A 115,343-nucleotide genomic window follows, 5' to 3' on the forward strand; every position below is an offset into this window, starting at 1 on the left:
GTCCGCGGTTCGATCCCGCGTAGCTCCACCAACTTTTCCAGGTGAAAGGTTAAAGCGTTAAATCTTAGCCTACAGGGTTTAACGAGTATTCACTCTTTGCAGAGTCTAAATTCAGTCCGGGGTCCCCTTCGTCTAGAGGCCTAGGACACCGCCCTTTCACGGCGGTAACAGGGGTTCGAATCCCCTAGGGGATGCCACATATTCTTGTTCGAAAGAGCATAGCGTTAAGTCTTAGCCTACAGGGTTTAACGAGTATTCACTCTTTGCAGAGTCTAAATGCAGTCCGGGGTCCCCTTCGTCTAGAGGCCTAGGACACCGCCCTTTCACGGCGGTAACAGGGGTTCGAATCCCCTAGGGGATGCCACATATTTTTGTTCGAAAGAGCATAGCGTTAAGTCTTAGCCTACAGGGCTTAACGAGTATTCACTCTTTGCAGAGTCTAATGCAGTCCGGGGTCCCCTTCGTCTAGAGGCCTAGGACACCGCCCTTTCACGGCGGTAACAGGGGTTCGAATCCCCTAGGGGATGCCACATATACTGATATTTTTGTTTTAAACAATGAAAATACGGGGCTATAGCTCAGCTGGGAGAGCGCTTGCATGGCATGCAAGAGGTCCGCGGTTCGATCCCGCGTAGCTCCACCAACTTTTCCAGGTGAAAAGTTAAAGCGTTAAACCTTAGCCTACAGGGCTTAACGAGTATTCACTCTTTGCAGAGTCTAATGCAGTCCGGGGTCCCCTTCGTCTAGAGGCCTAGGACACCGCCCTTTCACGGCGGTAACAGGGGTTCGAATCCCCTAGGGGATGCCACATATTTTGTTCTGACGCCTATGGCGGTGGGACACCGCGCTATCAACAATGGCACGGCGGTATCAAACACCAGAAGATACCAATCCAGATATTTCGTTGAACAACGAAAATACGGGGCTATAGCTCAGCTGGGAGAGCGCTTGCATGGCATGCAAGAGGTCCGCGGTTCGATCCCGCTTAGCTCCACCAACTTTCTCAATGAAAGAAACAACAACCGCCATTGGGCGGTTTTTTTGTACCTGGAATTTACCTCTTTACCAATCCAGTCAGACTCCAGAAGAATCATCTCTATACCTGGAGCGAGTGGAGCGGGGCAGGCCAATGGCTCGACTAAATCTTAGAACTGCCAGCGTATAAGGCTGACAGTTATCGGTAAGTCTTGCACTGTCGCGGTTTAATGAACCCTTACTCAACTCCCAGGAAGCCGCCAGTCTGGTGGGCCCATAATTGGGCATAAATACCGCCTTCGGCAATTAATTCCTTGTGAGTTCCCTGTTCAACTACTTTGCCTTTATCCAGCACGATAAGCCTGTCCATTGCAGCAATGGTCGACAATCTGTGCGCAATGGCAATCACTGTCTTGCCTTCCATCAATTTGTACAGACTTTCCTGAATTGCTGCTTCTACCTCTGAATCCAGAGCGGAAGTTGCTTCATCCAACAAGAGTATCGGAGCATCTTTCAGTAACACCCGTGCAATAGCAATACGTTGCCTCTGACCACCGGAGAGCTTAACCCCACGTTCACCCACTAACGCATCAAGCCCATGATTGCCATGGGGATCGGTGAGATGATTGATGAAGCTGCCAGCCTGCGCCTGCTCTATTGCCTGCAACAGCTCTTCATCACTGGCGTCAGGTTTACCGTAGAGAATATTGTCCCGGATACTTCTGTGAAGCAAAGAGGTATCCTGGGTTACCATGCCAATTTGTGCGCGGAGGGAGTCCTGTGTGACGCTGCGCAAATCCTGCCCATCGATACGAATAGCCCCTTTTTCTACGTCATAGAAGCGCATCAACAGATTTACCAGTGTTGATTTACCAGCCCCTGAGCGCCCAACCAAGCCGACCTTTTCGCCTGGCTTAATCTCCAGATCCAGATCTTCAATTACAATCTCATCTTCTCCATAGTGAAAGCTCACTTCATCAAAGGCGATCTGTCCCTGAGTCACCTGAATCTCTTTGGCATCATCAGCGTCCTCTATGCTGGTTGGCTTGCACAATGTGCTCATGCCATCAGCTACCGTCCCGATATTTTCAAACAGCGAGCTGACTTCCCACATCATCCACTGGGACATACCATTGAGTCTTAATGCCAGGCTAACCGCTACCGCGATGGCTCCAACGGTAATGGCACTGTCTGTCCACAGATAAATCGACATGGCAGCGATAACAAACGCCAGCAGGTAATTGGAAACCTGTACACTCACATTAAGTCCGGTTACCAGGCGCATCTGACGGTATACTGTTTGCAAGAAATCACTCATGCCGGCTTTGGCGTATTCGCCTTCCTGATCTGTATGAGCAAATAGTTTTACCGTGGTGATATTGGTATAGCTGTCGACTATACGTCCCGTCATCATGGATCTGGCTTCAGCCTGATCGGCAGATACAGCTTTTAATCTTGGCACGAAGTAATATTGCAGGCCGATATACACCACAACCCACGCCAACATGGGCAGGACCAGGCGGGTATCGGCACTGGCGATCATCACCAGCATGGAGGTGAAATACACCAGGATGTATACCAATACATCCAGCAGCTTCATCACTGTTTCCCGGACTGACAATGAGGTCTGCATCACCTTGGTCGCCACCCGCCCGGCGAAATCATTCTGATAGAAAGAGACGCTTTGTTTAAGCAGGTACCTGTGGGCCAGATAGCGAATCGACATGGGATAATTTCCCAGCAGTGTTTGGTAGGCAATGAGTGCGTGCAGTAGCGTTAGCAGGGGCAGGGCAACCAATACAAGCAATGTCATGCCCAGTAATTTACTGCCTTCATCTTCCAGTAGCGTTGCGGGATCTTTGGTTGTCAGCCAATCCACCAACTGCCCCATAAAGCCAAACAGGCTGACCTCCAGCATCGCCAGCAGTGCAGTGAGCACTGACATCACAATCAACGGCTTTTCAAAACCACGGGTATAGTGACGGCAGAAGCGGTATAACCCCTTGGGAGGTTGCTGGGGCTCGGCGGCGGGAAGTGGATCTGTCCATCCTTCAAATAATCGGAACATCTGCATCCTTTCTTGCAAGCTAAAATCCAAGACTGGCATCAGCTTACTCCAACCTGTATGGAATTGCTCACCAAGTATCCATCTTATTGCCCATCAGCCAATCCTAATGCCAGGGTGAGAACTTGCAGCTTTGATGCACCGGATAAGGTACTATTCGCACCTTGCCAAATTCAGGACTTTTATATGAGCGACAACACAGCTTCTTTTTCTTCTTTGGGCCTTATTGAGCCCCTGACCCGACAGCTTGAAACCCTGGGGTATGACGCCCCAAAAGGTGTTCAGCAAGTGTCGGTGCCAGCGCTTTTGAAAGGCTGTGATGTCAAAGTAAAAGCCAATACCGGCTCAGGAAAAACCGCAGCCTTTGCACTGCCTTTATTGCAACGTCTCTATATGACGCCGCCAGCTGGCCGCGGTCGTAAAGTCAGGGCTCTGGTGTTATCGCCTAGTCGGGAGTTGGCGATGCAGGTAGGGGAGAGTATTCGCAGTTATGGCGCCTTGTTGCAGCCTAAACTTAAAGTGGTGACTGTGTTTGGCGGAGTCTCTGTGAACCCGCAGATGATAGCACTGCGCGGTGGTGCCGATATTCTGGTCGCAACGCCAGGCCGCCTGCTGGATCTGATCAGTAAAAACGCGGTTAAACTGAATCAACTGGAAACACTGATCCTGGATGAGGCTGATAAGTTGCTGAGTCTGGGCTTCTCCGACGAGTTGGCAAAGGTATTCAGTCTGCTCCCGAATCAAAGGCAGACGGCGCTGTTTTCCGCCACCTTTGGTGATGAAGTCTCAGCGCTGGCGAGTAAAGTGCTGCGTCAACCTATGGACATCGCGCTGGAAGAGTCCACGGATAAAGCTGATATTGAGCAACGGGTATTTGAAGTGGCTCAGGAGCGTAAAACTCAGCTTCTGATCAATCTGATTAAACAACATAACTGGCGACAGTTATTGGTATTTGCCAATGCCAGACAGACCTGCAACCGTCTTCAGCAGAAGCTGCAGCGTGCCGGCATCAAAACTCAGGTATTTCACGGTGATAAGTCTCAGGGGAACCGGGTTTCTGTGCTCAATGACTTCAGACAGGGCAAGCTGCAGATCCTGATTGCCACAGATATTGCAGCCCGCGGATTGGACATAGATAAGCTGCCTGCCGTAGTAAATTATGAGTTGCCACGCAGTCCGGCAGATTATGTTCACCGTATCGGTCGGACCGGCCGGGCAGGTGAGTCAGGACAGGCTATATCGCTTATCTGTCCTGACGAGTTCCATCATTTCAGGGTGATTGAGAAAAAGCACAAGCTCAGACTGCAAAGAGAGCAGTTTCCCGGTTTTGAACTGCCGGCTGCAGCTACCAATGTGAGCAAAGACAAAAAAACGCCACAACAGAAAGGCTGAATTTGGGTATTTGTGGTAACTCTTGGTTGTAGTGCCTGCAGGGTATTTTTCAATACATACTCTGTGGGGAAGAACGAGTGTGAAGTGGTGACCTTATGAAGCATCTGTTTTGGTTGGTTGAAGGTGATATTGCGGGCCGTTGTGGGCCGGATACCGCAGCATGGAATGTGACTGAGCTGCAGGACGCAGGATTTAAATCTGTATTGGCGCTTTCGCCCCTGAGTGAAACCCGCAAAGATGCACTCAACTCAGCTGATATTGAGTGTCGATTTCTGGACATGACAACGTCAACCCTTCTGGATGACGCTGTAACCCCCGAGTTTTGCGCAACAGTTGCTGAGTGTATTGGGCTGATTAATCAATGCCGCGAGCTCAATAAACCGATATTGTTGTGCTGCGACACAGGCAACGAACTCACCAGTCTGGTGATGGCCTGTTATCTGACTGAGCTGGGAGCGGCCCCTGTACATGCGGTCAGTCAGGTCAGAGCCATGAACGAACAGGCATTTTCAAAGCCAGGCTGGGATCAGTTTGTATTCGATGTCATTTACGCTCTGCAGTAGGTAAAAAGCCCATGGAGGGGGAATGCGATTTGGGACCGGTCGATTTAATGTAAGTCTGTTATTGCTTTGGTCAACATTGATAGTCGGATGCGCCTCGGCACCTGACTATCCGCACAAAGCCGAACAGCACTTTTTGGCGGCGGACAGTCAGGCTCCATTGAGCCAATATGCCAGTAAGCTGCAGCACCTTCATCAGGGTAAATCCGGCGTTCAGTTGCTTGGCGACCCACTGGATGCCATGGTGGCGCGGTTGCTGCTGATCAGTCAGGCTGAATCCTCCATCGACCTGCAATATTATATTTATCGAGGTGACGATACTGGTGCACTGATCGCTTTGGCATTAATGGATGCTGCAGATCGAGGTGTCAGAGTACGGATACTACTGGATGACCTTGCCACCACCTCTAAAGATGAAGGTTTGATTGCACTGGCCAGACACCCCAATATTCAGGTTCGCAGCTTCAACCCCAACCCTTCTCGTCACTTTAATAACCTCGGTATGCTGTTTAACTTTCCGAGGCTAAACTACCGAATGCACAACAAGTCTCTGACCGCAGACAATCAATTCTCGATTGTTGGTGGCCGCAATATCGGAAACGAATATTTTGCCGCTGATGAGACGCTTGAGTTTGGCGATCTGGATCTTTGGCTCACCGGACCTGTTGTGACTCAGGTATCTGCAAGCTTTGACGATTACTGGAATGCGCCTCACGTGCAGCCCATATCAGCCTTATCAGATATCCATGTCAGTGAAGAGCAGCTTGCCGCGTTTACCCGGGATATTGAAAAAGCCCGAAGTGACATGGCTTCCCACCCATACCTCAGTCGATTGATTAACAGCAGAATGCTGGCCACTCTTACTGAATCTCATTTAGCAAACGATGCACCCGGTGAGTTTTACCAATGGTATTGGGGCATTGCAGAGCTTTGGTCTGATCCGCCGCTGAAGCAGGCCAGACCTGTGGAAAGTCACTGGGTGGTAGCAGAGCTTTGGCAGGCAATGCAAGCCGTAGAGTCCGAGTTTTTAATTATATCTCCCTACTTTGTGCCGACCGTGTCGGGTGCTGAGCTCCTGGCTGAGCTGTCGAAGCGGGGAGTTAAGGTCATAGTGGTCACCAATAGTCTGGCTGCGACCGATGTGCTGGCGGTTCATGCGGGATATCAAAACTATCGTCAGCAATTGCTGGAGGCTGGTGTCACACTATATGAAATAAAACCTGACTTGCAGGAACCCGACAAGTCCCTGACCGGGAGTTCCAAATCCAGCCTTCATGCCAAGACAGTGGTCTTTGACCGGCAAAAGCTGTTTGTGGGCTCGTTTAACTTTGACCCAAGGTCGGCGCTGCTCAACACAGAGATGGGTGTGATGGTTCAACAACCTCTGTTTGCGGGTCGTTATAGGGTCTGTAGACCTTTGAAGATGGTTTTTGCAGCACTTTGTCGTTGTTTTATACAAAATAACGTGATTGAAGTGTAGTTGTTCTACATAAATGAGCGTTAATGCAGTAGAAAGCGACGACAAACGCTGCCCGAAGGGCTCGGCTATACGCGCTTTACTCTTTGTTGCAAGGTATTTGCTTAGGCCCACTAGGCGGCACACCTTGCGTCGTGATTAAAGCGCGTCTATCTCGAGCAAAATTCAACCATGAAAGGTCAGCAGACCCTAGTTAAAGAAATAGAACAAAGGTTACCGAGTCAGACCTATGAACTAAACTTGGAACAGGGAACCCTTATTTGGCTGGACAGGGGCTCGGGACGCACCTTGCATTCTGAGCCCAGGGTCGGATGGTGGCAGCGGCTGCTGGTAGAGCTGTTGTCCTGGCTTCCCATAGAGTCGCAGTTGTAACAATGTTATTTTTGCTTTGACATAAAACCACATTAAATTAATGGTTTAACAGGATACGCTTGCAGGCAACTTATTATGACCTCTAAAGCCAATCAGTCACAGGGACTGTTGTTGTTCAGGTTGACCCGTCATCAGATTTTTGCACTTGGTACCTTAAAAATCCAGGAGCTGGTTCCCTATTGCCGTTTGAATCAATTACCTCAAGCTCATCCTTCCGTGATAGGCACTGCGACCATCCGGGGTAAGACAATACCTGTGGTTGATATGCCCATGGCTGTAGGGTATCGGGGGATTACAGAGGAAGAAAAGCAAGATGCCTTTATCATAGTGACGGATTGTCACCGTCAAATTACCGGGTTTTTGGTACGTAAGATTGAACGCATTGTTGAATGTAATTGGCGTGAAATAGAGCAGCCGGACGATAACCTGGGTAAAAATGCATTCTTAACCGGTATTACCCGTGTCGATAATGAATTGGTTCAACTGTTGGATGTTGAACTGCTGATGAGCAGGATTTTCCCTTTCACCAAACAGTATGCTGCGGTAACAGACGTCCAGCGTGAGATGTTGAAGCCTCTGAATATTCTGTTGGTAGACGATTCGAAGGTCGCCAGAAAACAACTTTCCGATGCGCTTGACGACCTCAATATTCCCTATCAGGTTACAGATAATGGAGCGAGAGCGCTGGAGTTGATGCAGCAGGACGCCAGAGCGGGTCGCCCGGTGGATATTCTGGTCAGTGATATCGAAATGCCGGGGCTGGATGGCTATGAACTGGCATTCGAAGTCAAAAACGACCCTGCGCTGTCTCAGGCCTATCTGATCCTGCACACCTCTCTATCCAGTGAGATCAGTGTCAGTCAGGCGCATCAGGTTGGCGCTGATGAGGCGCTGACTAAATTTGACGCAGATGAGTTAATACATGCGATGCTGACCGGGGCCCACCGGCACAGCGAATCAGAAACCGCATGACAGGTGGTCATGCAAGCTTATGCTGAATTAGCGTCTCACAAACAAACCTCGTATTGAATCATGTCGGATCTTTGGCAACAAGGGGGCTATGTTGCCATTGAGCTGCACAATCGTACGCAGAATCGCCATTGAGTGCCGAACTGTCGGTTGGGTCACGGCTTTGGCTGGACAAACCCGCCTGCATCCTATACAAACCCTGCTTACCCTTATTTTTGCAATCAAGATATCCAAAGAGAGCTGCCCTCCGAACAGGCAGGGAAACAGCTCCGATTAACAGCTTTTAAGGTCAAGTCATGAAACAACAATCATTGTTGGCGCGTCTCGCCAGCGGCAGTCTGGTACTGCAAATTCTCGTGGGGATCATTGCCGGCGTTCTGCTGGCGACGACAGCCCCCGAGGCCGCACTCCAGGTTGAATTCCTGGGTGGTCTGTTCGTCGGAGCACTGAAAGCCATTGCCCCAGTGTTGGTGTTTATTCTGGTGGCAGCTTCTATCGCTAACCAGAAGAAGAATGCTCATACCCAGATGCGTCCCATTGTGATGCTTTATCTGGTGGGCACCTTTGCTGCAGCCCTGACTGCTGTGGTGATGAGCTTCCTGTTCCCAACCGAATTAGTACTGGCCTCCGGCGCGGAAGGTGCGACTCCACCTCAGGGCATCGCCGAGGTATTGAGCACTCTGCTGTTCCAGCTGGTAGACAACCCTGTTAATGCGCTGATGACAGGTAACTACATCGGTATTCTGGCCTGGGGTGTAGGTCTGGGTATTGCGCTGCATCATGCCAATGACACTACCAAGATGGTGTTCTCCGACATGAGCCACAGTGTGTCTCAGATGGTGCGTTTTATTATCCGTCTGGCGCCTTTGGGTATCTTCGGCTTGGTATCCGGCACCATTGCCAAGACGGGGTTCTCTGCACTGGCTGGTTACGCACATTTGCTGGCCGTATTGCTGGGTGCCATGGCGATTATTGCGCTGGTGGTCAACCCGCTGATTGTTTACGTCAAGATCCGTCGTAACCCTTATCCACTGGTGTTCCAGTGTCTGCGTGAAAGTGGCGTGACAGCCTTCTTTACCCGTTCATCCGCGGCCAACATCCCGGTAAACATGGCGCTGTGTGAAAAGATGAAGCTGCATGAAGATACATACTCTGTCTCTATCCCGCTGGGTGCCACTATTAATATGGGCGGTGCGGCCATCACTATCACTATCCTGACTCTGGCAGCAGTACATACCATGGGTATTCAGGTTGATATCTTTACGGCGCTGCTGCTGAGTATTGTGGCGGCAGTATCTGCCTGTGGTGCATCTGGTGTCGCCGGTGGCTCTTTGCTGCTTATTCCGCTGGCCTGTAGCTTGTTTGGTATCTCCAATGACGTAGCTATGCAGGTTGTTGCCGTTGGCTTTATCATTGGTGTGATTCAGGATGCGGCTGAAACCGCGCTGAACTCCTCAACTGACGTTGTGTTTACTGCAGCAGCATGTGAAGCCGCTGAGCGTGCTGAAGCTAAAGCCAACGCTTGATAGTAAGTCAGTCTGGATTTTGATAAAACGGGAGCCTCAGGTTCCCGTTTTAGTTTATTGGTACCCTAATGTTTCTATGTGACTTTTCCCGTCTGGACTCTGCTCAGGCCTGGTACAGCATTAATGATGGTGTGATGGGCGGATTGTCCCGCTCAAGGATGTCGGCTTCTCCACTCGGGCATGCTGTATTTTCCGGCCATGTCTCCCTGGCTAACGGCGGTGGCTTTGCCTCGGTGCGGAAAGATGAATTAAGCCTGGATCTCTCAGGAGCAGAAAGGTTACAGCTTTGGGTAAAAGGGGATGGTAAGCGCTACAAGCTGAATCTTAAGGATTCCATTGAGCCATTAAGCCCGGTATTTCAATATGAGTTTGATACCGACGATTCGCTGAGTGAAGAGTGGCAGAAAGTCGTGCTGCCAGTGGCAGACTACCAAGCCAAAAGTCGTGGTCAGATACTCGATGGGATTGCGCCCGACTTTAATGCGATTGTCAGTCTGGGGTTGGTAATAGGAGACAAGCAGGGTGGTGATTTCACCCTGCTGATTAAGTCTATCGAGGCTCTTTGAGCAGGGGCTAAGCTGGTGTGATAATGCCCAGGGGCGTTGCCGTTTCCCAGGCTCCCCGGGTGAAGTCGGGAATATCTACTGAGTTTGAGCGGTTAGCGAGTGACTGCTCACTCAGTATATTGATCACCGACCAGGCGGCACCATCATATACATCCTGATCGAGCGGCTCAGCATTGCGCAGACAGTACACCATGCGCCACAGCATCAAAAAATCCATACCACCATGGCCGCCGTTACGCTCAGCTTCTTTACCCATATGCTGCCACAAAGGGTGGTCATATTTGGCATACCAGCTATCCATCTCATAATCCCACTGGTGGAAGTTGCCACTGCCGCCATGTTCCAGCGCAATACGGTTCGGAAAACCGGCAAACACACCGTTGGTGCCCTGGATTAGATTATGACGACTGTAAGGACGCGGGGTGGTGGTATCGTGCTGAACCATAATGGTTCTGCCCTTAACCGTCTTGATCAGCGTAGTGCTCATATCGCCATTGATATAGTTAAGCTGATTGCGCTCGTGGTCGGCAGGAAACTCTCGTCTGGCATAAAGTTGTCGGCCCAGTGCCGGTGAGCTCATTGAGGTCAGATAATCGAATCTGTCGCCACGGTTGATATTCATATACTGGGAAACTGGCCCCAGCCCATGGGTGGGATAGAGGTTACCGTTACGTCTGGTATGCCAGTAAGTTCGCCATGAACCTGTGCTTTGCTCTATCTCCTTCATTTGCCAGCGCAGTTCGTGGATATAGGCTGCTTCACCGTGGAGTAACTCGCCAAACAGTCCCTGGCGCACCATATTAAGCACCATCAACTCATCCCGACCGTAGTTGACGTTCTCCATCATCATACAGTTCTTTTGGGTTCGTTCGGCTGTATCCACCAACTGCCAGCACTCTTCAACGGTCAGCGCCAGAGGGACCTCTACAAAGGCGTGCTTGCCACTTTCCATGGTGTCTATTGCCATGGGGGCGTGCCATTTCCACGGTGTGGAGATAATCACAATGTCTATGTCATCCCGCTCAAGCATGCGCCGATAGTCATACTCATCCTTGCCATAAGCTGCTGGAGCAGGAAGGCCTTTGTCGGTCACCAGATTTACGGCTCTGTCGAGCACTTCCTGGTGGGTATCGCATATGGCTTTAATTTCCACACCATCAAGATGGCAGAAGTGCTTCACATGTCCATAGCCACGCTGACCAACACCAATAAAGGCCACTCTGACCGTTTCCATGGGGGGCACAATAAGGCCGATAACACTCTTGCCTTTGGCCAGAGGCTGGCTGGCTGAGGTGGATTGGCAGCCGGCCATAGTACCGGCCACTGCGGTTGCTGTAACTGCTGTTGCAGCGCGCAAAAAATCCCTTCTGTTGAATTGGCTCATAGTCCTTCCTGTCTGGATTGTTGTTTTTAAGGTTCCAGTGCCTGGCATCTTATAACAAAACGCAAACAATACAGGTCAAACTTGCAGCGTTTGCTGCTGTTTTTTTCTGCGCTGAATTTCATTTGAGTGATCAGTGTCACGTTATTTTGAGGGCGAATAAGTACACTTGCCGCCAATTCCACCTGCAGAATGTAAAAAACTGCAACTTTCCCTTATTTAACGCTGGAGAAACCCTGACAATGACCGCTATGCTTAGTCCTGTGCCACATGAAATTCTTGATGCCGCTATCGAGTTTTTTAATAGTCGTGAGGCATCGGCAAAGATAAGACGTATTAATTGTCAGGGAGGTAAAAGACAGATGGAACCTCAACAGCTTGTTGGTGAATGGCTGGATAACCGTGATGGCGAAGGAGACAAGATCAATGTCTATCGCAGCGGTGGGGAGTGGGTATTGGAGTCCTGGTCAGAGGATGGCTGTCACAGTCGCGATAAAATGCTGGTGACTGAAACTGAACAGGGCCTCAAGTTGGAAGACAGAGGCGGTAACCTGTTTGGTGAATACTTCCTGTTGCAGGATGGCAAACTAAGCGTTTGCAATGCTCAGGGCTGTATGTTGCTTGAGAGAGCCTGAATAGGGTTGGAACCATAGGCTATCTGCACGGCAGAGAGCCTGCGATGATGAATTAACGAAACGGCTGTAAGTGATGACTTACGGCCGTTTTCTTTTATGCAGCCTGACCTGGCTGGTCTGAGAACCTGAACCGAGGTGTTAGAAAGGATGCTTGCTGGTGAAGCTTATTTGTTCACCGCTTGACGGCTTTTGGATAGTCAATGTCTGGGCGTGCAGGCATAAACGCGGGCGGGCATTGGTAATACGGGTATCCCCGTAAAAATCATCACCCAGGATAATATGTCCCAGCGCCTTCATATGTACCCGAAGTTGGTGAGTACGTCCGGTGTGAGGCCTGAGCTCGACCAGAGTTGAGTTTTCCCGGCGCTCAAGAACCTTAAAGTCAGTAATGGCTGACTTGCCAGTTTTATCTATCTTCTGCAGGGGACGATTTTCTTTGTCCGGGGCAATCGCCAGATTGATTTGCCCGGCGTCCTGTTTCATCAGGCCATCAACTTCGGCGATATAGACTTTTTCAGTGCCTCTGTCCTGAAATTGGGTTTTCAGGTGGGACTCAGCCTTTTTATGCCGGGCAAATACCATAATGCCTGAAGTGGCACAGTCCAGGCGGTGTACCAGAATGGTTTCCGGATATAGCTTTTGCAGCCGGGTCAGGGCGCAGTCATGGGTGACTTCAGCCATTCCGGGGTTGGAGAGCAATCCTGAAGGTTTGGCAATCACTATCATCTCATCGTCACGATAACGAATATCCAGCCAGGGCAGGGCGGGTGGATGATATTCAAAGATCTGCATTGTTTCTCCGGCTCTTTATGAAAATGATTGGTCAACCTGATGGCTGCGCGGGGATTTTAGGGATTTGCCATATCTGAGTAAAGCGTACGACTTAAGGTTGCTGGTTAGTAAGGGCCTAGCCCATGAGCTCTGTCAGCCAAAGTCGCCATTCCAGTCCCCACTGACTGGTCACTCCTCGGGTTTTAAATTTTACTTCGCCATCGCGAACGATATAGATGGCAGGCAGACCTGAAGCGCCCCATTGATTGGAGGCAGCAGCATCATCCAGAATCACCGGGAAGTTGTAGTGATTCGCCTGCATATAATCCAGTACTTCGTGGCGGGTACCGGATGCCACTGCCACAGATATCACGTTATATTCCTGACTCAGTGCATCCACGGCCGGGGATGTCACTTTGCAAGCCGGACACCAGGTGCCCCAGAAATAAACCAGAGTGGTTTCGTGGGGGTGTAGTGTCAGCGTGTCACCCTGCAATGATTCACCTGAGAGCACAGGCGCGGCGCCACTGACCATATCCCGCTGCAGAAACAGGCTGACGCCATAGACGACAATTGCGATGATCAGCAGGTCACGCGTCAGCTTGAGCCAAAAAGCCCTTTGCCTGAAGCGGGTAAAAAAAGACTCGTGCATTGGAATTCCGGGTTATAGATACTCTTCAGGTGTCTTGCGACTTAATATGCGGCTGTATGCCATCAACTGGGGATAAAGGGTCCTGAATGCGATTTCAATATCGACATCCATCTGTTTCACCACCTTGTCAGCCCCAACAAATAACTCAGGTTTGGAGAAGCGGCGGCTGACACCCAATATCGCATCATTAAGACCGGCGCGACTCTCATAGGCTTTCAACCAGTTTTGTTGACGCATCCGGGGCAGGATTTTACTCAGGGATTCGGGCAGATCTTCGGCCTTGTCGAGCTCGTCGTAAGCGTAGGTTGAAAACTCTTCAAGCTTAATGTTGTGGTATTCATCCCAGTAGCGCGCCAGCATGTGGTCGAAGGCCAGGTCCATCAGTATTGGCGCCACACGGGAGTATTTTTTGGGGAATGCTTTTACCAGGTCACGGCTGAGCTCATGTTCATCTGTTAATTGGTCCAGTTGTCTGTGCAGCCAGATTCCCTGCTGCAGCGGCTTGGCAAAGTTCTGAATATTACCCTTGGCAAAATCACCGGCCAGATTACCGGCCAAACTGGTCTGGCTGTTGTCGGCCAGATGGAGGTGCGCTAGAAAATTCATAATTTAGCGTTGGCGAAATTTGAAACAAAAGGTAACATGCAACCGCATACAGACAAAGAAATCACGTCAGTACTCCGGTAAACATCAGTCTAATCGCACGGAAAGCGACCGTTACGCCGGAAAAGTGAGCATATTTTACACCTCGGAGATCATGGATGATTGAACACTTCAAAAAGCGGTTGATTAGCCTGCTTAGGCTCTTCAGGCGTGCACCCAAGCGACAGATACATGTCGACATCCCAATTACCCGCCACAGGTATCGGCTGGAAGATCTGGACCGTCATACCTCAGTCGATAAGGATTCTTGATCTTAACGCGCAGTGACACTAGACTGGCCGCCGTCTTTAGCCAAGCCGAGTAGTATCTTCATGCGCGTTTCAGATTTTACCTTTGAGCTCCCAGATGAGCTGATAGCCCGTTACCCGATGGCCGAGCGTACTGCATCCAGATTATTGACTCTGGATGGCAATAGTGGCGCCCTGGGAGATAAGCAGTTTACTGACCTGCTGGAGATGATTCAGCCTGGCGATCTAATGGTATTCAACAACACCCGGGTTATTCCTGCACGACTGTTTGGTCAAAAAGCCACTGGCGGTAAGTTGGAGATCCTGGTGGAGCGCATGCTGGATGACAAGCGTATTCTGGCCCATGTTCGCAGCTCCAAGTCCCCGAAAGAGGGCGCCATGATCAATCTTGATGGTGGCCATGAAATGAAGATGCTGGCCCGTCACGATGCCCTGTTTGAACTGGAACTTCAGTCTGAGCTAACCATTCTGGAAGTGCTGGAAGCTGTAGGTCATATGCCGCTGCCTCCCTATATTGACCGTCCGGATGAAGACGCAGACAAAGAACGCTACCAGACTGTATATAACCAGAACCCAGGTGCTGTAGCGGCACCCACTGCTGGCCTACATTTTGACGATGGTATGCTGGAGACCTTGAAAGCCAAGGGCGTGAATATGGCTTTTGTCACCCTGCACGTTGGCGCAGGCACCTTCCAGCCAGTGCGTGTTGACAATATTCTGGAACACAAGATGCATTCTGAGTGGGCCAATGTGCCTGCCGATGTGGTTGAGTTGATTAAAGCGACCAAGGCTGCCGGTAACCGCGTGATTGCCGTGGGCACCACCTCAGTGCGGTCACTGGAAAGTGCAGCTAAAGCCAGCGAAGGCGAGCTGCAGCCATTCAGTGGTGATACTGATATCTTTATTTACCCTGGCTTTGAGTTCAAAGTGGTCGATGCCATGGTGACCAATTTCCACCTGCCCGAATCTACTCTGATTATGTTGGTGAGTGCTTTTGCCGGTTTTGATGAAGTGATTAATGCTTATCAGCACGCGGTTGCGCAAAAATACCGCTTCTTCAGCTATGGGGATGCGATGTTTGTGACTAAAAAGACCCAATAACAGCAGAATTTGATTTAAAATACCCATCCCTGACCGGATGGGTATTTTTCTTTATCAGCCCTTGAAGCTGAGTAATTTGACCCAATCTACTTTTCTGATATTCGTGTTTTTCTGCACTGTCAGACTGTTTCTCTGACGAGGTATACGATGAAATTTGAACTGGATAAAACCTGTGGACGCGCCCGTCGTGGCCGCCTGGTATTTGAGCGTGGCACAGTAGAAACCCCGGCATTTATGCCTGTGGGAACCTACGGTACGGTAAAAGGTATGACCCCTGAAGAAGTGCGTGCCACCGGCGCCGACATTCTGCTGGGTAACACTTTCCACCTGTGGCTGCGCCCTGGCGAAGAGATCATGCGCAAGCATGGCGACCTGCACGACTTTATGAACTGGCAGCGTCCTATCCTGACTGACTCCGGTGGTTTCCAGGTGTTCAGTTTGGGTGATATCCGCAAAATCACCGAAGAGGGCGTACATTTCCGTTCGCCTATCAATGGTGAAAAAATCTTTATGGACGCTGAGAAGTCCATGCAGATCCAGCATTCTCTGGGCTCTGATGTGGTGATGATTTTTGATGAATGTACGCCATATCCTGCGACCCATGATGAGGCTCGCAAGTCCATGCAGATGTCTCTGCGTTGGGCCCAGCGCTCCCGTGATGAGTTTGATCGCCTGGAAAACCCAAATGCGCTGTTTGGTATTATCCAGGGCAGTGTGTACGAAGATCTGCGTGACGAGAGTCTGAAAGGTCTGCTGGAAATTGGTTTTGACGGCTATGCCGTTGGTGGTTTGGCAGTAGGTGAGCCAAAGGCCGATATGCACCGTGTGTTGGAGCATGTTTGCCCGAAAATCCCTGCTGACAAGCCGCGTTATTTGATGGGGGTAGGTAAGCCAGAGGACCTGGTTGAAGGCGTACGTCGTGGTGTTGACATGTTTGACTGTGTAATGCCAACCCGTAATGCCCGCAACGGTCACCTGTTTACCAGTGAAGGCGTTATCAAGATCCGCAACGCGCGTCATCGTGATGACACTTCACCATTGGACGCCAAGTGTGATTGCTACACCTGTAAGAACTATTCCCGTTCTTACCTGCATCACCTGGATCGTTGTAATGAAATTCTGGGCGCCCGCCTGAACACTATCCACAACCTGCGTTATTACCAGCGCTTGATGGAAGGTTTGCGCGGTGCGATCGAGACAGGTACATTAGATGCCTTCGTAGAAGACTTCTATACCAGTCAAGGCCGCGAAGTCCCTGAATTGGCTGATTAATTTTTTATCAATAAGAAGAGAAGACAATGTTTATTTCAAACGCTTACGCCAACACTGCCGGTGCTGCTCAGACTGGCGGTACCATGGAACTGATTTTCATGCTGGTCATCTTCGGCCTGATCTTTTACTTCATGATCTACCGTCCACAGGCCAAGCGCGTTAAAGAACACAAGAATCTGATGAGCTCTCTGGGCAAGGGCGACGAAGTCCTGACCAGCGGTGGCATCCTGGGCAAAATTGCCAAGATCAGTGATGACAACGACTATGTGCTGCTGAACCTGAACGACAGCACTCAAATCACCATCAAGAAGGACTATATTGCAGCGGTTCTGCCAAAAGGCTCAATCCAGTCGCTGTAAAGCCAAGAGGGCAAAGGTGTGTTAAATAAATACCCCATGTGGAAAAACCTGATGGTGATATTCATTATCGCCGTTGGTTTTTTCTATGCACTGCCGAACCTCTTCGGGGAGGATCACGCCGTGCAGGTAGTGGGCACCCGCGGAGTTGAGGTGACTGCTGCAACCCAGACCCAGATTGATGATCTGCTGACCAAAGATGGTATCGCAGTGAAGCGCTCGGATCTGGAAAATGGTCAATTGTTGGTTCGCGTGCAAAACGCTGATCAGCAGTTGGCTGCCAAAGAAGCGATTGCCAACGCCCTGGGTGACAAATATACCGTTGCCCTTAACCTTGCTCCTGCCACCCCAAGATGGCTGGAGAGTGTGGGTGGTAGCCCAATGAAGTTGGGTCTCGACCTGCGTGGTGGTGTGCACTTCCTGATGGAAGTGGACATGAATGAAGCCATTCGCAAAATGGAAGAGGCCAAGGTTGCTGATTTCCGTAACCAGATGCGCGAAGAGCGTATCCGTTACTCAGGCGTTAACCGCACAGCCAAAGGCATTGAGATTCGTTTCCGCGACGAAGCCAACCTGAACAAGGCTGAGAACTTCCTGAAAACCCGTAACGGTAATGAGATGGTATTCACCGATGTGACCGAAGGCGACAAGTACGCCCTGCTGTCCTCCATGAGTGAAACCTACCTCAAGCAGGTGAAGGAAGAGGCACTGTCCCAGAACATCACCACTATCCGTAACCGTGTGAACGAGCTGGGTGTGGCTGAGCCTGTGGTTCAGCGTCAGGGTGCAGAGCGTATCATCGTTGAACTGCCAGGTGTGCAGGACACTGCCCGCGCCAAGGAAATTCTGGGTGCTACGGCATCTATCGAATTCCACATGGTGGATCAGCGTGCCGATGTTCAGGATGCAGTCGCAGGCCGTGTACCGGCTGGCAGCGAACTGTACAAGCGCCGTAGTGGTGAGCCTGTTGTGTTGTACAAAGAAGTGATGCTGACCGGTGATCATATCACCAGCGCCCAGCCAGCTTTCGATGAGTACAGCCGTCCACAGGTGGCTATCGGTCTGGATGCCAAAGGCGGCACTATCTTCTCCAACGTGACCAAAGACAACATCGGCAAGCCAATGGCGACTTTGTTCATCGAGTATAAAGATACCGGTGAGAAGAACCCTGACGGCAGCATCAAGATGAAGAAGATCGAAGAAGTGATCTCGGTAGCGACCATTCAGGCGCGTCTGGGTCGTAACTTCGTGATTACTGGTCTGACTCACAGCGAATCTCAGAATCTGGCGCTGCTGTTGCGTGCCGGTGCTCTGATTGCGCCTGTATCTATCGTTGAAGAACGTACCATTGGTCCAAGCCTGGGTCAGCAGAACATCGAATCCGGTCTGCAGGCTATGATTTGGGGCATGGTTATCGTGCTGATATTCATGGTGGTTTACTACCGTGCCTTCGGCCTGATTGCCAACCTGGCGCTGTGTGCCAACCTGATTATGATCGTGGGTATCATGTCCATGATCCCGGGTGCTGTTCTTACCCTGCCGGGTATTGCCGGTATGGTATTGACGGTCGGTATGGCGGTGGATGGTAACGTGTTGATTTATGAGCGTATCCGTGAAGAACTTCGCGCCGGTCGCAGCGTACAGCAGGCGATCAGTGAAGGTTACGGTAATGCATTCTCAACCATTACCGACGCCAACATCACTACCTTTATGACAGCCTTGATCCTGTTCGCTGTGGGTACCGGTGCCATTAAAGGCTTTGCGGTTACCCTGATGATAGGTATCGCCACCTCCATGTTTACTGCCATTGTTGGTACTCGCGCTATCGTGAATGCCATCTGGGGTGGTAAGCGTGTGAAGAAACTGTCGATTTAAGGGAGACGACTGTCATGATGCAATTAACCGCATTTAAAAATACCATCGACTTCCTGAAGCACGCCAAGGTCATTGCTGCCCTGTCTGTGCTGCTGACAGTGGCGTCTGTTGTGTGTCTGGCTACCAAGGGTATCAACTGGGGTCTGGACTTTACCGGCGGTACCGTAGTTGAGCTTGAGTTTTCCAAGCCCGCCGATCTGCCCGCTCTGCGTGCCAACCTGACAGCGGATGCTGTTAAAGGTGCCGTGGTACAGAACTTTGGCTCTACCCGTGACGTACTGGTACGTTTGCAGGCCAAAGCTGATATCAAGAGTGATGTACAGGTCGCTGAAGTGATGGCTGCTGCTCAGAAGATGGATTCAAGCGTGATTCAAAAGCGTGTTGAATTCGTTGGTCCTCAGGTAGGTAAAGAGTTGGCAGAGCAGGGTGGTCTGGCGGTACTGGTCGCATTGATCTGTATTCTGATCTATGTGTCATTCCGCTTTGAATGGCGACTGGCTGCAGGCGCTGTGGCGTCTCTGGCTCACGACGTTATCCTGACTCTGGGTCTGTTCTCATTGTTGCAGCTGGAGTTCGACCTGACTGTTCTGGCTGGTGTGCTGACGGTAGTGGGTTACTCTCTGAACGATACCATCGTGGTATATGACCGGGTGCGTGAAAACTTCCTGAAGATGCGTAAAGCAACTGCCTATGAAGTGATCAACGCGGCCATTACCCAGACCATGAGCCGTACCATTATCACCACAGGTACCACGCTGATTACAGTAGTGGCTCTGTTCCTGAAGGGCGGCACCATGATCCACGGCTTCGCGACAGCTTTGCTGATGGGTATCCTGTTCGGTACTTACTCTTCTATTTATGTGGCAAGTTACATGGCTTACAAGTTGGGTGTAAACCGTGAGCACATGATGCCAGTGGAAGTAGAAAAAGAAGGTGCAGATCAGCCAAACATTATGCCTTGAGCTGAAAAACACTGACTAGAAAACGCCTGCATTCGCAGGCGTTTTTTTTATCTTTTTGTGAAACGGCTGAAATCCCCATAAACAGTGGGTGTTCGGGGACTTTGTTTTTTTTGAGCATAGGTTAATCAATGGATTGCTACTTGACACAGCAACAGCTTTGGGGATGATGAGCACTGCGGTAAAAGTGAGCAGGATAGCCATGGAAGAACGTAAATGTTTAGTGGCCGGGGGGAACTTGCTTCAAGCCCATACCTGGAAGGGGCTTTTGGAGGCCTGTGGTATCCCGGTTGAACTCAGAGGTGAAGCTCTGATGGGGGGCATTGGTGAGCTGCCGGTAGATATGCAAACGGTTGAGCTCTGGGTCCCTGAGTCCAGTATTGATGCTGCGAAACAGCAGCTGTGTCAGTTACAGGCCGAACAGCCCAAGTGGCAATGTGTCCAGTGTCAGGAGTGGAACGAGGCCAGTTTTGAGCTGTGCTGGAACTGTAGCGCTGAGTGTTGTGAACGTCACAACGACTAGTTCAGTTGCCTTTGAGTAGACCTTCAAAATCTTAATGGCGTCAACGCGATAGCCATTATCTTTTTGGTGTTGGCTTATTGCCCGCGCCACATTCCACGCATTACACTGTAGTTCCGGTCACCAGTGAGGAATGAGCTGTGCAGCATAACCCCGGATTTGAAGCCCTGGTCAATACCATTCGACCCGGCATAGTCGAAATCACCATTGAAGATTACCAGGCTGATGATGCCTGGCAGCTGGTTGATGTCCGCGAAGACAGAGAATGGCTCAAAGACCATCTGCCCCGCGCCGTCCACCTCGGACGGGGTATTCTCGAACGGGATATTGAAACCCGTTTCCCCGATAAAAGCACTCCCTTGCTGCTGTACTGTGGTGGCGGATACCGCAGTGCTCTGGCGGCTCACAACCTGCAGTTAATGGGCTACACCAAGGTGGCCTCGCTGGTGGGAGGATATAAGGCTTGGGTGCAGCGTTTACTGCCTCTGGTTAAAGACTGACAAGGACGATTTGAATGCAGTACTTTCCCCTGTTTGTTGATACGCAAAAGCTGAAGGTGCTGATTGTCGGCGGTGGGGAAGTGGCCGCCCGCAAACTTGATCTGCTGGCCCGCACCAACGCAGAGATTAACCTGATTGCTCCAGAGGTTATTGAGGAGATATTGCTCAGAGCCGAAAAGGAAGAAGTCAGGGTTCAGACCCGTGCGGCACTGCCTGAGGATATGCCGGGGTGGGATCTGGTTTACCTGGCTACTGACAGCGAATCATTGAACCTCAGGCTGGCAGCGGCAGCTAAAGAAGCCGGTGGCCTAGTGAATGTGGTAGATACTCCCCGGGCCTGTGATTTTATTACTCCCTCCATCGTTGACCGGGGGCGCATGGTGGTCGCCATCAGCACTGCTGGCGCAGCTCCGGTATTCGCTCGCCAAATCAGGGCTAAACTTGAAGCTATGTTGCCCCAGTCGCTGAGCCCCTTACTCAATTTTGTGGCCTCGCGTCGTGATGATGTGCAGCAAAGGCTACCCTCAGGTAAAGCGCGTCGTATCTTCTGGGAACGCTTTTTTCAGTTTAACGGTGACCGCTTCGACAGTCAGACAGAGCTTTGCTATGACCTGTCATTCAACAATGTGGCTACTCAAGGGGAACTATTACTGCTGGAAACCGACATTAACCCTGAGCTTCTGCCTTTGGCCGTGGTGCCTCTGTTGCAGCGATTGGATGCCGTCTATGCTGAATGTGAGATACCTGAAGCCCTGAACGAACTGCTCAGGCGTGACGCCAGCCGCGGCACATTGCCTAAACTCAGTGAGCTTAGCCAGCAGTTGCAACGGGGAGAGAGGTTGCTGGTTTATGCAGACAAGGCCTGTATTGATTCCCTCAGGGCACATTTTCCTGAAGCCCGGTTTTTGCAGCCCGGGGCGCTCTAATGCGTCAGGATTGACATGCAGTGCAGGCCTGATACCCTGCGCCCACACTATTATTCCGGAGCCTGTTAATGGCACTTAAAGCCACTGTATTTAAAGCTAATTTGCAAATCGCTGACATGGACAGACACTATTACCATGATCATGGCTTGACCTTGGCGCAACACCCTTCAGAAACCGACGAACGCATGATGGTACGCCTGCTGGCCTATGCCCTGAATGCTGAAGAGGGATTGGAATTCAGTAAGGGACTGTGCGTTGATGATGAGCCCGAGCTTTGGCTTAAGGAGCTGTCCGGTGAAATTCGTCTTTGGGTCGAGTTTGGCGAGGCTGACGAGAAGTGGCTGCGCAAGGCTGCCGGCCGCGCCAAGCAGGTGAAACTGTATGCCTATGGTGGCCGCAGTGTGCCTGTGTGGTGGCAGAAAAACGAGTCAGCCTTCAGGCGTTATCAGAATCTGGAAGTGTGGAACTTCCCTGCCGATCAGGTGAAAGCATTGGGCGGTTTGGTCAGTCGTACCATGCAGCTGAACTTCTCGGTAAGCGATGGTGAGATTTATGTCTCCAACGGCGTGGATACTGTGCTGGTCACCCCAGAAAGGCTTCAATAGATTATACAAAAAGCCCGACTACATAGCCGGGCTTTGCTTTTTCAGCGTAATTACTGCTGGGGCTTGTGAGCCATTAAGCCCTGATAACCTAGACCGTTAAAGGTATTGGTATAACCTTCGGCGATAAGGGCTTTCTGGGCCTGACCACTGCGGTTGCCACTGCGGCAATAGAGCATCACATCTGAATCTTTACCGATATTTCTGGTGGCAAACTCTTCTACGACCTGGGGCAGTGGAATGTTAATTGCGCCTGGCAGGTGACCCTGAGCAAATTCTGCCGGGGTTCTTACATCGACTATCAAAGCGCCGTCGGCAATATGATTCCATGCCTGCTGATAAACCTTATCATTTGCCTGGACTACACCGCTGAGCAGGGCGAAAAGAAACAGCACAGGTGCCAGAATCCGCGTGCAGAGTGTCTTGGTTGAAAGCATGTCAATTCCTTCTGATAGAAAGTTCAATTTTGGATTCTACGCCTAATTTAATTATCAGCATAGTTATCTGTTTGAATCAGGTAAAAACAATTTAAAACAGATGGTTATACCCCCTGTGGCTGACTCAGCGGCTATTTATCTCTTTAGGATATAGCCAGGCATAATACAGAAGTGGAATCACCACCAGGGTTAATGCCGTGGAGACCAGAATGCCGAAGATCAGGCTGATGGCCAGACCGTTGAATATAGGGTCATCCAGAATAAACAGGGCTCCGGTCATGGCAGCCACCGCCGTCAGCATAATCGGCTTGGCCCTCACTGCTGAGGCTGACACGACTGCCTCGGCCAAAGCGACTCCACGCTCCTGTTGCAGCTTGATAAAGTCCACCAACAGAATGGAGTTACGCACGATAATCCCGGCCAACGCTATCATGCCTATCATAGAGGTCGCGGTGAATTGAGCGCTCAGCAGGGCATGGCCCGGCATCACCCCGATAATGGTCAGGGGAATAGGGGCCATTATTATCAGTGGCACCAGATAGGAGCGGAAGTGTGCCACTACCAACAGGTAGATGGCGATCATGCCAACCGCGTAGGCTATACCCATATCCCTGAAGGTTTCATAGGTGATCTTCCATTCTCCATCCCAGAGTACCGCTATTTGGTCCAGACCTGATGGCTGCTGGATATAGTGCTGTGACATGGTCGGGAACTTGTGTTCAAGTCCGCTGATAATATCGAACATACCATACAGGGGGCTGTCCAACGGCCCGGCCATATCGGCTGTCACCATGATCATGGGGACCATATTTCTGTGGACGATTTCCCGCTCGATAAAGCCTTTGTCGATATGGACCAGCTCCGCAATAGGCACAGGCCCTTTGGTGCCTGTCAACGTCATATTAAGCAGGGCATCCAGATCCATCTTGCTGCCCTCCTGCAGCTCCAGCCTGATGGGAACCGGGGTTTTCTGGCCATCCAGATGCAACGTCCCCGCGTCTTTTCCGCCCACAGAAGTCGCAACAGCATCAACCACGCTGGCATAGGATACTCCCAGCAGGGCGGCACGCTGACGGTCAATGCGAACCTGCCATTTGTGCTGTCTGGCCGGAACCATAATGTCTATGTCCACGACATCCTTTGTTGCTCTGAATTGAGCCTCTACTTCCTGTGCCGCCTGTTTACGGATAGCCGGGCTCGGACCATAAACCTCTGCCACTATGGGGGACCAAACCGGTGGACCCGGCGGCACCTCCACGACTTTGACCGCCGCATTGTGCTGTTTTGCTATCTGGCTTAGCTGAGGCCGCACCGCCAGAGCGATCTCATGACTTGCTCTGTCTCTGTTGTGTTTGTCATGCAGGTTCACCTGAATATCGCCCAGCTCAGGACTTTGCCGCAGGAAGTAATGGCGCACCAGGCCATTAAAGTTCATGGGCGCTGCTGTGCCAGCGTACTGTTGCAGATCTTTGACCTCCGCCACTGTCAGCAGATAGTCAGCCATCTCCCTGAGTACCCGCTGGGTATCTTCAAGTGGAGTCCCCTCTGGCATATCGACTATGACCTGGAACTCAGATTTGTTGTCGAATGGCAGCATCTTGAGTACCACATGTTTTGTCAAAGGAAGGGCAAGCGCCAGCGCGATCAGGCTTATCACACCCAGTCCCAGCAATGTGCGGGCTTTACGGCCATCTCTTCCGTTCAGGAATGGGCTCATCAGCTTGCTAAATAGCCTCTGGAGGCGAGGGGCTTTGCCATCTGTGTCATGAGGCGGCTTTTGGTGCCGCTTAAGCAGCTTCTCCGCCAGCCAGGGAGTAATGGCGAAGGCTATTACCAAAGAGATCAACATGCCCATACTGGCGTTAATGGGGATAGGACTCATATAGGGGCCCATCAATCCCGATACAAACGCCATGGGCAGCAGGGCGGCAATCACGGTAAATGTCGCCAGAATGGTTGGGCCTCCCACCTCATCCACAGCGTCTGGGATCAGCTCGCGCAGCGGTTTATCTGTCATCGACATATGACGATGAATATTTTCAACCACCACAATGGCATCATCTACCAGAATTCCGATGGAAAAGATCAATGCGAACAGCGACACCCGGTTAAGGGTGAACCCCCAGGCCCAACTGGCAAACAGGGTTATTGCCAAAGTGATGATAATGGCGATGCCGACGACCACAGATTCTCTCAACCCCATGGTCAGAACCACCAACAGCACGACTGCAGCCGTGGCGAATATTAATTTGAAAATGAGGGTATTGGATTTGTCTGCCGCGGTTTGGCCATAGTCACGGGTAATCTCCACCTTGATATTGTCCGGCAGCAGGATATTGTTAACCGCGTTTAATCGTTCGCGCACGGCCAGCGCAATATCTACGGCATTTTGTCCAGCCTGCTTGCCAATGGCTATGGTCACTGCCGGAAAGGTGCCGTGTTGGCCTGTGTAATGCACGTTATTGTCAGGAATATCTGCCGCCAGTGTGATATCGGCAATATCACCAAGATAAACCGGCTGCTCCCGGCCGGATGGATCCGGCAACACAGCTACCAAAAGCTGCTCCACATCTGCCTGGCTATGAAGGAACTGCCCCGCCTGCACCTGAATAACCTGATTATCCTGAATCAGAGAAGCTGGCATGGAGATCAGGTTATTGTTTTTCAGGCTCTGGCCTATTTGGTCAAATGACAGGCCATAGCCCATCAGTTTGGCCGGATCTATTCGAACATTGAGTACCAGTTGATGTTGACCCAGGGTATAAACCTCCCGGGTGCCGGAGATGCGTTTGAGCTCAGTTTCCAGGTTCTGTGCGACCCGGGTGAGTGCCGACGCTGTGACGTTGGGATCCTCGCTCCACAGGGTGAGATTAACAATGGGCACATCATCTATTCCTCTGGGTTTAATCAATGGTTCTCCAACCCCTGCCGCCGCAGGCAGTTTATCCATATTGGAGTAAAGCTGGTTATAAAGGCGGACTATGGCTTCTGATCTGGGCACGCCAACGTCGAATGCAACAATAAACATGGCACCATCCGCCCGGGAGAAGGAGTAGAGGGTATCAATATCCCGGATCTGGGAGATTACCTGCTCGGCGGGCAGAGTGACCAGTTGCTCTACCTCTCTTGGCGTTGCGCCGGGAAAAGGGACAAACACATCGGCAAAGGTCACGTCGATTTGGGGTTCTTCCTCTTTCGGAGTGACCAGTATGGCAAACAAGCCCAGCAGGAGACCCAGGATGGCCAGCAGTGGCGTAATAGCATTGTCTAAGAACAGCGCCGCAACGCGCCCTGAAATGCCAGAATGAGCTGTCTGTTTGTCCATTATGGTGCCCTCTGCTTAAGCAGTGCGTCATAGGCATTGAGGGCAATCACATCCCCCTTCCTCAGCCCGGCAAGAATCACTACCTGATCAGCCTGGTTCTCTCCCACACGGACCTGAGTCAACAGGAACTTGTCTCCCTGCTTCAAATACACAGCGCTGAGTTCGTTCTGGGTATACAGGGCACTTTGTGGAACGAGTACCATAGGCCGTTTCTCAATAACAAAGCTGGCTTTAGCCATGGTTCCCGGGGCCATATCCGGAGTTTGTTCAGGGAAGGGCACCCTTACTTCAAAATTGTGGCCGACAGCAGAAGCGAAATTAAAGATCTGAAACTTGTCCAGTTGAAAACGGCGACCATCGTCAAGTGCAATATTGATTTGTGAGTTGTTCTTCAGTGCTGGCAGGTACTGCTGGGGCACCATTAATACTGCACGCATCTGATTTAATGAATAGCCCGATAATAAAGCTTGTCCGGGAGCAACGGCCTCACCGATTTCAACGTGGCGCTGGGTCACAATACCGGAAAACGGCGCGTACACCTGGGTGTAGGCGACAGACTCCCGGGCTTTTTCAACCCCGGCTTTAGCAGCTTCCACTGCCCCTTGAGCATTTTTGGCCTGTGCCGTGACTCTGTCCATCTCCCCCCTGGATACTGCTCCCTGTGGAAACAGATCGCTGAATCGTTGCAGCTGCGCCTGAGCATCTGCATTAAGGGCATTGGCCCGGGCGAACTCAGCTTCAGCAGCGGCCAGTGATGCTCCCTGCTCAATTGAGGTGATCTCCAGCAGGCTGGCGTTGGCCGGGACTTTATCGTTGACGTCGTAATTGATATTGAGAACACGGCCTGATGTTTGCGCAGACACAGTTGCTGCCTTTACCGGCTCTATGGTGGCATCCAGTGTCAGATATCGGTTCTGTGGAGTCTGAGTGATTGTCAGGGTATCAACAGCTTCAGCAGCTAGGCTGTTGCTCGACAAAACCAAGCCAAGTGCTATGGCACTGAAAGTCCGTTTTCTTCTGATCATGGAGAATCTCTAAGTAGGGTAAAAATCAATCCATGAGAAAATTCTAATGAAAGTGGGCGTAAAGAACAATATATCCATTAAAAAAATCTAATAAATAATCTTATTCACTCATAAAGATAGTATTAATATGGTGGGGACGCCGGGTAGATATAGAAAGGCCGGAACAACTTCCGGCCTTTGGATTCATTTCGACTCAGTCTGTCAGGTAATAGGTGAGGGTCGAGACTACTCTGACTTTTTTGATGTAAGGTGTGTTACTGTCTCTGTCTGTGATGATGAATTGACCCTGACTGGCGGTTTTGATTTTACCCAGCTTTGAGTCTGAATCCCGGGCAAACTTTTCAGCGACCTCTCTGGCATTGCGGGTGGCCAGTTGGATCATTTCAGGTTTGATTTCGTTGAGGCCTGTAAACAGATACTCCACCCGGCTTTGATAATCGTCCGTAGAGATGGTGATGCCTTTCTCCAGCAATTGGGTCAGCTTGCCTCTGCTGAGACGCACCTGCTCAACATTGTTGGTATAAACCGATACTGTTGATTTGGCGAAATAGCGGTATCTGACATTGGGGTCCACATAGCCGCGGGCCTGTCTGTCCTCGATATTGGGCAGCGACACTGTGATCTCGTCATCTTTAAAACCAAGGGCTTTCAGAAAACTGACCACAATCTGGGTTTTGGCTTCAACGTTGCGATACAGACTGCCAAGGTCATTATCGACTTCAGTAAACTGTATCGGCCAGATAGCAATATTGGCATTGACCTCTTGTTCTGCCAGGCCTTTGACATTGACCGTGCGGTCCATCGATTTCACCTGCAGCAGAGTATCGCTTGCCAGCCAGGCTGCACCCAGTAACCCGGTCGCCAGCAATACCCCGAGGATGAGTGCGGAAAGAGGGGACGAAGATCTCATCATTGCTCCTTACGAAGATACTTTGGCTTCACTCTACTCCCGCTAACTCTTTGGGACAAGAAAACAAAACGCCCCGCAAAGGCGGGGCGTTGAATGCTGAATCAGCTTAACTTAAAGCTCCAGGCTTAGAAGCTGTAGCTGTACTGCAATGAGATGTAGTTGGCACCAGTGTTGGTAACTGCGTTCAGCTGACCAAACAAAGACTGCTCGCTCAAATGAGTTTCTTCACCCATTACATGGGCAAAACCAAAGTCGACAGAGGACTTGGGAGTCAGGTGATATGTCGCACCCACAGATACCCACTGACGGTCAGAGTCAGGAATAGAGATAGACTGGATATCATCCACTACGCCCTGGTCATAAGCGTAACCGGCGCGCAGGGTCCATTGATCATTCAGGGTGTAGGTACCACCAACACTGAAGAACCAGGAGTCTTTCCACTGATAAACTTTCAGTGGCTCATCAGGGCCGTGCAGGTCCACAGAATCGAAGTTACTCCACTGGGTCCACTGTGCTGTGTATGACAGGGCAAACTGTTCGGTCAACTGGTGGAAACCGGCAAACTGAGCGATATCTGCCATAGGCACAGTCAGCTCTTCGTGGTCCGCCAGAGGTTGAGTTGGGTTAGCCAGTTTCTTCAGAGTGCCTTCCACTTTCATATCCGGGCTGAAGCGGTAGCTCAGACCGAAGCGGTTATTGGCATCCAGCTCATAGGTAACACCTACGATACCGCCGAAACCGATACCATCAGCTTCAACATCGACCACATTCTGACCGCCACGGGTCAACACGCCTTCACCGTGGATAATGTCCAGACCGGCACCTACACTCCACTGCTCATTGATACGGGCAGAGACACTGGCGTTGAAGTTGATTGTAGTCACTTCAGTGTTACCAATCAGGTCAATTGGGGCCAGTGCTTTGCCAGCAGTCAAATCAGTTGTATCTGTACCTGTGCCATAGTTGGAGAATACGCCCAGACCGAAGGCGAAGGTATCGTTGATTGGCTGGATATAGAAGGCGTTTGGAATAATCTTGCCTTCCGCAGCGTTATCCAGACCACCGTATTCAACAGCGATTGGTTGGCCAGTTAATGGGTTCTTGGTATGCAAAGAAGCATCTTTGATCTCGGCAGTAACATCGGCATAGGTGATACCCAGAGACAGAGCTTTCTCATCGAACATCGCCATGGCGGCAGGGTTACGGGCCAGTACTGAGGCGTTGTCAGCGATAACGGCGTCACCAGCGAAGGCGCGGCCGATACCTGTGGCAGACTGGCTGTTCAGCTGGAAACCGGCAGCCATTGCTTGAGAGCTCGCAGCTGTAATTGCTACGGCCAGAATTGTCTTGTTGAAGTACTTCATTATTATCTTCTCTTCATATTGGAAGCCGGTCTTTGCCCACTCCCCTTAATATTGCCGCGTATGGTATGGATGCGAGGGGATTCCAACAACTCCGACCAGAGCTGAAAAAGTGTTAACTAAAGGTTAATTTGGTGGCTTGTGCTGGGCTTGGTTCTGATGCTGGATATAGCTGTTGAGGTCTGACCTCAGTGATGCCAATGATTACAGGGAAAGGACTGGTTGATGCATTGGTTGCGTGATTGTGATTTTGGTCGTTGCGTTTTGATACAAAAAATGGCGTACAGGTGTACGCCATTTACCAAAAACCTTGATTTTAAAGTAATTGCTCTAGATTTTTGAAGGGTTAGTCGTCTTTAATCTTTGATTCGTTCAACGAATCGGTCAAAGCCTGAAGTGACAGCTGCATTGGGTTTGCTTAACAGACTGATCCCCCAGCCTGCCAGTGAGGCAAACAGGAATCCGGGTACCATTTCATACATGTCGAAGATGCCGCCACTGAGCTGTTTCCAGACAACCACAGTGACAGCGCCAACAAGAATGGTTGCTATGGCACCATTGCGACTGAAACCTCGCCAGAACAGAGACAAGATCACTACCGGGCCAAATGCGGCGCCGAATCCTGCCCAGGCATAGCTGACCAGCTCCAGCACACTGCTTTTGGGATCCAAAGCCAGCACGCCGGCGATAACTGCAATGGCCAGCACGCCGATTCTTCCAACCCACAAAAGTTCGGCATTCTGAGCCTGGGGACGAACCCATCTGCGGTAGAAATCTTCAGTGATCACACTGGAGCAAACCAGTAGCTGAGAGTCGATGGTGCTCATGATAGCTGACATAATAGCTGCGATAAGTAAGCCGGCCACCCAGGGGTTAAAAGCGACCTGAACCAACTGAATAAAGACTGTTTCTGAGTTTTGCAGCGGTGTCTGGTAGAAGTAAAGGTGGCCCGCGAACCCTACTCCCAGGGCGCCAATCAAGGCCATCAACATCCATCCCATGGCAATATTACGGGATGTGGGAATGGCAGCATCGGACTCAATAGCCATAAAGCGGGACAGAATATGGGGCTGACCAAAGTAGCCCAGTCCCCAGGCCATTAATGATACAAAGCCCATAAGGGTCATGGACTCAGGCATCAGGTGCAACATCTCAGGTGTAATACTGTCTATCGCTCCCTGAGACTGAGGTTCAGAGAAAATAGTCACAGGGACAATGATAAGTGCAATCAGCATCAGGATCCCCTGGAAGAAGTCAGTCCAGCTCACTGCAAAGAAGCCACCAATAAAGGTGTAAGACACAATAATGGCCGAACCTATCAGCAGCGCGGTGACATAATCCAGGCCGAATACCTTTTCGAACAATATGGCGCCGCCCACCATGCCGGAAGCAGAGTAAAAGGTGAAAAACAGCAGAATAGTTGCGGCTGAGACCAGTTTGAGAATCCCTTGTTTATCGTCCAGTCTGTGTTCAAAGAACTCAGGCAGGGTCAGGGCGTTGTCAGCCATCTCGGTAAAAATACGCAGGCGACGGGCAACAAACAGCCAGTTAAGCAAAGCACCGATAAGCAGGCCGACGCCAATCCATATCTCTCCCAAACCACCCAGATAAACCGCACCGGGTAAGCCCAGCAGTACCCAACCGGACATATCTGACGCGCCGACGCTCAACGCCGTGACTGCCGGCCCCATCTTGCGGCCGCCCAAAATATAGTCGTCTACTGAATCCGTGGCTTTGTAGGCCCAAAAGCCGATTGCCAACATTAGTACTAGATAACCGGCAAAGGTTATCAGGATGGGAGTTTCAACTGTCATGATGACCCCATAAGAATTTTTGTTCTGGTGAGAAATAGGTGTTCCCGACACACGAGGGTCTGTTGACCTTTCATGGTTGAATTTTGCTCGAGATAGACGCGCTTTAATCACGACGCAAGGTGTGCCGCCTAGTGGGCCTAAGCAAATACCTTGCAACAAAGAGTAAAGCGCGTATAGCCGAGCCCTTCGGGCAGCGTTTGTCGTCGCTTTCTACTGCATTAACGCTCATTTATGTAGAACAACTACACCGCAATCGCGTTGCTTTGTATAAAACAACGACAAAGAGCTGCAAAAACCATCTTCAAAGGTCAACAGACCCTATTCAACAAGCAAAAATGATATTGGCTGCTTGCCCGGTGTCGCAATCTGTTGGGGTGACCCCAATCACAAATGCAAAACAGGACGCGATAGGCGTCCTGTTTGAAGGGGAGGGATTTTAGTTTTAAATGAAGCTTTGATCCAGCTCTTGTCGGGCAAACTGCAGATCCTGTTGGTTTTCACCTACAAGCAGCAGGAAAGCGTCGCCTTTGGAAAACCCAAGTCCTTTAAAGTGGTTGTCGGCAAACTGGCTTTCCAGTGCCATACGCTCCTCAGTAGGGACAATAAACAGCGTTACCTTGCCATTTTCGCCCTGCATGACCAAGTGAAGGCTGCGGACACCCTGAAAATCACAATAAGTACTGTAAAAAATCTGGCCCGGCTGTGAACTGAATCCCTTATCATTAAATCCCTTCAGCGACGCCAGCTGAGCATTAATCTGATTAAAGCTGATATCACCATGGGCGCTGAGTGCTTTAGGTTCATGCAGTACGTGGGCAATGGCGTGTTCACTCAATTCAATGGGGGCCATCCGCCAGGTGGCATAACCCACTCCCAGTACCATGGCAACCGATGCCGCCATGGCCATCATAAAGGAGACGGTTTTCTTTTGCTGTCTGTGGTTTGACAGTTGCTGATTCAACAGCAGTTTATCTGCCAGGTCATCAGGTACATCCAGACTCATCGCTTGTTCGAGCTTGGCGTCCAGCTTATTCAGGTCTTTCAGAAACTGCTGACGCTCGGGTGTTTCTTCGCTGGCCTGGATAAAATCGTCATCCCGGCTTTGTGGGTCAGCATAAGCCCGGCGGCGAAATTCTAATTCATCCATTGGATTGACCTCTGATCTCGGCGCTTTCCAACGCGTCTTTCAATTGATTACGTGCCCGAAACAGTCGGGTCATTACTGTATTACGATTCAGCTCGAGCATCTCGGCAATCTCATCGCCGCTGAAGCCCCCAATGATCTGTAATACCAAAGGCTCGCGATACTCAGGTTCCAACCTGGAGATATGCCTGCGGATAAGATACTGCTCGGCATGCTCCTCTGTACTGGGGCTATAGGAGTCTGCAAGTGTATCCTGCTCAACATCCGAGTAATCAAACTGCTTGCGCTCAAAACGGCGGGCATTTTCACGTCGCAGTATGGTGATCAGCCAGGCCTTGGCGGCCTTCTCATCCTTCAGGGAATCCAGTGATTTCCAGGCGCGCAGAAAGGTTTCCTGAGTTATATCTTCAGCCACCTGCTTATCTCCGCAAAGCCAAAAGGCATAACGGAAGATATCCTTGTGCAACGCCCGAACCAGGCTGTCGTATCGTCTTTGTTTATTCAGCATGTCAGATTTGACCGACTGCTCAGACTTTTTCTTTCGCCAGTTTGTAAACATTTTTTATCGGCGCGATGGGATGATGATCACAATGCTAGCTGAAAAAAGCGCATAAAAAAACGTCGACCACAGGAGCCGACGTTTCTAAGTTGGTGTGAACCTGAAAGATTCTATCAGGGATTGAGTGGGGCCAGCTGGATTGCTGCACTGTTTTTTTGTGTCAGTTTCACCGCCAGAATTGCGTTCAATATGGCATCGAAGTCCAGGTTTTTACCTTCGCGGCTGTAGCGGGCGGCCTGCAGTGAATCTATCACCTGTCTGAGCTCGGGGTAGCGGGCGGCTATGTCAGCCAGTGAAGCTTCCTGGCCTGTATTTGAGCTTACATATTGCTGCAGGGTACTGAGTACTTTTTCCGGCGCTTGCTGACGGCAAGCCTGAGTCAGCGCCCCTTTGCCGCTGGAGGAGACAGGCCTGTCGATATCCTGAGCTTTGGATAATGTCATTTCATTGCTTGTTACTGTGCGACGCCATAACACCAGAGTAATAAGCCAAAGCAAGGCGAATATCCCGGTTAACCAGGGCCAGAAACCAGCATGGGTGACAACTGGTTGCATTGGCTGGGGTTGGCTGGCCTCAACAGCGGCCTGGCCGTCTGGCTGGAATACAGGTAATTGAGGTTGACCCACGGCGGCGCTGACCTCAATGGCTTCAGCAGGTAAGCTGGCCCACTCCTGTTTGCGCAGGTGTGGATTCCACCAGGGCACCCGCACTTCAGGCAAGGTAAAGTTGCCAGCCTTTGACGGCACCATGGCGATGGTCTGGGTCAGTTTGGCAACCAGCTGACCATTACGGACGATATTCTCCCGCTGGGCTTTTTCCGGGTAGGCTTTAAAACCTTCAGGCACCGGAATCTCCAAATCGGCCAGTGCGGTATCCTCCGCATTGGATGCCAGCAAAGTGACGGTGCGCGTGATTGGGGTACCAACCTGATATTGAGTATCTTCGCCATAGACATCGTTCAGGGACACCAGATCTGCGACCAACCACTTACCCTGGTAATGGGCGGGTTTGGGCAGTACATTGACTGTCAGTTCTTTACTGACTGCCTGTACCATACGACTGTCACCAAAGCCGAAGCCAAACAGACTGTCGCGATTCCCGGCGCTGTTCATCACTACATCCCCCTGGAAAGTCGCTGGACCTATCGCCAGGGTACCGGCTTGTGATGGAGTAATGCCGTAGGTGCGTTCAATGACCCGATAACGTTTACCATCAACAATCTCCTGCTGGTCCTGATCTTCCCCGAGCTGTTTGAGTTCAGCACCATTAAGTGTGGGGGCGTTTAGCACACCGCGCTGAAGATCTGCCCCCAGATAGAGTTTGACCCGATAGAGCGCCAGTTGGCCTACGTAGACCTCCTTTGCGGAAAGCGAGGCATCAATAAACACCAACTTTGACTGTGAAGACTGGCTGCCGGAGGCGACAACCTTTAGCTGTATAGGCTGTGATTTAACGCCATCAATAGTAAACGCCGGGATAGTGAAGGTCCCGGTCGCTTTGGGAGCCAACAGTATCTGCCAGTTGGTTTGTTTACTGGTATCAAAGTTCACTATTTGTGTGCTGCGTCCAACACTGGTTCGGCCTACGACAAAATCTTTACTCAGGGCTGAGGTGTCCAGTGCCTGAGCATCCAGATTGTCATTGGCGGAAACGGTTAATACAAAGTACTCACCATCCATCACAGGATTCTTGTCGACCGATGCGTCGACCTTGGTGACTGCAGCCATGGCCGCCGAAGGTATCAGCAGCATAAAAAGAAACAGAAAAATAGCTCGTTTTACCACTGTTCACTGTCCTTGGGTTGTTCGCCTCTCATACGGCGTTTCTGATATTCAAGTAACATCTTGTTGCGCAGCAGCACGGATGGATCATCCGCGACAGCACGCAGCGCTCGCTGCATATCCTCTGGCAGGGGCTCTTCAGACAAGCGGGATGAGGCAACACTGGCTTCAGCATCTTTGCCTGCAGGCTCTCCCAATTCAGCCTCCATTTGAGCCGCGGCCTGGGCATTAGTCTTGTCTTTGTTCTCCTCCGCAGTTCCATCGGCCGCCTGAGCTGCATCCGCTTCCATTGCAGCTTCGTTATTTTGCTCCTGCTGACTCTGTTGGTTCTGCTGACTCTGTTGGTTCTGCTGACTCTGTTGGTTCTGCTGACTCTGTTGGTCCTGCTGACTCTGTTGGTCCTGCTGACTTTGCTGGTCCTGCTGACTCTGTTGGTCCTGCTGACTCTGTTGGTCCTGCTGACTCTGTTGGTCCTGCTGACTTTGCTGGTCCTGCTGACTTTGCTGGTCTCGCTGACTTTGCTGGTCCTGCTGGCTCTGTTGCTCCTGCTGGCTTTGTTGGTCCTGCTGACTTTGCTGGTCCTGCTGACTTTGTTGGTCTTGCTGACTCTGCTGGTCCTGCTGGCTCTGTTGATTTTGCTGCTTCTGTTGCTCCTGCTGCTTTTTCAACTCTTCAGCCAGTTTAAGGTTGGCACCGGCGTCAGCAAAACCGGGATCCTGCTTGAGTGCTGCCTCATAGTCCTTGATCGCTTCATCCAGTTGACCAAGCTGCATTCTGGCATTGCCCTGATTGAACTTACCAATCGCAGTTTCATCCCGCTGAAACTCGGTCAGCGCTTTTTCATAGTTCCCTGCTTTATAGTGAGCGCTGCCACGCCAGTTACTGTCTTCAAAAAGCGAGGCGGCATCCTGATAAGCTTTATTATCAAAGGCGGCTTGTCCTTGCTGATCAGGGGTTTGCCAAAGATCCTGCCACCAGTCGGTAGCCATGGATGGCTGAGGTTGAATAAATATAATCAGGGCCAAGCCAGCCAGGATGCCTCTTCGAAAACTGTACAATGCGGGCAACAACAGCAAGATAGCCAGATAAGGCCCCAGGTCCTGCCAGCTGTCACCTTTAATCTCGGTGGCTTTGGCATCACCCGTATCCTTGTCCAGCCAATTTGTCAGGGCCTGGACATCACTGCCATCCGGGTTGAATGGCAACATAATGCCACCTGTCCCTGTAGCCAGTTGCCCCAGCAGCGAGAAATCCGTCTTGGCAATCACCACTTCACCTGCGTTGTCCCGCTGCAGTTGTCCATTGGGCAAACGGATTGGCGCTCCCTGATTGGTGCCCAGCGCAAGCACGCCCAGTCGATATTGACTGTCAGCAAGCAGGCTTTGGGATTCGTCATACTGGCGACCACTGATACCATCGCTCAGCAAAATGATGTCTCCCTGCTGGTGGCCGCTCTGGGCCAGCAGTTGTTTGGCAAGCGTGATAGCAGAGGCCAGATTGGAGCCCTGTACCGGCATGATGTCCGGGGTCAGGGTAGGCAGCAGGTTCAGCAAGGTTTGCTTATCTGTGGTCATTGGGCTGATGGTAAAAGCATCGCCAGCATAGGCAATCAGGGCAGTTTCACCATCTTTCAGGCTGTTTATCAGATCTGTGGCCCGGAATTTCTCCTGAGTCAGCCTATTGGGTGCAAGGTCAGTGGCATACATGGATCTGGACATATCCAGCACTATTACCCGTCCCTGAGCGCTGCTGAACACAGGCAAAGGCTTCTTGGTCAGTGCCGGGCCCGCCATAGCGACAGCTCCCACAAACCAAAACACTGACAGCAGCACTAACCTGTTACTGGCTTGCTTACCGCCTGGAGTCAGTAGCAGCTGAGTGAGGTGAGGAGCAATATAAGTTTGCCAGGCACTGCGTTTACCTTTGGTTTTCCAAAGTAGCAGCAGTAGCAGGGCCAATGGCAGCAGAGCCAGCAGCCACTCGGGCCGTATAAAATGCAAACTCATGAGGCTTTTCTCCCATTGCCAGACCTGCCGGCTGCGGGCAAGTTCAACAGGCCTGCCTGAGACAGTGCCAGACCTATACTCACCAACAATGCCAGGCCCAATGGCCAGTAGAAGAGTTCACTGCGGGGGCGGTAGCTTTGCTCATCCCGGCTGACTGGTTGCAATTTATTGATCTCCTCATAAATCTGTTGAAGCTCCTGAGGATTACGGGCACGGAAATACTGACCATTGGTGATTCTGGCGATATCCGTCAGTGTGGACTCATCCAAATCACTGGATGGATTAACTCTGCGGGTTCCAAAAAATCCCCTTTGTTCCATTACATCTGCGCCAACGCCTATGGTGTAAATAGTAACCTTACGCTCAGCAGCTATCTCTGCTGCCTGCAGTGGCTCTATATTGCCCGCATTGTTGCTGCCGTCGGTGAGCAGCACCAACACCCTGTTGCTGTCTTCCATTTGCTCAAAGCGTTTTACGGCCAGACCTATGGCTTCACCGATTGCTGTTTGTTTACCCACAAGGCCGATTTGAGCCTCACGCATGTACTGGGCGACTGAGCGGCGGTCTGCGGTCAGGGGAGTTTGTAAGTAGGCGTGGTCGGCAAAAAGGATCAGCCCAAGGCGGTCACCTTTACGTTGATCAATAAAGTCACTGACCACCTGCTGAACCACAGAGAAGCGGTCGACAGTTCGGCCAGCCAATGCCATATCTTCAATTTGCATGCTGCCGGACAGATCGACTGCGACCATCAAATCTCTTCCCTCGGTGGGAATATCGATAGGCTCTCCCAGCCACTGAGGACGGGCGCAGGCAACCACAAGGAAAGCCCACATCAGCAGGTAAAACCAGCGTGTGGTGTTGCGGTCGACTTTGACTCTTTGGGACTGAGTACGCGCGATACCCGGCATCGTTAACTCACCGCCACTGATCTGCTCCTCCTGTTTGCTGCGAATAAGCAGGGGCAGGGGAAGCAGCAATAGCAGCCAGGGCCATTCCAAACTCAACATGGCTGAGCCTCCCCATTGGCGCCAGCCAGCAGTTTGACATCAGGCAGTGACTTAAGCACCTTAATGGCAATGGCTTCAAGTTCGCTGGCGTCAGCCATATTCAGGCCGCCTGGGCTAAATCTGACAGCAAGCAAGTGTTGTAATGCCTGCAGTTCACTTTCTTCAATGCAAGTGCTCAGCAAGGCAATCCATTTTTCACCATCCAACGAGGCGACCTGATTACGTGGCAGGTAGGTCAGTGCAGTCCTTTTAAGCAGGGTATTTATTTGCCGCGGATAATCTGCAGAGCCCTTATCCAGCAGAGCAACAAGCTCAACAGCCTGGCGACTGGCGGTCAGGCGTTTTTGACGTTTGATATAAAACCAGGCAAAGGCTACAACCAGAACAATGGTCAGTGCAGCCAGTAAAAAATAGCCGGGAGCAGGTGGCCAGCTGCCAATCTGTTCGGGCAGGTTGATGTCTTTCAGTTGCGCCAGAGCAGGATTGGCAGGCGCAGCAGGAGTTGCAGTCATGAACGCAATAACTCCAGTTGTTGTGTCAGGCTCAGCCCGGCGTCAATCAGACGGGTGTGTACTCTTAATTTATCCATCATATTGATAAAGGTTTGTTGCTGAAGCCGCTGGGTGTGCAGCCATTCTTCATACTGGCTGCGGTTGAGCACCCGTTCAGTATCGCCATCCCTTACCGGCAGACTGAAATCTCTTGGCAAAGAAAGAGAGCCCTGACGCAGTGGGTCGGTAATTAAATAAGCACCAATATCACAGTGGCGCTTTAGGTCTGTCAGTGGGCCCAGACAATCCGGGTTAAAGTCGGCACCATCTGTAATCAGCCAGACCAGAGATCCGGGTTTGGCGATTCTGGCCAGGCGCTGACAGGCGCGGCTGAGATGATGCTCATCCCGTTTACCGGATTTAAACTCTGCCAGTTGCTGACCATGGATCTCACAAATGCCAGAGATCAACTGCAGTATGCCGGTTTGGCGGCTTTTGGGTTTAAGCTCCAGATGATGGGCTTCGCTGGCGATGAGTGCGCCGATACGGTCACCATGTTGTATGGCGTTCCACCCCAGGGTTGCTGCGAGATGGGCAGCCTGAACAGACTGCAACAGCAGGGTTGAGCCGAAATACAGGCTGTAACTCATATCCAGCAGCAGAATAATAGGACGCTCGCGCTCCTCAACAAACAGCTTGGTATGGGCTTTGCCGGTGCGGGCGGTTACCCGCCAGTCAATGGTGCGTACGTCATCCCCATTCTGGTAATGACGCACTTCAGCAAACTCCATCCCACGGCCTTTTATATTGCTGGCCCTGTGGCCAGCCAGTGAGGCTTTGGCGCGACTTCGCTTTTCAGGTATGGCTCTGGCCTGTCCCTGACAGGCAAGCAGTTCAGCTTCAGTCAGATGCCAACCGTCGGCGAACAATGGCAATTCAGACAGTGTTTTCATTAAGGAACAGCAACCAGACTCAGAATGTGATTGATAACCTGATCTCTGCTCACGCCCTGAGCCTGAGCGTGGTAGCTCAGCAGCAGACGATGACGCAGAACATTGGGAGCGACAGCCTGGATATCTTCCGGGGTAACAAAATCTCTGTCATTCAACCAGGCGCGGGCGCGGGCGCAGCGTTCCAGAGATTGAGTGGCACGGGGGCTGACACCATAGTCCAGAAAGCTCGCCAGCTCATCGCTGTATTTTTCCGGCTGACGGCTAGCCATCACAATATCCACTATGTATTGCTCAAGCGTATCGGCCAAGTAGATTTTCAGGGCTTCGGTGCGTGCGGTAAAAATTTCATCCTGGGATATCGCCTCAATGCTTGGCAATCCAGCGTGAAGCGCCTCATTGCGCGATAGTCTGAGGATTTCCAGCTCGGTCTCGGCACTGGGGTAATCCAGGTTCAGGTGCATTAAAAAGCGGTCCAGCTGTGCTTCAGGCAGTGGATAGGTACCCTCGTTTTCCAGTGGGTTCTGGGTTGCCATCACCAAAAACAGCTCTGGTAGCTTATAGCTGTTCTTACCAACAGTAACCTGACCTTCGGCCATCGCCTCCAGTAGAGCTGATTGCACTTTGGCGGGAGCCCGGTTGATTTCGTCCGCCAGGATCAGGTTATGGAATATAGGGCCTGACTCAAATTCAAAAGTCGCTGTTTGGGCACGGTAAATATCAGTACCGGTCAAATCTGCCGGCAAAAGATCCGGGGTGAACTGAATGCGATGGAAGTCACCTTCAATGGCATCACATAGGGCCTTAACAGCGCGGGTCTTGGCCAGTCCCGGAGGACCTTCCACCAACAGGTGGCCATCGGCGATCAGCGCGATCAGCAAATTTTCGGTCAGTGCAGGTTGGCCAAGGATTAATTGATCAAGATAAGCACGGAGAGATTGAAATCGACTTAACGGCATGGTTGCACTCAATTTGTTCAGCGTGGGTGATAAGAAAGCGGAAAAGGTTCTTAAAGAACCGGTTTGCACCTTCCATAGACTGCCAGTTCCGGGATAAGTTTCAAGTGAGTCACTGGCTTATGGACAGAATTTAATACCTCAGCCATAAAGTGTTTGTCCAGTCGTGGAGGGCAAACCGCCGTTTATTAGTGTTGCTGCATTTCTATAATTGAGCTTTATCTACTTGGCAGACTGAAATTTTATCACTCTGATGTCAGTGGTTTCATCAAAATGCAAACAAGTGTTTAAAACTTTGGGGTAAGAAGTTAGAATCGGATCACACTTCTATTGGTCAGACCTGTTTGGTGTATCCAGGAGTTACAGATTTTTATAACAAACTCAGGGATTAGGGTCTGTTGACCTTTGAAGATGGTTTTTGCAGCTTTTTGTCGTTGTTTTATACAAAGCAACGCGATTGAGGTGTAGTTGTTCTACATAAGTGAGCGTTAATGCAGTAGAAATCGACGACAAACGCTGCCCGAAGGGCTCGGCTATACGCGCTTTACTCTTTGTTGCAAGGTATTTGCTTAGACCCACTAGGCGGCACACCTTGCGTCGCGATTAAAGCGCGTCTATCTCGAGCAAAATTCAACTATGAAAGGTCAATAGACCCTAATAGGGCTGCCTTATAACATCAGGGGCCGGTGCGTCAGAGAACCCGGCAAGGAATGAGGGTGACAAATGAGTGACAGACAAGAGTTGGTCAATCGCCGCGGTGAACGTATTGCGATTGTAGCAGGGCTGCGAACGCCGTTTGCCAAACAGGCGACAGCATTTCATGGTGTGTCCGCACTGGAAATGGGCGCCATGGTGGTTAACGAGATGATATCCCGTGCTGAGCTGGATCCTAAGCTGATTGAGCAGCTGGTCTATGGTCAGGTCGTTCAGATGCCGGCGGCGCCAAATATCGCCCGTGAAATTGTACTCACCACAGGTATGGATATCGCCACAGATGCTTACAGCGTTACCCGTGCCTGCGCGACCAGTTTCCAATCAACGGTGAATGTTGCCGAGTCAATTATGGCCGGTACCATTGATGTGGGGGTTGCCGGGGGCGCGGATTCATCTTCAGTCTTGCCTATTGGCGTCTCCAAAAAGCTGGCCAGAGCGCTGGTTGATTTGACCAAGGCCAAGACCCTGGGTCAGAGACTGGCGATTTTCCGCCGCCTTGGATTGAAAGACCTGTTACCCGTCCCGCCCGCAGTGGCTGAATATACCACTGGCCTGTCTATGGGGCAGACTGCGGAGCAGATGGCGAAAACCCATGGTATTACCCGTGCCGAGCAGGATGCATTGGCTCACAGGTCCCACTCTTTGGCTGCCCAAACCTGGGAGTCCGGCGTGCTGGCCAATGAGGTGATGGTTTCTCATGTGCCGCCATACAAGTCTTTTATCAGTGAAGACAACAATATTCGTAAAGACTCAAAGCTTGAGTCCTACGCCAAATTAAGACCTGTATTTGACCGCAAACATGGCACTGTGACTGCCGCCAACGCTACGCCACTGACTGATGGTGCGTCCGCGGTGATTTTGATGAGTGAAGGCAAGGCCAAAGCGCTGGGCTATGAGCCGATTGGTTATATCAAGAGTTATGCTTTCTCTGCCATTGATGTATGGGAAGACATGTTGATGGGCCCCTCCTATGCAACGCCATTAGCGCTTGCCCGCGCAGGTATGAAGTTGGAAGACTTGACCCTGATAGAGATGCATGAAGCCTTTGCAGCCCAGGCGCTGGCAAATATGAAGATGTTTGGCTCTAAGAAGTTCGCCGAAGAGAAGCTGGGCCGTAACCGGGCCATTGGCGAGATAGATATGGACAAGTTTAACGTGCTTGGGGGCTCTATTGCCTACGGACACCCCTTTGCTGCAACCGGTACCAGGCTGATTACCCAGATGTGTAATGAGCTTAAGCGTCGCGGTGGTGGCGTGGGACTGACAACCGCATGTGCCGCCGGTGGTTTGGGCGCAGCGATGATTGTAGAAGTGGAGTAGGGGGATAGCATGGAAAAGACATTTAATCTGACACGTCGCGAAGATGGTATTGCCCTGCTGGTGATGGATGTTCCTGGTGAGACCATGAATACCCTGAAAGCGGAATTTGCTGACGAAGTGACTCAGGTGCTCGAAGAGGTTAAAGCTGATTCCTCTATTCGTGGCCTGGTGCTGATCTCTGGTAAGGCTGACTCCTTCGTTGCCGGTGCCGATATTGGCATGCTCGATGCCTGCAAAACCGCTGAAGATGCCAGAGAACTCTCTACTCAGGGACACAAGGTATTCGCTCAGTTGGAAGGCCTCAACATCCCTGTTGTTGCTGCTATTCATGGTGCTTGTCTCGGCGGTGGTCTTGAGCTTGCAATGGCTTGCCATCAGCGTGTCTGCACTGATGATAAAAAGACTATGTTGGGTTTACCTGAAGTGCAGCTGGGCTTGTTGCCAGGTGGCGGTGGAACCCAAAGATTGCCTCGTTTGGTTGGGGTCACCAAGGCGCTGGATATGATGCTGACCGGCAAACAGATCCGGCCAAAGCAGGCGCTTAAAATGGGGCTGGTAGATGACATGGTGCCCCTGTCCATATTGGAGCAAACAGCCATTGAGATGGCACTGAAGGGTAATCGTCCAAGACGCAAACCCAAGTTGCCGATGATGAGCCGTATACTTGAAGGTAACGGAGCTGGCCGTAATATCATTTTTGATCAAGCTGGAAAACAGGTGTTCAAGAAGACACTTGGGAATTATCCGGCTCCGGACAAGATCATTGATTGTGTGCGACAGGGCCTGGATAAAGGGATGGAAAAAGGTCTGCAGGTTGAAGCGGCACACTTTGCCGATCTGGTTATGACCCCAGAGTCCGCTGCCATGCGAGCGGTTTTCTTTGCCATCACCGAAATGAAAAAGGAAACCGGTGCCGGAGATACTGAACCCAAGCCAGTGAAAAAGGCGGTTGTGCTGGGTGGTGGACTGATGGGCGGTGGTATCGCTTCGGTGACGACGACTAAGGCCAAGATCCCTGCCCGTGTGAAGGATATTAACGAAAACGGTTTGTCCAACGCTCTTTCATACGCCTATAAGTTACTGGATAAAAGAGTCAAACGCCGCCATATGCGCGCGACTGAACGTGATCAGTTGATGGCATTGATGACGACCACGACCGAATACAAAGGCGTTAAGGATGCCGACATAGTGGTGGAGGCTGTATTTGAAGATCTGAACCTTAAGCATCAGATGGTGAAGGACATTGAAAGAGAGTGTGGTGAGCATACTATCTTCGCATCCAATACCTCATCTTTGCCTATTACACAGATTGCTGAAGCGGCGCAGCGTCCGGAGAACGTCATTGGTCTGCATTACTTCTCGCCGGTAGACAAAATGCCGCTGGTGGAAGTGATAGCTCATGCCAAAACTTCTCCTGAAACCATTGCCACCACAGTGGCTTTTGCCAAGAAGCAGGGAAAGACGCCGATTGTGGTGCAGGATTGCGCCGGCTTCTATGTGAACCGTATTCTGGCCTTGTATATGAATGAAGCGGCTCAGGTGTTACTTGAAGGTCAGTCTGTCGAAAATCTGGATAAGGCGTTGATGAAGTTTGGTTTCCCTGTGGGACCTATGACTCTGCTCGATGAAGTGGGTATCGATGTCGGTGCCAAGATTTCGCCAATTCTGGAAAAAGAGCTGGGCAGTCGTTTTGTTGCGCCTTCCGCTTTTGACAAATTAATGGCCGATGATCGTAAAGGCCGTAAGAACGGCAAAGGCTTTTATCTGTACGGCGACAAAGCGCCCAAGAAAGGTAAGAAGGTGGATGAGACTGTTTACTCAGTTTTGAGCATCAATGCCGGGGCAGATCAGGAACACACTCAAATTTCCCGTCGTTGTGTTGTACAAATGCTTAACGAGGCAGCCCGTTGTCTGGAAGAGGGAATTATTGCCTCGCCAAGAGATGGTGATATTGGTGCTCTGTTTGGTATTGGCTTCCCACCATTCCTGGGAGGGCCATTCCGCTATATGGATACCTTGGGTAGCCGTCGTTTGGTTGAGCTGCTTGAAGGGTATCAGCATCAATTTGGCGATAGATTTGCGCCCTGTGACATGTTGAAGAAAATGGCTGAGCAGGATGAGAAGTTCTTTCCCGAAGCTTAATTTATCCTGGGCTGGCTAAAGCTGAAAAAGCGGCAAGTGATTGCCGCTTTTTCTTTGTCGGTCTGAACATTGACTGCCTTCCTGTTCACTATGGGGCAGAGGGAGCTTGAGTCCCTCATGCCAGCCACCCAACTTTTATCCCCACCATCCTTTTGCAGGGATCACTTCGAGAGTATTCAAACCTTCAGGCAGTTGCACCTTTTTACGCTCGCACTTAGCGACGTGTTTTACCAGCTGCTTGTCCTGCTTAAGGGCTCTAATTACTAATTTAAACATACCGCACCTCTTGGGAATTGTTTAGTTGATAAGGAGAAGCAAGTTGATTAAGCAACCTGCTGATCAACAAACTTGATACGTGGGCCAATACCGGCAGTCTGCTCAACAAACTTGATACGTGGGCCAATACCGGCGGTCTGCTCAACAAACTTGATGCGTGGGCCGATACCGGCAGTCTGCTCAACAAACTTGATGCGTGGGCCAATACCGGCAGTCTGCTCAACAAACTTGATGCGTGGACCGATACCGGCAGTCTGCTCAACAAACTTGATGCGTGGACCGATACCGGCAGTCTGCTCAACAAATTTGATGCGTGGACCGATACCGGCAGTCTGCTCAACAAATTTGATGCGTGGACCAATGCCTGCGGTCTGGTCAACAAACTTGATACGTGGACCAATGCCTGCGGTCTGGTCAACAAACTTGATACGTGGACCAATGCCTGCGGTCTGGTCAACAAACTTGATGCGTGGACCGATACCGGCAGTTTGCTCAACAAACTTGATACGTGGACCAATGCCTGCGGTCTGGTCGACAAACTTGATGCGTGGACCGATACCGGCAGTCTGCTCAACAAACTTGATGCGAGGACCAATACCAGCACTCTGGTCAGATGAATCGGAAGTAAAAGCAAACGCTCCGGTTACACCAACAATTGCAGCTACAGCGAAAGTTACAGAGGCCTTGGTAAATTTCTTCATTTTTAATCTCTCTTAGTTTCAATTGGTTAACGGGTTTATTGACACCGATCTATGTTATTCAATTGTTATGCCAAGGTTTTGTTGGTGTTTTATTTTGGGTAAAAAAAAGTGAGCCCAACTTAAGTTGAGCCCACTTTCAATATAAGGTGCTGGTTAATTAGCTTACGGCAGAGTGATTGTTTTGCCTTTGTTGCTCCAGCAGAGCTGTAAATTCATTTTCGGGTAGCGCCTTACTGTAAAGGAAGCCCTGGATCTCTTCGCAGTTGAGGGCTTTTAACAAAGACAGCTGAGCACTCAGCTCTACGCCTTCACCTACCACTGAGAGTCCCATGTTATGGGCTATGGTGATAATGGAATCCACCATCTTCAAGTCTCGATCTGACTTGTCGATGTCATCGACAAAAGCTTTATCAATTTTCAGTGTGTTAATGGGGAAGCGCTTCAGATATGAGAGCGAGGAGTAGCCGGTTCCAAAGTCATCAAGTGCCAGGCTGACCCCCATTTTGGACAGCTGCTGCATCACCTTAATAGCTTTCTCTGGTTGCTTGATTACCGTGCCTTCGGTGATTTCCAGCTCAAGATTGGCTGCCGGCAGGCGGGTCAGTGCCAATATAGATTCAATCCGCTGTTGCAGATCCGGCAGAGCAAATTGGTGCGACGACAAATTGACAGCGACGCGGCCGTTGAACAGGCCCAGCTCACGCCAGCTTTGTGCCGCAAAACAGGCTTTTTTCAGCACAAGATCGCCAATTTCAACGATTAAGCCATTTTCTTCTGCAAGAGGGATAAATTCTCCGGGAGAAATCAATCCCTTATCTGGATGGTCCAGCCTGACAAGTGCCTCCATTCCCGTCAATTTATTGGACTTGATGTCATACTTTGGCTGGTAATGAACCTGGAAGAAATCTTTTCTCAGGCCATCGCGGATAAGGTTCTCAATTTCCAGTTGTCTGATGGCATTTTTGTTCAGGGACTCAGAGTAGAACTGATAACGGTTACCACCTGCCGACTTGGCGTGGTACATGGCGATGTCCGCTTTTCTTAGCAGTGCCTGCTCGTTTTGTTCATCTTCCGGGTAGAGCACAATACCGATACTCAGGCCGATTACCAGTTTCTCTCCGGCGATTTCAAAAGGGGTGGCGAAGTGTTCGATAATGCGTGATGCGATGGTTGCGCCAGAGCCAATATCCGGCAGTTTATCCTCCAGAATGGCAAATTCATCGCCTCCAAGTCGATACAGGCCTGTATGTCTTGGGATTGCCTGCTCCAATCGCTTGGCCACCAAAACCAACAGTTCATCACCAATTTGATGGCCCAGCGAGTCGTTAATCTTCTTGAAGTTATCCAGGTCAATCACCATCAATGTATGATGGCTGTCTTTCTTTACCAGGTTGCTCAAAGTGACCTGCATATTTGAGCGGTTTGGCAGGCCGGTGAGGCCGTCGTTGTTGGTGAGTTTCCTGAGTTCCTCTTCCTGGGACTTTCTGCGGGTAATATCCGAAAAAACACCAACATAGTGAGAGATGACGCCAGCTTCACCATAGATAGCATCTATGGTCAGTTCCATCAGGAAGCTGGTACCGTCGCCACGTTTAGCTTCTACATCCGCATGCCAGCGCCCATGTTTAAGCAGAAGTTGTTTGACCTGGGTTGAATAGTTTTCCGGGTAGAGCTCAAAGTTCATTTCTCTGCCGATAAACTTATCCCTGGATTGATGTGATAGTTGGCAACAGGCCTGGTTGACGGCAACAAAGCTGAAACTGTCGTCCAGAATGAACATACCCTCTGACATATTGCGAATTGCCCGCTCAAACAGCTTTAGTTGTTCTTCGGTCTGCTTGAAATTACTGATGTTTTTTATTGTGCCCGTCATTCGGACGGCGCGGTCCTGTTCATCCCGTTCAACAATTTTTGCCCTGTCCAGAATCCAGATCCAGTCGCCACCCTTTCCTTTTACCCGATAGGCGGCTTCAAAGTGTTCCGTCTCGCCATTGAAATGGCTCTTTAACGCATCACGTACTCTGGATTGATCGAAGGGGTGAATATTACTTTCTTCACCCGGCTCACCGGCCCTTTGACCATCTTTTGGGAAGTCCAGAGAGCCCCAGATATTGGAGCGATAGATCTGGCCAGACTCTATATCCCAGTCCCACATTTCATCGCCACTCCCCCAAAGTGACAATTTAAGTCGCTCTTCACTCTGAGCAATTTTTTTTTGGACTTCTCGGCGCCTTATCAAAGCTTTAATGATTGCTGCCGCTACTAGAGCAACGATCACCAAATAAACAAGCTTTGCTTCAGTAGAAAGCCACCAAGGCGGTGTCACAACCAGGTTGAGTGCCTTCATATTGCTCACTTTTTTAGTGAGCTTATCCATGGCATATACATTGAGTGTATAGTCGCCTGACGACAAGTTGGTGTATGTCGCCGCATTAATATCGATAGCTTGGACAAAAGTGTCAGATAAACCTTTGAGTTGATAGAATATGTCGACATCTTCATTGCCAGGAGAGCTGAAGCTAATAGTCAATGGATAGTCCGAGTACTTTAATGTAAGTACATTGGTTTCATTTAAGCTCTCAGATAAATAGTCTCCCCCAATACTTTCTTCTTTGTTAAATATTTTAAGACTATCCAGTGTTATTTTTGGCGGGTTGCTGTTACTTATAAATTCAGCAAGTTTTTCATCATTAAGTGTAGCTATGCCAGACTTTGCTCCAAACAACGCAGTGTTACCAACTATCTCTACGGATTGCTGATTGTACTCATCGTTGCTGCCGAAGCTTCGAGTCAATAGTAATATCTGATTGGAGTCTTTGTTGTAGGAGATAATCTCCTTATCCGATGTTGCGTATATAACATCATTTAGTTCAGTAATTGAGTATACAGGTTTATTATTGATAACAATGTTATCAATGGACATCTCTTGTTTATCGACTTTAGACAAACCTTTACTCGAGCCAATAAAGATATCACCTTGGTCCTGGAATAGAGAGAAAACGATTCCACTCTTCACTTTATTAAGGATCTGATCCTTGTAGAGGTATAGCCCTCCCTGTGTTCCTATCCAATAGGCGTCTTTATCATCTGACGTGATGATGACATCCAATATAGGCTCGTTGTTTGATTCTATATGTATGGACGTGGAGCTTTGCGAGGCCTTGTCATAAGTATGAAGAACTCCATTGTCACTGCCGAGTATGAGTTGGTGTTCGTCGCCGGTTATACTCCAAAACGCACCATTGAGAACATTAACTGATGACCCGTTGGTCGTATCAACTTTGAATAGTCCCTGGCGAGATGTAAAATATATATCTGAGCCATCTACATAGAGCTTTTTAGGACCGGATACCGAAGCATCTATACTATCAACTTCTTCATAATTTGAGTTCAGGACTAATAAGCGTGCCCCTTCTGTTGCAATAATTATCTTGTCATCTTCGAACGCTTTAATGTCCCAAACATAGTGCTCTATATTTGGGATGTTTGAGATTATGTTGATTTTATCAGATGTTTCGTAATAACCTCTGTTATAAGTAAGCACTCTAACCGCATCATCAGATACCTGAAGCCCAGAAATGTCTAGATCCTCAGACCATAGCGTTCCCAGATATGCTTTGTTGAGATCGCTATCCAGTTTTATTAAGGCGCCTCGCTCAAGCGCAATGATATAGTCGAGATTACTACTTGATGTTATGTAACTAAGTGAAGAGTTATGAATTGTTTTACTACTATTCTGGCCAACGACTTCATATCCTGAATTCTTGAGGATAAATAGCTTTTTCCCCAGTGGCATAACATCAATAACACCTGAGATCTCAGTCTCACCAGCCTGGCCTACCTGGATAAGGCTATTGTCATATCCATGTATATACATCTCTCCGTTGAGATAGACGACTTTTTTTATCTCAATTTTAGATGTCGAATATACGCGTTCGATTGAACTCAAGTCCTTGGATAATTTGAAGATCTCCTTGGTAGAGCTCACTATCAAACCTTCGGGAAATTCGGAGATTGATGAAATGGACCTGTTTGCTAATAGTGCTTTCAGGTTTTCCGGCAGATAGAAGCGGTCATATTGAGAGTCATAGACCACTAATCCTCTATCGGTACCGACGAAAACACGACCTTGGCTATCGGTAAACAAGCGTCGGATAAAGGAGCTGGGCAGGTTCGAGCCATCCTCCGCAAAATAGTGTCTGAATTTTTGTCCGTTGTATCGATTCAAGCCGTTGAGAGTACCGACCCAGACATAACCATTGTGGTCCTCTGTGATGGAGGACACTGCGATTTGAGACAGTCCCTCCTCAAGGCCGTATGACTTTGCATTCAGCTTGATTGGATAGGGGCTGGGTGACAGCGCCAGTACGCTACCGGAAACGATAAAGAGAAGCAGACTCAGCAGCGTATTAATGGCTTTTCTGTTTGGCATCTTGGGCGACTTATTCGTTTTTATACTAAGTTCTTAAAATGTTGCAATCTCTAACTTTTTCAGAACGATTGGCGTTTGTCAAAGGTTGCAGACATGTACGACTTGGGTCTGCTGCTGGCTGGCGGTGGAAATGCTTTACATATTGGTTGGAATTGATGAAAAACCAGCGCCCACTAGTGAATTGTAATATCCCAGTGGGCGTTTTTTTGAGAATCCTACTATTGGCGGCAATACTAGAGACTGAATTTGTTCGCCTGATTTTTAAACAGTTTCAGATCGGTAATCAGGGTGCCTGACTGCAAAAGCTGTGAAGCTTCCTGCTGCTCTCCTCGATTGTAGATAACCAGTCTGTCTGCTTTACGGGTTCTGAGGTGAGACATGTTAAACTCAATCAGGTCCGAGCGGCTCAGGGTCGTAATCTCTGCTACCACCATTTCACGTTGATCAAATCCATAGTCCTTGTTACCTATGCTGGCCCAGTACCGCTGGCTTCGTGTCTTTTGGTTGGCATCGTGTTCCATCACCTGTTGAACCAGGCCTTTCTTGGTGTCCTCCCACTGCTCAGTGGTAATTTGCATTACCGCATAATTGAAGTCTGCAACAAACTCATCAATGGCCTGCAGCAGCGTCAGAGGGCCTGAGCTTGGGGATTGAATATAGAAGATCATTCCGGGATGCCGGTGCAGCGGCAAATAGCCGGTTCCCACCATATAACCCAGTTGCTTCTGGGTCCGCAACTCATGGAAGAAGGAGGAGGACATGGTGTGGTTCAATAAGCTGAACAGCGCCATGTCCCGGGGATCAGTTGAGGCTGACTGATAGTAGACTATGATGCCACTGTCCGGGTGATGTATATCCAACTCCCTGAGTAAAGTGCCTTTTCCACGCATATCTACCAGCTGGCGTTCTGATTCTCCACTGGGAGACGACACCAAAGTCAGAATCACGTCCAGCTTGTGGGCCAGGTGTTTGGCCTCGCTTTCGAGCCAGTCACCATATACCAAACCTTCAAGGTGGATCTTCTCGAAAAACGCTCTGACATGCTCATGCAACTCTGTCAGGGTCACATCTTCCAGGCACTCTGCCAACCGGTTAGGTTCATAGCTGCGGCGCTGTAGCGTTACAGTCAGGCTGGTAAACAGCTGAGAAATGGGTTTGGCTCTGCTGACGTTATACCAGGCCTGCAGCAGTTGTCGCTTTGTTGCCTGAAATCGTGATTCACTGAAATTCCGCTCCCTGGCTTTCTCGATAATCAGCGCCAGTAACTTCTCCTGGTTGCCGGTCAGGCCGGATATGTGCAGAGTTAAGCCACCCTGGTGTGGGTAGATATTGTAATTTAACCCAGCAACTTCAGCAGGATAGGTGAACTCTGTCAGATAGTCCTGGAGCATTTCAACATAAAGGCGGGTGAGGGCCGCCTGTCTTGGCGTCGCACTGGCTTTCTCTGAGTCCAGCGACAGATAAAGATGGCCTTTTGGGACATTGAACTCGCCATCTTTTTTGTGCCAAATCCTGTATCCTTTCCCCTCAGCGACAATGGTGGGAGCTGAACTTTCATTGCCTCCGGGCCGCACTTCAGGGGCGCTGACAATAAAGGGGTTCGCCTCTGGTAAAGTCAGTTCAGGGATCTGCGCCACATTACTCCAGCTGTTGAGTCTTTCCGCAGAAATAGGGCTGTCCATATAGGGGGTGTGATACCAGTCTGCCTGTGCATCAGCATCAAGTTCGTGCGCTATCAATTGCAGCCGGATATTTTGTGGATTCATTAATGTAAGCAGGTACTTACATTCGTCCACGTCGAGGCCGGCCATTCGATAATCACCAAAAATCACATCTTCAGCCGAGTAGTGTTGCATATTGATGCTGAGATGGCTGGAGAGATCCATGGACTTGATGGTTTCCTGGAATCTGAAAGCCACTTCCAGTAAGTCTGCCCGTTCCCGATAACGCCAGTCCTCCAGACCCTGCTGTTGGAGCAGATCGATAAAGGCAAATGTCGCGCAGATAATATCGTCAATATGCGATAGACCAGTTTCGGTCAACTGCACACTGATGTTGTAATCCTTAAAGTTATAGCCGTTAATTCCTCCCCCGGCAGACAGTGCTGTTGCCCATCCTTTGTCTTTGAAATAATTCAATAAACTCCCATTGGACTCATTGCCCAACAGGTGGCTGATAAAAGTAAGGGGCTTGCTCTTGTAGTAACAATCTATTCCTAGCAGAGCAAAGGAGATAGTCAGGCGCTTCTGGTCCTTCAAAGGAACAATATTAATCTGTCTGCGTAGCTGCTTATCGCTGTACAAAGGCACCTGCGGATAGTGCTTTCGTATTGCTTTATTCGGAATTTCGTCAAAATATTGACGCGCAAGCGATTCCAGCGTGTCCAGCGGCAGGGGAGCAACCATACACAGAGTCATGAGGTTGGCACTGTAATGATCCTCGTAGAAAGCCAGTAGTTCATTGCGCAGTTGTTCTCTGTCTCCCCCCAGTGTGACTATGTTTCCTACGGAAAACTTAGAGAAAGGGTGAGCAGGGTTGACGGTTTCTTTATGTACCTGATAGACCCTCCGAATATCATCTTTCAGTTTAAGGCTGTACTCAGCGTCAATTGCTTGACGCTCTCGCTCAACCAGGTCGAGGTTGAAACAGGGGGCGACAAAAAATTGACTGAACCTGTCCAGCGACGACTCAAATGCCTCTGCATCAAGGCTGTAGAAGAAGTTTGTATGCTCTGTTCCTGTCCAGGCGTTGTTGCTGCCACCATGACGATTGATAAAGGCGTGATATTCGGCTGGATCGGGAAATTTCTCTGTGCCAAGAAACAGCATATGTTCAAGAAAGTGCGCCATGCCCGGACGCTCAGCGGGATCATCAAAGTGACCGACGTTGACTGCCATTGAAGCGGCAGCTTGCTCAGCCTGGTCATCTTGTACCAGTAGAACCCGCAATTCATTTGGCAGAATAAGGTAGCGATATTGACGGCTGTCGTTGGGGCTGGAAATTAGCTCAAATTGGGAAGACAAGTGCCGGCTCCTTTCGGGAAGTCAGCTTATATATTGAGTCCCTCAGAGGGTTTTGGCAAACAAAGCCGACCTCCTCGACTAAAGATTAAGCTCACTATGGTTTTTTACCGGCTTAAATGGGGATACAATCTTCAAAAAAAGCAATAACAATCGAAGGCGAGAGTTGTATGCAGCTGTTTTTAATGAGGCATGGCGAAGCCAGCTTTGATGCGCTATCTGACCGCGAGCGAGTACTGACAGACCTGGGGCGCTATCAAACCGGTCAAATGGCTAACTGGTTGACATCACATGTTACAACTTTTGATTTGGTGCTGATCAGTCCCTATCTCAGGGTTCAGCAAAGTTGGCAGGAGGTGAGCACTCATTTCCCCGAGCCTCGTAAGCTGATGGTGTTGGATGAATTGGTTCCCTCTGCCGACCCTGCTATGTGTGCTTCTTTAATCCAGGCTTATGCCCATCAATATAAAGCCGACAAGGTATTGGTGGTATCACATATGCCATTACTGGGTTATCTGGTCAGCGAGATGGTTGGTGGTATTGAGCCGCCTTTGTTTGCTACTTCTGCCATATGCCTGCTTGATCTTCACGGTGAAAGAGCCAGTCAGGTGTGGCAGGAAGCACCTCATACCATTGGCTGACAACTAGACAGTTAATTGAACAGAAAAACCGGGCCATCACCCGGTTTTTTCATATTTACTCAGCCTTGTCATCTACGGTGTGGGTGCTCACCTATATCGACCAGTACCAGCAACGCAGCATCTCCACCCCATTCTTTGGGGGCCTGATGAAACGCTTTTACCTGAGGGTGTTGGGCCAGCCACATTGGGACCTGTTGTTTTAAAATCCCTGTTCCATAGCCGTGCATTACGCAGCAGCACTGAATGTGCTCTTTTATACATGCGTGTATCAGTGCCGCCAGTTCAAGCTTAGCTTCACTTTGGCGGTATCCATGAAGGTCCAGCAGAAGATCTGGTACATAGTCGCCTCTGCGAAGTCGCTTCACTTCCAAACTGTCACAGTCGGATCTGAGCCAGCGCATAGGGCCATCTGTTGGTAATAGAGGCTGATAAGTATCAGAAAAGTAGCTGTCAGACTCTAGCTGCACCGCTTTTTCCACCACTTCAACTTTGGTTTTCAGCGGGGTACCGAAATGACGTTTGTCCTGGGCCAATGGTCTGACATCACCGAACAAATCGGCAAATGAGCCACTGGTTTGATTGGTTTTTTTGATGTTCATTCCGGCATTTTACCCCAAAGTCTCTATTTATGTGAGTTATCTTGGTGCTCACAGGCTACTTCAGAGGCGAATGTTTGCTGTCGTTCACAGGGCCAATTCAGTTACAATGGCGACAAATTGATTGCTGGAGTCTGTTTTGGACAAAATCTTTGTAGATGAAGCTGTTTCTGAGCTGAAAACCATTGGCGATATGCTGCGCTGGGCAGTGAGCCGTTTCAATGATGCGGGTATCTATTACGGTCATGGTACCGACAATGCCTGGGATGAAGCCGTGGCTCTGGTACTGCACGCCCTGCACCTGCCTGATGAACTTGGGCAGCAGGTGGTGAATGCCAACCTGACCAGCAGCGAAAAGCACAAGATTGTTGACCTGATCCTGCGTCGCGTCCGCGAACGTCTGCCGGTGCCATACCTGACCAACGTCGCTTATTTTTGTGGTCTGCAGTTTTATGTGGATGAGCGTGTGCTGGTACCAAGATCGCCAATTGGTGAGATGATTCAGGATGGCTTTGGCCCATGGCTGTACAACAAGCCGGTTAATCGTGTACTGGATCTGTGTACCGGCAGTGGTTGTATCGCTATTGCCTGTGCTTACGAGTTTGAAGATGCTGAAGTGGATGCGCTGGATATCAGCGATGATGCGCTGGAAGTGGCACAGATGAACATCGAAAGCCTGGGCGTCATGAACCGGGTGTTCCCAATGCAGTCAGATCTGTTCAGTGCCATTCCAAAAGGCCCTCAGTACGACCTGATTGTGTCTAACCCTCCCTATGTGGATCAGGAAGATATTGATGATATGCCCAAGGAATATCATCACGAGCCTGAAATTGGTCTGGCATCCGGCCGCGATGGCCTTGATATTACCAAGCGTATTCTGGCCAATGCGGCTGACTACCTGACCGAAGAGGGTGTACTGGTGGTTGAAGTGGGTAACTCCATGGTGCATCTGATGGAGCAATTCCCTGAAGTGCCATTCACTTGGGTGAGCTTCGAAAATGGCGGTGACGGCGTGTTTGTTTTGACCCGTGATCAGCTGGTTGAAAATGAATCACTTTTCGCCATCTATAAGGATAGGGAATAATCTTATCCTGCCAAAGGTGAGGCAGATGCCTCACCTTTAACCCTACATGGCTGACAACAAACAATTAAGACGCCACATCAGGAACCATTAAAACAACGAGGAAATGTATACGGATGTCGGGAAACAGTATTGGTCAGAACTTCGTCGTCACGACTTTTGGTGAAAGTCACGGTATGGCACTGGGATGCATTATTGACGGTTGTCCTCCGGGTCTGGAGCTCAGTGTTGAAGATATGCAGCATGATCTGGACCGCCGACGTCCCGGCACGTCACGGTATACCACGGCCCGTCGTGAAGCCGATGAGGTGCGTATTCTTTCCGGCGTGTTTGAAGGTAAAACCACTGGCACCTCCATTGGCCTGCTGATTGAAAACACAGATCAACGCAGTCAGGACTACTCCAATATCAAAGAGCTGTTCCGTCCCGGACATGCAGATTACACCTACCAACAAAAGTATGGTCAGCGCGACTATCGCGGTGGTGGTCGTTCATCTGCCCGTGAAACCGCAATGCGTGTTGCCGCAGGTGCAGTCGCCAAAAAGTATTTGCAGCAGGTCCATGGCATAGAAATCCATGGTTTTCTGTCTCAGCTCGGTCCGATTGCAGCAGACAACATTGACTTCGACCAGATTGAACAAAATCCATTTTTCTTCCCCGATGCCAGCAAGCTCGAAGCGCTTGATGAGTACATGCGGGACTTGAAAAAATCCGGCGATTCCATTGGTGCTAAAGTGTCTGTGATTGCCACTAATGTGCCGGTTGGTTTGGGTGAGCCGGTATTCGACCGCCTGGATGCAGATATTGCTCATGCGCTCATGGGGATCAATGCCGTTAAAGGTGTGGAGATTGGTGATGGCTTTGAAGTGGTTACCCAGAAAGGCTCTGAGCACAGAGACCTGATGACTCCCGAAGGCTTTGACTCAAACCACGCCGGTGGCGTGCTGGGAGGCATCTCTTCTGGTCAGCCTATTATTGCCCATATGGCGCTTAAGCCTACCTCCAGCATCAGTGTGCCGGGGGAAAGTATTAATGTGCGTGGTGAAACTGCCGAAGTGGTGACCAAGGGACGCCACGACCCCTGCGTCGGTATTAGAGCGGTTCCCATTGCTGAAGCCATGTTGGCAATCGTGTTAATGGACCACCTGTTGCGCCACAGAGCGCAAAATCAGGATGTACAGAGTCAAACCCCAGTTCTCGGAATGCGTAAATGACACCAGCAACACCTGAGGCCCCAAACGGTGCCTCAGCTCAGGCGCGACAGCTTTTTTGGCTGGGCGCCTGTTATTTTTTCTTCTACTCCATTCTTGGGGTTATGGTCCCTTACCTTGGGGTCTTCTTTGAAAGTCGCGGCTTTAATCCTCAGGAAATCGGCATATTGCTGGCGATTGTACTGGGCACCCGGGTAATCGCTCCCAATGTCTGGGCCAGAGTGGCAGACAGAACCGGTATGAGAGTGGAGCTGGTCAAAGCCGGTGCTGCCGCGGCAGCCATTACCTACACCAGCTTTTTTGTAGAGGGTAGTTTCCTCTATCTGGCAGCCAGCCTGGTGGTTTATACCTTCTTCTGGAACGCCATTCTTGCCCAACTTGAAGTGGTCACTCTGGATACCCTGGGTAATAACCCTCAAAGGTACGGTGCGATTCGCAGTTGGGGCAGCGTGGGTTATATCTGTCTTGTGGTGGGTGGTGGTTTCGCCATTGAGCATTTTGGCGCGCAAATTCTGCCATATCTTGGCATGGTGCTGTTTCTTGGCATGTTAGCTTGTGCCCTGCCATTGAAAGCGGAGCGGCAGCAAAAGGATGAAAGTCCTGCGCCCAAAGGCAAGGTGGTTACTCCGGCAGTATTCTGGTTCTTGCTGTCAGCCTTGTTGTTGCAAATGAGCGCCGGACCATTTTACGGTTTCTTCGTCCTCTACCTTAAGCAGGCCGGATACGCTGAATCCCTGGCTGGCATTATGGTGGCGCTGGGAGTGACGGCAGAAATTGGTATGTTTATGATGGCTCCCCGGCTACTGAAGCGCTTTGGCGTGATGCCACTGATGGCTGTCAGTATTCTGATGACAGCAGCCCGTTGGCTGATGATGGCCTTTGGAGTAGAACATGTCAGTATCATCGCGCTGAGTCAGTTGCTCCATGCCTTTACCTTTGGTCTGGTTCATGCCGCGTCAATCCAGTTTGTCTATCAGCATTTCGATAAGCGTCATCAAAGTCAGGGCCAGGCACTGTACGCCAGTATTGGCTTTGGTATGGGCGGAGCATTGGGGATCTGGATATGTGGCTATATTTGGGGAGATGGCAGTGGTGCCATGTGGACCTGGGTGTTTGCCGCAATCTGCGCCTTTCTCTCCATGCTGGCAGTTTGCTTTATTCCTCGGGAGCCAAGAGCTCAGGATACGGCGATGCCTGCCCATGGGTAACAGTGGCAAACTTATTGATATTGGGCCGCTGAATACTGAGCGCTATTTAAGTACCAAAACAGGAACAGCACAGGGAAGACCATGAGTGACAGAGTGTTTAAGCTGGGACTATTAATCAATCCATATGCCGGGTTGGGCGGCAGTGTCGCGCTAAAAGGCAGTGATGGTGTTGCCGCGGAAGCTTTAGCAAGAGGCGCAGAGCCAAAAGCGTCTCTGCGAATGAAACAGGCGCTGGAAGTGCTGCTGCCTTACAAAGACAATATTCACATACTGACAGGCGCCGGGCCCCTGGGAGAGACGCTGGCGTTGGAGCTGGGCTTCACGACTCAGGTGGTGTACACAGGAGCTGACCCCTCCACAGCAAGGGATTCCAGATCTCTGGCTGCGGTTCTGGCGGATACCTATAAGCCGGATTTATTGCTGTTTGCCGGTGGCGATGGCACTGCCCGGGATGTTTATGCTGAGGTAGATGATTGCTTGCCTGTGCTGGGGGTGCCTGCCGGGGTGAAAATCCATTCCGGCGTGTATGCGATAACTCCGCATGCTGCAGGGGTTGTGGTGCGTATGTTGCTGCAGGGTGAGCTGGTCAGTCTGATGAGCGCCGATGTGATGGATATTGACGAAGAGGCTTTTCGTCAGGGTACAGTCAGGGCCAGACGCTTTGGTGAGATGACTGTGCCTGCTGAGCCCAGATATGTGCAGGCGGTAAAAATGGGCGGCAAGGAAGTGGATGAGCTGGTGCTGGCTGATATCGCCGCAGATCTGATTGGGCAGATGGATGATGAGCTGTTTATCATGGGTTCAGGCAGTACAGTAGCTGCTGTGATGGAGGAGCTTGGACTGGATAACACTTTGCTGGGTGTTGATTTGATTCAGGACCGTGATTTGCTGGCCAGTGATTTGACCGCCAATCAACTGCTGGAGCAGACCGCCGCTGCTCGGCAGGGGAAGGATAATCAAGGAGTAAAACTGGTTATCACCCTTATTGGAGGCCAGGGTCATATTCTGGGACGGGGTAATCAGCAGTTATCGCCAGAGCTGATAAGACGGGTAGGTAAGGAGAATATTATTATCCTGGCGACCAAAACCAAGCTGAAAGCACTTGAAGGGCGGCCGCTGATCGTGGATAGTGGCGACCCAGAACTGGACCGGGAAATGAGTGGCTATTATCGCGTCACTACCGGTTATCATGATTATGTGATGTATCAGGTGGCCAACCCTGATCTGAATGAGTGACAAACGGAGACCCCATGTTAGAGAAGTACGAACAAACATTGGATCAGTGGATCGAGTCCATCGTGACCAGCGGTGATGATGACGCCCTGTTTGCCAGCGGCTATCTTCAGGGACACTTTGCTGTGGTGTTGGCTGAAATGGAAGGTGAAGGCCAGACTGATATGGCGTCACTGGATGAGAAAATGAAAGTTTGTCTGAACCAGGCTACCCGTGAACTGGAAGACCCGGACTACCTGCTGGTGGCCAATGCATGGCAGGAGCTGCGCAGCGCCATCCTTGCATAATATCGGCCTTGACAGTTGCTGGTATAGATAAAGGAGCCTCATGGCTCCTTTGTTGTTTCTGCCTCTGATTTTACAGCGGCTTGCCCTTCAGCAGCTTTCGCATCCACATTCGGTTGGGGTTCAGTCGCTGTCTAATATCCTGATTAAAAGGCGATATCTCTCCACATAGCTGAGCTGCCAGAGCTTCCGCCGTCAGCGGGGCAGAACAAACACCGCGGCTGCCAAACCCACCAAGGATAAATAAGCCCTGATAAACCGGGGCATTTTGAGCCTGCCAGAATTTCGCATCCTGTGGGTGTGCCGCTGCCAACTCAAGCAGGTGTTCAGTATCCGGTGCCGCACCCATCATAGGGAAGTGATCCCGGCTGACCATACGTACTCCGACTCTGGCGCTGTTGCCGCTCACATCAATATCTTCCACCCAGTCTTTGCCCGGATAAGAGAGTTGCACGCGAGCCTTGTTGGCCTGCTGCTCTGTTTCGCTGAAGCTAAGATCCTTGCTGCTCTTTACATAGCTGGCACCGATACAGTGAGCCTGATTGTTGGCTGGGGTCATATAACCTTCGGCGCACAGTACCGTATTGAGCTGACTCAGGCGGGCTGTGGTGGGAATATGACTCACCTGACCGCGAAACGGACTCAGTGGCAATTGACTGGTCTGGGGCGGGGTGGTGACTTCTGCGCCGCTGGCCAATACTAGATTGGCGAAAGGACCATACTGCTTTGCGCTGCCACTCTGGCTCAGGTACCAGCCGTCCTCTTTTTGCTCGATGGCGTCTATCTGAGTTTGATAGTGCTGTTTAAGCCCGGTTGTTTTTGCTGCCTGCGCAATCATGGCCCGGGTAAACTCGGCGGGACAAACCCATGCGCCCAGTGGGTACTCAAGCCCGGGCTTATTAATATCTATGCCGGCAATGTTTGTGGCGGTTTCTGCATCCACGGGCCTGGCAATAAAGTCAGGCCAGGGAAACTGCACCACTTTACCAAGGCGGGCGGTACTCTTGTCGTCATGGGCCGTTTGCAAAACGCCGCTGAAGCCATGGGCTATCTCGTGTCCCTGTCCAAGCATCTGTGCCAATCTAAAGCGGCTGTATAAAAAGCTCTGCACATAGAATTGGCTTAACTCATCGTGGTGTTGGCTGAGCAGAGGATAAAGTGCCCCCTGACGATTACCGGATGCTGCTTCCCCTGCCTGGGCATCTCGGCAGAACAAACTCATGTTTACTCCTCGCTCGGCGAGAGATAAGCACAGGGCCGCACTGGCAATACCGCCACCGATAATTGCGGTTTCTCCCCGGGTTTGTGTTGGCGCCGGATAGGGGCCAGAGGCGTTATCTGTCACTTGTTCAGTCGAGAGCATAACCTTGGTCAGGCTTGTCGCGAGAATGTCATCTTGCTGCAATAAGCTAATATTTGCGTTCGGTTTGCACAGGCCTACAAATGCTGAGGTTATGTCTGGGTCTGCAGCTAACTTGTCATTGGCATCGGCAGCGATAATCAGTTGCTCGAAACCATGGCGATAGTCGAGCTCATTGATCCCGTCCAGGGTTAACTCTGTATTCAAGGTGAGCGTGACAGTCTGGTGCGACCCTGGTGCGGGGAACAAAGCCCAGCGTCTCGGTGTGTTCAGCGAGTCCGGCTGATAGTCAAGGTGCAGTCGTTGAAGCAGTAAAGGGTCTGGTGCCGACAGGCACAAGCAGCTCAGCTGAAAATGGGTCTGATGAGACTGAGCCAGTTTGGCAAGCAGTGACGGCAAGGCTGACAGATCTTGATCGCAAACCAGCGCCAGGCTTTGGCCAGCGCTGATGGAAATAGAATCGAATGGCATGGAAAGCGTTGACATTTTAACCTTTTCTGCAAACTTAATGGCTCGGATGCTGGCGTAATGCGGCTTCTCCGAGCGAGAATGTGCTGTATTTTAACTTTGTTTGTGGAAAGCTGACCACTTGCCTATTGATTAGAGGTTAGTATTGCCACAACAAATTTTGGGTAGGTGCGTTTTTTTAGGTATTGGCAGCATACGCACAGGACTTAATTGCACCTTCTCCAGGTTCTGATATTGACGGAATGGATAGTAAACAATGAAAAGAGTCGTAATCACCGGAATGGGCATCGTGTCGAGTATCGGCAACAACAAGCAGGAAGTGATCGAGTCACTGAAAGCCGGACGCAGCGGTGTCACGCACTCTGAGCAGTTTGAACAGATGAAGTTGCGCAGCCAGGTGTGGGGTGATATCAAACTGAACCCAGCAGACCTGATTGACCGTAAAGCTTTGCGCTTTATGGGTGATGCAGCTGCATACGCTTATCTGGCTATGCAGGAAGCAATTGAAGACGCTGGTCTGGAAGAGTCTCAGTACTCCAGTCCCCGCGTAGGCCTGGTTGTGGGCTCCGGTGGTGCATCTTCTGCTAACCAGGTACAGGCCGCCGACACTCTGCGTGCGAAAGGCGTTAAGCGTGTTGGTCCATATATTGTGCCTCGTATTATGGCCAGTACCACCAGTGCCTGTCTGGCGACTCCATTCAAAATTAAGGGTACCAACTACTCTATCAGTTCTGCCTGTGCGACCAGTGCTCACTGTATTGGCCACGCCGCTGAACTTATCCAGTTGGGTAAACAGGATATGGTATTTGCCGGTGGTGCTGAAGAGCTGGACTGGACCCTCGCCATGGGCTTTGACGCCATGGGTGCGCTGTCTACCAAGTACAATGACACTCCGGAAAAAGCATCCCGTACCTATGACGCCAACCGCGATGGCTTCGTTATCTCTGCCGGTGGCGGTATTGTGGTCGTTGAAGAGCTGGAGCATGCTCTGGCTCGCGGCGCAAAAATCTACGCTGAAATTATCGGTTATGGTGCCTCTTCAGACGGCTACGACATGGTTGCTCCGTCTGGTGAAGGTGCAGTGCGTTGCATGAACCTGGCGCTGGCGGATGTGGATACTCCAATCGAATATGTCAACACTCACGGTACTTCCACTCCTGTGGGGGACGTGCGTGAGCTGGAAGCCCTGCGTGAAGTATTCGGCAACGAGATGCCGGTTATTGGTTCAACCAAGTCTATGACAGGTCATGGTCTGGGTGCGGCCGGTGTACACGAAGCTATCTACTCAACTCTGATGCTGGACAATAACTTTATTGCTCCAAGTATCAACGTTGAAACGCCGGACGAAAAGGCTGAGGGCATGCCGATTGCTACTGAAATGCAGGAAAAAGAGCTGACCACAGTCATGAGCAACAGCTTTGGCTTTGGTGGCACTAACGCCACTCTGGTGCTGCGTAAATATAAGTAAGCCGGTTTAATCGGATAAAAGGGAGCTGAGGCTCCCTTTTTTGTGTCCGAAAATCAGTGTTCTTTGCGCCACTTACCTGAACTTTGATGAAATTGGGGTAAGATTCAGGCATTCGAGATGGAACAACGAAAACAATGAAGATAATTGCCGATGAAAATATGCCCTATGTCGAGCAGGTGTTTGCCGATATTGGGGAGGTGTCTCTGGTCAATGGCCGACAGTTGAGTGCTGAACAGCTTGAAGGGGCTGATGTGCTCCTGGTGCGCTCAGTCACACAGGTCAATGCGCAGCTGCTGGCACACAATGACAGTCTAAAGTTTGTCGGCAGTGCCACCATAGGCACAGATCATATCGATACCCAGCTTCTGGCTCAGAAGGGAATTCCTTTTTCCAATGCGCCTGGTTGTAATGCCATTGCGGTCGGTGAATACGCCTTTATTGCCATGCTGGAGCTGGCCGCTATGACGGGATCCAGTCTTAAACAGCGAACTGTCGGCATAGTTGGGGCCGGTAATACCGGCAGTCAGGTGGCACGTTGTTTGGAGGCCTATGGCGTCAAAACCCTGCTGTGCGATCCTGTGCTGGCTGCATCCGGTGACAGTCGCGAATTTCACTCTCTGGACCAGCTGATTGCCAGCTGTGATGTTATCAGTTTGCACGTTCCCTTGACCAAAGACGGAATCGAACCCACCTGGTATCTACTGGACGAAGCACGTCTGTCAGCCCTTAAGCCCGATGCATGGCTGCTGAACTGCTGTCGGGGAGAGGTGATCGATAACCGGGCGCTAATCCGGGTCAAACAACAAAGAGCTGACCTTAGGCTGGTGCTGGACGTGTGGGAAGGAGAGCCCAACCCCATGCCAGAGCTGGTGCCTTTGGTGGACATCGCCACCCCCCACATTGCCGGTTATAGTCTGGAGGGGAAAGCCCGCGGTACCACCATGCTTCACAGTGCTTTGAGTCAGGTCCTGAATATTGAACCTGAGAACAAGCTTGATGGTCTGTTGCCTGTTCATGTTTTTTCCCGGATCAAGCTTGAAAATCAGCCCGATGAAAGCGCACTGCTGCAACTGTGCAGATTGATTTATGACCTGCGGGATGACGACCGTAAATTCCGCGCTAACTACGCCTTGGCAGGGGGATTTGACCAGTTGAGAAAAAATCATACACACAGGCGTGAATTCAGCGCTCTGGCGCTGGTCAAGGGCAGTGGCTTTGAGGTAGATTGGTTGACCAAATTAGGATTTTCAGGAGCCAGTCTGTAGTTATGTCGCAGGAATTCAATGTTGTCGTATTAGGTGCCTCAGGAGCCGTCGGTCAAACCATGATCGAAATCCTTGAAGAGCGCAATTTCCCGGTCGCCAATCTATACCCATTGGCCAGCAGCCGCAGTGCCGGAGATACGGTCAGCTTCCATGGTAAACAGATTGAAATCCTGGATGTAGAGACCTTCGATTGGTCAAAGGCGCAGATAGGTTTCTTCTCTGCCGGTGGTGATGTGTCAGCCAAGTGGGCGCCTATCGCAGCAGAGCATGGTTGTGTGGTGATAGATAACACCTCTCACTTCCGCTATGACTATGATATTCCATTGGTTGTGCCTGAAGTTAACCCTCATGCAATTGCTGACTTCCGTAACCGTAATATCATTGCCAATCCGAACTGCTCTACCATCCAGATGCTGGTGGCACTGAAACCGATTTATGACGCTTTCGGTATCAGCCGCATTAACGTATGCACATACCAGTCAGTATCCGGTACAGGTAAAGCTGCCATTGAAGAGCTGGCCAAGCAGTGCGCCAAGTTGCTACAGGGGCTGCCAGCCGAGTCTGAAGTCTACTCCAAGCAGATTGCCTTCAACGTATTGCCGCAAATCGACAAGTTTATGGACAATGGCTACACCAAAGAAGAGATGAAAATGGTGTGGGAAACCCAGAAAATCTTTGGCGATGACAGTATCGAGGTAAACCCGACAGCGGTACGTGTGCCTGTGTTCTATGGTCACTCTGAAGCGGTTCATATTGAGACCCAACAGCAGGTCGATGCCGATCAGGTGAAAGCGGTGCTGGCCAACGCTGAAGGGGTGGAACTGTTTGAGTCTGATGAAGAGTATCCAACCGCCGTGACTGACGGTGCAGGTACTGATCCTGTGTACGTTGGACGGGTGCGTAAAGATATTTCTCACCCAAATGGTATAAATCTTTGGATTGTTGCCGATAACATTCGTAAGGGCGCGGCCCTTAACAGTGTTCAGATCGCCGAGATATTGATCCGGGATTATTACTGATATATCGGTAAGTTAGCCCTTAACTGTTAAAAGCCTGCCGCTGTGCAGGCTTTTTTGTTTTCCATCACCTTTGGTGAAAACCTGATAACACTTGTGAACAGTAGCAGGGAGTAGCATTCTGGTTTATAGTAATCTCAATAAATACAATTGCCTAAAGCTATACGTCTGCGTGGCGTTATCCGTGTGCTGAAAAGGAAAGGATTGATGAATTTTCGCACTTCAACTCTTTTGGGAGCCGCTACAGTCGTTTTTGCGCTGGCATCCCTGCCATCTTCACCTGCTGCAGCGGTGGGGTCGTTGAAACTTACCGGACCTGAGGGAGAAACCCGGGTCGAAGTCGCCCAGTATGGGCCGACAACCACATCTGATACCTTCTGGAGCATTGCCCAGAAGACCCGTCCCGATAACAGTGTCACTGTTTATCAAATGATGGCGGCTATCTTTGAAGCCAACCCTCACGCCTTTGCCTCTGATAATTACAATAGCCTTGAAAAAGGCATGATTCTGGCTATCCCTTCCAAAGAGGTTATCAAAGCGATTCCCTCGTCTTTGGCGAAATCCAGGGCTGAACAGGATGATAAAAGCTGGCAAGCCATGTTACGTCAGGAAGCCGCCAAGCCAACACCTCAGCAAGTGGTAGAAGCGGAAAATGCGGTCGACTTGAAGGAAGCCAGGCAGGAACTTGATCAGATCAATGAATCTCTGACTCAGGCACAATCCAAAAACCTCAACCTGACAGATGAGTTGGGACGGGCATTGGATCAACTGGTGGTTGTCAAGAATGATAATGACAACCTCAAGGCCAAAATACAGGACCTGAGCGACAGAGTTGCGACGCTGGAGCAGGAGTTGATCACCTCCAGAGAGCAAAATCAAGGACTGAGGCAAAAAGTTGAACAGCTTGAGTGGGAAGCCAGTCAGGCAGCGCTTCCCAAAGAGGAGCAAGCCTTCATTACCTCTCCTTTGGGTCTGGGACTCATCAGCGTGGGCGTAACCTTACTGCTGTTGATCGGCCTTTGGATTGTACTTAAACGCAAGTCCAGTCAAGCCGCTCAGGCTGGTGCTACAACGGCCGCAGTGGCGGCTGGAGCGGTCGCTGCAACGGCCGCAGCTGATGGCCTTAAAGACGATGTTGACGACTTGGCTGTGCATCTGGATGAGCCAGACGACTCCATTGATAGTCTGCTGGATGCCGGTAATGTAGACCTTGAGCCAGAAACCGATCTCAGTGGCGACGGTGAACCTGATATGTATGTCGCCGAAGAGGATGAGCCGGAGCCTGCCCCTGAACCTGATGAGAGTCAATCTCTGGATGACCTGTGGGCAGAAGCCATGGGTGAGCAGGAAGAAGGTGAAGCCCAGCGTGATGATGACGATGTCGATATCGATAATATCGAATCAGCTTCAGAACCTGAGGGTGAGCTTGAGCCCGACGATGATTTGGCCCCCGCCTCTGATGATGTGGCGGCAGAGGGGGATGATGTTGACTCCCTGATTGCAGATCTGGAATCCGATCTTGAGCCTGATATTGCCCCGTCAGATGATTTGATGGCGGTAGAGAGTGCCGGGGAGCCGTCCGAGTCCGAGATGACAGACTTGCCGACGCAAGAGGGCACTGATGAGGATGATGTTGATGCCCTGTTGGCTGGTTTGGATGTTGACCTCCCGCCAGAGCAAGAAGCCGCTTCTGAAATCGAACCGGCTGCAGAAGACAGTGCTCAGGATGCCCTGGACGCAGAGCTGGATGCGGCCATGGCGGATATGCCTGATGTTGACCTGCCGGAAGAGGAAGCCGACGTAGATGCGCTGCTTGCCGGTCTGGATGCAGAGCCTCAGCCGGAATCTCAGCCGGAGCCACAAGCTGAAGACCAAACAGAATTCGAAGCCGAAGCTGAACCTGCCGCCGAGACAGATGAGACTCATGATGCTCTTGACGCGGAGCTGGATGCAGCCATGGCAGAGATGCCTGATGTGGATCTGCCGGAAGAGGAAGCCGACGTGGATGCGCTGCTTGCCGGTCTGGATGCAGAGCCTCGGCCGGAACCTCAGCCAGAGCCACAAGCTGAAGACCAAACAGAATTCGAAGCCGAAGCTGAACCTGCCGCCGAGGCAGATGAAACCCAGGATGCCCTGGACGCCGAGCTGGATGCGGCCATGGCCGATATGCCGGATGTGGACCTGCCTGAAGAGGAAGCCGATGTAGATGCGCTGTTGGCTGGTCTGGAGGCAGAGCCTCAGGCAGAACCGGAGATGGAGCCTGAATCAGGCCAGGAGCCTGTGAGTGATGCTGCCCAGCACGAGCTGCATTCTGAGCTGGATGATGCCCTGGCTGATATCGAAGGTCTGGACGCTGGTGATGCAGACCCCGAAGCACTGCTTGCGGGTTTACAGTCTGATGCTGATGTTGAGGCCGTAGATATTGATGCTGAAGTTGATGAAACTGAAGTTAATCAAGCTGAAGGTACAGATGCGCTGCATTCGGAGCTGGATGATGCCCTGGCTGATATCGAAGGTCTGGATACTGATGATGCCGACCCTGAAGCCCTGCTTGCGGGTTTACAGTCTGATACTGATGCTGAAGTTAATCAAGCTGAAGGTATAGATGAGCTGCACTCGGAGCTGGATGACGCTCTGGCAGATATAGAAGGTCTGGATGCTGAAGAAGCCGACCCGGAAGCCCTGCTTGCAGGTTTACAGTCTGATGAAGATGTTGAGGTATCAACCCCTGAAGCAGCGCCTGTAGCAATTGATGAGTCGAATTCCAAACTTGATGAAGAACTCGATTCTGCTCTGGCTGATATTGGCGGGCTGAATACTGAAGATGCCGACCCGGAAGCTTTATTGGCAGGTCTGCAGTCCGACTCTGAAGATGAGGTTGAACCTCAAGAGGCGGTAGCTGAGGATGCTGGCAGCAACCTGGACATGGACACCCCTGAAACCGATATTCAGCAAGCAGACTCTCAGGAAACAGACCTTCAGGAAGCAGAGGCCCAAGCCGAAGAGACTCAATCCGAAGAGACTCAATCCGAAGAGACTCAATCCGAAGAGACTGTGGACACGCCAGAAGCTGCACCTGAAGTAATTGATGAACAGGACTCCGAACTTCATCAAGAACTCGATTCTGCTCTGGCTGATATTGACGGGCTGAACACTGAAGATGCTGACCCGGAAGCTTTATTGGCTGGTCTGCAGTCCGATTCTGAAGATGAGGTTGAAGAGCACGCTCAAGCTCAGGTAGTTGAAGATGCGGGCATTGATCTGGATAGTCTGGAAGCTGATATTCAGCAAGCAGACATTCAGGAAACAGACCTTCAGGAAGCAGAGACTGAAGCCGAAGAGACTGTGGACACGCCAGATGCAGCGGTTGAAACAATTGAAGAGCAGGACTCCGAGCTTGATGAAGAGCTCGATTCTGCTCTGGCTGATATTGACGGGCTGAATACTGAAGATGCCGATCCGGAAGCCTTGCTGGCTGGTTTGCAGTCTGGAGCAGACGCTGAAACCTTTGTTCCGGATACAGAAGAAGCTGACCTGGATAGCCTGGAAGCTGACATTCAGGAATCAGAAGGTCGAGAATCTGAAGATCTGGAATTGGCCACTGCCGAAGAGGTCAGTGAGTCTGAGTCGGTAGCAGAGGCAGATGATCCCCTTGCCGAGTTGGCCTCTTTGGAGAGTCGCGACAGTACGGCTGATTTTGGTGCAGAAGAGTTCGGCTCTGAACTGGGTGACGGGCTGGACGATGACTTCCTGACAGATCTGGACTCATCTGAGGGAACCACTTTCTCAGCAGATGATCTGGATTCTCTTGATGAGAATGGTCAGCCAATACAAAGAGGGGTTAATCCATCAGTTGTTCCTGATATGAATCAGGGTGAACTGACCAATATGACGGCGTTGGAGCGCAGCGAAAAGGCGATGGATGAAGCCATGAGCCGCAGTGAACTGCGCGCCAAACACAGGGAAGAAGCATTGGCCCGTGCGCGTCAGGCAGAAGCTGAAGAAGCGGATGTTTCACCTGATGAACTGGCAGAGATGGCGTCTATGGCACCCAGCCAGGCCGCGGCTTCTCAAGCATCGCCCGATCCTTTTGGTGCGGATCTGTCGCTGGACGCGCATGATACAGACATGTCTTTGTCTGATGAGGAGCTGCTGGCGGCATTTGCCGAAAACGAGGAGTTCTCCGGTGAGTCGGCTGACTCGATCGGGGATGTTGCTGACATTGAGGTGGATGAGCAGGCGCTCGAAAGCACCAACAATATGACGGTGGAGCAGGCGCTGGCGGCACTGGATGCCAAAGAGCAGGAGCAGGCGACACAACAAAGACCCAGAACGGCCCATTTTGATGAGGCGGACCTGGCCAACTTCCAAAAGGAAAATGGGTTTATCGATATAGACCGTCTGCTTAATGAAGCCGATGAAAGTGATGAAGTCGATAACTACCAGGGCCCGGCGGAAGTTGCCATGGAGGATTACCGCAAGGTGGTCGGTGATAACACTATGGTTGATGTGGATGACGAAGAAAACTCGGTTAACGCCAAGTTGGATCTGGCCCGGGCATATATCGAAATTGATGATAACGACAGTGCCAGAGCACTGCTGCAGGAGGTCACCCTGGATGGTAATGACAGGCAGCAGGATGAAGCAAAACGTTTGTTGGAAAAGATAGGCTGATAGCCAGTGCAAAAGCGGCGCTCCATGCGCCGCTTTTTTGTGCCTTGGGTTCGCTGTTTTCCGCTTCCAATATGATAGACTTTGCGGCATTTTTTGAAGACTGTATATGGGACGGAGGCGCAGTGTTGCCCGTCCCACTCCCGGAGAGATTATGCGTATTGCCCTTGGGGTTGAGTACGATGGCAGTGGCTTTTATGGTTGGCAGCGTCAGCAGGAAGTCGATTCTGTGCAGGCACAACTGGAAAAAGCGCTGTCGATAGTAGCCAATGAGCCGATTGAACTTCAATGTGCCGGTCGTACCGATGCAGGCGTGCATGCCACAGGTCAGGTGGTGCACTTTGATACCAATGCGATCCGTAAAGAGGGCGCCTGGACCATGGGGGTCAACGCCAATCTGCCGGACGGCATTGCTGTACGTTGGGCTAAGCAGGTCGATGATGAGTTTCATGCTCGCTTCTCTGCCACAGCCCGTCGTTATCGTTACATCATCTACAATCATAACTTCCGTCCGGGGATTCACCGTCACGGTGTCAGCCATTACCACGGCATTATCGATGAAAAACGCATGAATATGGCGGCCCAGGCACTGATTGGCGAGCAGGACTTTACCAGTTTCCGGGCGATTCAGTGTCAGTCAAAAACGCCGTTTCGTAATGTCCACAAGGTCACTGTAACCCGCCAGGGTATGTATATCATTGTCGATATTCAGGCCAATGCCTTCCTGCATCATATGGTGCGTAATATTGTCGGCTCCCTGCTGGAGATCGGCCTGGGTAACCAGCCGCTGGACTGGATGCGCACGCTGCTGGACATGAAAGACAGAAGCAAGGCTGCGGCCACTGCCAAGCCACATGGTTTGTATCTGGTGGATGTTACTTACCCGCAGGAATTTGAATTGCCAAAGCTGGCGATGGGTCCACTGTTTTTACCCGACTAGGATATCAGGATGATTCAAGTACCAACACAGTCAGACAGTTTGAATACCTGGCTGGAGTATCTGCTTGCCAGGCATTCCAGTGAGCTGGCGTCGATGGATTTGGGGCTGGAGCGGGTAGGTCAGGTTGCCGCGTCTATGGGATTACTGGATCTGGCACCGACCAAAGTGATCACCGTTGGCGGTACCAATGGCAAGGGCACCAGTTGCGCCATGCTGGAAAGCATACTGCGCGATGCGGGTATGTCAGTGGGTGTATACAGTTCCCCCCATCTGGTTCACTTCAATGAAAGGGTACGGATTAACGGCATTGATGCGCCGGATGCCGACATTATCGGTGCATTTGCGGCGATTGAACAGGCAAGGGGCGACATCTCCCTGAGCTACTTCGAATTTGCAACCCTGACCGGCCTGTACCTGTTCAAGCAGGCCAAACTGGATGTGGCAATTCTGGAAGTAGGCCTGGGTGGACGTCTCGACGCCACCAATATTATCGATGCCGATGTGGCCGTGGTGACGGCGGTGGATCTGGACCATCAGGAGTTTTTGGGGAATACCCGGGAGTCTGTTGGGTTTGAGAAGGCCGGGATCTTCAAGTCTGGCAAACAGGCTATTACCGGTGAGCCTGACTTACCGGTAACGGTGATGCAAGTTGCTGAGAAAGTCGGCGCGCCGCTGCACAGAGTCGGCAAAGAGTTCAATTACAAGACTGTAGTGTCTGAAGGTGAACAGCTGGAACGCTGGCAGTTCGAAGGGCAGAGCTGGCAGCTCGATAATCTGCCAATGCCCAATCTGCCATTGCCCAATGCTGCCACTGTGCTTGCGACGCTTGAGATGCTTCTGCCTGAATTGCCCCAAAGCTCCATTGAACGTGGTTTGATTAATGCCAGATTGACAGGCCGGTTCGAGAAAATATCAGACAAGCCACTGACCATTCTGGATGTTGCCCATAACCCCCATGCTGCCCGCTATCTGGCGTCGCGGCTTGAGCAGTATCAGGGAATACGCGTTCTGGCTCTGTGCGGCATGCTTAAAGATAAGGATATCGCCGGTGTGCTGGAGGTGATGTCGCCTGTGGTGGATGAGTGGTTCCTGACTGAGCTGGATACGGAGCGCAGTGCTGAGCTGAGTACGCTTACCCAATGTTTGCCCAAAGAGGCACAGTATCAGGCGTTCACTCAGGCAGACGCTGCGTGGCAGGCGTTAACCTCAGGGGTATCTGAGGATGATGTGGTAATTGTGTTTGGCTCCTTTTACACTGTATCTGCAGTTAAATCATTCATTGATGGGGAATAAGTTTGTCGAGTCAGTTTCATAACCGTTTGGTTGGGACCATAGTGGTAGTGGCCCTGGGCGTCATTTTCCTGCCTGATATTTTGGATGGTAAGAAGGAGCGGGTTCAGGAAGAATTTGCAGAGATCCCGCTGCGGCCGCAATCTGCCGGTGATAAAGCGCCGGAAGCCTTCGAAGTGCTGGAAGTGGCTGATACCATGACTTTGGGTAACAGTGACAGTGCCACACCTGAGCAACCAAAGGAGCTGGAGCAAGAGGAGAACGGCGGCTGGGTGCTTAAGGAGACTGAACAGGCGCAAAAGCCAGCCACTCAGCCTGAGGCGAAACCCAAAGCCAAACAGGAGACTACTGCCAGGGCCGATAAGCCAGCAGCGAAATCCCCGGGCTGGACCCTGCAACTGGGTAGCTTCCGCGATGCGGGCAATGTTCAGGGGCTGGTTGAACAGCTTAGAGAAGCCGGTTTCCGGGCCTACACTCTGCCTGCCAAACCCGTTCATGGCAGCCTGACCAAGGTGTTTGTCGGACCGGATGTCTCCAAAGCCAAGGTTGAGAAGCTGCTTGGTGAAGTGGAAAAGCTGACCAAGCTTAAGGGCAGGGTAGTGCCATTCAACCCGCTGGAGTCCTGAGTCAGCCAATCTAAAGCTTGATATGAAGGTCGCCCGGGGCGGCCTTTTTTATGCTCCTTTGCCAACAGTTGTCAGCCTGATTGCGCAGCAACCGCTGGTGCAATTTCCTGCTTGTCATTGAATTTTAATCATTCCTCTGTATTCTTAATCCGTTTTTTACAGGGAAGAAAATAAGATGAAACAACTGATATGGTTGTTGTTGGTAATCGGATTCGGTGCCGCGGCAGCAGAACAAAACACAGACAAGACCACAGAACACACGCTGGTGATGATTTCGCTGGATGGTTTTCGCTGGGACTATATTGAGAAACACCAGGCGCAACAGCTGGCAAAGCTGGCCAAAGCCGGTGTGCGAGCCGAGCGGCTGACACCTGTCTATCCAACCAAAACCTTTCCCAACCATATCTCCATTATTACCGGCCTGTTGCCGGTCAATCACGGCATAGTGGAGAACCGCTTTTGCGATAAAGCGCGGGATGAGTGCTACCGGCTTGGAAAAGGCAAGGATGACAGCACCTGGCTTAAAGGGATGCCGCTGTGGAATCTTGCCAGTTTACAGGGAATTAAGTCTGCGACTTATTTCTGGCCCGAGTCGGATGCCAGATTCAACGGTATGACCCCAGACTACTTTTACCACTACTCTCAGCAGAGTGATTATCAGGATAGGCTGGATCAGATGATCCAGTGGTTGACTCTGCCGGAAAGCGAGCGCCCCCGCTTTATCGCTGGATACTTTTCTCTGGTAGACAGCATGGGGCACGACCATGGGCCTGACAGTACCCAGGTATATGACGCTGTGCAGAAGATGGATGCCATGATGGGCGACTTTTACCAACAGCTGCAGGCGTTGCCTCAGCCGGTGAGTCTGCTGCTAGTGTCAGACCATGGCATGGCTGCTATCAACCCCAAAAAGAGTATTCAGGTCAGTCAGCTGCCCATCTCTGACGAGTGGAAGGTACAGTTCTCCGGGCCACACTTGATGCTGTATGCCAAAAAGGGTGTCGACGCAGATAAAGCAGAGCAGATAGCCAAATTGAAAGCGGCTGCCGGTGGTCGTTTCCAGTATGTATCTGAAGAAACCATGAAGGCCCGCAAGTTCTTCGGTAGCCCAAGAGTCCCGGACATTATGTTTGAAACTCGGGCTCCGGCGACCTTTACCCTGGATAAGCCTGCCACCTATTTCGGTGATCACGGTTATCCCCACTTTGATGATATGGACGCAACTTTGATTGGCGTAGGTCCTGCCTTCAAGCAGGGGCTGATGCTGGAACGTGTATCCAATCTGGATATTTACCCGGTCGCTGCCGAAATACTCGGGCTGGAACTCCTGGTCCCTGTGGATGGCGATGGCAGTTCATTAAGGCCTGCGCTGGCTGAGTAGAGTCGCGTTTGATAAACATAAAGGGCTCCCGATGGAGCCCTTTATGATCAAAGCGAAAGTACTAGTCTTCCCATGGAACTGTGGTGATCACTATCTTGCCACTGAGGGTTTTGTGGACCGGGCAGAGATCGGCAATTTCCAATAATCGCTGGCGCTGCTCAGGGGTCAGATCCCCGGTCACCTTCACCTTACGGGCCAGTACTTCTACTTTGGCATGTTGGTCGTCACAGTGCTGACAATCTTCCCCATGCTGGCGCGAGTGCTCAAGCAGTACCTGCACATCCTGCAAATCCAGCCCTTTGCGATTGGCATACATACGCACTGTCATTGAGGTACAGGCCCCCAGTGCTGCCAGCAGATGTTCATAGGGGTCAGGCCCAAGTTCGTCTCCTCCCACCCCGGCAGGTTCGTCTGCGATCCACTGGTGCTTATCACATACCAGAGTACGGGTGAACTTGTGGTTGTACTCATAGACGGCCACTTCACCCGACGCGGTTTTGGGGTATTGCTTACTGCCCTGTGCTGAATCCGGTAAATAGCGGGCAGCCCAGGCAGCAATCACTTCAGCCACATAGATAGCGTCGTTTTTGTTGGTCAGCAGGTGGTCAGCACTGTCCAGAGTGACAAAACTCTTGGGGTGTTTGGCACGGGTATAGATCTTCTCCGCCTGAGCAATGGACACCACATTGTCCACCGGGGAGTGCATTACCAGCAGTGCGGCTTTCAGTTGTTCAATATCCCGGTTGTCCTGACGTATGTCTTCCAAAAACTGCTTCTTGATGGTGAAAGGACGGCCTGCCAGTGACACATTGGCTTCGCCTTCCTTCTCGATACGTTCAAGGTCGCAGGCAAACTGCTTACTGACATGGTCAGGATCGGCAGGTGCCCCCAGCGTTGCTACGGCCTGGACTTCGCTAATACGAGCGGCAGCTGACAGTACGGCGCGTCCTCCCAGACTATGGCCAACCAATAATGCCGGCGCTTGATATTCACTGCGCATAAAGTCTGCAGCGGCAACCAGATCATCTACGTTGGAGGAAAAGTTACTGTTGGCAAAGTCTCCTTCACTGCCTCCCAGCCCGGTAAAGTCAAATCTGAATACTGCGAACCCTTTTTCAACCAAGGCTCTGGAGATACGACTGGCAGCTACCGAACTTTTGCCACAGGTAAAGCAATGAGCGAACAGCGCATAGCCTTTAGGCTCTGTATCCGGCGTTTCCAAACTGCCTGCCAGCATAAGTGAGCCACTGGGAAATTTAACCTGTAGAGCCATAGAACCTCCTGATGCTCATCCGCAGTGCTGTTGCGTGGTCTTTTGTGTTTATTCTGGTTAAAGCAACTGCGAATGATTGTGTTTGTGGGTTTGTTGAGCGTTAATAATAGATTCCACGATAGCTTGTCCCATATTTTCGAGCGAGACAACCCGGGTGGCGGCACCCAGTTCACTTGCGGCTCTGGCCATACCATAAACCACGCTGGACTGCTCATTCTGGATAAGGGTGATAGCGCCCATTTGCTTGAGCTCCAGCAGTCCCTGAGCACCATCCTGACCCATGCCTGTCAGCAGAGCAGCGACCAGGCGTTTCCCTTCGAGTTTGAGGGCGGATTTGAGCATGGTGTCGACCGACGGGCGAAAGCCGTTGACTGGGGGCGAGTCTCTTAACCTGAGCATGATTTGCTGACCATGTGGGGTGACCGTCAGGTGCCTGTCTCCCGGTGCCAGATATACGGTGGAGGATTTGGCCAGCATGCCATCTTCAGCGCGGCACACCTTGAGGTTTCCGATCTTGTCCAGCGCGGCTACCAGTGAATCTGTATAACCTTCGGGTAAATGTTGCACTATGCATACCGGGGGCATGATGGCGGGCAGATGTTTAATCACGCTGTCCAACGCGTCTATTCCGCCGGTAGAGCTACCAATCATCACCAGCGACTCCTGACAATGGCTGTGGCTCAATGCCTGTTCTTCTGCCCCAAGTGCACAGGATAGTGTTCGTGTATGTGTGGCCGCCTTCAGCACTTTGGGCAGATTCTGCCTGTTGGCGATGAATAGCAGGCTGCCGAACTGATTGATAACCTGGTCCAGAGTAAATGAAGAGGGACAGGTGTCATGGTTCTGCAGCAGCACAACCGGGGCGGTATACTGACGCCCCTCAACCCGGTTGCCTGCGGATATCAACCAGGATTCATCGATAACCAACACCTGGTCGTGCAGACCTTCTGCAGTGCTGCTCAGTGCCATTCTGGTATTGATGCCTGCGCCTATCAGGGGTTGCTGTAATTTGTCGAATAAAGGCTCATTGTTGGAGAGAAATATTGCCTGGTGATGCTCAGCACCACCCGCACTCTTGCGTTTATGGGTTTGTCTGCAAAGTACTTCACCTGTGCCGGGAAAAAAGCGGATCTGCCTGCCGGTATCGCCGCCTATAGAGGTACCAGAGATGGGGATCCCATATTCAGCCAATGCCCTGAAGGCGATGGCAATATTGCGAACACCTATTTGACGGCAGATATCTATGCTGCTGGTATTCAGGTTGCCGCCGCCGATGATCCAGGCCTCAAGGTGTTGTCTGGATGCCCCCAGGTGTTTCAGTTTTTGCAGTAACGCCAATATCGCTTTGTCGCCGTAGTCATACCCCTGACTGTCATCTGTTATCGATTGATTGGCGGTGGACAAGCGGTAGTGACACATGCCGCCGAAACCTTGTTGTGTGTCACGTATGCAGACGCTGACACAGGTGCCGACCACGGCCTGCAGGCAGATATCCTGGCTGGGGCTGACCACACACTCCCCTGAATTGACCGAGAACTCCATGTGAAGGGCTCAGCCTAACGGTTTTTGATAGACAGAAGGGGCGACCTGAACAAGTTCAGTATCGAGATGATGCAGGGTTTCAGTCAAACCGACAAAGAGCAAGCCCCCAGGCAACAGGTGCCTTTCCAGCTTGCTGATGACCTGACGTATGTTTCCCATTGGGAAGTAAAACAAAACGTTACGCAGGAAAATGTAATTAAAGGTGATCCCGGGAGAAGCGTCGAAGGCAACCAGGTTGTGCTGACGAAACTTAATGTGCCTTTTTAGCTCTGTAGCGATGGCGAAGTGGGCCGGATCCGGGCTGGTGGGGGAGAGATACTTGAGCTGCATCAGATGGGGGATCTCCTCCAGCTTATCTATCTCATAGATAGCTTCTGTACTCATGGCCAGCCGCTGAGTGTCGATATCGGTTCCGAGGACCTTGTAGGTAAACTCAGGGTGAGTTCGGGAAAACTCCTCACACACCATGGCCAGGGTGTACACCTCTTCACCACTGGAGCAGGCTGCAGACCAGAAGTAAGTATCCTTAGCAGCAGGGCTAGACTCCAGATGTTGAAGTAGATAGTCAAAATGAAATGATTCACGGAAGAAGGCGGTGGTATTGGTGGTCAGAGCATTGATGAACTCAGTTAACTCTGTGTGTTCCCTGTCATGCAGGAGTATTGCGAGGTATTCAGAGAAACTGTTTAACTCCAGGGCTCTGATACGCTTGTTAAGCCGGACTTCAAGCAGCGAACGTTTTTCTGGTGGGATCTCGATTCCTGCCTGCTCCAGGATCAGCTTACTGAAAACCTTAAACTCATTGTCTGAGACGTTACTGGACTGCCAGTCATTAAGGCTCTGGCAGGCGGTTTGTGGGTCGATGGCAGCATTGGATGACATCAGCTTTGCCATTACAGCCTGTCCCAGGCCTGTTTATTGTCGCTGTCCTGGCTTACCGGAACAATAATAGGTGCTGCCACATCTTCGCGTGGACGCGAAGCAGGAGCCTGCCAGTGACTGTCCATTGGTACTGGCTCGAGGGCGCTGCGTAACGCAGAGTCCGGAGTGGAGTCTCTGTCACTGTTTCTCAGGAAGCTATTGAGCCGCAGTACCAGACGATTGAGTTCTTCAGACTGACGCCTGAGATCTGTGCTGGATGCTGCTGCCTGATCTGAGATAGAAGCCGCATGCTGAGTGGCTTTGTTGATTGACTCAACGGCATTGCTTATCTCCTGAATACCTCTGGCCTGTTCGTTGGATGCCTCAAAAATCTTATTGGCTCCGGTCACCACAGTTTGCGCCTGGCTCTTGGTCTCTTTAACGATTTGATTGCCTCTTTCCACCCGGACAGAGTTCTCTTTGGCGATTGCCTCGGCCTCGCTGACACTGTGCTTCACTATGGCGGCGATATCTGTGGCGGCTTTACCGCTCATCTGTGCCAGGTTACCCACCTCCTTGGCCACTACGCCGAAGCCGCGACCATGTTCACCGGCGCGCTCTGCTTCCACAGAGGCATTGAATGACAGAAGCTTGGTCTGGAATACTATTTCATCAATGATTTCTGTCTTGGTCCCTATCTCTCCAATAATCTTCACCAGCTCATTAATCTTTTCGTTGGACTCTGCAATTTGCTCCATAGCCAGTTGCAGTTCACCCATTTTCTCTCCGACCTGGCGCGATAGGTCTCGGGACTGCTCAGCTGACTGCACATTGATTTTTACCATGCCGGAAATCTCTTCAGTACTGGCAGAGGTCTCCTCCACTGAGCTGGCTTGACGGTTGGAGATCTGCGACAGGTTCATACTGGCATTTTCTATATTGGACGCTACGGTGCCCACACCAGCGGCACCGGACTTGAGTTGGGTCACGACCTCTTTAAAGGTTCGGCTTAACTCTTTTAATTCACTACTGCTGAATTTTGACAAGCCCTGGAAGATATTACGGAAAGGCTTGTGAATTGATGCGCTGATCAGAAAGGCGGCAGGAATTGAGATAAGGGCCGCTACCGACATACCTATAATAAGTATGTAATTGGTTTGCTCTGAGCTTGTGTAGGCATTCTGTTGACGTTGTTTAAGCAGAATATTTTCATTTTCGATAAAGGTACGTATCTGTGAGCTGAACTTATCGAAATACAATTTTTCACTATCGCTGCCGATTAAGTCAGCCATATCATCCATGGTCTTAGCGTCGCCAATCTCCCGTCTCAGGGTGATTTGAGGTTCGGCCACCAGGGTATTCCAGTCGCTCAACACCCGGGCTATATCGGTTAGGAGTTGTACCTGGGCCGGATTATCACTGACCTTGAGTTTGAGTAGAGAGATGAGAGAGACAGATTCCTGTACTCCTCCATTGTAGGGCTCCAAAAACTCCTCCCTGCCAGCCAACAGATAGCCGCGCATGCCGGTTTCCATATCTATGGCGGCAACCTGGATTTTCTGTGCTTCGGCAATCACCTGATAAGTATGTTCAACCCATTCGATGGCTGCGTTGACCTCCTCTGGAGTAGAAGCATTGATAAAGTCAGCTTTGCGTCTTCTGAGCAGTATTTGCTCCTGATTGATAAAGTTGGCGAGCATGCCGCGGAAACGATCAAAGTAGGTTTTACCTTTAGCTTCTGCCACCAGACGGGCCATATCATTCATGGTTTTGGCATCACCTATCTCCCTGCGAAGCGCTACTGCTTCAGCATTGATATACTCCTCCCAGCTGTTCATGGTGGCGTCCATCTCTTGCATCAGGGCAACCTGCGAGGGGTTGTCGTCCACAGTTTGTAAAAGTTCTGCAACCAGGCGTTTGAAATGCTGGCGACCTTTTTCATAGGGAACCAGATACTGCTCTGTTCCGGCCAGCAGGTAGCCCCGGATACCTGTTTGCATCTCCAGCGCGGCGGTTTCCAGTTCCTGAGCCTTATTAATGACCTTGTAGGTGTGGTCAACCCAGGCACCGGTTTCATTCAATTTGCTGATACTGCTCAGGCTGAGCAGGCTGAGCAATATCAGAAACCCGAGGCTGACTGCACTGCCCATTAAGATCTTTGCCCGCAATGATAGGTTATCGAACATGAGCTGCCTCTGAGTTAACGGATTGGTGAGAGGGAGAGAGCTGTTGCAATTGTTGGGCGATCAGGCCCAGCTCCAACGGATTAAGCAGTTTCCTGCTGTTGAGCAACATGACCATCTCACCCGAGTGCTTGGTGGCGACACCCTGAATAAATTCACGCTCAGGATGTTTGGAGATATCCAGTTCCTGACGCATCTGTTGGCTGCCAAAACCCTGTACTTCAATGACATTGTCCACAATCACACCCAGTGTGAGCTTATTGACTTCAAAAATAATGATGCAGGTTTTTTGCTGTTGCCAAGGCTTGGAGGGGAGCCCCAGTTTGCGTCTGAGGTCGATAATGGAGATGACTTCACCTCTGAGGTTAAGGATGCCCTCAAAATAGTCCGGCAGCCTGGGGACATGAGTGACCGGCCCCATACTGATCACCTCTTTGACATCTGAAAGAGGAATGCCATATTCCACCTCGCCGACATTAAAAATCAGATGCTTATGACTATCTGAATGCAGTTGAAGATTCTGCTCCTGATTGTCACCGCCGAAAACGTGGTGGCTGGTTCTCCCGACTGACCTGTTCATTCAGCACCTTGTCCATTCTGATTTGTCTCGCCAGAGGCCTGTTCTGGCTCTATTTGAGGTATTCCGGTTACCTCTAATAACCTTAGGTCAGATAGAGGACATGTCAAAAATCAGAGGCTTGTATTAGTTGACGCCTTGATTGGCTCCTCAGCCTTTAAAACAGAGATAGAAATCAGGCGGAAGGAGATTTGTACTTTTTCCTGTCGCCGGGAATGTGACTCAGAATGAGATTTTCAATCTGTATGAAAGAATTTCATCCAGCCTGAGTGGCAAGCCTGTGTCACAATGGCGCACAGGCTGAAATGAAACGCTGCAAGCCATTAAAAAACAGCCAATGTGATAGACAACAATAGGTTAAGAGATAACAAGGGACGATATTCAGGTCATGCAATTTTCCAGATTTGGCGAGAAATTTAATCGTTACGCAGGGATCACTCAGTTGATGAATGATCTCAACGAAGGCCTACGTACCGAAGGCGCCATTATGCTGGGTGGAGGCAATCCGGCTGCAATTCCCGAGATGCTCGACTACTTTCATGGCGTCAGCACCGAGCTGCTGGCGGATGGTGCCTTGATTGATGCTATCGCCAACTACGATGGCCCTCAGGGTAAGAGTGCGTTTCTGAAGTCGTTGGCAGGGCTGCTCAGAGAAACCTATGGGTGGGATATCAGCGAGCGTAATATCAGCCTGACCAATGGTAGCCAAAGTGCCTTCTTCGCCCTGTTTAACCTGCTGGCAGGTGAGCAGACAGATGGCAGCTTCAAGAAAGTGCTGTTGCCTCTGGCCCCTGAGTATATTGGTTACAGTGATGCCGGGTTTGATGATGGCATCTTCGCCTCTTGCCGTCCGGAAATTGAGCTGCTTGATGATGGCCAGTTTAAATATCATGTGGATTTTGACCGTCTGCCGCTGGATGACAGCATTGCGGCGATTTGTGTCTCCCGTCCCACCAACCCAACGGGCAATGTGCTCACAGATGCTGAAGTGGCCAGGCTGGATGCGATCGCCCGTGAGCGGGGCATTCCGCTTATTCTGGATAACGCCTATGGCACGCCGTTCCCCAATATCATCTTTGAAGAGGTGACACCATTCTGGAACGACAACACTATTTTGTGTATGAGCCTGTCCAAGCTTGGCTTGCCCGGCGTGCGCTGTGGCATTGTGATTGCCAATGAAACCGTCACCCAGGCGATGACCAATATCAATGGTATTGTCAGCCTGGCTCCAGGCAGCATGGGGCCCGCCATCGCCAATCATATGATCAACACAGGTAAGCTGCTGGAGCTCAGTGAACAGGTGATTAAGCCTTTCTATCAGGCTCGGTCCCAATGGGCGCTTGAGGAGCTGCAGCGACAAATTACCGTACCCGGATTTAGGGTACACAAACCGGAAGGCGCTATCTTCCTCTGGCTCTGGTTTGAAGGCCTGCCTATCTCTACCAAAGAGCTGTATCAGCGTTTGAAAGCGCGCGGCGTGCTGGTGGTACCCGGTGAGTATTTCTTCTTCGGCATGCCTGCGGAGGACAACAACTGGCGTCACCGCCAGGAGTGTATTCGCATGAACTATGTGCAGGATGAAGCCAAGATGTTGGAAGGGATTGCCGTCATTGCTGAAGAAGTTGCCAGAGCGTATGCAGAGTAATCGCTCTGCGGACGATGTTGATTGATGGAGCTTTGCTCCATTAGCCTCATGGCTCATTAGCCAAACTTCGTTTGGCGAAACATCGAAGCCTTCCAGGCTTCGCCCGGGTCAGGGGCGTTGCTCGTCCAACGTCCCTAACAACCCCAAGGACGCCCCAACCGAAGTTGTTATCCATCGTAAAATGACTTCAATTACGCAAACGCCGTCGATTCGCCGAAGCCCATCCCTGTACTTCACTCCCCGCTCGGCTATCCTGCCTCGCGCTCGTAACCTCATCGCTTCGCGATACTCGCCCATGGCTCAGCGACGGCTACTCTGTCATCCATGACAGAGCTTGCTATTGAAGCCATTCCCTCCGGCAACTTCGGACGGGGAATGGTGTATCCCGTCAGCTTATTTATGCCCCAGAGTTAGTTTCACTATGCACGGCACGGTGTTTTTGAGTGGAAGTATTTAATAATGCTTAAATTCAGTGTCTTAGGGGGCCTTAATATTTAGATAATAGGCGACAAGCAGAGAATGCGCCGGCACGCTCTTGCTCAAAGTTAAATCTGGACTTCTATTACTAACTTGTTGAATAATTGGTAAAAATGGCGGGGCGGTTTTCACGAGTCTGAAGTGACAAACCAGCATGCACACTATACAAATACTATGTGTAATTAGGGAGAACTAATATGGTGGCAAGCAATGAATGGGAAACTCAATACTTAACTAAAGACGGTTGGGTAACGGGTGGCTATAAATTGGATCACGGTAAAAAGAAAGAAGATATACCGCCAGAGGGCGCTGTGCTTAGGGCCTATCGCAAAGTTACTGTAGGAAAATTAGGCGCACCGAGCTCAATGAATGTGGACGAGTCACAAAGTGAGCTAACTAAAGACCAAGACCTTATTAACACCCTACTTAATAAGTTTGGGCAACCACAATTCGGTGTTTAATCTCACACATAACAAGCGCATCAGGACTATCAACAGCTTGTGTTGTGGGTTTTAAATTAATAATAAGGGACATTTCGTGACCGAAGAAAAAGTAGTTAGGATTTGTTGGAATACCAACTCTTGGCGTTCACCTTCTGGGCCAGAAGGAAAATCTAAAAACAAAGACTCATACGAAGGGGCAGTTGGCTATGGTCATGAGGAATGGCTTTTTGATCTCGACAAGATAGTAGATGGCTACCACTATAGTTTTTTACAAGCAGCGAATGCAGGGCGAAATGTTCATAAGGACAGTGATTTAAAGGTATATCTATATTCAATTAATAGTGCAACAAAAACGAGGTGGTGGATTGGCTCAATTGATAACCTTCAGATTGTTCCTGAATTAGAGTCTGAGCGAATATATCAGATTTATAAAGAGCAAGGATGGCTCGATGAAATGATTGTTCAGGTTGGTCAAGTAGGTGCTTCTTCGGAAGACCTAAGAAAAACTGACCCTAAAATGCTTTTTACCGTCAAATTCAGGCCTAATGATTTAAGTTTAGAAGAACCTCCTAAGGAGTTCTCCGCGAGTGATGACTCCCTATCCGCTACTTATTATAATTTTCAACCATATTTAGGATTGCCTGACTTCTTAAGCCATACTTTTAACTTTGTGCCAGGTCATAATCCGGGGAAAAATGAAGGCTGGAGAACATATGAGGATAACGGTAAGAAGATAGATAACCTTCATAATAAAATCCAAAATGGAGCATACCTCCATCTTACTAAAATTTATGGTAATAGTAATGTTGGTACGGAGCTGCTAACAACTAATGGTACGAAAATCGATATCGTGGCTAGAGAGAGCGATAAGGGCCTGATATTTTATGAGATAAAAACATCATCCACTGTTTTAGCGTGCATTAGAGAGGCTTTTTCTCAGCTTCTTGAGTATTCATACTATCCTGATAGCAATCATGCAAAAAAGTTAGTGATCGTATCACCAAATAAGATTACTGAAGAGGCATCAGCTTATTTGAATAATATTAGAGAAAGATTTGGAATACCTGTCTATTATCAAGCTTTTGATATGAGTATTAATGAACTTGAGACAGAGCTACATTGAAAACTTAACAAGTCAAAGCACTCTGATAGCGTAAACGCAGCCGGTGTTTGAGACGTTATCCCCACTAGCCCAAAGTAACTAATGTCCCAAATTGAGTTGCACTGAAGTTGAAGATTGCACCTTATTCCCGTCCGAAGTTGCCGGACGACTGCATGGATGCAGGAGGTAGAACGAGGCAGGAGTGCCGAGCTGGATAGGAAGTACATGGATGTACTTCGTGGAATCGGTGCCGATTGCGTAATTGAAGTCATTCTACGATGGGTAACAACTTCGGTTGGGGCGGCAGGGGAGATCAAAAGGGCGAGTGGTTGCCGATAGCAAGCGAGTTTAGGAGCGCGAATCAAGGATGGTGAGCTGGCCGTTTTACATGGATGTATTTGCCCACGATTTCGACCAAGCGAAGCTTGGTACTAATCCAGCGGGGGCGAAGCTCCACGATATCGGCCAAACGAAGTTTGACTAATCCTCTGCGACGACAGATCGGAAACCGCAGCGCGATTGTGACAACCAAACATCCAATAAAAAAGGTGAAGCTCAGCTTCACCTTTTTTGCATCACACTAACTTAAATCAAGTGGCGATAGCTAAATCGTATCGTCAGACGATTACAGACGTTCCAGTACAGACTCGGTAAAGTCAGTAGTACCATGAGTACCACCCAAATCGCGGGTAGTGCGGTCGCCTTCTTCAATTACAGCGGATACGGCTTCGCGGATCTTGGCGGCTTTGTCTGCCATGCCCAGGTATTCCAGCATCTGGATAGAAGCCAGAATAACTGATGTTGGGTTAGCCAGGTTCTTACCTGCGATATCCGGGGCAGAGCCGTGTACGGCTTCGAAGATCGCGGCGTCTTTACCAATGTTGGCGCCCGGGGCCATGCCCAGACCACCTACCAGACCGGCGCAGAGATCAGACAGTATGTCACCAAACAGGTTGGTGGTAACAATCACGTCGAAGTTCTCAGGGTTCATCACCAGCTTCATACAGGTAGCGTCCACAATCATCTCTTCGGTCTGAATGTCCGGATAACGCTCACCCACTTCACGGGCGGTTTTCAGGAACAGGCCGGAAGTTGACTTCATGATGTTGGCCTTGTGCACTATGGTCACTTTCTTGCGACCTTCTTTGCGAGCCAGCTCATAAGCGAAGGTGGCAATCTGCTCGGCGCCCTGACGGGTCACAATGCTGGTGGCCTCGGCAGTGGTGCCGTCGTCAGAGACTTTCTGACCCAGACCGGAATACATACCTTCGGTGTTTTCACGCACTGTGATGATGTCGATATTCTCATATCGAGCCTGGGTGCCTTTGAATGACAGTACCGGACGTACGTTGGCATAAAGGCTGAACTTCTTGCGCAGGCTAACGTTGATGGAGGTAAAACCTTCACCTACGGGAGTCGTCAGTGGGCCTTTAAGGGTAATACGGTTCTTTTCAATCAAATCCAGGGTGCGCTGTGGCAGCAATTCACCATGCTTTTCGAGAGCTGTCAGGCCGGCGTCGGCAAATTCATATTCAAAATCACATCCGGCTTTATCGAGAATCTTCAGTGCAGAATCAATGATGCTTGGACCAATCCCATCACCTGGGATCACGGTAATCGTTCTTTTTGACATCTGGAATCCATCCATGTTGGTCGTTACTGCAGTAGTCACGCCTGTGTTTCTTTCACAGGTAACTTTCATGACATATGACCCGCTTATTTTACACGTTTTTTGTGATTTTTTCACATTAATGGTGATGAAAGTCACAGATGGGTGGCCGGGTAAACTTGCATAAATGCCGTTAAGTCGCGAATATTGGGCGCTAAACCTCCAAAAATCGACTTTAGTCTAGTGGTGGGTTGAGGCAGCTGCCGACCCATAGCTATTAACATAAGAAGAGGAAAACATTGAAATTACTACCTCTCGCATCCGGGATGCTATTGGCCACAGGAGCCGTTGCAGCCCCGCAGAAGGATCTGACTCTTAACGACATCATGAAGTTTGAGTCTCTCAAGAAACCTGTACTCTCAGATAATGGTCAACTGTTGGCTGTGGAAGCCGCGCCGGACAGAGGCGACAGCCGTACTCTGGTCAGGATGCCCGGCAGTGACCGCAGTTTTGAGCTGGCTGGTGCATCCAATCCGAAAGTCAGCGCCGACGGCCGTTTTGTCGCTGCCGAGATAGAACCTACCCTGTTCGAGCGGGAAACTGCCTCCAAGAAAGAGAAGAAAAAGCTCAAAGATGGCATGGTGCTGCTGGATACCCAAACCGGCAAAGAGCTGCGTTTCGAACGGGTAAAGTCCTTCTCATTCAGTGATGATGGCCGTTTGCTGGCGATTGAGTTCGAAGCCGAAGAAGAGAGCAAAGACAAGGCTGATAATGCTGATACCCAGACTGAATCCAACGCCGTCGCTGGAGCTGAAGCCAAGGCTGGGAAAAAGGACAAACAGAGCAAGCCTGAAGTCGATAAGGCTGACAAGGGCGCACCATTTACTTTGATCGTGTTGGGTACAGGTAAGCAGTACCAGTTTGAAGATGTCACAGGCTTTGCCCTGTCCAAAGCCGGTGGTAAGGCGGCGGTGGCTATCAATGATGTTGAAGCGGGTAAGCATGCTATCCAGCTTTACGATATCGGTGCTGACAAGCTTATCGATCTCAAGGTGAAGGCCGGTGAGCAAATTGGCGATCTCGCCCTGAGTGATGACGGTAAGTATCTGGCTCATACCTCGGGCAGGGCCGCCAGGGATATTGATGAGCGGGAATATCAGCTGACGCTGACAACGCTGGCCTCAGGTAAGCAGCAGCTTGTTGCCAATAGTGATGAGTGGACCCTGAATCGTTACAGCGAGCTGGACTTCAGTCCGGACAACTTAAGACTGTTCTTTGGCCGGGTACCGCAAATCAACAAACCTGAAACGCTTAGCAAGTATGAGAATGAAGCTGATCTTTATAACACTGCAGTGATTACCGACCAGCGTAATCTGAAGATTTGGCATGGCGACGATCCACGTATCAAGCCCCATGAGATTAAGCAGTACGACAAGGAAGTGAAACGTACCTATCAGGCTGTGATGCACCTTGGTAGCGGTCAGGTGGTGCAGTTGGCCGATGAGACAGTGCCGGATCTGGAATTGGGTCCTCAGAGCCGTTATCTGGTTGCCAGCTCTGATCTGCCTTATCGCAAAATGATCACCTGGGCCGGTTTCTACCGTGACTTTTATCTGGTGGATCTGAATACGGGTCGCAAGCAGCTGGTATTGACTCAGCAACCAAGCCGCTCCGGGCCATCACTGTCTCCTGATGGTAAGTTCCTGGCCTACTTCCAGCAGGGAAATGTTTACCTGCATGATATTGCCGCCAATAGTCGTAGAGAGCTGAGCGCCGGCATTGCTACGCCTTTTGCCGATGAAGATCATGACTATCCTTCGCAGGCTCCGGGCTATGGTTTCGGCCCCTGGCTGGATGATGACGAAGGCGTGCTGGTGTACGACAAATACGATGTGTGGCAGTTCGATACCACCTCAGGCAAAGGCTTTATGCTGACTGACGGTAAAGGCCGTGAGACCGGAGTTCAGTACCGGGTAACCGGTCTGAGTGCCGACAGGGACGAACCTGCTGCGCCGGATAATGGCGACAAAGTCATGCTCCATGGCTACAGCCACAAAACCAAAGGTGATGGTTTCTATGGTGCCAGACTGGGCAGCGCCGGCGTCGATGTACTGATGCAGGGTGATTATAAACTGAAGCTGCTGAGCCGGGCCGACGATGCCGACACTCTGGTGTATTCCAAAGAGCAATATAACCAGTTCCCGGATCTCTATACCGCCGATTACCTCAAGCCTGAACAGGGGCAGCGTCAGACCCATTTGGATGAGCAGCGTGACGGTTTTGACTGGAGTCAGTCTGAGCTCGTGAGCTGGACCAATGGTGATGGTCGTCAACTGGATGGCGTGCTGATCAAACCAAACAATTATGAGGAAGGTAAGCGTTACCCTGTGCTTGTGTATTACTACCGCTTTATGAGCGACCGTCTGCACAGCTTCCCGGCGATGAAGGTTAACCACAGACCCAATTTCGCCTGGTACGCGGATAATGGCTATGCCATCTTCCTGCCGGATATCCGCTTTGAAATAGGTTACCCCGGGCCGGCTGCTGTGCAGGCGCTGACCTCAGGCGTGCAGCACATTATTGATATGGGCGTGGCCGATCCGAAAGCCATTGGTTTGCATGGTCACTCCTGGAGTGGTTATCAAACGGCCTTTGCCATCACCCAAACCCATATGTTCAAAGCTGCTGTCAGTGGTGCGCCGGTATCCAATATGACCAGCGCCTTCAGTGGTATCCGTCATGGCAGTGGTTTGGCTCGTCAGTTCCAATATGAAACAGGGCAAAGCCGTATTGGTGAAAGCCTGATGGCGGCACCACATAAGTACATTGAAAACTCGCCTGTGTTCTACGCAGAGCGCATCAAAACACCGATGATGATTATGTTTGGTGACAAAGATGATGCCGTGCCCTGGGAGCAGGGGATAGAGATGTACCTGGCTATGCGCCGCGCGGGTAAGGATGTGGTCTTTCTTCAGTATGAGGATGAGCCGCACCATCTTAAGAAGTATCCCAACAAGGTGGACTACAGTATTCGTATGATGGAGTACTTCGACCATTACCTGAAAGGCACTCCTGCTCCTGAGTGGATCAAGGCTGGTGAAGCCTACAGGGAATACGACAAGGACTGATAACTGATATAAGTTACCGCTTTAACAAAGACCGGCACCGTGCCGGTCTTTTTATTAGCCGCAATTTATTCACCGGCATGTCACCTTTCGATAAAGGCAGTAAAGAAAAACTATCCCGATCGGGAAAATATTCTGATTTGTCCCAACTGAACCAGCCAATCAGTATTGAGCCATCGAAAGTTTGATGGAGCTGAACATGAATTGGCAAAAAGCAAAACACAACTCTCCGCTGATGTTGATTGCAGGCTATGGAGAAGGGCTGGGAGTTGCGCTTAGACAAAAATTCGAGCAGGCGGGGTATCGGGTAATAGGGCTGGCTCGTAAAGGTGGAGATATTCAAGTTGATCTGACCGATGGCAAAGCGGTTACAGATGTCTTGCAAACCCTGATTCAGGAGCAAGGTGTACCTGATGTGGTGATCACCAATACTGCCAGATTTCAGCACGGGCCATTGAACGGTGTCAGTGAACAGGAGTTTGAGCAGGTATGGCGTACCGGCGTGATGAGCAGCTTTCACCTGGCCAGACAGCTGTTGCCCATGATGGCTGAGCGTGGGCATGGCTGTTTTATTGCAACCGGTGCGACAGCCAGCGTCAAAGGAGGCGGGGCATTCAGTGCGTTCGCCTCGGCCAAATTTGCCCTGCGGGGGCTGGTTCAGTCGTTGGCGCGGGAGTTTGGCCCCAAGGGGGTGCATGTTGCTCATCTGGTTGTTGATGGAATGCTTTGGTCTGATGCCAGTCGCAGGCGTTTTCCTGCTTTGACCCAGGATAAGGCGATTAGTGTCGGGGAAGCCGCAGAAGTTTACTTGCAGCTAACCCGCCAGCCCAGGACAGCCTGGACTCAAGAGCTGGATATCCGGCCATTTAATGAACGTTATTAGGGAGGTAATATGACTCAGATACGCCGTGACAATCATAATCCCACCCTGATTATCGGTGGGGGATTGAGTGGCCTTTTTTCTGCCTGGTTATTGCAACAGATGAAGCAGCCCTGGGTTCTGGTGGAAGCCAGAGACAGACTGGGGGGCCGAATTTTGTCTGAACCCGTGGTTGACCAACAGCCAGATGGAGGCGCTTTGGATATGGGGCCTTCCTGGTACTGGCCGGATATGAACCCCAGAATCTCGACTCTGGTGGAGATACTGCAACTCAACAGCTATCGCCAATATGCCGAGGGAGCGGTTCTGAGAGAGTCTGCTGCCGGGCAGATACCCGAGAAGTACCCAGCACAATACAGCGCCGGTTACTCAAGGCGGCTCGAAGGCGGTATGGCCAATTTGACCGGGGCGCTGATTGAACGCTTACCTGCTCAGCAGATTAAAACGGGCAGCAGAGTGAATCAAATCTCGCTGAACGATGATGGCAGCTACCGGGTGAATATGCAGCATTCAGCCAGTGGAGAGCCGCTGACTGAGCTTACTGCTGACAAGGTGATAGTGGCCATGCCTCCCAGGCTGGTGGCAGAGACACTGACGTTTGAGCCTGAATTGTCGGCTGAAATGCTGGATGAGCTGGGCTCAATACCAACCTGGATGGCGGTACATGCCAAAGCTGTTGTCAGCTACCCCAGGGCTTTTTGGCGGGAGCTGGGATTATCCGGCATGGCGGCCAGTCGGGCGGGCCCTCTGGTGGAGATCCATGATGCCAGCGTTAGCCGGGCTGATGGCACCCTGGCGGGCGCCCTGATGGGATTTGTTGGTTACAATGCTGCTGCCCGACATACCCTGGGACAGGATAAGCTCAAGACCATGATAGTGTCGCAATTGACCCGGTTGTTTGGCGATGAAGCGGCTCAGCCAGATGAGGTTTATCTGGTTGATTGGACGCAGGAGTCTTTAACCGCTTCTGTTGCCGACAAGGTGCAGAATCCCCACGTGCATGTGTTGGGGGGACTGGAGGAGATCAGTGATGAGGCGCACCCAAACCTGGTATTTTCCGGCAGTGAAGCGTCCCGAACCTTTGGTGGATACCTTGAGGGCGCACTGGAAGCCACAGAAAGGGCGGTACTGGCGCTTTACCCTGATGCTGAAGACAGCTTGTCTGATGTATGGGAGTTCAGGCGCTGGTAATGACGTTGGTACAAGCTGTGCTGTGAAACAAGGCGCATCTGATTAATGCTTTGATCACTGAGGAATGAACTGATGATAAAACCGGGGAGGCTGTAATAAGCTCCCCCGGGCAACTGAAGTGCTTTGAATCAGCGGCTGTAGTCGGTCTCAATATCCACCCAGGAAAAGTAGTCGCTGAGATAGTTGAGATCGATATTGTCCGAGGCATTGTCCAGCTCAACCAAATAGCGATGGTTGAGTTCGTCATGTTGGTAGTTTTGACCAAATCCCATGCTGAGACAGTGAACCAATAACATCATTTGATGCCGGTTGTAGCTGGTTGGATAAGTGATTTTCACAAGCATAGTTGTTTCTCTCTTTTATCCCGGTTAATGCCCTGTTCAAGGTGTGAGAGTATTTTCGTTTTACTGTTTGATACGGGCTAAAACTCAATATATGAGTGTTTCACGCATGTGACAAGTAGCAATGTTAAACCGCTGGACTGTGATGAGAGAAGAGTTTGATGTGTGATTTAATTATTTGATTTAAAAGCAAAAGCCCGCAAATTGCGGGCCAGGAAAGCTCATAGTTCTGCGGTGGGGGAGGATAGGTATTGCTCGTAAGTATCAGTTCCCCAAGCGATTAATTTATCATTCATAAACAGCAGAGGCGTGCACTCATCCCGGGTGGTTTCCCCATCGGAGTTTTTCCTGTGGGTACGATAAAAAAGTACCGTCATTGCCCCTTCTATTCCCTGCTTGGCCTCAGAGAAGTCAGCCTGGCCCAGAAGCTCAATAACTTCTTTTTTGGCCTGGCCCAAATCCAGAGTAGAGATGGTTTGCAGGTTGTAAACCTGCCTGTCATCCCAATCCATATTATTGGGCGTGGATTCATGGGTGAGCATGACGATGGCGACAAATACTAAATAGACCGCAAACAAACCGCCGATTACGGCCGGCGCATTGAATTTCATTACAGGGCTTTCCTTGCTGGATCAGTTACTGAATTACCTTACCCATATGTGGGCAAGGGGTAAACCGGGTTTGATGATTACTCATGCTTTTGGCTGACTGACTCTAAGCTGACTGAGGTTCACTTTGAGTGGCATGTCAGTACGCAATTTCCCCAGCTTATAGCTCATTCGAGCCATTTCTTTACCTTCGTCCAACTTCTTCGCCTGCTTCGCTCCGAGCATCTCTAGAGAATTGTAAACATTCTTTAGTGTGCGAAAAGCCTTTAGCAATTCAGAAGCGGATTTCGGTCCTATGCCAGGGATGCCGGGTATCTTATTGCCGCTGTCGCCCGAGAGGGCGATAAAGTCCAGCAATTGGGCTCTGTCGACGCCAAGCTTGCGTTCCAATGCCTCCATATCGATGAAGGCCTGATTGAAGTGATCCCACTGAACGATTTGCGGATGCAGCAACTGAGCAAAGCCTTTATCCGTAGAGACGATAATCGCTTTGCCCTGATGGTTGACTATCTTGCTGGCCAGGGTTGCTATCACATCATCTGCTTCTGAGTCAGCGTTGATGGAGTAAACGCCCTCTTTTTCCAGCTGGGTTTTGAGTGCCGGCAGGGCCTTGGCAAGGTCTTCCGGCATGGGCTTGCGACCCTTTTTATAATCTGGGTAGAGCTGCTTGCGCCAGCTCTCCTGATCGCCATCCCACACTATGGTGACATGACTGGGTTGATGAAAACGGATCAGTTTCTGGCAGGCTGAGGTGACTCTGATGGTCAGGGCATCCATATCGGGTTGGGTTCCCATTGCTGCATGGAGGCGCCTGACCAGGTTTAGTCCATCAATAATTAATAAGGTGTTCATTTATTTTATTATTTGATAGCAGGGCACATAGGCGCTGCCGGGCAGTTTCATTCTCTGTTGTTCCACAAAGGCGCTGAGCAAAGTGTCCATCATATCCATCAGATCAGGGTCCCCATGGATCTGGAATGGACCGTGTCTGTCAATCAGGGTAATAGTTTCCGCTTTGACGTTGCCCGCTACTATAGCAGAAAAGGCTTTTCTGAGGTTGGCGGCCAGTTCAGCTTTATTGCTCTGGAAGCGCAAATCCAGATTGGACATCACTTCATGGGTGGGCTGGAATGGCAGCTGGAACTCAGGCTCAATTTTCAACGACCAGTGGTACTGGTACGCATCACCTGTGCTGCGACGGTATGACTTAACATCTCCCATACCCTCTTTCATGACTCTGGCAACCTGCTCAGGATCATCGACAATAATCTTATATTTACTCTGGGCTTCTTCACCCAGAGTCGCCCCGATAAAGTCATCGATTTTCTCAAAGTAGGCGGCGCTCTCTTTGGGGCCTGTCAGTACCAGAGGAAATACCAGATCCTGATTGGCCGGGTTAAGCAATATACCCAGCAGATACAGCAACTCCTCTGCAGTACCTGCACCACCGGGGAAGATAATAATACCGTGCCCCAGACGCACGAAGGCCTCAAGACGTTTCTCAATGTCCGGCAGAATCACCAACTCGTTTACTATCTGGTTAGGTGGCTCGGCGGCAATAATGCTGGGCTCGGTCAGGCCGATATATCTGGCATCTTTGATACGCTGTTTAGCGTGGCCAATAGCAGCGCCTTTCATTGGTCCTTCCATGGCACCCGGGCCACAACCGGTACAGATATCCATAGCCCTCAGGCCAAGCTGATAACCCACTTCGCGTGTGTATCTGTATTCAGTTTCGTTAATCGAGTGTCCACCCCAGCACACCACAATGTTTGGGTCTCTGTCAGTGGGGATAGCCTGAGCATTACGCAATATGTCGAACACAACATTGGTAATGTGGGTGGCATTGGTAAGGTTGATATGTTTGAGATTGGTGTACTTGGTCGACAGGTAAAGAATGTCCCTTAGCACGGCAAACAGGTGCTCCTGAATACCGGCGATGATTTGACCATCTACAAAGGCTTCTGCGGGTGGGTTGACCAGTTCCAGCTTCAGGCCACGTTCCCGCTGTAAAACGTTTATCTGGAAATCACTGTGCTTTTCAAAAAGTTCGGCCGCATTGTCGCTTTTCAGACCGGATGAGAGCACCGCCAGTGAACAACGGCGATACAGCTGGTAGAGGTCACTCTTCGCGCTTTGCTTGAGAGAATCCACCTCCAGCTGTGAAAGTTGTACCATACTGCCCCTTGGACTGATTTTCACTATCATGGCAACTCCTTAACGGGGCAGGGTCTGTCAGTAGTTAAACATCAACCACAACCTTGTCCCGTGTTGTGTTTTTGGCTTGGTACAGGGCTACATCAGCACGGTCAAAGGTTTCCTGGACCGTTTCTTTAAGGCTCATTTGAGCAGCCCCAATAGAAACTGTAACCGTAATTCGCTGATTTTTAAATTTAAATGGGATACTTTTTATTTTTTCCCTGACCCGATTAAGCACAACGCCAATGATCTCTTCAGAGACATCAGGTATGAGTAATACAAATTCCTCACCACCGTATCTGGCCACAAATTCAGTCTCTCTTAAGGCACTTTTCAGCGCCATAGCAATGACTTGCAGAGTTTTATCGCCAGTACTGTGACCAAAGGTGTCGTTAACGGATTTGAAGTGATCTATATCGACGACTGCAATCCAGGCTGAAAGGCCCGTGCGCTGAAAATGGTGATAGGATTGCTCCAGCTTCTCTTCCAGCGCCGCACGGTTAGGCAGTTGGGTTAACGGATCCAACTGGTTGAGCTTTTGCTGTTCAAACAGGCGCTCTTTATAGCTACTGGCCTCGCGACTGAGTTCGCCCAGCTCTTTTTGCATAGTATCCATGGATTTCTGCATCATCGCCTGTTCGCGCTGTTCAAGCGCTTCTTTACGTGCCAGTGCATCTTTGATTTCACTCAACTGATGGGTCACTTGCTCTTTAAGTTGGGTCAGGTCATTAATCTCAGAGACCGACTGACCCATATCAGCGACGCAGCCGTTAATGCTGTCGTTAAGCCGGGATTTTACCTCCCGGTGACGATGATGGCTTTCTGATGAGTCGACCACCACGGCCTGGACGGCGGTGAGGGCATCGTTCAGCGCAAACAGAAACTCTCTCGAGGCATTTTTTTCAAGGGCAATATTTTCAAGCAACTGTGACAGGACGGTTTGGTAGGCTTCCAGCAGTTCTTCCGGTGATACCTCACCTCTAAGCTGCTCTTTAAGCACCAACATGCGATCTGTCTGGTTTGCCGGAAAGTCGATATCCTCCATCATGCAAGCCAGTTCACGGCCTAATTGCTGATATCTAGGCTCTACGGCAAACTCAGTGTTGTTTTCGATTTGACTGTCGACCAGTTCCTCGTAGAATCCCACCAACTTTTCTACCTTGGGAATGTAATCCCAGACTGAATGCAGAGGTTTGCTCAGTTCCTGGCGAAGGTAATTGATCTCTTTTTTGAGTTGGTCCGGGGCGAATTTAAAACGCTGGATCTGTTGGGTCATGCGGGTTAAGTCGTTGCGCCCATCTTCCAGCTCACGACTCATCAGGTTGTATTGACGCTTGAGCAGGCGCTCCACTTCAACCAGTTCAGGGAGTGACTCTTCAAGGGATTCGAAGCCTGTCAGCTGACGACGCAACTTGGCAAGCTTGTTGTCCAGCTCAAGATTCTGACCTTTGCAAGCCAGACTCAGGTGATGGAAGAAATTAAGCAGAGTTTGCAGTTTGGCATTCTTGTCTTCTTTCAGTGCATCCAGTGCCAGCCGGGTTTCTTTCACTTTCTGGGTCAGCTGTGCCAGCTGGGCTTTATCTTGATTTTGTTCCTTCATCAGATTTGCTGTCCTGCTAAAATCCTTATGCCGTTACTACTGTCCCCATCTACTCCAGGTGGGGCTTTTTATCAGTATAATGTCAGTTGCCCATAAGGCTATGCGACCCCTGAAATTTACTGTGTGAACTCAGATCAATCTTCATGACTGGCCGACTGACAAAACTCGGGCCACTGAATCGCCGTTTTATCACCACTGCAGCTTACCCGGATTAGTCCCCGCTGAATGCTCTTATCCAGCTTGAGATAGAGTGGGTGAGCGAAGATGACCGAGGGGGCAAAGTCCAATGGGTAAAGGCCTACAAATCTTGGCTTGCCATCAAAGGGCAGGCTGCGGGCAGCACTGAGTGCCATCTGTGCCGTTTCAAATTGGATCTCCGGCTCTACCACTATTTCTTCGGTTTGCAACAGAGGCAGGGGAATAATTCCGGCGCTCAGTGATGGCAGCTTCAGCCGCTCACTGAGTTGCGCCACCAGAGCGTTGTCACTGTAGTGTCCTTCAACCAGGACCGCCATTAAGCCGGGTGTTAGCGCGAAACTGCGCATGCTGCTTATCTCTTCAATTGCCGACAGTTGATGACGATATTCAGCACAGGCCAGATACTGACCTTTTGCCAGTTCCGGATATACATGCTCAGACAGTTCAAGCAGTATCAGGGTGGCATGAGTATCCCGCAGCGCCAGAGCCTCCATTAGTGCCCGATTGCCGGGGTGGTCGGTGTTACAGTCCTGCTTCAGCTCATCCATCAGTTTACTGGTTTCCAGCTTAAGTTGACGGCGGCTTTGATGCAGGTAGAGCAGGGAAATCAGTAACAGTACCAGTACCACAGCACCACCAATCACAACCCGACTTTGCAGTCGCTGCTTTTCAGTGAGCTGATCAATTTTTATATCCCTGTTGCTCAGGGCCAGTTTCAGCTGTTGCTGAGACAGCGCTCCATCTTCCGTGGCTGTGGGTTGCGGTTTGTTGCCTGGCAGTACTTTGAGTTCTATAACGGCTTTTTGGGTCTCAAAGGCTTTGTCCTTATCGCCAATTGCACTGTATGCCGCTGCTTGCAACATCATGGCGTCTATCTGCTCCGGTAGCAGCTTTTTGGCATGGGCATAGTTGCGGCTTTCACTGGCATGGTAAAGGGCTCGTTCGAAGTGTCCCGCATCCAGATTGACCTCTGCCAGCAGTGCTTCGTTATACACCAGATAGTGGTTGAGCTGCTTTTCCCGGAAGAACTGGTTGGCACTATCCAGATAGGTTAGGGCGTTGGCGAAGTCTGCCAGCTTGGAGTATGCCTCCCCCAGATTGTGCATATTCAATGCCTGGCTGATGCGGTTGCCTTCCCGCACATCAATTTGATGGGCATTGAGATAGTAATCGATAGCTTTGTGCCAGTTCTCCTGTTCGCCATAGGTCATGGCAATCACTGTCATGGTGTTGGAGAGGTAAGGATAGTTTCCTGTGAGCTCAAAGCCCTTAGCAGCATCATGGGCATGAGTCAGGGCGTCCTGCCAGTGCTGCATATCCCTGTGCACCTTGGCCAGATTGAAGTTCATCATCGCCAGCAGTTGCGGTTGCGGTTCGCGATTGGCCAGCCGCAGGGCCTGGGTAAAGTGTTCCAGTGCGCGGCCCTGATCTCTGCGCTTGTTGTAATAAACCCCCAATGATGCCTCGGCGTGGGCTCTCAAATAGTTGTTGTTCAGCTTGATAGAGACTTCCTGCAGTTCTTTAAGGTGACTTAGCGCAGTGGCGTATTGGCGAATAAGCTGGTTAAGCGAGCCGAGGTGGTCGTAGATAATATATTTGAGTACCAGTCCCTGTACGCCGGGTTCATGGCGAACCAGGTCCTGAGCCTGGGTGTAAAAGGCTATTGCTTTCTGGTACTGGATTTTATTGCGTCCCTGCACCCGGCCTTTGAGCATCAGAGTGACGGCTTGCTGGTAGCGGGAGTTGGCGTAGGTATCCAGCAAATTAAGCAGGGCATCATTATCAGGGTGGCGATCACTGATTTCTACTCCCGGCTCCATATTGAGTCGCAGGGTTAATTGCAGCTTATGGAACATCTCTGCCTGACTCAGGCCCAGCTCCATGGCCAGGGTGCTGAGCTCAGCTTTGGATTCATTGCCGGTAAGGTGATGCAGGTTTTCATTGACCTGGCTGTACAGAGCTCTGGGGTTTTCACGGCTTCGGACTTCATCATTAATCAGATCTATGGCCACAGAAGGCAGGGAGAACAGCAGGAGTAAAGGAGCAAGCAGGAGTGCAGGGATTTTCATCTATTTGATTACCAGCCCAATCGCAGGCCATTAATTTGTATGTTTTTGTTCGTGTTGCTGAGTAGTATCCATCTGTTTGGTATACTCGGCCAACTTTATTAAAAGAATGATAACAGAAGGAATTGCAAGTGAAACCCGGTTTGAGTGTGTTTTTTGCCCTGACGACAGCCGCGACCTTTCCGGTAGTTGCTGATATTGAATATGAAATTGACTTAACTTCTCCCGGGCATCAGCTGGCACAGGTGAGTATTAACTTCCCTGAAACCACAGGTGAGTTGACGGTAAACCTGCCTGTTTGGCGTACCGGAAAATATCAGGTGTTGCCCCTGGCCGATGGCGTGCGTATGTTCACTGCCACTGATGATGATGGCAAGCCGCTGAGTTGGGAACGTACGGCCAGTGGTGAGTGGAAGATTCATCTCCCTCAGGCCACTGAAGTGAACGTGAGCTACCAAATCCATGGCGATATGCTCGGCACCCGGGTTCGTCATATCGACAGTACCCATGCCTATCTGGATGCCAGTGGCGTCTTTATGTACAGCCCCCAATATCGTAATGACCCTCTGACTGTAGAACTGGATGTACCCAGAGGTTGGAAGAGTCATTCGGGTATGGAGTCCGATGGCCGCCACGCCTTCAAAGCACCCAATTATGATGTATTCCTGGATTCTCCCATTGAAACTGGTATTAACTACTTCCGTGAGTTCTCTGCCGATGACAAAGACTATGAACTGGTGGTCTGGGGCGAGGGTAACTACGACCTGGAGCAGATGGAACGTGACCTTAAAGCGCTAAGTGGTACCGCCTCGGTCATTTGGGACGACTACCCCTATGAGCGTTATGTCTATATGGTTCATGCCACAGGTGGCGAGCGAGGCGCGACCGAGCACTTGAACTCCACCATTATTCAACTGCCCCGTTTTAACTTCCGTGAGCGCGCCGATTACCTGAGGTTTATCGCCACCGCATCCCATGAATTTATTCATACCTGGAATGTCAAAGCTTATCGCCCTGAAGGTCTGGTGCCTTACGACTATCAGAATGAAAACATGACCAAGCTGCTGTGGCTGGCGGAAGGCTCAACCAGCTACTTCCAGTATCAGTTGCTGCTGCGTGCCGGTATTGCCAGCCCGAAAGAGTTCTTTGCCGACCTGGCCAGGCGAATCGACCGCAATATCAACAACCCAGGTCGTGAGCAGCAGTCAATCCGTGAAGCCAGTGAAACGGCCTGGATTGGTGGTGGCGGTGATTATGGCATCAACCACAGCGTTAATATCTACTCTGAAGGTTACCTGACGTCGCTGGCGTTGGACTTTGCTCTGCTGGAAGATACTCAGCTCAAGCACTCCTATCGCGATGTGCACCGCGCACTGTATCGCGACTTCAGGCTGCCAAAGAGTTTCAATGTAGATGATGTAAAGGGTATTTTGGCTGACCTTAGCGGCAAGTCCTATGAGCCTTGGTGGCAAGCCAATATCGACAGTCCTGTGTCTCTGGATTACACCTCTCTGCTGGAGCAGGCGGGTCTGGTTCTCAGCTATGGCGACAACGACAAGGTGAAATCCAACCTGGGCGTTGTTTTGCGTTCAGGGTCGTTGGTGTTGTCCCATGTTAAGCGTGATGGCCCGGCCTGGAGCGCAGGTCTGCATGAAGGTGATGAGATCCTTGCTATTAATGGTTTGAAAGTGACTGCTGGCGGTTTCGACAAGCGAATTGCCGACTTCAACGTCGGTGATGAGATCGAGGTGACGGTATTTAGCAATGATCAGCTGAAAACCTTCAAGGTTACTCTGGGCGAAGCGCCGGTAGGCAAGGCTCAAATCCGCGGTATTAAGGGAGCCAGCGAGCAACAGCAGGACTTCCTTAAAGCGTGGCTTGGCATTGAGTGGCCATTCGATGATGAAGGCAACTTCAAATAATCTCAGCGGCTAACCGCGCACAACAATAAACAAAGGGCGAACCACAGAGTTCGCCCTTTTTGTTATTGAAAATAATTCAATTAAACGGCCAGTCAGCCACTTGCGTCCCATCAAGTGTCACACTCTTTTACATCAAAGGGCAGAAATCGGCTGTATGGTTAGCAATTGTTTGATAACTTGCTGCAAAACCAAAATAAAAACTTAGCCAAAACACAGCGCAAAGTCTGAGGCTGGGCACTGTGTTTATGACAATCATCAGGAAGTCACAATACTATGAAACTTAAACTCTGTAGCCTGGCCTGTTTGATGGCGCTGGGCACCTATGCCCAGGCCGCGCCCGCCGACGACAGTGACAGAGGCTATTTCCGCGCCCCTGCTCTGCACGATAACACTCTGGTATTCACCGCCGAAGGCGATCTCTGGACTCAAGAGTTGGGTCAGGAACAGGCATCCCGTCTGACCAGCCTGCCAGCTCTGGAAACCGGTGCTGCTATTTCTGCCGATGGTCAATGGGTGGCATTTGAAGCCAACTATGATGGCACCACAGAAGCCTATGTTATTCCTTTGACAGGCGGTCAGGCCAAACGGGTCAGCTTTGAAAACAGCCGTGTCAGAGTTCAGGGTTGGACACCGGATGGTCAGGTGCTGTACGCCACAGACAATGCGGCCGGTGCATCGAGTGCCTGGGTACTGCGCAGTGTATCCCCTGAGACTTTGATTACCCGGGATATTCCTCTGAGTGATGCCATTGAAGGCGTGGTTGACAGTAAAGGTGAGCAGGTTTTCTTCACTCGTTTTGGTCTGCAGGCCACCGGTGATAACACCCGGGTTTACCGTGGCGGTGCAATGGGACAACTATGGCGCTATCAGCTGGGCAGTGGCAAAGAGGCCGTGCGTCTGGCTGCTGAACATCAAGGTTCATTGCGTCAGCCTATGCTTTGGCAGGATCGGCTTTATTTTATCTCTGACGCCAGTGGCGTGGAGAACATCTGGTCAATGGATATGAATGGCGATGATATTCGCCAGCACACCAGGCATGAAGAGTTCGCCATTCGCGGTGCTCGTATGAACGAAGGGCGAATTGCTTATCAGTTGGGTGCCGATGTACAGGTGTTTGATATCGCCTCGGGCAAGGATACTGTCGCTCAACTTAAGCTGACTTCTGATTACCCTTATTTGAGGGGCAACTGGGTCAACAATCCAATGAATTATATGACGGCAGCCAGCTTCAGCCACGACGGCGATAAGGCTGTGGTTACTGCCCGCAGTAAGGTAGTGATAGCCGGCAGTGATGGTTCCCGGGTGGTGGAAGTAGCTTCACCGGACAATAGTCGTCTGCGCAACGCCGTACTGAGTAAGGACGGTAACTGGGTATACGCTATTTCCGACGCCAGTGGTGAACAGGAAATCTGGCGCTTTGCCGCCGATGGCAGCAGTAAGGGTGCCAAACAGCTGACCAAAGATGGTGCCAGTTTGCGCATGAATCTGCATCCGTCTCCCGATGGCCGCTATATTGCTCATGATGATTATCAGGGCAATGTCTGGCTGCTTGATCTGAAAAAGGGCAGCAACAAGCTGATTGTCAAAGATGGCGAGGGACTGGGACCCTATGCCGATATCGTGTGGGGACCGGACAGTGGTGTGATTGCCCTGACCAAGTCTCATCTGGGACAACAAAGACCGCAGATTCTGCTCTATGGTGTCGACAGCGGCAAGAGTCAGTTCCTGACGTCTGACAAGTATGAATCCTTCTCACCTGCATTCAGCCCGGATGGCCAGTGGCTCTATTTCCTGTCAAACCGTCACTTCAAGGCGACACCTTCCTCACCCTGGGGCGATCGCAATATGGGCCCGGTGTTTGACCGCCGCACTCAGGTGTTTGCGCTGGCGCTGGATAAAGACGCCCGGTTCCCGTTCCAGAAACCCAATGAGCTGCTGACTGACGCCGCTGAAAATAACGATGATGAAGTTAAAGTTAAGGTGGATTGGCAAGGGCTGAATGAACGCCTGTGGCAAGTGCCACTTGCTCCTGGTAATTACTCAAGCCTGTCGGTGCTGAATGGTAAGCTTTACCTGATGGATACTCAGGGCGGCAAGCGTGCACTTAAAGTGGTGCCTATCGAGGCTGGCAAAGCCAATGCCAAGGTGTTTGCCGATGATATCGGTGGCTACCGTCTGTCAGCAGATGGTAAAAAGCTGCTGCTTGGTAAACAGTCCAAGCCAACTGATCTGCTGATTGTTGATGCCGGTGATGCCATGCCGGGAGACCTGTCCAGTGCCAAAGTGAATACCTCTCAGTGGCAATTGCTGGTGGAACCTGAGCAGGAGTTCCAGCAGATGTTTGAGGATGCCTGGCTGATGCACAGAGAGCAGTTCTTCGACAAGAGTATGCGTGGCGTGGACTGGAGGGCACTTAAGGATAAATATCAGCCGCTGGTAGACAGAGTGACAGACAGACATGAACTGAATGATGTGTTTGTCCAGATGATGGCGGAGCTGGATGCGCTGCACAGCCAGGTTCGCGGAGGGGAATTGCCGAAGGATCCCGAGCAGCCGAAAGCTGCCAGCCTGGGGGCCCGCTTTAAGCAAACTTCTGACGGCGTCATTATTTCTCAGATCTATCGTCACGATGCCGAGTTACCAGAGCAGGCCTCGCCTCTGGCTCGTCCCGGTGTGGATGCCAAAGAGGGAGATGAGTTGGTCGCCATTAATGGCAAGCCGGTAAATACAGTGGCAGATATTAACCGTTTGCTGCGTAACCAGAGGGATGTGCAGGTACTGCTTGAACTCAAACGCAAGGGCAATAGTTTCAAAACGATTGTTGAGCCGGTTAACCCCGCAGTGGACGGCAAACTCAGATATCTGGACTGGGTTAACAGCAACCGTGAAAAGGTCAGCGAGGCCAGTGACGGCGAATTCGGTTATCTGCACCTTTACGCCATGGGCGGTAATGATATCGCCAGCTTCGCCCGCGAGTTCTACACCAATTATGACAAACCGGGTCTGATTATTGATGTGCGCCGTAACCGCGGCGGTAATATCGACTCCTGGGTGATAGAGAAGCTGCTGCGCCGGGCGTGGGCGTTTTGGGCACCGACCCGTGGCACGCCTAATACCAATATGCAGCAGACCTTCCGCGGCCATTTGGTAGTGCTGACAGACCAGTTGACCTACTCGGATGGTGAAACTTTCTCCGCGGGTATTAAGGCGCTGGAACTGGCTCCGCTTATCGGTAAGCAAACTGCTGGTGCAGGTGTTTGGTTATCTGGTCGAAATTCGCTGACAGATAAAGGTATGGCTCGTGTTGCCGAATATCCTCAGTACGCCATGGATGGGCGCTGGGTGCTGGAAGGCCGGGGTGTCAGCCCTGATATTGAAGTGGAAAACCTGCCACATGCCACCTTTATGGGTGAGGATGCCCAGTTGGATAAAGCCATTGAGGTGCTCAAGCAGACATTAAAGCAGGAGCCGGTGCCAGAGCTTAAACCTAAGCCTATCTCTGGTCAGATGGCGGACGACATTAACTAGTCTACTGCGACAAAAAAACCGGTCAGTGACCGGTTTTTTTATGTCAATTTCCCTATCGACGTTTAGGCTTTTTGCGCTTGAGTTCATCTCTTAAGGTCAGTAGCAGTGCAACCAACAGTGCAGTCATCGTCATATTGCCAAACCAGAGCAACAGGCCCAGCCCCCAGCTTTTGCTGGCGACACATAGCCACAGGGATGCGGTCAGTAGCAGGGCTGCGGCTATCTTGAGCAGTTTGCCGGTATTCTCTGTTGGCGCGCGGCCCAAAAGTTCTCGATAGGTGCTGAAGCTGCTCAGGGCGAATATGACGAAGGCGGACAGATTCAGCGCTGTCAGGGGTAAAAGTATGGATACCATCAGACATGCTCCTTGATTGCTTGTGCGCTTTCCGCTGCTTTTACTGAGTTTGTGGTGGGCGCGTCTTGTACTTTGGTTTTATGTTTGTTGCCGACTTTGTTGTCAATCTTGCGCTTGCAGTAGCTGGCCGCCAACAGCATCAGACCACCGACCATCAGTGCCAGCAGATCAATCCAGGCAATAAACCACTGTCCTTTGACGATATTGGTAATCAGGTTTTCCGAAGAGGTCAGGGCATTGAGCACAGGTATGCCCAGCCACATCAGGCCACCGGTCAGTAGCGCGCCACGCCAGTTAATCCGGCCGAGGAATGCCAGCAGTAAAGTGACACCCAGCCCAGTGAAGAACAGGTTGATCTCGGCATCATAGCGACCGGCGTAATCTGCGCTCAGCAGGCGGTTGGCCCACAGGTAACTGGCTGCTGCGATTGGCAGACCGGCAATCACTCCCAGGTTCAGGCTTTCGGTGATATATAACCCCAGTGACGGTCGGGCACCTTGATCAATCTGTTTTTGCTGCTTTTGACGCAGTTTCTTGCTCCACAGCAGCGTACCTGAGGCGATCATTACACAGCCCAGAACACCACTCAGGAACAGGGCGAATCTCAGCGTTGGCTCGGCAAAGCGGCCGGCATGCAGGCCTATCATGGTGTCATAGGCTTTACCCATACTGGATGGGGAATCACCGACTTTGCCAATAAATTCGCCTGAAGTGCCCTGGTAAAGCAGTTGGTATTCATGATCTGCAACTCTTGAATCATTCCGCAGTACTACCTGGATCTGGCTGTTGGCATCCAGCGGATTCTGGATACGTATATCGCGGATCGGTTTGCCCTCAGCCTGCTCCAGAACACTTGGCAATATGGTGCTGAGTGAGACCAGCTCGCCCGGAGTGCCACTAGGTTTAGCCGGGGTACTTACAGGAGTAATCTCCTTTTGCAGGGCTTTGCGATTGCCATCATAGGTGGCTTCCATTGCTGATGGCATATACATAAACATCAGAGTGATCAAACCCGTGTAGGTGATCATCAGATGATAAGGCAGGGCCAACACACTGGACAGGGTATGGCTGTCGAGCCAGGAGCGCGGGCCTTTCTTCAGGCGCAGGGCAAAAAAGTCTTTAAATATACGCTTGTGAATTACTATGCCGGTAATAATGGCCAGTAGCATAAACATGGTGGCAAAGCCCACCAGGTAACGGGCCAGCGGTACCGGCAGATAGTGCAGATCAAAGTGCAGACGATAGAAGAAATGGCCACCTTTGGTAGCACGTACATCTGAGATCATCTCACCTTCGGTGGTCACAATATGCTCGTGGAATTTACCCCGGCGTTCCCCCTCTTTAGGAGCATCCATCCAGGCATAGCCGACAAACGGCAGACGATGAGTCGGCAGGCGCAACATCCAGGTTTTGGCACCCGGGGCAGTGTCAGCAAGATATGTCTGGCCCTGAACCAGGGTTTGGGCAAGATCCAGATCCTGGTATTGCTGCAGCACATTGGTGTGCAGTTCAGGTTTCATCCAAAGATTTATTTCGTACCGGTAGTAGCTCAGGGTGCCGGCAAAGAAAATCAGCATCAGCAGCCAGCACACCAGCAGTCCTGTCCAGGTGTGCAGCCAGGTCATGGTACGGAAGAAAGACTCTTTCATTGTGCGGCCCCCACTCCAACCAGGCTGATGGCAATCAGGGTGGCAAGGAGTATCCAGACTCTGGTACCGGATTTGGCCGCAAAAGCATAGATAGCCAGCGATGCCCACAGGGCGAATGAGAGCATCATGGCAAGCAAGGTGCTGTCAGCTGTACTCATCGGCAAGATAAGTGCAAGAAGGGCTGCGCAGCTTGCTGTGGCTAAATAGCCGCCGACAAGTGCAGCCAGGGTGCGGTTAATGACAGTGAAGGTGTGGCCATGTTTTTGGCGCATAGATGTAAGAGAGATGGCCGACTGGGTGTGCATCTGATCCTGAGTCCCTGGGGATAAGTTGGCACACAGTTTAATTAAAGTTAACGCAATTGATAACTGTTTTTATTTGCATCTTTGTAAAGGAGTGCAAATTTGTCGGTGAGATCCCGTTTTCAGCTGATGTTTTTAGTCCCTGCCTGGTGTGTCAGTCACTGGATTAAGTGAATTATCTCTGATTTCCCCGTCCGCAATGCCTCTTACAGACTTCTGATACCCCTTTACAAACTGCGTTTCGATGAGCACCCGTTATCTGTGTGCTTTTCCTTATCATTCAATACCTCCAATCCCATGTGAAGATTCAAATTTATCCTATCCTTATATCAGTAGGGGATAAGTGTGCAGACGAATAGAAGGTTCCGGGATCAGATTGATGTCATTCAAAGCCAAACTGAGCATGCTGCTGTTGGTCGTGGCAATTTTGCCCACGGCCTTTTTGTACTTCCAATATGATAAGCACAGTCAAACCGTTCAAAGTCACTTGCTGGGAGAGCTTAAGGCGGAGGCTGATACCATTGCCGCGTCCCTTACCCGGTTTTTATCCCACAGGTATTCGGACGTACAGACGTTGGGATTAAATTTGAATGGTCAGTATTACCCCTGGCCACTTCCTGAAGATGACAAATTGTCGCTGGTTTATTATTTCAACGACCTGATCCCCATGTATCGTGATTATCACAGGATATTTCTGTTGTCGCCTGAGGGCCGACTGTTGGCATCCAGTGATGTTTCTCAGGATGGTTCAACGCTTGAGCCCTTAGAGGTCGATGCTTTCCACGTTTCAACTTCTCCCTGGTTCACTGCTGCCAAAGACATCTGGCATTACGGTAATGGGGCGGGTGCAGTGATGACCGGACCCTCAATGAATCTGCTTGGTGTTGGTCATAGTGCAGAGAAAAAACAATTCAATATATTGTTCGCTGTGCCTGTGATGGATGACAGAGGTAACCTGACAGGGGTGTTGGTCAACCTGATAGATTTCAAGGTGATTGAGCAGAGCCTCAGGGACTTGCAAATGCAAATGAGTCAGGAGCTGCAAGACAACCACAGTCTATTGTTACTCGGTAGTGAAGGGATGGTGCTGCTGGATACGAGCCTGGACAGCAAGCAAAGCGCTGTGGGGATTAACTGGCTGGCAAAAGACGCATTGCGAGAGCTTATAAAAGGTGCGCAAAGCGGTGCAGGTGAGGCTTTGCTGCCCGGACTTAATACCCCTGGCTTATTTGGTTTTTCGCATCTGGGGTCTATTGAGGGCGGTGCCGATATGGGATGGACCCTGATCAGCAATAGACCTGCAATGGACGACCCTCTGTTTATCGACGCCTTCTATCGGGATGTACTCTCTGTCCTGTTCTCAATCATTTGCGTCATGTTGGTAGGCACTGTGTTGCTGGGACGCACTCTGTCCCGCAATATCAAGGTACTGTCCCGTGCCGTGCACTCCCTGTCTGATCTGGATAAAGCGGTACAGCCGGACCTTTATGCCAGGACCGTCAGCAGTGAAGTGCTGGGTGTACTCGATTCGGTGGAAGTGCTCAGACAGCAGCTGATCCATCAAAAAAACCTGGAAAACAAAAATGATGAGCAAAGCTTTCAGCTTCTGCTCAAAGATGCCGCCATTGAAGCGGCCACTACGGGCATAGTGGTCGCTGATGCCCAGCAAAAAGACATTCCTATTATCTACGCCAACAAAGCTTTTTACCGCACAACTGGCTACACAGAGTCAGAGGTGATAGGTCGCAATTGCCGTTTTCTGCAGGGGGAGGACAGGGACCAACCCGCCATTAAAAAGCTTAAAGATGCACTGGCCAAAGGGGAAGCCGCAGACGTCATTCTGCGCAACTACCGCAAGAATGGTGAGATGTTCTGGAATCGTTTGTATATCTCTCCGGTACGCAATGAACAGGAGCAGGTGACTCACTTTGTGGGGATAGAAACAGACGTCACCACCCTTAAGGCTTATGAGAAAAAAGTCAGAGAGTTGAACCTCTATCTGGAGAAACGGGTGCAGTCTCGCACCATGGAACTGCAGCAAGCTGAAAGCCAACTCAGAGCCACTTTCGATACCATGACTGATGCTCTGGTTGTGGTGGACGAGACTGGCATCATTCAACAGGCAAACCGCACCACCACAGCCATTTTTGGTTATAAAACCGAAGAGTTATTGGGGCGGGATTTGGCCATACTCCTGGCGAAGGTGGATACCATAGGTGACGTTGAGCTTTGGTTCAGTGGCTTGTTGGTGGGGACCACTAAAAAGATGGGCGCACTGGCTGAATCTTCCGGGATAAGCAAGATGGGTAAGGTTTTCCCTATCGAGCTGTCGGTGACAGGCATGCGAATAGCCAATCAGCGCGAATATACGGTCGTGATGCGTGATATCAGTGAACGTAAGGCCAATGAAGTCAGACTTCGCACAGCCAGGGATGAAGCCGAGCAGGCAAACCGCACCAAGTCGGAGTTCCTTGGCAATATGAGTCATGAGCTCAGAACTCCAATGAATGCGGTTATTGGCATGACAGATCTGGTATTGGATTCAGAGCTTAATCGGGAGCAGCGTCACCATTTGTCTATTGTGTCTAAATCTGCTCATTCCCTGTTATCTCTGCTGAATGAAATCCTTGACCTGACCAAGCTTGAACGTGGCTCTATGGAGATTGAACTGCTGACCTTTGAGGTGCGCCAGGCTGTGCAGGCGGCCATCTCTATGGTCGAGTTACAGGCGAAAAAGAAAGGCCTGGCAATGAGCTGTGAAATGTCCTCTTCTGTCTCCAATCTGATTGTGGGAGATCCTGCGCGCCTGCGGCAGGTACTGATTAATTTAGTGGGGAATGCCATTAAGTTTACCGAAGAGGGAGAGGTGATAGTAAGGGTCATGGCCCAGCAGGGCAGGCAGGATTATCTGCACTTCGTGGTGGAAGACACAGGTATAGGTATTGAAGAGTCCCGCATCGAACAGATATTCAAACCTTTTGTGCAGTCAGATGGGTCTATTTCCCGCCGTTATGGTGGAACCGGTCTTGGGACAACGATTTCCCGGCAGTTGGTGGAAAAAATGGGGGGCGAAATCTGGGTTGAAAGTGAACTTGGTAAGGGCTCGAAATTCCACTTTACCTTGTATTTGCCTCCGGCAGACGAGGATGCTGTCAGTGATTATCAAGCCCAGATAGAGGTGATGCATTACCAAAGTAAGCGTCCTCTTAAAGTGTTATTGGCGGAAGATGTGGCTGTTAATGCCGAGCTTATCCAAACCCGGATGGGTCGTGAGGGACACCAGATTGTGTGGGCCGAGGACGGTGCGTTGGCGGTTGAGGCTTACGAAGAAGAACAAGGCAAGTTTGATCTGGTGTTTATGGATATTCATATGCCCAATATGAATGGCTATCAGGCAGCCGAAGCCATTCGCACTTACAATGAAAGACATGGAGTGCACACTCCTGTGATCGCATTGACGGCCAGTGGCATGGGCCAGGATATGGAAAAGTGTCGTGAGGCGGGGATGGACGGCTTCGTGATAAAGCCGGTGGACTTTATGTTACTGCGGGCTGAAATGGCCAGGTTACTGCCGGATGATTTTGAGAAAGCGGATCCGGTTTCAGGAATCACAGAAGTCGAAGGGATTGAACATTCTGAATCGACGCCGTCACCACTGGATAGCTTGCGGAATCTTGTGGACATTGAAGGGGCATTGGAAAACTGGGGCGATGAAGCCCTTTACACCAAGATGGTCAGACAGTTTCCTGAACAGTGGAGTCACTTCTGTCGGGATTTAGCAGAAATGGTGCAAAAACATCAGTTGGAAGAGGCCCACAGTGCCGTGCACAAGCTGCGAGGGGTGTCTGGTGGTCTGGGGATGACCGGGGTTTTCCATGCCGCTCAGGATCTGGAAACCGCAGTTCGAGCCAATGAACAGGAAGCAAAAATTCTGGGGCTTAACAGCGAACTTGATGACCATCTGAGTGAGCTGATGCTGGTCATCGACGCCATGCCCGTAGGGAACAGTCAGCAGATGTTGGATGAAGCATTGGTGACCACCTACAGCCTGGATGAAGTCATGGAAAATATGTTGTCACTCAGGGAGATGCTTGAGCGGGGAATGCCTGATGATGAGCAGTTGGAGCAAGTGCTCAGTGGATTGAAAGGCATAACGGCTGAGACCGAGATAACCCAGCTGGCTGAGTCGGTGGATGACTTCGATTTTGAGGGGGCGATCGGGATTATAGATCGCATTGCGGTAGGCTTGAGTGAGACTGCGGAAGGCATGCATGGATAAAAAAGCACGAATACTCGCCGTTGACGATGAACTGGCCAACCTGAAGTTGCTAAAGAGCATATTGGGTCACAGTGACTATGATGTGGCTTTTGCCGTGAATGGCAAAGATGCCGTTAAGCGTTTGGAAACAGAGGTATATGATATCGTTCTGCTGGATATCATGATGCCGGATATGGACGGCTACAGGGTGCTGGACCGACTGAGGAAGTGGGACAGGATCTGGCGAACCCGGGTAATAGTGCTGTCTGCATTGGATGATGTTGAAGATAAACTCAGAGCCTTTGAACTGGGTGCCGTTGATTATGTGACCAAGCCATTTAATAAAAATGAGTTGTTGTCCCGTATCGAAGCGAGACTCTCGCAACCCACTATGCTGGAAACCGTGGGGGTATCAATCAAGATGCTCACGGTGGAACTGGGACATATCAAAGAGGCAACCCAGAGTCTGACCAAGGCTCCACAGGATACCGCCAAACTTTTGAGTGCAGCCGAGCGTCGTATCAGTCAGCTGCTATTGTACTACCACCTGAAAAAAATCGATTTACGTCTGAATGCCGTGATGTTGAAGCGTTATTTCGACGCCCTCTGTCAGGAAGTCCACCCAACTTACAATGTCGATGTGCATTTTAAAGCCAAGCAGGATCTCAGCATCGCAGGCGATACCAACCTGCTTGAAAAGATGTTCAGAGCAGTATTCGCGTTCACTGCGACCAGGCGGGAAAGCAACGAGTTGGTAGTGGAAGTGTTCGTTCAGGCTGACATGGCACTGATGACACTGACAGATATGGGAGAGGAGATCACTCCGAACCAGATTAACGCTCTATTTGATCCGCTTGAAATTGATGAAACAGGCGATTTTCCCCATAACCTGGCATTGGCCAATGCTGCGGTGATTGCTGATAAACATGGGGGAAGCATCAGCTGTGTTTCCAAAGCGTTGGAAACTGTCGTAACAGTTAAACTACCTAGAAGACACGGGGGATAAGATATGTCGAGTCTTATCTTGGTAGTCGATGATATTTCAACCAATTTGACACTTTGTAAGAAGATTCTCGGCCAGGCTGGCTATCGCACCTGTTTTGCCCAATCGGGACATGAAGCGTTGGAGCGGGCGAAAGCTGAAAACCCTGACCTTATTCTGTTGGATGTAATGATGCCGGGGATGGATGGATACGAAGTCTGCCGCATCCTGAAGAATGACAAACAGACCCGACATATTCCTGTGGTCTTCCTCACTGCTCTGGAGGATGAAAGCGATGAAACCGAAGGTTTTGCTGTTGGTGCCGTCGACTATATCCTCAAACCCATTTCGGCCCCTCGATTACTGGCCCGGGTTCGAAATCAGTTGTCACTGGTGAGAATGGAGTTACTTGAGAAAACTCAGAGACTGATCGTGGAGAAGCTGGGGAGGGCTGCTGAATATAAGGATAATGAGACCGGCTTTCATGTTATCCGGATGAGCCATTACTCCCGTATTCTGGCATTGGCGTTGGGCCTGCCTGAATGCCAGGCTGATCTGCTTTTCCATGCTGCTCCCATGCATGATGTAGGCAAGATTGGCACCCCAGACTATATCTTGTTGAAACAGGACAAACTCAGTCCCGAAGAGTGGGAAATTATGAAGCAACACCCGGCCATCGGCGCGGATATTATCGGAGAACATCCTATCCCGCTGTTGCAGTCTGCCCGTGAAATCGCCCTGACTCACCATGAAAAATGGGATGGCAGTGGTTATCCACGTGGATTGAAGGGGGAAGAGATCCCTCTGTTCGGCCGTATTGTAGCTATAGCCGACGTCTTCGATGCGCTGGCCAGCAGGCGTCCTTACAAACGAGGCTGGTCTCTGGATGACACCTGCAAGAGATTGAAAGACGATGCCGGTACTCATTTTGACCCTGAGCTGGTCGAAGTATTTCTCCGCCCGGATACTTTAGCAAAAGTTAAAACCATTTATGCACAATGGCCAGATGAATAATGTGGAGTACATTTTTTATTCTGATCTTAATAAGATGTCTAAAACGTCGCGTCACGTCCTGTTTATTTATTGCTCTCAGCTAAGTTGATTCGGGCGAAATTTAATCACTTCATTTCTTAAGTAAATATCTTTAAATATTTTAAGTCGGTCACAAATGTTTCTATTTTGAGCGATTAGGCATTTTTATTATTGTTCTTAAAATACTCGCCTTAATTCTGCTTGATGGTTTTATATTGTTTTTAATCAATTGCTTATTGGTGAATTGTACGGGTTTTTCTAGACGGGATAATAAGTGGTTTATTTATTACTTAAATGTGTTTTTGTAGTAATTAAGGTTGTGCTTGTGTTGCCAGCATTGTTCTGTTGTCTATAATCGGCAGAGAAGGTGGCGTAACAGTAACGCCCTTCTTTATGCAGTAATTAGAATTGATATTGAATGCTTGTTATTGACCACTGAGGTCGTCGTAGGGAATCAAGACGAGTGGATTACAAGCCTTTAATACGCTCATGCGTATTGATTACTTGTCCACATCTTATTGTCGAAAATTTGGGCGTTAAGTCCTTGTGCCTGTGGACACAATGTATGAGTTATCTACCAGCCATTAGTATTTCACTCGCTGAGTTTTCTTTGCGTGCTCATTTCCTTGCGCGACCAATTCCTAACGAAATAATCCGCTTTATCGATCTATCTGAACCCTTCATTCGTCCGCTTGGGCGAATTTTCAACTTATATGGAAGTAGTAGCAATGCTGAGAAAAACAACTATTGCATTAGCACTGTCGTCTTCGTTTCTTCCCTGTCTTGTGCAGGCGGCAACAATCTACGACAAGGATAATGGTGACTATTTAAATCTCTATGGTGAGGTAGGTGTTGGTGGCCATATTGGTACCAATAGTGACTACAACCATGATGAATTTTATGACACTAAATCATATGTAGACGACAGCTTTGCAACCCTTGGGATCGCGGGCCAGGAGTCCAAATTTCTGTATCGCCTGGAGTTGGATTACCAAAGAGAGAACTGGTTGGGTGGCAGCGGTGAGTTTGCGTTGGATATCGACAAACTGTATGTGGGGTACGCCATCACAGAAAACCAGTGGATTGAGTTGGGTTTGACCGATACCGCGTTTGATGACTATGACCACTATGGTGACTTTACCTTTAACAAGGCTGTCGAAACTGGAGAAGCTGGCGATCAGGAAAACACCATCAAATACCAGGGTGAGTTCGAGTACATCAGGGTGGGTGCTTCATATTCTTACGAGGGAGAGCATAAGAACGGCACTTTCCAGGGGGATATCGTCAATGCTTATGCCGGTGTGTTCACCGACATCTTCTCCTTTGTTGTGGGCCTGGAGGGCCGTGGCGGTTCGGACGGCATCAGTAAATATGGTGAACAGCAGCTGCTTGGCCTTGGTGCCCGCCTGACAGTGCTTCCCGATCTGCAAATTGGATTTAACGGCTTTATCGAAGATGAAGATATGGCGACTCACCGCTCAGGTGACACCTATATGGAATATGAAACCTTCCGCAACTATGGCGCCACCCTGTCAGCTAAATATGACTGGAACGAAGCGCTGGAGATTATTGCGTCAGCCAACTACGAAGAGTACGAAAACTGGGATATTGAAAGCCCCAACTATGACTATGAAGAACTGCCTCCTGTGTTTGGCAAGGAGAGAACCTGGGGCAGTCTGGGCTTTAACTACCGTCCAGGCCAAAACATCGTTTTGTCTGTTGAAGGCCGGGTAGGTGAAGCACCGGAAGCCGCCTATGCATACGTCCGTATGTACTTCTAATTCCCGGATAATCCATTTATCAAAATACAGGTAGTGTTTGATATGAAGAAAAGTATTTTATCCCTGGCGGTTGCCAGTATTGTTTCTGCGGGCGCTCATGCCGGTGTAAAGGATCTGTTGATCACTGAAATGGTTCAAAAAGAGGGGGATGCCGGTATTGGTTCTGTAGAGATTACCAATACCCATGCCACTGAAGATTTTACCTTTACTGACGAAACCCGCGCGGTGATCCACAGTAATGGAAAATATGACAACGACATGAAAAAGGCTGATGGCAGCCTGTTGTTGACCGGCGTGACAATTCCTGCCGGTAAATCGCTGGTGTTACTGAATAAGGGCGCATCAGACAGCTACAAGGATGAGATTACCAAAGCAGGTGGCATCCATCTGGTAGGTGAGGGTAACGGAAGCTACTCTGACATCTACTTCAGTGGTAACGATGGTTTTGTACTTGAGCATGGCGGTGCGGTGATTGACCGGGTTGGTGCTAAAGGTGACAGCGGTGTTTGGGCGGCAGACAGTACACTGCGCCGCCGCGTCAATGACCAGGGTGAAGTGCCCGGTCAGGCCAAAGACTTTGACGCTATTCAGTGGCTGGAGATCAATCCTGCAAACCTGACCGGAATGGGCTCTCCAGAGTTGGCACCTAAGGCCGAAATTTTTGTCTGTGAAAACCTGACCAACATTTCTGTTATTCAGGGTGAAGGCCATGTTTCCCCATTAAAGGGTGAAAAGGTGGTGGTGCAGGGGATCGTGACCGCAGTGGCCAAGTACCCGACTCAGGGCTTCTATATGCGGGATCTGATATCAGACGGTAACCCGCTGACTTCTGATGGTATTTTCGTCTACACCAAAGGCGACACCGCAGGGCTTAAGGGCAAGACAGTCTGTCTGCAGAGTGAGGTTAAAGAATTCTACGGGTTAACCCAGCTTTCTCCAACCTCCTGGGAAATTACCGACGATAACTTTACCGCCACCGATGCGGTCGATATTGAAGTACTTGAGTCTGACCAGGGGGTGTTCGCCAATACGCTGGAGCGTTACGAAGGTATGCTGGTTCGTCTGCCTGAAGATATGGATCTTCAGCAGGAAGGTAAGCAGGATATGCGGGTCACCAAGACATTTGGTTTCAACTACGACAGTTTCCGTAACAATATGACCCTGTCTTACTTGCGCCCCAACTTCCAGCCTAACCAGCTGAATGTTGCCGGCAGTCCAGAATCTATTGCTGCACGTGAGCAGAATGATGATTACCGGCTGATCGTTGAAAGTGCCGATAAGGCACCGAATGGTAAAATTCCCTACTATCCAGACTTCTACAGTGAACCTGAGCGTAATTACATCCGCATTGATGACAGCGTCGTTGGTATGGAAGGCGTGATCAACTATAGCTATGGCGATTACTCCCTGACAGTGACCAACACCTTAAGCAGCCAGAACTTTGTTCACAACCTCAAGCGGACCGATGCACCAGAACTGTCAACTGAAGTGCCGAAAGATCACTTCGATATTACGGTGGCAGCTCAGAACCTGTTCAACTACTTCAACTCACCTTTTGGTGGCGATCAGAACAACTTTGGTCAAAACCGCGGTGCTGACAACTATGAAGAGTACGTTCAGCAGAAAACCAAGTTGGTTGAGGCGATTCGTGGACTGGACGCAGATATTCTTGGCCTGATGGAGATGGAGAATAACGGCTTTGGTCTGGACAGTGCTATTGCCGATCTGGTTAACGAAGTGAACACCTTCTACAACAGTGAATGGCCTGAGGATTATGACAAGCCATACTCCACTGAGAACCGCTATGTATTTGTAGGCTTTGATCACAATGGTAACCAGATCCTGGATGAGTTGGACTCCATTGGGTCAGATGCGATTGCCACCGGTATTATCTATCGTCCGAGTAAGGTCAGCATCGAGCGTACTCGTGTTATTGCCATGCCACAGCAGAAGGCTCCGAGTATCGTTAACGACCTCAATGAAGTGATTAAAGATGATCGCGGCGAAGCGCTTGAGAATGGTCAAAACTACAACCGGGATGCGCTTGTCGTAACCTTTATCGTGAACGGTACAGGCAAGCGTCTGTCGATGGCGGTGAACCACTTTAAGTCCAAAGGCTCAACCTGTTGGGAAGATTGGCA

Annotated in this window: 86 protein-coding genes and 6 tRNA genes (1 of these 92 running past the window's edge); 52 read left to right on the forward strand and 40 right to left on the reverse strand. The window is 50.6% G+C overall.

Annotation, left to right across the window (positions count from 1 at the left end):
• Positions 1-121: 121 nt before the first annotated feature.
• From L2725_RS16305 to L2725_RS16330, 6 genes are all read left to right on the forward strand, one after another.
• Positions 122-197, forward strand: a tRNA-Glu gene (locus L2725_RS16305).
• A gap of 91 nt (positions 198-288) precedes the next feature.
• Positions 289-364: transfer RNA gene (locus L2725_RS16310), tRNA-Glu, on the forward strand.
• Between the two features lie 90 nt (positions 365-454).
• A tRNA-Glu gene (locus tag L2725_RS16315) sits at positions 455-530 on the forward strand.
• 37 nt (positions 531-567) lie between these two features.
• Positions 568-643, forward strand: a tRNA-Ala gene (locus L2725_RS16320).
• A gap of 89 nt (positions 644-732) precedes the next feature.
• Positions 733-808 (forward strand) — tRNA-Glu (locus L2725_RS16325).
• A gap of 113 nt (positions 809-921) precedes the next feature.
• Positions 922-997 (forward strand) — tRNA-Ala (locus tag L2725_RS16330).
• Positions 998-1,213: 216 nt separating this feature from the next.
• On the opposite strand, the gene L2725_RS16335 is transcribed toward L2725_RS16330, so the two are convergent.
• Complete coding sequence (locus tag L2725_RS16335; RefSeq protein ID WP_249249914.1) at positions 1,214-3,043, reverse strand: ABC transporter ATP-binding protein; 1,830 nt, start codon at positions 3,041-3,043, stop codon at positions 1,214-1,216.
• Positions 3,044-3,226: 183 nt separating this feature from the next.
• Between L2725_RS16335 and L2725_RS16340 the strand changes: the two genes are divergently transcribed.
• From L2725_RS16340 to L2725_RS16370, 6 genes are all read left to right on the forward strand, one after another.
• Positions 3,227-4,432 (forward strand): DEAD/DEAH box helicase, encoded by a 1,206-nt coding sequence (locus tag L2725_RS16340; protein ID WP_249249915.1) that lies wholly within the window; start codon positions 3,227-3,229, stop codon positions 4,430-4,432.
• 95 nt (positions 4,433-4,527) lie between these two features.
• A complete protein-coding gene (locus tag L2725_RS16345; RefSeq protein WP_249249916.1) occupies positions 4,528-4,995 on the forward strand; it encodes a protein-tyrosine phosphatase family protein in 468 nt (155 codons plus the stop codon).
• Between the two features lie 22 nt (positions 4,996-5,017).
• Positions 5,018-6,472, forward strand: a complete 1,455-nt coding sequence (locus L2725_RS16350; RefSeq protein ID WP_346429395.1) for a phospholipase D family protein — start codon at positions 5,018-5,020, stop codon at positions 6,470-6,472.
• 444 nt (positions 6,473-6,916) lie between these two features.
• Entirely contained in the window at positions 6,917-7,813 is an 897-nt protein-coding gene (locus L2725_RS16360; protein ID WP_115134829.1) for a chemotaxis protein, read from the forward strand.
• A gap of 293 nt (positions 7,814-8,106) precedes the next feature.
• A complete protein-coding gene (sstT, locus tag L2725_RS16365; protein ID WP_248937831.1) occupies positions 8,107-9,336 on the forward strand; it encodes a serine/threonine transporter SstT in 1,230 nt (409 codons plus the stop codon).
• A 68-nt stretch (positions 9,337-9,404) separates the two neighbouring features.
• The gene (locus L2725_RS16370; RefSeq protein ID WP_249249917.1) at positions 9,405-9,902 is read left to right on the forward strand and encodes a CIA30 family protein; all 498 of its coding nucleotides are present in this window, start codon (positions 9,405-9,407) and stop codon (positions 9,900-9,902) included.
• 7 nt (positions 9,903-9,909) lie between these two features.
• Here the strand turns inward: L2725_RS16370 and L2725_RS16375 are convergent, their stop codons facing one another.
• Positions 9,910-11,286: a Gfo/Idh/MocA family protein gene (locus L2725_RS16375; protein ID WP_249249918.1), complete on the reverse strand. Its 1,377-nt coding sequence runs from the start codon at positions 11,284-11,286 to the stop codon at positions 9,910-9,912.
• Positions 11,287-11,525: 239 nt separating this feature from the next.
• Here L2725_RS16375 and L2725_RS16380 point away from each other — a divergent pair, with 239 nt between their 5' ends.
• Positions 11,526-11,918: a hypothetical protein gene (locus L2725_RS16380; RefSeq protein ID WP_249249919.1), complete on the forward strand. Its 393-nt coding sequence runs from the start codon at positions 11,526-11,528 to the stop codon at positions 11,916-11,918.
• A gap of 138 nt (positions 11,919-12,056) precedes the next feature.
• Here the strand turns inward: L2725_RS16380 and L2725_RS16385 are convergent, their stop codons facing one another.
• The 3 genes from L2725_RS16385 to L2725_RS16395 form a co-directional block, all read right to left on the reverse strand.
• Complete coding sequence (locus L2725_RS16385) at positions 12,057-12,710, reverse strand: RluA family pseudouridine synthase (protein WP_249249920.1); 654 nt, start codon at positions 12,708-12,710, stop codon at positions 12,057-12,059.
• A gap of 115 nt (positions 12,711-12,825) precedes the next feature.
• Entirely contained in the window at positions 12,826-13,341 is a 516-nt protein-coding gene (locus L2725_RS16390) for a protein disulfide oxidoreductase (RefSeq protein ID WP_249249921.1), read from the reverse strand.
• 12 nt (positions 13,342-13,353) lie between these two features.
• Entirely contained in the window at positions 13,354-13,947 is a 594-nt protein-coding gene (locus tag L2725_RS16395) for an acyl carrier protein phosphodiesterase (RefSeq protein ID WP_249249922.1), read from the reverse strand.
• A gap of 155 nt (positions 13,948-14,102) precedes the next feature.
• On the opposite strand from L2725_RS16395, the gene L2725_RS16400 reads away from it, so the two are divergent.
• From L2725_RS16400 to L2725_RS16445, 10 genes are all read left to right on the forward strand, one after another.
• On the forward strand, positions 14,103-14,255 hold the full coding sequence (locus L2725_RS16400) for a hypothetical protein (protein ID WP_162807049.1): 153 nt from the start codon (positions 14,103-14,105) through the stop codon (positions 14,253-14,255).
• Between the two features lie 60 nt (positions 14,256-14,315).
• Positions 14,316-15,353, forward strand: coding sequence for a tRNA preQ1(34) S-adenosylmethionine ribosyltransferase-isomerase QueA (gene queA / locus L2725_RS16405; protein ID WP_248937823.1), 1,038 nt, complete (start codon positions 14,316-14,318; stop codon positions 15,351-15,353).
• Positions 15,354-15,500: 147 nt separating this feature from the next.
• On the forward strand, positions 15,501-16,625 hold the full coding sequence (gene tgt / locus L2725_RS16410; protein WP_115134820.1) for a tRNA guanosine(34) transglycosylase Tgt: 1,125 nt from the start codon (positions 15,501-15,503) through the stop codon (positions 16,623-16,625).
• Between the two features lie 26 nt (positions 16,626-16,651).
• On the forward strand, positions 16,652-16,984 hold the full coding sequence (gene yajC / locus L2725_RS16415) for a preprotein translocase subunit YajC (protein WP_115134819.1): 333 nt from the start codon (positions 16,652-16,654) through the stop codon (positions 16,982-16,984).
• 18 nt (positions 16,985-17,002) lie between these two features.
• Positions 17,003-18,856, forward strand: coding sequence for a protein translocase subunit SecD (gene secD / locus L2725_RS16420; RefSeq protein WP_249249924.1), 1,854 nt, complete (start codon positions 17,003-17,005; stop codon positions 18,854-18,856).
• A gap of 14 nt (positions 18,857-18,870) precedes the next feature.
• Positions 18,871-19,818 carry a protein translocase subunit SecF gene (secF, locus tag L2725_RS16425; protein ID WP_248937819.1) on the forward strand — a complete coding sequence of 316 codons (948 nt, stop codon included), beginning with the start codon at positions 18,871-18,873 and terminating at the stop codon, positions 19,816-19,818.
• Between the two features lie 199 nt (positions 19,819-20,017).
• Complete coding sequence (locus tag L2725_RS16430) at positions 20,018-20,338, forward strand: putative signal transducing protein (RefSeq protein ID WP_115134816.1); 321 nt, start codon at positions 20,018-20,020, stop codon at positions 20,336-20,338.
• Positions 20,339-20,475: 137 nt separating this feature from the next.
• The gene (locus tag L2725_RS16435) at positions 20,476-20,835 is read left to right on the forward strand and encodes a rhodanese-like domain-containing protein (protein ID WP_249249926.1); all 360 of its coding nucleotides are present in this window, start codon (positions 20,476-20,478) and stop codon (positions 20,833-20,835) included.
• A 14-nt stretch (positions 20,836-20,849) separates the two neighbouring features.
• Positions 20,850-21,761, forward strand: a complete 912-nt coding sequence (locus L2725_RS16440; protein ID WP_249249928.1) for a precorrin-2 dehydrogenase/sirohydrochlorin ferrochelatase family protein — start codon at positions 20,850-20,852, stop codon at positions 21,759-21,761.
• Between the two features lie 68 nt (positions 21,762-21,829).
• Positions 21,830-22,366, forward strand: coding sequence for a YaeQ family protein (locus L2725_RS16445; RefSeq protein WP_248937815.1), 537 nt, complete (start codon positions 21,830-21,832; stop codon positions 22,364-22,366).
• 50 nt (positions 22,367-22,416) lie between these two features.
• On the opposite strand, the gene L2725_RS16450 is transcribed toward L2725_RS16445, so the two are convergent.
• The 14 genes from L2725_RS16450 to L2725_RS16520 all read right to left on the reverse strand — a co-directional run bounded on the left by L2725_RS16450 (position 22,417) and on the right by L2725_RS16520 (position 40,132).
• Positions 22,417-22,800, reverse strand: a complete 384-nt coding sequence (locus L2725_RS16450; RefSeq protein ID WP_249249930.1) for a rhodanese-like domain-containing protein — start codon at positions 22,798-22,800, stop codon at positions 22,417-22,419.
• Positions 22,801-22,924: 124 nt separating this feature from the next.
• Positions 22,925-26,125, reverse strand: coding sequence for an efflux RND transporter permease subunit (locus tag L2725_RS16455; protein ID WP_249249932.1), 3,201 nt, complete (start codon positions 26,123-26,125; stop codon positions 22,925-22,927).
• Complete coding sequence (locus L2725_RS16460) at positions 26,125-27,150, reverse strand: efflux RND transporter periplasmic adaptor subunit (RefSeq protein WP_249249933.1); 1,026 nt, start codon at positions 27,148-27,150, stop codon at positions 26,125-26,127. The genes L2725_RS16455 and L2725_RS16460 overlap by 1 nt, the downstream gene beginning before the upstream one ends.
• A gap of 193 nt (positions 27,151-27,343) precedes the next feature.
• On the reverse strand, positions 27,344-28,060 hold the full coding sequence (locus L2725_RS16465; RefSeq protein WP_115134809.1) for an SIMPL domain-containing protein: 717 nt from the start codon (positions 28,058-28,060) through the stop codon (positions 27,344-27,346).
• A 125-nt stretch (positions 28,061-28,185) separates the two neighbouring features.
• Positions 28,186-29,424 (reverse strand): OmpP1/FadL family transporter, encoded by a 1,239-nt coding sequence (locus L2725_RS16470; RefSeq protein WP_249249934.1) that lies wholly within the window; start codon positions 29,422-29,424, stop codon positions 28,186-28,188.
• A 353-nt stretch (positions 29,425-29,777) separates the two neighbouring features.
• On the reverse strand, positions 29,778-31,235 hold the full coding sequence (gene putP, locus L2725_RS16475) for a sodium/proline symporter PutP (protein WP_249249935.1): 1,458 nt from the start codon (positions 31,233-31,235) through the stop codon (positions 29,778-29,780).
• Positions 31,236-31,677: 442 nt separating this feature from the next.
• The gene (locus L2725_RS16485; RefSeq protein WP_249249936.1) at positions 31,678-32,382 is read right to left on the reverse strand and encodes a DUF3379 family protein; all 705 of its coding nucleotides are present in this window, start codon (positions 32,380-32,382) and stop codon (positions 31,678-31,680) included.
• Entirely contained in the window at positions 32,375-32,938 is a 564-nt protein-coding gene (locus L2725_RS16490) for a sigma-70 family RNA polymerase sigma factor (RefSeq protein WP_248937806.1), read from the reverse strand. The genes L2725_RS16485 and L2725_RS16490 overlap by 8 nt, the downstream gene beginning before the upstream one ends.
• A gap of 113 nt (positions 32,939-33,051) precedes the next feature.
• Entirely contained in the window at positions 33,052-34,722 is a 1,671-nt protein-coding gene (locus tag L2725_RS16495; RefSeq protein ID WP_249249937.1) for a BatD family protein, read from the reverse strand.
• Complete coding sequence (locus L2725_RS16500) at positions 34,716-36,725, reverse strand: vWA domain-containing protein (protein WP_249249938.1); 2,010 nt, start codon at positions 36,723-36,725, stop codon at positions 34,716-34,718. The genes L2725_RS16495 and L2725_RS16500 overlap by 7 nt, the downstream gene beginning before the upstream one ends.
• The gene (locus L2725_RS16505) at positions 36,722-37,732 is read right to left on the reverse strand and encodes a vWA domain-containing protein (protein WP_249249939.1); all 1,011 of its coding nucleotides are present in this window, start codon (positions 37,730-37,732) and stop codon (positions 36,722-36,724) included. The genes L2725_RS16500 and L2725_RS16505 overlap by 4 nt, the downstream gene beginning before the upstream one ends.
• Positions 37,726-38,244 (reverse strand): DUF4381 domain-containing protein, encoded by a 519-nt coding sequence (locus L2725_RS16510; RefSeq protein ID WP_249249940.1) that lies wholly within the window; start codon positions 38,242-38,244, stop codon positions 37,726-37,728. Before L2725_RS16510 ends, L2725_RS16505 begins: the two co-directional genes overlap by 7 nt.
• Positions 38,241-39,176: a DUF58 domain-containing protein gene (locus L2725_RS16515; protein ID WP_249249942.1), complete on the reverse strand. Its 936-nt coding sequence runs from the start codon at positions 39,174-39,176 to the stop codon at positions 38,241-38,243. The genes L2725_RS16510 and L2725_RS16515 overlap by 4 nt, the downstream gene beginning before the upstream one ends.
• Positions 39,176-40,132, reverse strand: coding sequence for an AAA family ATPase (locus L2725_RS16520; protein ID WP_249249944.1), 957 nt, complete (start codon positions 40,130-40,132; stop codon positions 39,176-39,178). The genes L2725_RS16515 and L2725_RS16520 overlap by 1 nt, the downstream gene beginning before the upstream one ends.
• A gap of 720 nt (positions 40,133-40,852) precedes the next feature.
• On the opposite strand from L2725_RS16520, the gene fadI reads away from it, so the two are divergent.
• Complete coding sequence (gene fadI / locus L2725_RS16530) at positions 40,853-42,163, forward strand: acetyl-CoA C-acyltransferase FadI (protein WP_249249948.1); 1,311 nt, start codon at positions 40,853-40,855, stop codon at positions 42,161-42,163.
• 9 nt (positions 42,164-42,172) lie between these two features.
• Entirely contained in the window at positions 42,173-44,305 is a 2,133-nt protein-coding gene (fadJ, locus tag L2725_RS16535) for a fatty acid oxidation complex subunit alpha FadJ (RefSeq protein WP_249249949.1), read from the forward strand.
• 135 nt (positions 44,306-44,440) lie between these two features.
• Here fadJ and L2725_RS16540 read toward each other — a convergent pair whose 3' ends face one another.
• The 4 genes from L2725_RS16540 to L2725_RS16555 form a co-directional block, all read right to left on the reverse strand.
• Positions 44,441-44,581, reverse strand: a complete 141-nt coding sequence (locus tag L2725_RS16540; protein ID WP_205407268.1) for a hypothetical protein — start codon at positions 44,579-44,581, stop codon at positions 44,441-44,443.
• A gap of 47 nt (positions 44,582-44,628) precedes the next feature.
• Positions 44,629-45,282 carry a hypothetical protein gene (locus L2725_RS16545; protein WP_249249950.1) on the reverse strand — a complete coding sequence of 218 codons (654 nt, stop codon included), beginning with the start codon at positions 45,280-45,282 and terminating at the stop codon, positions 44,629-44,631.
• 157 nt (positions 45,283-45,439) lie between these two features.
• On the reverse strand, positions 45,440-49,714 hold the full coding sequence (locus tag L2725_RS16550; protein WP_249249951.1) for an EAL domain-containing protein: 4,275 nt from the start codon (positions 49,712-49,714) through the stop codon (positions 45,440-45,442).
• Positions 49,715-49,947: 233 nt separating this feature from the next.
• The gene (locus L2725_RS16555) at positions 49,948-52,737 is read right to left on the reverse strand and encodes an insulinase family protein (RefSeq protein WP_249249952.1); all 2,790 of its coding nucleotides are present in this window, start codon (positions 52,735-52,737) and stop codon (positions 49,948-49,950) included.
• Positions 52,738-52,904: 167 nt separating this feature from the next.
• Between L2725_RS16555 and sixA the strand changes: the two genes are divergently transcribed.
• Positions 52,905-53,375, forward strand: coding sequence for a phosphohistidine phosphatase SixA (gene sixA / locus L2725_RS16560; protein WP_249249953.1), 471 nt, complete (start codon positions 52,905-52,907; stop codon positions 53,373-53,375).
• 68 nt (positions 53,376-53,443) lie between these two features.
• Here the strand turns inward: sixA and smrB are convergent, their stop codons facing one another.
• Positions 53,444-53,974: an endonuclease SmrB gene (smrB, locus tag L2725_RS16565; protein ID WP_249249954.1), complete on the reverse strand. Its 531-nt coding sequence runs from the start codon at positions 53,972-53,974 to the stop codon at positions 53,444-53,446.
• Positions 53,975-54,110: 136 nt separating this feature from the next.
• On the opposite strand from smrB, the gene prmB reads away from it, so the two are divergent.
• The 5 genes from prmB (at position 54,111) to L2725_RS16590 (ending at position 58,991) form a co-directional block, all read left to right on the forward strand.
• Entirely contained in the window at positions 54,111-55,055 is a 945-nt protein-coding gene (prmB, locus tag L2725_RS16570) for a 50S ribosomal protein L3 N(5)-glutamine methyltransferase (RefSeq protein WP_248937862.1), read from the forward strand.
• 113 nt (positions 55,056-55,168) lie between these two features.
• Complete coding sequence (gene aroC / locus L2725_RS16575; protein ID WP_249249955.1) at positions 55,169-56,266, forward strand: chorismate synthase; 1,098 nt, start codon at positions 55,169-55,171, stop codon at positions 56,264-56,266.
• The gene (locus L2725_RS16580; protein WP_249249957.1) at positions 56,263-57,471 is read left to right on the forward strand and encodes an MFS transporter; all 1,209 of its coding nucleotides are present in this window, start codon (positions 56,263-56,265) and stop codon (positions 57,469-57,471) included. Before aroC ends, L2725_RS16580 begins: the two co-directional genes overlap by 4 nt.
• A gap of 81 nt (positions 57,472-57,552) precedes the next feature.
• Positions 57,553-58,707, forward strand: a complete 1,155-nt coding sequence (locus L2725_RS16585; RefSeq protein WP_249249959.1) for an ATP-NAD kinase family protein — start codon at positions 57,553-57,555, stop codon at positions 58,705-58,707.
• Positions 58,708-58,721: 14 nt separating this feature from the next.
• The gene (locus tag L2725_RS16590) at positions 58,722-58,991 is read left to right on the forward strand and encodes a YfcL family protein (RefSeq protein ID WP_248937857.1); all 270 of its coding nucleotides are present in this window, start codon (positions 58,722-58,724) and stop codon (positions 58,989-58,991) included.
• A 70-nt stretch (positions 58,992-59,061) separates the two neighbouring features.
• On the opposite strand, the gene mnmC1 is transcribed toward L2725_RS16590, so the two are convergent.
• Positions 59,062-60,834: an FAD-dependent 5-carboxymethylaminomethyl-2-thiouridine(34) oxidoreductase MnmC1 gene (gene mnmC1 / locus L2725_RS16595; RefSeq protein ID WP_249249960.1), complete on the reverse strand. Its 1,773-nt coding sequence runs from the start codon at positions 60,832-60,834 to the stop codon at positions 59,062-59,064.
• 238 nt (positions 60,835-61,072) lie between these two features.
• Between mnmC1 and fabB the strand changes: the two genes are divergently transcribed.
• From fabB to L2725_RS16635, 8 genes are all read left to right on the forward strand, one after another.
• Entirely contained in the window at positions 61,073-62,284 is a 1,212-nt protein-coding gene (gene fabB, locus L2725_RS16600) for a beta-ketoacyl-ACP synthase I (protein WP_115134767.1), read from the forward strand.
• Between the two features lie 134 nt (positions 62,285-62,418).
• Positions 62,419-63,549: a 4-phosphoerythronate dehydrogenase gene (locus tag L2725_RS16605; RefSeq protein ID WP_249249961.1), complete on the forward strand. Its 1,131-nt coding sequence runs from the start codon at positions 62,419-62,421 to the stop codon at positions 63,547-63,549.
• Between the two features lie 2 nt (positions 63,550-63,551).
• Positions 63,552-64,568 (forward strand): aspartate-semialdehyde dehydrogenase, encoded by a 1,017-nt coding sequence (locus tag L2725_RS16610; RefSeq protein ID WP_249249962.1) that lies wholly within the window; start codon positions 63,552-63,554, stop codon positions 64,566-64,568.
• Positions 64,569-64,772: 204 nt separating this feature from the next.
• Complete coding sequence (locus tag L2725_RS16615) at positions 64,773-69,239, forward strand: FimV/HubP family polar landmark protein (RefSeq protein WP_249249963.1); 4,467 nt, start codon at positions 64,773-64,775, stop codon at positions 69,237-69,239.
• Between the two features lie 151 nt (positions 69,240-69,390).
• Positions 69,391-70,176 carry a tRNA pseudouridine(38-40) synthase TruA gene (gene truA / locus L2725_RS16620; protein WP_249250190.1) on the forward strand — a complete coding sequence of 262 codons (786 nt, stop codon included), beginning with the start codon at positions 69,391-69,393 and terminating at the stop codon, positions 70,174-70,176.
• Positions 70,177-70,185: 9 nt separating this feature from the next.
• Positions 70,186-71,469, forward strand: coding sequence for a bifunctional tetrahydrofolate synthase/dihydrofolate synthase (gene folC, locus L2725_RS16625; RefSeq protein ID WP_249249964.1), 1,284 nt, complete (start codon positions 70,186-70,188; stop codon positions 71,467-71,469).
• A 2-nt stretch (positions 71,470-71,471) separates the two neighbouring features.
• Positions 71,472-72,092 (forward strand): cell division protein DedD, encoded by a 621-nt coding sequence (dedD, locus tag L2725_RS16630; protein ID WP_249249965.1) that lies wholly within the window; start codon positions 71,472-71,474, stop codon positions 72,090-72,092.
• A gap of 175 nt (positions 72,093-72,267) precedes the next feature.
• Positions 72,268-73,473: an alkaline phosphatase family protein gene (locus L2725_RS16635; protein WP_249249966.1), complete on the forward strand. Its 1,206-nt coding sequence runs from the start codon at positions 72,268-72,270 to the stop codon at positions 73,471-73,473.
• Positions 73,474-73,534: 61 nt separating this feature from the next.
• Here L2725_RS16635 and L2725_RS16640 read toward each other — a convergent pair whose 3' ends face one another.
• From L2725_RS16640 to L2725_RS16660, 5 genes are read right to left on the reverse strand one after another with little or no spacing between them, the layout of a single operon-like run.
• Positions 73,535-74,746 carry a bifunctional alpha/beta hydrolase/OsmC family protein gene (locus L2725_RS16640; RefSeq protein ID WP_249249967.1) on the reverse strand — a complete coding sequence of 404 codons (1,212 nt, stop codon included), beginning with the start codon at positions 74,744-74,746 and terminating at the stop codon, positions 73,535-73,537.
• A 57-nt stretch (positions 74,747-74,803) separates the two neighbouring features.
• Positions 74,804-76,258, reverse strand: a complete 1,455-nt coding sequence (locus L2725_RS16645) for a chemotaxis protein CheB (protein ID WP_249249969.1) — start codon at positions 76,256-76,258, stop codon at positions 74,804-74,806.
• A gap of 39 nt (positions 76,259-76,297) precedes the next feature.
• Positions 76,298-77,182 (reverse strand): CheR family methyltransferase, encoded by an 885-nt coding sequence (locus tag L2725_RS16650; protein ID WP_249249971.1) that lies wholly within the window; start codon positions 77,180-77,182, stop codon positions 76,298-76,300.
• Complete coding sequence (locus L2725_RS16655) at positions 77,182-79,335, reverse strand: CHASE3 domain-containing protein (RefSeq protein WP_249249972.1); 2,154 nt, start codon at positions 79,333-79,335, stop codon at positions 77,182-77,184. The genes L2725_RS16650 and L2725_RS16655 overlap by 1 nt, the downstream gene beginning before the upstream one ends.
• Positions 79,325-79,912 carry a chemotaxis protein CheW gene (locus L2725_RS16660; RefSeq protein ID WP_249249973.1) on the reverse strand — a complete coding sequence of 196 codons (588 nt, stop codon included), beginning with the start codon at positions 79,910-79,912 and terminating at the stop codon, positions 79,325-79,327. The genes L2725_RS16655 and L2725_RS16660 overlap by 11 nt, the downstream gene beginning before the upstream one ends.
• A gap of 385 nt (positions 79,913-80,297) precedes the next feature.
• Here L2725_RS16660 and L2725_RS16665 point away from each other — a divergent pair, with 385 nt between their 5' ends.
• From L2725_RS16665 to L2725_RS16675, 3 genes are all read left to right on the forward strand, one after another.
• Positions 80,298-81,554: a valine--pyruvate transaminase gene (locus L2725_RS16665; protein WP_249249974.1), complete on the forward strand. Its 1,257-nt coding sequence runs from the start codon at positions 80,298-80,300 to the stop codon at positions 81,552-81,554.
• A gap of 674 nt (positions 81,555-82,228) precedes the next feature.
• Positions 82,229-82,492, forward strand: a complete 264-nt coding sequence (locus L2725_RS16670) for a hypothetical protein (RefSeq protein WP_249249975.1) — start codon at positions 82,229-82,231, stop codon at positions 82,490-82,492.
• A 76-nt stretch (positions 82,493-82,568) separates the two neighbouring features.
• The gene (locus tag L2725_RS16675; protein WP_249249976.1) at positions 82,569-83,597 is read left to right on the forward strand and encodes a hypothetical protein; all 1,029 of its coding nucleotides are present in this window, start codon (positions 82,569-82,571) and stop codon (positions 83,595-83,597) included.
• Positions 83,598-84,201: 604 nt separating this feature from the next.
• Here the strand turns inward: L2725_RS16675 and L2725_RS16680 are convergent.
• Complete coding sequence (locus tag L2725_RS16680) at positions 84,202-85,209, reverse strand: isocitrate dehydrogenase (protein ID WP_115135503.1); 1,008 nt, start codon at positions 85,207-85,209, stop codon at positions 84,202-84,204.
• Between the two features lie 275 nt (positions 85,210-85,484).
• Between L2725_RS16680 and L2725_RS16685 the strand changes: the two genes are divergently transcribed.
• The 3 genes from L2725_RS16685 (at position 85,485) to L2725_RS16695 (ending at position 90,381) form a co-directional block, all read left to right on the forward strand.
• Entirely contained in the window at positions 85,485-88,313 is a 2,829-nt protein-coding gene (locus L2725_RS16685; RefSeq protein ID WP_249249977.1) for a S9 family peptidase, read from the forward strand.
• Positions 88,314-88,509: 196 nt separating this feature from the next.
• The gene (locus L2725_RS16690; RefSeq protein ID WP_249249978.1) at positions 88,510-89,193 is read left to right on the forward strand and encodes an SDR family NAD(P)-dependent oxidoreductase; all 684 of its coding nucleotides are present in this window, start codon (positions 88,510-88,512) and stop codon (positions 89,191-89,193) included.
• Positions 89,194-89,202: 9 nt separating this feature from the next.
• Positions 89,203-90,381, forward strand: a complete 1,179-nt coding sequence (locus tag L2725_RS16695; RefSeq protein WP_249249979.1) for a flavin monoamine oxidase family protein — start codon at positions 89,203-89,205, stop codon at positions 90,379-90,381.
• Positions 90,382-90,509: 128 nt separating this feature from the next.
• Here the strand turns inward: L2725_RS16695 and L2725_RS16700 are convergent, their stop codons facing one another.
• The 6 genes from L2725_RS16700 to L2725_RS16725 all read right to left on the reverse strand — a co-directional run bounded on the left by L2725_RS16700 (position 90,510) and on the right by L2725_RS16725 (position 97,396).
• Positions 90,510-90,725: a hypothetical protein gene (locus tag L2725_RS16700; RefSeq protein WP_249249980.1), complete on the reverse strand. Its 216-nt coding sequence runs from the start codon at positions 90,723-90,725 to the stop codon at positions 90,510-90,512.
• Positions 90,726-90,943: 218 nt separating this feature from the next.
• Positions 90,944-91,333, reverse strand: coding sequence for a DUF3192 domain-containing protein (locus L2725_RS16705; RefSeq protein WP_115134727.1), 390 nt, complete (start codon positions 91,331-91,333; stop codon positions 90,944-90,946).
• Between the two features lie 81 nt (positions 91,334-91,414).
• Positions 91,415-92,182, reverse strand: coding sequence for a flap endonuclease Xni (gene xni / locus L2725_RS16710; RefSeq protein ID WP_249249981.1), 768 nt, complete (start codon positions 92,180-92,182; stop codon positions 91,415-91,417).
• Complete coding sequence (gene ppnN / locus L2725_RS16715; RefSeq protein ID WP_249249982.1) at positions 92,183-93,538, reverse strand: nucleotide 5'-monophosphate nucleosidase PpnN; 1,356 nt, start codon at positions 93,536-93,538, stop codon at positions 92,183-92,185.
• 34 nt (positions 93,539-93,572) lie between these two features.
• Positions 93,573-95,129, reverse strand: a complete 1,557-nt coding sequence (locus L2725_RS16720) for a diguanylate cyclase domain-containing protein (RefSeq protein ID WP_249249983.1) — start codon at positions 95,127-95,129, stop codon at positions 93,573-93,575.
• A gap of 134 nt (positions 95,130-95,263) precedes the next feature.
• The gene (locus L2725_RS16725; RefSeq protein WP_249249984.1) at positions 95,264-97,396 is read right to left on the reverse strand and encodes a tetratricopeptide repeat protein; all 2,133 of its coding nucleotides are present in this window, start codon (positions 97,394-97,396) and stop codon (positions 95,264-95,266) included.
• A gap of 128 nt (positions 97,397-97,524) precedes the next feature.
• Between L2725_RS16725 and L2725_RS16730 the strand changes: the two genes are divergently transcribed.
• Together L2725_RS16730 and L2725_RS16735 are read left to right on the forward strand one after the other, a co-directional pair.
• Positions 97,525-99,315 carry a M61 family metallopeptidase gene (locus tag L2725_RS16730; RefSeq protein ID WP_249249985.1) on the forward strand — a complete coding sequence of 597 codons (1,791 nt, stop codon included), beginning with the start codon at positions 97,525-97,527 and terminating at the stop codon, positions 99,313-99,315.
• A gap of 273 nt (positions 99,316-99,588) precedes the next feature.
• Complete coding sequence (locus L2725_RS16735) at positions 99,589-102,843, forward strand: S41 family peptidase (RefSeq protein WP_249249986.1); 3,255 nt, start codon at positions 99,589-99,591, stop codon at positions 102,841-102,843.
• A gap of 52 nt (positions 102,844-102,895) precedes the next feature.
• Here the strand turns inward: L2725_RS16735 and L2725_RS16740 are convergent, their stop codons facing one another.
• From L2725_RS16740 to L2725_RS16750, 3 genes are read right to left on the reverse strand one after another with little or no spacing between them, the layout of a single operon-like run.
• Positions 102,896-103,198, reverse strand: a complete 303-nt coding sequence (locus L2725_RS16740) for a DUF3325 family protein (protein WP_249249987.1) — start codon at positions 103,196-103,198, stop codon at positions 102,896-102,898.
• Entirely contained in the window at positions 103,198-104,847 is a 1,650-nt protein-coding gene (locus tag L2725_RS16745; protein ID WP_249249988.1) for a PepSY-associated TM helix domain-containing protein, read from the reverse strand. The genes L2725_RS16740 and L2725_RS16745 overlap by 1 nt, the downstream gene beginning before the upstream one ends.
• Positions 104,844-105,152: a hypothetical protein gene (locus L2725_RS16750; RefSeq protein ID WP_249249989.1), complete on the reverse strand. Its 309-nt coding sequence runs from the start codon at positions 105,150-105,152 to the stop codon at positions 104,844-104,846. Before L2725_RS16750 ends, L2725_RS16745 begins: the two co-directional genes overlap by 4 nt.
• Positions 105,153-105,528: 376 nt before the next feature.
• Between L2725_RS16750 and L2725_RS16755 the strand changes: the two genes are divergently transcribed.
• From L2725_RS16755 to L2725_RS16775, 5 genes are all read left to right on the forward strand, one after another.
• Positions 105,529-109,428: a PAS domain S-box protein gene (locus L2725_RS16755; protein WP_249249990.1), complete on the forward strand. Its 3,900-nt coding sequence runs from the start codon at positions 105,529-105,531 to the stop codon at positions 109,426-109,428.
• Entirely contained in the window at positions 109,421-110,413 is a 993-nt protein-coding gene (locus L2725_RS16760) for an ATP-binding response regulator (protein WP_249249991.1), read from the forward strand. Before L2725_RS16755 ends, L2725_RS16760 begins: the two co-directional genes overlap by 8 nt.
• Before the next feature lie 3 nt (positions 110,414-110,416).
• Positions 110,417-111,403 carry an HD domain-containing phosphohydrolase gene (locus L2725_RS16765; RefSeq protein WP_249249992.1) on the forward strand — a complete coding sequence of 329 codons (987 nt, stop codon included), beginning with the start codon at positions 110,417-110,419 and terminating at the stop codon, positions 111,401-111,403.
• 746 nt (positions 111,404-112,149) lie between these two features.
• The gene (locus tag L2725_RS16770) at positions 112,150-113,202 is read left to right on the forward strand and encodes a TonB-dependent receptor (RefSeq protein ID WP_249249993.1); all 1,053 of its coding nucleotides are present in this window, start codon (positions 112,150-112,152) and stop codon (positions 113,200-113,202) included.
• A 42-nt stretch (positions 113,203-113,244) separates the two neighbouring features.
• Positions 113,245-115,343: the 5' portion of an ExeM/NucH family extracellular endonuclease gene (locus tag L2725_RS16775; protein ID WP_249249994.1), read on the forward strand. It continues 1,027 nt past the right edge of the window; 2,099 of the gene's 3,126 nt are visible here — the first part of the coding sequence; it begins with the start codon at positions 113,245-113,247; its stop codon lies off the right edge, out of view.

The sequence above is a fragment of the Shewanella corallii genome (assembly GCF_023349125.1).
GTDB classification, from domain to species: Bacteria; Pseudomonadota; Gammaproteobacteria; order Enterobacterales; family Shewanellaceae; genus Shewanella; species Shewanella corallii.

Coding starts and splice junctions, on each gene's coding strand:
- L2725_RS16335 (WP_249249914.1), bottom strand. CDS start 3,043: ATGTTCCGATTATTTGAAGGATGGACAGATCCACTTCCCGCCGCCGAG.
- L2725_RS16340 (WP_249249915.1), top strand. CDS start 3,227: ATGAGCGACAACACAGCTTCTTTTTCTTCTTTGGGCCTTATTGAGCCC.
- L2725_RS16345 (WP_249249916.1), top strand. CDS start 4,528: ATGAAGCATCTGTTTTGGTTGGTTGAAGGTGATATTGCGGGCCGTTGT.
- L2725_RS16350 (WP_346429395.1), top strand. CDS start 5,018: ATGCGATTTGGGACCGGTCGATTTAATGTAAGTCTGTTATTGCTTTGG.
- L2725_RS16360 (WP_115134829.1), top strand. CDS start 6,917: ATGACCTCTAAAGCCAATCAGTCACAGGGACTGTTGTTGTTCAGGTTG.
- sstT (WP_248937831.1), top strand. CDS start 8,107: ATGAAACAACAATCATTGTTGGCGCGTCTCGCCAGCGGCAGTCTGGTA.
- L2725_RS16370 (WP_249249917.1), top strand. CDS start 9,405: ATGTTTCTATGTGACTTTTCCCGTCTGGACTCTGCTCAGGCCTGGTAC.
- L2725_RS16375 (WP_249249918.1), bottom strand. CDS start 11,286: ATGAGCCAATTCAACAGAAGGGATTTTTTGCGCGCTGCAACAGCAGTT.
- L2725_RS16380 (WP_249249919.1), top strand. CDS start 11,526: ATGACCGCTATGCTTAGTCCTGTGCCACATGAAATTCTTGATGCCGCT.
- L2725_RS16385 (WP_249249920.1), bottom strand. CDS start 12,710: ATGCAGATCTTTGAATATCATCCACCCGCCCTGCCCTGGCTGGATATT.
- L2725_RS16390 (WP_249249921.1), bottom strand. CDS start 13,341: ATGCACGAGTCTTTTTTTACCCGCTTCAGGCAAAGGGCTTTTTGGCTC.
- L2725_RS16395 (WP_249249922.1), bottom strand. CDS start 13,947: ATGAATTTTCTAGCGCACCTCCATCTGGCCGACAACAGCCAGACCAGT.
- L2725_RS16400 (WP_162807049.1), top strand. CDS start 14,103: ATGATTGAACACTTCAAAAAGCGGTTGATTAGCCTGCTTAGGCTCTTC.
- queA (WP_248937823.1), top strand. CDS start 14,316: ATGCGCGTTTCAGATTTTACCTTTGAGCTCCCAGATGAGCTGATAGCC.
- tgt (WP_115134820.1), top strand. CDS start 15,501: ATGAAATTTGAACTGGATAAAACCTGTGGACGCGCCCGTCGTGGCCGC.
- yajC (WP_115134819.1), top strand. CDS start 16,652: ATGTTTATTTCAAACGCTTACGCCAACACTGCCGGTGCTGCTCAGACT.
- secF (WP_248937819.1), top strand. CDS start 18,871: ATGATGCAATTAACCGCATTTAAAAATACCATCGACTTCCTGAAGCAC.
- L2725_RS16430 (WP_115134816.1), top strand. CDS start 20,018: ATGGAAGAACGTAAATGTTTAGTGGCCGGGGGGAACTTGCTTCAAGCC.
- L2725_RS16440 (WP_249249928.1), top strand. CDS start 20,850: ATGCAGTACTTTCCCCTGTTTGTTGATACGCAAAAGCTGAAGGTGCTG.
- L2725_RS16445 (WP_248937815.1), top strand. CDS start 21,830: ATGGCACTTAAAGCCACTGTATTTAAAGCTAATTTGCAAATCGCTGAC.
- L2725_RS16450 (WP_249249930.1), bottom strand. CDS start 22,800: ATGCTTTCAACCAAGACACTCTGCACGCGGATTCTGGCACCTGTGCTG.
- L2725_RS16455 (WP_249249932.1), bottom strand. CDS start 26,125: ATGGACAAACAGACAGCTCATTCTGGCATTTCAGGGCGCGTTGCGGCG.
- L2725_RS16460 (WP_249249933.1), bottom strand. CDS start 27,150: ATGATCAGAAGAAAACGGACTTTCAGTGCCATAGCACTTGGCTTGGTT.
- L2725_RS16465 (WP_115134809.1), bottom strand. CDS start 28,060: ATGAGATCTTCGTCCCCTCTTTCCGCACTCATCCTCGGGGTATTGCTG.
- L2725_RS16470 (WP_249249934.1), bottom strand. CDS start 29,424: ATGAAGTACTTCAACAAGACAATTCTGGCCGTAGCAATTACAGCTGCG.
- putP (WP_249249935.1), bottom strand. CDS start 31,235: ATGACAGTTGAAACTCCCATCCTGATAACCTTTGCCGGTTATCTAGTA.
- L2725_RS16485 (WP_249249936.1), bottom strand. CDS start 32,382: ATGGATGAATTAGAATTTCGCCGCCGGGCTTATGCTGACCCACAAAGC.
- L2725_RS16490 (WP_248937806.1), bottom strand. CDS start 32,938: ATGTTTACAAACTGGCGAAAGAAAAAGTCTGAGCAGTCGGTCAAATCT.
- L2725_RS16500 (WP_249249938.1), bottom strand. CDS start 36,725: ATGAGTTTGCATTTTATACGGCCCGAGTGGCTGCTGGCTCTGCTGCCA.
- L2725_RS16505 (WP_249249939.1), bottom strand. CDS start 37,732: ATGTTGAGTTTGGAATGGCCCTGGCTGCTATTGCTGCTTCCCCTGCCC.
- L2725_RS16510 (WP_249249940.1), bottom strand. CDS start 38,244: ATGACTGCAACTCCTGCTGCGCCTGCCAATCCTGCTCTGGCGCAACTG.
- L2725_RS16515 (WP_249249942.1), bottom strand. CDS start 39,176: ATGAAAACACTGTCTGAATTGCCATTGTTCGCCGACGGTTGGCATCTG.
- L2725_RS16520 (WP_249249944.1), bottom strand. CDS start 40,132: ATGCCGTTAAGTCGATTTCAATCTCTCCGTGCTTATCTTGATCAATTA.
- fadI (WP_249249948.1), top strand. CDS start 40,853: ATGAGTGACAGACAAGAGTTGGTCAATCGCCGCGGTGAACGTATTGCG.
- fadJ (WP_249249949.1), top strand. CDS start 42,173: ATGGAAAAGACATTTAATCTGACACGTCGCGAAGATGGTATTGCCCTG.
- L2725_RS16540 (WP_205407268.1), bottom strand. CDS start 44,581: ATGTTTAAATTAGTAATTAGAGCCCTTAAGCAGGACAAGCAGCTGGTA.
- L2725_RS16545 (WP_249249950.1), bottom strand. CDS start 45,282: ATGAAGAAATTTACCAAGGCCTCTGTAACTTTCGCTGTAGCTGCAATT.
- L2725_RS16550 (WP_249249951.1), bottom strand. CDS start 49,714: ATGCCAAACAGAAAAGCCATTAATACGCTGCTGAGTCTGCTTCTCTTT.
- sixA (WP_249249953.1), top strand. CDS start 52,905: ATGCAGCTGTTTTTAATGAGGCATGGCGAAGCCAGCTTTGATGCGCTA.
- smrB (WP_249249954.1), bottom strand. CDS start 53,974: ATGAACATCAAAAAAACCAATCAAACCAGTGGCTCATTTGCCGATTTG.
- aroC (WP_249249955.1), top strand. CDS start 55,169: ATGTCGGGAAACAGTATTGGTCAGAACTTCGTCGTCACGACTTTTGGT.
- L2725_RS16580 (WP_249249957.1), top strand. CDS start 56,263: ATGACACCAGCAACACCTGAGGCCCCAAACGGTGCCTCAGCTCAGGCG.
- L2725_RS16585 (WP_249249959.1), top strand. CDS start 57,553: ATGAGTGACAGAGTGTTTAAGCTGGGACTATTAATCAATCCATATGCC.
- L2725_RS16590 (WP_248937857.1), top strand. CDS start 58,722: ATGTTAGAGAAGTACGAACAAACATTGGATCAGTGGATCGAGTCCATC.
- mnmC1 (WP_249249960.1), bottom strand. CDS start 60,834: ATGTCAACGCTTTCCATGCCATTCGATTCTATTTCCATCAGCGCTGGC.
- fabB (WP_115134767.1), top strand. CDS start 61,073: ATGAAAAGAGTCGTAATCACCGGAATGGGCATCGTGTCGAGTATCGGC.
- L2725_RS16605 (WP_249249961.1), top strand. CDS start 62,419: ATGAAGATAATTGCCGATGAAAATATGCCCTATGTCGAGCAGGTGTTT.
- L2725_RS16610 (WP_249249962.1), top strand. CDS start 63,552: ATGTCGCAGGAATTCAATGTTGTCGTATTAGGTGCCTCAGGAGCCGTC.
- L2725_RS16615 (WP_249249963.1), top strand. CDS start 64,773: ATGAATTTTCGCACTTCAACTCTTTTGGGAGCCGCTACAGTCGTTTTT.
- truA (WP_249250190.1), top strand. CDS start 69,391: ATGCGTATTGCCCTTGGGGTTGAGTACGATGGCAGTGGCTTTTATGGT.
- folC (WP_249249964.1), top strand. CDS start 70,186: ATGATTCAAGTACCAACACAGTCAGACAGTTTGAATACCTGGCTGGAG.
- L2725_RS16635 (WP_249249966.1), top strand. CDS start 72,268: ATGAAACAACTGATATGGTTGTTGTTGGTAATCGGATTCGGTGCCGCG.
- L2725_RS16640 (WP_249249967.1), bottom strand. CDS start 74,746: ATGGCTCTACAGGTTAAATTTCCCAGTGGCTCACTTATGCTGGCAGGC.
- L2725_RS16650 (WP_249249971.1), bottom strand. CDS start 77,182: ATGGCAAAGCTGATGTCATCCAATGCTGCCATCGACCCACAAACCGCC.
- L2725_RS16655 (WP_249249972.1), bottom strand. CDS start 79,335: ATGTTCGATAACCTATCATTGCGGGCAAAGATCTTAATGGGCAGTGCA.
- L2725_RS16660 (WP_249249973.1), bottom strand. CDS start 79,912: ATGAACAGGTCAGTCGGGAGAACCAGCCACCACGTTTTCGGCGGTGAC.
- L2725_RS16665 (WP_249249974.1), top strand. CDS start 80,298: ATGCAATTTTCCAGATTTGGCGAGAAATTTAATCGTTACGCAGGGATC.
- L2725_RS16670 (WP_249249975.1), top strand. CDS start 82,229: ATGGTGGCAAGCAATGAATGGGAAACTCAATACTTAACTAAAGACGGT.
- L2725_RS16680 (WP_115135503.1), bottom strand. CDS start 85,209: ATGTCAAAAAGAACGATTACCGTGATCCCAGGTGATGGGATTGGTCCA.
- L2725_RS16690 (WP_249249978.1), top strand. CDS start 88,510: ATGAATTGGCAAAAAGCAAAACACAACTCTCCGCTGATGTTGATTGCA.
- L2725_RS16695 (WP_249249979.1), top strand. CDS start 89,203: ATGACTCAGATACGCCGTGACAATCATAATCCCACCCTGATTATCGGT.
- L2725_RS16700 (WP_249249980.1), bottom strand. CDS start 90,725: ATGCTTGTGAAAATCACTTATCCAACCAGCTACAACCGGCATCAAATG.
- L2725_RS16705 (WP_115134727.1), bottom strand. CDS start 91,333: ATGAAATTCAATGCGCCGGCCGTAATCGGCGGTTTGTTTGCGGTCTAT.
- xni (WP_249249981.1), bottom strand. CDS start 92,182: ATGAACACCTTATTAATTATTGATGGACTAAACCTGGTCAGGCGCCTC.
- ppnN (WP_249249982.1), bottom strand. CDS start 93,538: ATGATAGTGAAAATCAGTCCAAGGGGCAGTATGGTACAACTTTCACAG.
- L2725_RS16720 (WP_249249983.1), bottom strand. CDS start 95,129: ATGAAGGAACAAAATCAAGATAAAGCCCAGCTGGCACAGCTGACCCAG.
- L2725_RS16725 (WP_249249984.1), bottom strand. CDS start 97,396: ATGAAAATCCCTGCACTCCTGCTTGCTCCTTTACTCCTGCTGTTCTCC.
- L2725_RS16735 (WP_249249986.1), top strand. CDS start 99,589: ATGAAACTTAAACTCTGTAGCCTGGCCTGTTTGATGGCGCTGGGCACC.
- L2725_RS16740 (WP_249249987.1), bottom strand. CDS start 103,198: ATGGTATCCATACTTTTACCCCTGACAGCGCTGAATCTGTCCGCCTTC.
- L2725_RS16745 (WP_249249988.1), bottom strand. CDS start 104,847: ATGAAAGAGTCTTTCTTCCGTACCATGACCTGGCTGCACACCTGGACA.
- L2725_RS16750 (WP_249249989.1), bottom strand. CDS start 105,152: ATGCACACCCAGTCGGCCATCTCTCTTACATCTATGCGCCAAAAACAT.
- L2725_RS16755 (WP_249249990.1), top strand. CDS start 105,529: ATGTCATTCAAAGCCAAACTGAGCATGCTGCTGTTGGTCGTGGCAATT.
- L2725_RS16760 (WP_249249991.1), top strand. CDS start 109,421: ATGGATAAAAAAGCACGAATACTCGCCGTTGACGATGAACTGGCCAAC.
- L2725_RS16765 (WP_249249992.1), top strand. CDS start 110,417: ATGTCGAGTCTTATCTTGGTAGTCGATGATATTTCAACCAATTTGACA.
- L2725_RS16770 (WP_249249993.1), top strand. CDS start 112,150: ATGCTGAGAAAAACAACTATTGCATTAGCACTGTCGTCTTCGTTTCTT.